The organism is Saccharomonospora amisosensis (assembly GCF_011761185.1).
GTDB classification, from domain to species: Bacteria; Actinomycetota; Actinomycetes; order Mycobacteriales; family Pseudonocardiaceae; genus Saccharomonospora_A; species Saccharomonospora_A amisosensis.
Genome location: NZ_JAAOYM010000001.1, coordinates 4,312,950 through 4,426,098 on the forward strand (window position 1 = coordinate 4,312,950; position 113,149 = coordinate 4,426,098).

At 69.1% G+C, this 113,149-nt stretch carries 112 protein-coding genes and 1 other RNA gene (2 of these 113 only partly in view); 30 read left to right on the forward strand and 83 right to left on the reverse strand.

All coding sequences use genetic code 11. The features are described from left to right. Nucleotides 1–16, reverse strand: partial view of an MFS transporter gene (locus FHU38_RS20930; RefSeq protein ID WP_167174050.1) — the beginning only. The gene continues 1,268 nt to the left of window position 1, outside the view; 16 of the gene's 1,284 nt are visible here — the first part of the coding sequence; it begins with the start codon at nt 14–16; the stop codon falls past the left edge of the window. A 71-nt stretch (nt 17–87) separates the two neighbouring features. On the opposite strand from FHU38_RS20930, the gene FHU38_RS20935 reads away from it, so the two are divergent. Together FHU38_RS20935 and FHU38_RS20940 are read left to right on the forward strand one after the other, a co-directional pair. Next, the gene (locus FHU38_RS20935; protein WP_167174054.1) at nt 88–1,080 is read left to right on the forward strand and encodes a GlxA family transcriptional regulator; all 993 of its coding nucleotides are present in this window, start codon (nt 88–90) and stop codon (nt 1,078–1,080) included. 9 nt (nt 1,081–1,089) lie between these two features. Beyond that, on the forward strand, nt 1,090–1,800 hold the full coding sequence (locus FHU38_RS20940; RefSeq protein WP_167174057.1) for an LppX_LprAFG lipoprotein: 711 nt from the start codon (nt 1,090–1,092) through the stop codon (nt 1,798–1,800). Here the strand turns inward: FHU38_RS20940 and FHU38_RS20945 are convergent. Next, nucleotides 1,797–3,365 carry an alpha/beta hydrolase gene (locus tag FHU38_RS20945; protein ID WP_167174060.1) on the reverse strand — a complete coding sequence of 523 codons (1,569 nt, stop codon included), beginning with the start codon at nt 3,363–3,365 and terminating at the stop codon, nt 1,797–1,799. The two genes, FHU38_RS20940 and FHU38_RS20945, sit on opposite strands and share 4 nt — an antisense overlap. An 80-nt stretch (nt 3,366–3,445) precedes the next feature. Here FHU38_RS20945 and secA2 point away from each other — a divergent pair, with 80 nt between their 5' ends. The 3 genes from secA2 (at nt 3,446) to FHU38_RS20960 (ending at nt 8,157) form a co-directional block, all read left to right on the forward strand. Beyond that, a complete protein-coding gene (secA2, locus tag FHU38_RS20950; RefSeq protein WP_167174065.1) occupies nt 3,446–5,770 on the forward strand; it encodes an accessory Sec system translocase SecA2 in 2,325 nt (774 codons plus the stop codon). Between the two features lie 38 nt (nt 5,771–5,808). Next, nucleotides 5,809–7,533, forward strand: coding sequence for an NAD+ synthase (locus FHU38_RS20955; protein WP_167174068.1), 1,725 nt, complete (start codon nt 5,809–5,811; stop codon nt 7,531–7,533). 81 nt (nt 7,534–7,614) lie between these two features. Then, a complete protein-coding gene (locus tag FHU38_RS20960; protein ID WP_167174071.1) occupies nt 7,615–8,157 on the forward strand; it encodes a methylated-DNA--[protein]-cysteine S-methyltransferase in 543 nt (180 codons plus the stop codon). Here the strand turns inward: FHU38_RS20960 and FHU38_RS20965 are convergent. Together FHU38_RS20965 and FHU38_RS20970 are read right to left on the reverse strand one after the other, a co-directional pair. Then, nucleotides 8,124–8,714, reverse strand: coding sequence for a DinB family protein (locus tag FHU38_RS20965; RefSeq protein WP_167174074.1), 591 nt, complete (start codon nt 8,712–8,714; stop codon nt 8,124–8,126). The genes FHU38_RS20960 and FHU38_RS20965 overlap by 34 nt on opposite strands. Before the next feature lie 15 nt (nt 8,715–8,729). Then, nucleotides 8,730–9,422: a DUF998 domain-containing protein gene (locus FHU38_RS20970; RefSeq protein WP_167174077.1), complete on the reverse strand. Its 693-nt coding sequence runs from the start codon at nt 9,420–9,422 to the stop codon at nt 8,730–8,732. A gap of 188 nt (nt 9,423–9,610) precedes the next feature. Between FHU38_RS20970 and panB the strand changes: the two genes are divergently transcribed. Together panB and pip are read left to right on the forward strand one after the other, a co-directional pair. Beyond that, entirely contained in the window at nt 9,611–10,513 is a 903-nt protein-coding gene (gene panB, locus FHU38_RS20975; protein ID WP_167174080.1) for a 3-methyl-2-oxobutanoate hydroxymethyltransferase, read from the forward strand. A gap of 62 nt (nt 10,514–10,575) precedes the next feature. Then, complete coding sequence (gene pip, locus FHU38_RS20980; RefSeq protein WP_167174083.1) at nt 10,576–11,535, forward strand: prolyl aminopeptidase; 960 nt, start codon at nt 10,576–10,578, stop codon at nt 11,533–11,535. Between the two features lie 16 nt (nt 11,536–11,551). Here pip and FHU38_RS20985 read toward each other — a convergent pair whose 3' ends face one another. The 22 genes from FHU38_RS20985 to FHU38_RS21095 all read right to left on the reverse strand — a co-directional run bounded on the left by FHU38_RS20985 (nt 11,552) and on the right by FHU38_RS21095 (nt 32,062). Continuing rightward, complete coding sequence (locus FHU38_RS20985; protein ID WP_167174086.1) at nt 11,552–12,325, reverse strand: helical backbone metal receptor; 774 nt, start codon at nt 12,323–12,325, stop codon at nt 11,552–11,554. Further along, entirely contained in the window at nt 12,322–12,702 is a 381-nt protein-coding gene (locus FHU38_RS20990; protein ID WP_390623312.1) for a DUF4326 domain-containing protein, read from the reverse strand. The genes FHU38_RS20985 and FHU38_RS20990 overlap by 4 nt, the downstream gene beginning before the upstream one ends. Beyond that, complete coding sequence (locus FHU38_RS20995; RefSeq protein ID WP_167174092.1) at nt 12,689–14,104, reverse strand: RNB domain-containing ribonuclease; 1,416 nt, start codon at nt 14,102–14,104, stop codon at nt 12,689–12,691. The genes FHU38_RS20990 and FHU38_RS20995 overlap by 14 nt, the downstream gene beginning before the upstream one ends. 202 nt (nt 14,105–14,306) lie before the next feature. Next, nucleotides 14,307–14,516, reverse strand: a complete 210-nt coding sequence (locus FHU38_RS21000) for a hypothetical protein (protein ID WP_167174097.1) — start codon at nt 14,514–14,516, stop codon at nt 14,307–14,309. A gap of 60 nt (nt 14,517–14,576) precedes the next feature. Further along, on the reverse strand, nt 14,577–15,368 hold the full coding sequence (locus FHU38_RS21005) for a hypothetical protein (RefSeq protein ID WP_167174100.1): 792 nt from the start codon (nt 15,366–15,368) through the stop codon (nt 14,577–14,579). Nucleotides 15,369–15,401: 33 nt separating this feature from the next. Beyond that, entirely contained in the window at nt 15,402–16,394 is a 993-nt protein-coding gene (locus tag FHU38_RS21010) for a C40 family peptidase (protein WP_167174103.1), read from the reverse strand. A gap of 2 nt (nt 16,395–16,396) precedes the next feature. Beyond that, the gene (locus tag FHU38_RS21015; protein ID WP_167174107.1) at nt 16,397–16,987 is read right to left on the reverse strand and encodes a hypothetical protein; all 591 of its coding nucleotides are present in this window, start codon (nt 16,985–16,987) and stop codon (nt 16,397–16,399) included. Between the two features lie 12 nt (nt 16,988–16,999). Then, entirely contained in the window at nt 17,000–19,048 is a 2,049-nt protein-coding gene (locus FHU38_RS21020; protein WP_167174110.1) for a magnesium transporter, read from the reverse strand. Next, entirely contained in the window at nt 19,045–21,939 is a 2,895-nt protein-coding gene (locus FHU38_RS21025; RefSeq protein ID WP_167174112.1) for an ATP-binding protein, read from the reverse strand. The genes FHU38_RS21020 and FHU38_RS21025 overlap by 4 nt, the downstream gene beginning before the upstream one ends. Nucleotides 21,940–21,942: 3 nt before the next feature. Beyond that, entirely contained in the window at nt 21,943–22,425 is a 483-nt protein-coding gene (locus tag FHU38_RS21030; RefSeq protein ID WP_167174115.1) for a hypothetical protein, read from the reverse strand. 15 nt (nt 22,426–22,440) lie between these two features. Beyond that, entirely contained in the window at nt 22,441–22,704 is a 264-nt protein-coding gene (locus FHU38_RS21035) for a hypothetical protein (RefSeq protein ID WP_167174118.1), read from the reverse strand. A gap of 493 nt (nt 22,705–23,197) precedes the next feature. Next, nucleotides 23,198–24,067 (reverse strand): SCO6745 family protein, encoded by an 870-nt coding sequence (locus FHU38_RS21040; RefSeq protein WP_167174121.1) that lies wholly within the window; start codon nt 24,065–24,067, stop codon nt 23,198–23,200. Between the two features lie 557 nt (nt 24,068–24,624). Next, nucleotides 24,625–24,978, reverse strand: coding sequence for a VOC family protein (locus FHU38_RS21045; RefSeq protein WP_167174124.1), 354 nt, complete (start codon nt 24,976–24,978; stop codon nt 24,625–24,627). 73 nt (nt 24,979–25,051) lie between these two features. Continuing rightward, nucleotides 25,052–25,451, reverse strand: an RNA gene (rnpB, locus tag FHU38_RS21050) — RNase P RNA component class A. 71 nt (nt 25,452–25,522) lie between these two features. After that, on the reverse strand, nt 25,523–26,692 hold the full coding sequence (locus tag FHU38_RS21055) for a bifunctional RNase H/acid phosphatase (RefSeq protein WP_167174127.1): 1,170 nt from the start codon (nt 26,690–26,692) through the stop codon (nt 25,523–25,525). Further along, nucleotides 26,689–27,426, reverse strand: coding sequence for a zinc ribbon domain-containing protein (locus FHU38_RS21060; protein WP_167174130.1), 738 nt, complete (start codon nt 27,424–27,426; stop codon nt 26,689–26,691). The genes FHU38_RS21055 and FHU38_RS21060 overlap by 4 nt, the downstream gene beginning before the upstream one ends. Before the next feature lie 19 nt (nt 27,427–27,445). Continuing rightward, nucleotides 27,446–28,255 carry a Nif3-like dinuclear metal center hexameric protein gene (locus FHU38_RS21065; RefSeq protein WP_167174133.1) on the reverse strand — a complete coding sequence of 270 codons (810 nt, stop codon included), beginning with the start codon at nt 28,253–28,255 and terminating at the stop codon, nt 27,446–27,448. A 629-nt stretch (nt 28,256–28,884) separates the two neighbouring features. Further along, nucleotides 28,885–29,187 carry a hypothetical protein gene (locus FHU38_RS27825; protein ID WP_167165489.1) on the reverse strand — a complete coding sequence of 101 codons (303 nt, stop codon included), beginning with the start codon at nt 29,185–29,187 and terminating at the stop codon, nt 28,885–28,887. Nucleotides 29,188–29,243: 56 nt separating this feature from the next. Beyond that, on the reverse strand, nt 29,244–29,810 hold the full coding sequence (locus tag FHU38_RS21080) for a GTP-binding protein (protein WP_208415769.1): 567 nt from the start codon (nt 29,808–29,810) through the stop codon (nt 29,244–29,246). A gap of 22 nt (nt 29,811–29,832) precedes the next feature. After that, complete coding sequence (locus tag FHU38_RS21085; RefSeq protein WP_167174139.1) at nt 29,833–30,192, reverse strand: DUF742 domain-containing protein; 360 nt, start codon at nt 30,190–30,192, stop codon at nt 29,833–29,835. Further along, complete coding sequence (locus FHU38_RS21090; RefSeq protein ID WP_167174142.1) at nt 30,189–30,611, reverse strand: roadblock/LC7 domain-containing protein; 423 nt, start codon at nt 30,609–30,611, stop codon at nt 30,189–30,191. Before FHU38_RS21090 ends, FHU38_RS21085 begins: the two co-directional genes overlap by 4 nt. A 41-nt stretch (nt 30,612–30,652) precedes the next feature. Further along, the gene (locus tag FHU38_RS21095) at nt 30,653–32,062 is read right to left on the reverse strand and encodes a sensor histidine kinase (RefSeq protein WP_167174145.1); all 1,410 of its coding nucleotides are present in this window, start codon (nt 32,060–32,062) and stop codon (nt 30,653–30,655) included. 245 nt (nt 32,063–32,307) lie between these two features. Between FHU38_RS21095 and FHU38_RS21100 the strand changes: the two genes are divergently transcribed. The 3 genes from FHU38_RS21100 (at nt 32,308) to FHU38_RS21110 (ending at nt 34,616) form a co-directional block, all read left to right on the forward strand. Beyond that, nucleotides 32,308–32,793 (forward strand): low molecular weight protein-tyrosine-phosphatase, encoded by a 486-nt coding sequence (locus FHU38_RS21100; RefSeq protein ID WP_167174148.1) that lies wholly within the window; start codon nt 32,308–32,310, stop codon nt 32,791–32,793. Next, nucleotides 32,790–33,662, forward strand: a complete 873-nt coding sequence (locus FHU38_RS21105) for a fructosamine kinase family protein (protein ID WP_167174151.1) — start codon at nt 32,790–32,792, stop codon at nt 33,660–33,662. The genes FHU38_RS21100 and FHU38_RS21105 overlap by 4 nt, the downstream gene beginning before the upstream one ends. Nucleotides 33,663–33,728: 66 nt before the next feature. Further along, entirely contained in the window at nt 33,729–34,616 is an 888-nt protein-coding gene (locus tag FHU38_RS21110; RefSeq protein ID WP_167174154.1) for an SURF1 family cytochrome oxidase biogenesis protein, read from the forward strand. Between the two features lie 132 nt (nt 34,617–34,748). Here the strand turns inward: FHU38_RS21110 and FHU38_RS21115 are convergent, their stop codons facing one another. From FHU38_RS21115 to FHU38_RS21130, 4 genes are read right to left on the reverse strand one after another with little or no spacing between them, the layout of a single operon-like run. Next, complete coding sequence (locus FHU38_RS21115) at nt 34,749–35,708, reverse strand: cobalamin biosynthesis protein (protein ID WP_167174157.1); 960 nt, start codon at nt 35,706–35,708, stop codon at nt 34,749–34,751. Between the two features lie 55 nt (nt 35,709–35,763). Then, on the reverse strand, nt 35,764–36,765 hold the full coding sequence (gene nudC / locus FHU38_RS21120; RefSeq protein WP_167174161.1) for an NAD(+) diphosphatase: 1,002 nt from the start codon (nt 36,763–36,765) through the stop codon (nt 35,764–35,766). 27 nt (nt 36,766–36,792) lie between these two features. After that, entirely contained in the window at nt 36,793–38,172 is a 1,380-nt protein-coding gene (locus FHU38_RS21125) for a M16 family metallopeptidase (RefSeq protein WP_167174165.1), read from the reverse strand. Continuing rightward, a complete protein-coding gene (locus tag FHU38_RS21130) occupies nt 38,169–39,455 on the reverse strand; it encodes a M16 family metallopeptidase (RefSeq protein ID WP_167174168.1) in 1,287 nt (428 codons plus the stop codon). The genes FHU38_RS21125 and FHU38_RS21130 overlap by 4 nt, the downstream gene beginning before the upstream one ends. Nucleotides 39,456–39,489: 34 nt before the next feature. Between FHU38_RS21130 and FHU38_RS21135 the strand changes: the two genes are divergently transcribed. After that, the gene (locus FHU38_RS21135; RefSeq protein ID WP_167174171.1) at nt 39,490–40,305 is read left to right on the forward strand and encodes an SDR family NAD(P)-dependent oxidoreductase; all 816 of its coding nucleotides are present in this window, start codon (nt 39,490–39,492) and stop codon (nt 40,303–40,305) included. Between the two features lie 31 nt (nt 40,306–40,336). Here the strand turns inward: FHU38_RS21135 and FHU38_RS21140 are convergent, their stop codons facing one another. Further along, the gene (locus FHU38_RS21140; RefSeq protein ID WP_208415770.1) at nt 40,337–41,293 is read right to left on the reverse strand and encodes a YciC family protein; all 957 of its coding nucleotides are present in this window, start codon (nt 41,291–41,293) and stop codon (nt 40,337–40,339) included. 142 nt (nt 41,294–41,435) lie between these two features. Here FHU38_RS21140 and FHU38_RS21145 point away from each other — a divergent pair, with 142 nt between their 5' ends. Continuing rightward, nucleotides 41,436–42,485 carry a neutral zinc metallopeptidase gene (locus FHU38_RS21145; RefSeq protein ID WP_167174174.1) on the forward strand — a complete coding sequence of 350 codons (1,050 nt, stop codon included), beginning with the start codon at nt 41,436–41,438 and terminating at the stop codon, nt 42,483–42,485. Between the two features lie 22 nt (nt 42,486–42,507). Here the strand turns inward: FHU38_RS21145 and FHU38_RS21150 are convergent, their stop codons facing one another. The 4 genes from FHU38_RS21150 to FHU38_RS21165 all read right to left on the reverse strand — a co-directional run bounded on the left by FHU38_RS21150 (nt 42,508) and on the right by FHU38_RS21165 (nt 50,576). Continuing rightward, nucleotides 42,508–42,957 (reverse strand): hypothetical protein, encoded by a 450-nt coding sequence (locus FHU38_RS21150; protein ID WP_167176371.1) that lies wholly within the window; start codon nt 42,955–42,957, stop codon nt 42,508–42,510. Between the two features lie 109 nt (nt 42,958–43,066). Then, nucleotides 43,067–44,071 carry a potassium channel family protein gene (locus FHU38_RS21155; protein WP_243852712.1) on the reverse strand — a complete coding sequence of 335 codons (1,005 nt, stop codon included), beginning with the start codon at nt 44,069–44,071 and terminating at the stop codon, nt 43,067–43,069. Between the two features lie 92 nt (nt 44,072–44,163). Beyond that, nucleotides 44,164–47,391, reverse strand: a complete 3,228-nt coding sequence (locus FHU38_RS21160; RefSeq protein WP_167174177.1) for an ATP-dependent helicase — start codon at nt 47,389–47,391, stop codon at nt 44,164–44,166. Beyond that, nucleotides 47,388–50,576, reverse strand: coding sequence for an ATP-dependent helicase (locus FHU38_RS21165; protein WP_167176376.1), 3,189 nt, complete (start codon nt 50,574–50,576; stop codon nt 47,388–47,390). Before FHU38_RS21165 ends, FHU38_RS21160 begins: the two co-directional genes overlap by 4 nt. A gap of 98 nt (nt 50,577–50,674) precedes the next feature. Between FHU38_RS21165 and FHU38_RS21170 the strand changes: the two genes are divergently transcribed. Next, nucleotides 50,675–50,962 (forward strand): MGMT family protein, encoded by a 288-nt coding sequence (locus FHU38_RS21170; protein WP_167174180.1) that lies wholly within the window; start codon nt 50,675–50,677, stop codon nt 50,960–50,962. A gap of 25 nt (nt 50,963–50,987) precedes the next feature. On the opposite strand, the gene FHU38_RS21175 is transcribed toward FHU38_RS21170, so the two are convergent. Next, nucleotides 50,988–51,809, reverse strand: coding sequence for a uroporphyrinogen-III synthase (locus FHU38_RS21175; RefSeq protein ID WP_167174183.1), 822 nt, complete (start codon nt 51,807–51,809; stop codon nt 50,988–50,990). Next, a complete protein-coding gene (locus FHU38_RS21180; RefSeq protein ID WP_167174186.1) occupies nt 51,802–52,803 on the reverse strand; it encodes a helix-turn-helix transcriptional regulator in 1,002 nt (333 codons plus the stop codon). Before FHU38_RS21180 ends, FHU38_RS21175 begins: the two co-directional genes overlap by 8 nt. 63 nt (nt 52,804–52,866) lie before the next feature. Between FHU38_RS21180 and FHU38_RS21185 the strand changes: the two genes are divergently transcribed. Continuing rightward, the gene (locus tag FHU38_RS21185; protein ID WP_167174189.1) at nt 52,867–53,289 is read left to right on the forward strand and encodes a DUF3224 domain-containing protein; all 423 of its coding nucleotides are present in this window, start codon (nt 52,867–52,869) and stop codon (nt 53,287–53,289) included. Beyond that, entirely contained in the window at nt 53,270–54,391 is a 1,122-nt protein-coding gene (locus FHU38_RS21190) for a DNA glycosylase AlkZ-like family protein (RefSeq protein ID WP_167174192.1), read from the forward strand. The genes FHU38_RS21185 and FHU38_RS21190 overlap by 20 nt, the downstream gene beginning before the upstream one ends. On the opposite strand, the gene FHU38_RS27525 is transcribed toward FHU38_RS21190, so the two are convergent. The 11 genes from FHU38_RS27525 to FHU38_RS21245 all read right to left on the reverse strand — a co-directional run bounded on the left by FHU38_RS27525 (nt 54,361) and on the right by FHU38_RS21245 (nt 69,043). Continuing rightward, nucleotides 54,361–55,311: a sirohydrochlorin chelatase gene (locus FHU38_RS27525; protein ID WP_167174195.1), complete on the reverse strand. Its 951-nt coding sequence runs from the start codon at nt 55,309–55,311 to the stop codon at nt 54,361–54,363. The two genes, FHU38_RS21190 and FHU38_RS27525, sit on opposite strands and share 31 nt — an antisense overlap. Further along, a complete protein-coding gene (locus FHU38_RS21200) occupies nt 55,308–56,429 on the reverse strand; it encodes a uroporphyrinogen-III synthase (protein WP_167174198.1) in 1,122 nt (373 codons plus the stop codon). Before FHU38_RS21200 ends, FHU38_RS27525 begins: the two co-directional genes overlap by 4 nt. After that, a complete protein-coding gene (nirD, locus tag FHU38_RS21205; RefSeq protein WP_167174201.1) occupies nt 56,426–56,770 on the reverse strand; it encodes a nitrite reductase small subunit NirD in 345 nt (114 codons plus the stop codon). Before nirD ends, FHU38_RS21200 begins: the two co-directional genes overlap by 4 nt. Further along, nucleotides 56,767–59,280 carry a nitrite reductase large subunit NirB gene (gene nirB / locus FHU38_RS21210; RefSeq protein WP_167174203.1) on the reverse strand — a complete coding sequence of 838 codons (2,514 nt, stop codon included), beginning with the start codon at nt 59,278–59,280 and terminating at the stop codon, nt 56,767–56,769. Before nirB ends, nirD begins: the two co-directional genes overlap by 4 nt. A 131-nt stretch (nt 59,281–59,411) precedes the next feature. After that, complete coding sequence (locus FHU38_RS21215) at nt 59,412–60,806, reverse strand: MFS transporter (RefSeq protein ID WP_167174206.1); 1,395 nt, start codon at nt 60,804–60,806, stop codon at nt 59,412–59,414. Nucleotides 60,807–60,952: 146 nt separating this feature from the next. Continuing rightward, the gene (locus tag FHU38_RS21220) at nt 60,953–62,395 is read right to left on the reverse strand and encodes an FAD-dependent oxidoreductase (protein ID WP_167174209.1); all 1,443 of its coding nucleotides are present in this window, start codon (nt 62,393–62,395) and stop codon (nt 60,953–60,955) included. Then, nucleotides 62,392–64,407 (reverse strand): molybdopterin oxidoreductase family protein, encoded by a 2,016-nt coding sequence (locus tag FHU38_RS21225; protein ID WP_167176378.1) that lies wholly within the window; start codon nt 64,405–64,407, stop codon nt 62,392–62,394. The genes FHU38_RS21220 and FHU38_RS21225 overlap by 4 nt, the downstream gene beginning before the upstream one ends. A gap of 230 nt (nt 64,408–64,637) precedes the next feature. Next, a complete protein-coding gene (locus FHU38_RS21230) occupies nt 64,638–65,435 on the reverse strand; it encodes a TIGR02569 family protein (RefSeq protein ID WP_167174212.1) in 798 nt (265 codons plus the stop codon). Nucleotides 65,436–65,591: 156 nt separating this feature from the next. Further along, nucleotides 65,592–66,770 carry an adenylyltransferase/sulfurtransferase MoeZ gene (gene moeZ, locus FHU38_RS21235; RefSeq protein WP_167174215.1) on the reverse strand — a complete coding sequence of 393 codons (1,179 nt, stop codon included), beginning with the start codon at nt 66,768–66,770 and terminating at the stop codon, nt 65,592–65,594. 91 nt (nt 66,771–66,861) lie between these two features. Beyond that, complete coding sequence (locus FHU38_RS21240) at nt 66,862–67,956, reverse strand: DUF3152 domain-containing protein (protein WP_167174218.1); 1,095 nt, start codon at nt 67,954–67,956, stop codon at nt 66,862–66,864. Nucleotides 67,957–68,023: 67 nt separating this feature from the next. After that, complete coding sequence (locus tag FHU38_RS21245) at nt 68,024–69,043, reverse strand: alpha/beta fold hydrolase (protein ID WP_167174221.1); 1,020 nt, start codon at nt 69,041–69,043, stop codon at nt 68,024–68,026. A gap of 86 nt (nt 69,044–69,129) precedes the next feature. Between FHU38_RS21245 and FHU38_RS21250 the strand changes: the two genes are divergently transcribed. Continuing rightward, complete coding sequence (locus tag FHU38_RS21250; protein ID WP_167174225.1) at nt 69,130–69,792, forward strand: TetR/AcrR family transcriptional regulator; 663 nt, start codon at nt 69,130–69,132, stop codon at nt 69,790–69,792. 1 nt (nt 69,793) lies between these two features. Here the strand turns inward: FHU38_RS21250 and FHU38_RS21255 are convergent, their stop codons facing one another. Both FHU38_RS21255 and FHU38_RS21260 read right to left on the reverse strand, forming a co-directional pair. Next, nucleotides 69,794–70,693: an alpha/beta fold hydrolase gene (locus FHU38_RS21255; protein ID WP_167174228.1), complete on the reverse strand. Its 900-nt coding sequence runs from the start codon at nt 70,691–70,693 to the stop codon at nt 69,794–69,796. Further along, on the reverse strand, nt 70,690–71,598 hold the full coding sequence (locus FHU38_RS21260) for an AurF N-oxygenase family protein (RefSeq protein ID WP_167174231.1): 909 nt from the start codon (nt 71,596–71,598) through the stop codon (nt 70,690–70,692). The genes FHU38_RS21255 and FHU38_RS21260 overlap by 4 nt, the downstream gene beginning before the upstream one ends. A gap of 55 nt (nt 71,599–71,653) precedes the next feature. On the opposite strand from FHU38_RS21260, the gene FHU38_RS21265 reads away from it, so the two are divergent. Next, nucleotides 71,654–72,439, forward strand: coding sequence for a TetR/AcrR family transcriptional regulator (locus FHU38_RS21265; RefSeq protein ID WP_167174234.1), 786 nt, complete (start codon nt 71,654–71,656; stop codon nt 72,437–72,439). Further along, nucleotides 72,436–72,762 carry a DUF4873 domain-containing protein gene (locus FHU38_RS21270; RefSeq protein ID WP_167174237.1) on the forward strand — a complete coding sequence of 109 codons (327 nt, stop codon included), beginning with the start codon at nt 72,436–72,438 and terminating at the stop codon, nt 72,760–72,762. Before FHU38_RS21265 ends, FHU38_RS21270 begins: the two co-directional genes overlap by 4 nt. A gap of 50 nt (nt 72,763–72,812) precedes the next feature. Here the strand turns inward: FHU38_RS21270 and FHU38_RS21275 are convergent, their stop codons facing one another. Then, nucleotides 72,813–73,043, reverse strand: coding sequence for a DUF3107 domain-containing protein (locus FHU38_RS21275; protein ID WP_009152655.1), 231 nt, complete (start codon nt 73,041–73,043; stop codon nt 72,813–72,815). 47 nt (nt 73,044–73,090) lie between these two features. After that, nucleotides 73,091–73,747, reverse strand: a complete 657-nt coding sequence (locus FHU38_RS21280) for a ferritin-like fold-containing protein (protein WP_167174240.1) — start codon at nt 73,745–73,747, stop codon at nt 73,091–73,093. Nucleotides 73,748–74,189: 442 nt separating this feature from the next. Between FHU38_RS21280 and FHU38_RS21285 the strand changes: the two genes are divergently transcribed. The 3 genes from FHU38_RS21285 to FHU38_RS21295 all read left to right on the forward strand — a co-directional run bounded on the left by FHU38_RS21285 (nt 74,190) and on the right by FHU38_RS21295 (nt 78,146). Beyond that, nucleotides 74,190–75,773 (forward strand): DEAD/DEAH box helicase, encoded by a 1,584-nt coding sequence (locus FHU38_RS21285; protein ID WP_390623313.1) that lies wholly within the window; start codon nt 74,190–74,192, stop codon nt 75,771–75,773. A 4-nt stretch (nt 75,774–75,777) separates the two neighbouring features. Then, nucleotides 75,778–77,166, forward strand: coding sequence for an Rv3212 family protein (locus tag FHU38_RS21290; protein WP_167174243.1), 1,389 nt, complete (start codon nt 75,778–75,780; stop codon nt 77,164–77,166). A gap of 209 nt (nt 77,167–77,375) precedes the next feature. After that, a complete protein-coding gene (locus FHU38_RS21295; RefSeq protein ID WP_243852309.1) occupies nt 77,376–78,146 on the forward strand; it encodes an alpha/beta fold hydrolase in 771 nt (256 codons plus the stop codon). Between the two features lie 39 nt (nt 78,147–78,185). Here FHU38_RS21295 and FHU38_RS21300 read toward each other — a convergent pair whose 3' ends face one another. From FHU38_RS21300 to FHU38_RS21320, 5 genes are all read right to left on the reverse strand, one after another. Further along, a complete protein-coding gene (locus tag FHU38_RS21300) occupies nt 78,186–78,530 on the reverse strand; it encodes a hypothetical protein (protein WP_167174248.1) in 345 nt (114 codons plus the stop codon). Between the two features lies 1 nt (nt 78,531). Continuing rightward, nucleotides 78,532–79,410, reverse strand: coding sequence for a RecB family exonuclease (locus FHU38_RS21305; protein ID WP_167174250.1), 879 nt, complete (start codon nt 79,408–79,410; stop codon nt 78,532–78,534). 80 nt (nt 79,411–79,490) lie between these two features. Then, on the reverse strand, nt 79,491–80,363 hold the full coding sequence (locus FHU38_RS21310) for a PHP domain-containing protein (RefSeq protein WP_167174253.1): 873 nt from the start codon (nt 80,361–80,363) through the stop codon (nt 79,491–79,493). A 25-nt stretch (nt 80,364–80,388) separates the two neighbouring features. Then, entirely contained in the window at nt 80,389–80,949 is a 561-nt protein-coding gene (locus FHU38_RS21315) for a PH domain-containing protein (protein ID WP_167174256.1), read from the reverse strand. A gap of 19 nt (nt 80,950–80,968) precedes the next feature. Continuing rightward, the gene (locus tag FHU38_RS21320; RefSeq protein ID WP_167174259.1) at nt 80,969–81,130 is read right to left on the reverse strand and encodes a hypothetical protein; all 162 of its coding nucleotides are present in this window, start codon (nt 81,128–81,130) and stop codon (nt 80,969–80,971) included. A 174-nt stretch (nt 81,131–81,304) separates the two neighbouring features. Here FHU38_RS21320 and FHU38_RS21325 point away from each other — a divergent pair, with 174 nt between their 5' ends. Further along, on the forward strand, nt 81,305–81,703 hold the full coding sequence (locus FHU38_RS21325) for an NUDIX hydrolase (protein WP_167174262.1): 399 nt from the start codon (nt 81,305–81,307) through the stop codon (nt 81,701–81,703). 31 nt (nt 81,704–81,734) lie between these two features. Here the strand turns inward: FHU38_RS21325 and FHU38_RS21330 are convergent, their stop codons facing one another. The 3 genes from FHU38_RS21330 to FHU38_RS21340 all read right to left on the reverse strand — a co-directional run bounded on the left by FHU38_RS21330 (nt 81,735) and on the right by FHU38_RS21340 (nt 85,020). Continuing rightward, on the reverse strand, nt 81,735–83,354 hold the full coding sequence (locus FHU38_RS21330; RefSeq protein ID WP_167174265.1) for an acyl--CoA ligase family protein: 1,620 nt from the start codon (nt 83,352–83,354) through the stop codon (nt 81,735–81,737). 63 nt (nt 83,355–83,417) lie between these two features. Next, on the reverse strand, nt 83,418–84,524 hold the full coding sequence (locus tag FHU38_RS21335; protein ID WP_167174267.1) for a DUF2332 domain-containing protein: 1,107 nt from the start codon (nt 84,522–84,524) through the stop codon (nt 83,418–83,420). Then, a complete protein-coding gene (locus FHU38_RS21340) occupies nt 84,517–85,020 on the reverse strand; it encodes a MaoC family dehydratase (RefSeq protein WP_167174270.1) in 504 nt (167 codons plus the stop codon). The genes FHU38_RS21335 and FHU38_RS21340 overlap by 8 nt, the downstream gene beginning before the upstream one ends. A 305-nt stretch (nt 85,021–85,325) precedes the next feature. On the opposite strand from FHU38_RS21340, the gene corA reads away from it, so the two are divergent. Both corA and FHU38_RS21350 read left to right on the forward strand, forming a co-directional pair. Continuing rightward, nucleotides 85,326–86,414 carry a magnesium/cobalt transporter CorA gene (corA, locus tag FHU38_RS21345; protein WP_167174274.1) on the forward strand — a complete coding sequence of 363 codons (1,089 nt, stop codon included), beginning with the start codon at nt 85,326–85,328 and terminating at the stop codon, nt 86,412–86,414. A 248-nt stretch (nt 86,415–86,662) separates the two neighbouring features. Continuing rightward, entirely contained in the window at nt 86,663–87,508 is an 846-nt protein-coding gene (locus FHU38_RS21350) for a ParB N-terminal domain-containing protein (protein WP_167174276.1), read from the forward strand. Here FHU38_RS21350 and FHU38_RS21355 read toward each other — a convergent pair. The 9 genes from FHU38_RS21355 to FHU38_RS21395 all read right to left on the reverse strand — a co-directional run bounded on the left by FHU38_RS21355 (nt 87,488) and on the right by FHU38_RS21395 (nt 96,417). Next, complete coding sequence (locus tag FHU38_RS21355) at nt 87,488–88,363, reverse strand: hypothetical protein (protein WP_167174278.1); 876 nt, start codon at nt 88,361–88,363, stop codon at nt 87,488–87,490. The two genes, FHU38_RS21350 and FHU38_RS21355, sit on opposite strands and share 21 nt — an antisense overlap. After that, nucleotides 88,360–89,100 (reverse strand): DUF998 domain-containing protein, encoded by a 741-nt coding sequence (locus FHU38_RS21360; protein ID WP_167174281.1) that lies wholly within the window; start codon nt 89,098–89,100, stop codon nt 88,360–88,362. Before FHU38_RS21360 ends, FHU38_RS21355 begins: the two co-directional genes overlap by 4 nt. A 136-nt stretch (nt 89,101–89,236) precedes the next feature. Continuing rightward, complete coding sequence (locus FHU38_RS21365) at nt 89,237–90,418, reverse strand: ABC transporter ATP-binding protein (RefSeq protein WP_167174284.1); 1,182 nt, start codon at nt 90,416–90,418, stop codon at nt 89,237–89,239. 5 nt (nt 90,419–90,423) lie between these two features. Then, complete coding sequence (locus tag FHU38_RS21370; RefSeq protein ID WP_167174287.1) at nt 90,424–91,272, reverse strand: carbohydrate ABC transporter permease; 849 nt, start codon at nt 91,270–91,272, stop codon at nt 90,424–90,426. Then, nucleotides 91,272–92,213, reverse strand: a complete 942-nt coding sequence (locus FHU38_RS21375; RefSeq protein WP_167174290.1) for a carbohydrate ABC transporter permease — start codon at nt 92,211–92,213, stop codon at nt 91,272–91,274. The genes FHU38_RS21370 and FHU38_RS21375 overlap by 1 nt, the downstream gene beginning before the upstream one ends. Next, the gene (locus FHU38_RS21380; protein WP_167174293.1) at nt 92,210–93,529 is read right to left on the reverse strand and encodes an ABC transporter substrate-binding protein; all 1,320 of its coding nucleotides are present in this window, start codon (nt 93,527–93,529) and stop codon (nt 92,210–92,212) included. The genes FHU38_RS21375 and FHU38_RS21380 overlap by 4 nt, the downstream gene beginning before the upstream one ends. A gap of 163 nt (nt 93,530–93,692) precedes the next feature. After that, a complete protein-coding gene (locus tag FHU38_RS21385) occupies nt 93,693–94,217 on the reverse strand; it encodes a general stress protein (protein ID WP_167176383.1) in 525 nt (174 codons plus the stop codon). A gap of 130 nt (nt 94,218–94,347) precedes the next feature. Next, nucleotides 94,348–95,544: an acyl-CoA dehydrogenase family protein gene (locus FHU38_RS21390; RefSeq protein ID WP_167174296.1), complete on the reverse strand. Its 1,197-nt coding sequence runs from the start codon at nt 95,542–95,544 to the stop codon at nt 94,348–94,350. A 51-nt stretch (nt 95,545–95,595) separates the two neighbouring features. Next, the gene (locus FHU38_RS21395) at nt 95,596–96,417 is read right to left on the reverse strand and encodes a slipin family protein (protein WP_167174300.1); all 822 of its coding nucleotides are present in this window, start codon (nt 96,415–96,417) and stop codon (nt 95,596–95,598) included. Nucleotides 96,418–96,604: 187 nt separating this feature from the next. On the opposite strand from FHU38_RS21395, the gene FHU38_RS21400 reads away from it, so the two are divergent. The 3 genes from FHU38_RS21400 to FHU38_RS21410 are packed head-to-tail and all read left to right on the forward strand — an operon-like array spanning nt 96,605 to nt 99,582. Beyond that, the gene (locus tag FHU38_RS21400; protein WP_167174304.1) at nt 96,605–97,876 is read left to right on the forward strand and encodes a magnesium transporter MgtE N-terminal domain-containing protein; all 1,272 of its coding nucleotides are present in this window, start codon (nt 96,605–96,607) and stop codon (nt 97,874–97,876) included. Between the two features lie 33 nt (nt 97,877–97,909). Beyond that, on the forward strand, nt 97,910–98,440 hold the full coding sequence (locus FHU38_RS21405) for a DUF1003 domain-containing protein (RefSeq protein ID WP_167174307.1): 531 nt from the start codon (nt 97,910–97,912) through the stop codon (nt 98,438–98,440). Continuing rightward, nucleotides 98,437–99,582, forward strand: a complete 1,146-nt coding sequence (locus tag FHU38_RS21410; RefSeq protein ID WP_167174310.1) for an Mrp/NBP35 family ATP-binding protein — start codon at nt 98,437–98,439, stop codon at nt 99,580–99,582. Before FHU38_RS21405 ends, FHU38_RS21410 begins: the two co-directional genes overlap by 4 nt. A 286-nt stretch (nt 99,583–99,868) precedes the next feature. Here FHU38_RS21410 and tatB read toward each other — a convergent pair whose 3' ends face one another. From tatB to sigE, 4 genes are all read right to left on the reverse strand, one after another. After that, nucleotides 99,869–100,303, reverse strand: coding sequence for a Sec-independent protein translocase protein TatB (gene tatB / locus FHU38_RS21415; protein ID WP_167174313.1), 435 nt, complete (start codon nt 100,301–100,303; stop codon nt 99,869–99,871). 45 nt (nt 100,304–100,348) lie between these two features. Continuing rightward, the gene (locus FHU38_RS21420; RefSeq protein ID WP_208415774.1) at nt 100,349–101,875 is read right to left on the reverse strand and encodes a S1C family serine protease; all 1,527 of its coding nucleotides are present in this window, start codon (nt 101,873–101,875) and stop codon (nt 100,349–100,351) included. An 87-nt stretch (nt 101,876–101,962) separates the two neighbouring features. Then, nucleotides 101,963–102,667, reverse strand: a complete 705-nt coding sequence (locus FHU38_RS21425; protein ID WP_167174316.1) for a hypothetical protein — start codon at nt 102,665–102,667, stop codon at nt 101,963–101,965. Further along, nucleotides 102,664–103,257, reverse strand: a complete 594-nt coding sequence (gene sigE / locus FHU38_RS21430) for an RNA polymerase sigma factor SigE (protein ID WP_167174320.1) — start codon at nt 103,255–103,257, stop codon at nt 102,664–102,666. Before sigE ends, FHU38_RS21425 begins: the two co-directional genes overlap by 4 nt. Nucleotides 103,258–103,436: 179 nt before the next feature. On the opposite strand from sigE, the gene FHU38_RS21435 reads away from it, so the two are divergent. Continuing rightward, nucleotides 103,437–104,090, forward strand: a complete 654-nt coding sequence (locus FHU38_RS21435; protein WP_167174323.1) for an O-methyltransferase — start codon at nt 103,437–103,439, stop codon at nt 104,088–104,090. Here the strand turns inward: FHU38_RS21435 and FHU38_RS21440 are convergent. Beyond that, nucleotides 104,041–105,324 (reverse strand): MFS transporter, encoded by a 1,284-nt coding sequence (locus FHU38_RS21440; RefSeq protein ID WP_167174326.1) that lies wholly within the window; start codon nt 105,322–105,324, stop codon nt 104,041–104,043. The two genes, FHU38_RS21435 and FHU38_RS21440, sit on opposite strands and share 50 nt — an antisense overlap. Nucleotides 105,325–105,418: 94 nt before the next feature. Between FHU38_RS21440 and FHU38_RS21445 the strand changes: the two genes are divergently transcribed. Further along, nucleotides 105,419–106,303: a LysR family transcriptional regulator gene (locus tag FHU38_RS21445; RefSeq protein ID WP_167176387.1), complete on the forward strand. Its 885-nt coding sequence runs from the start codon at nt 105,419–105,421 to the stop codon at nt 106,301–106,303. Here the strand turns inward: FHU38_RS21445 and FHU38_RS21450 are convergent. Continuing rightward, the gene (locus FHU38_RS21450; RefSeq protein WP_167174329.1) at nt 106,294–107,769 is read right to left on the reverse strand and encodes a leucyl aminopeptidase; all 1,476 of its coding nucleotides are present in this window, start codon (nt 107,767–107,769) and stop codon (nt 106,294–106,296) included. The two genes, FHU38_RS21445 and FHU38_RS21450, sit on opposite strands and share 10 nt — an antisense overlap. A 77-nt stretch (nt 107,770–107,846) precedes the next feature. Further along, nucleotides 107,847–108,014 (reverse strand): DUF3117 domain-containing protein, encoded by a 168-nt coding sequence (locus tag FHU38_RS21455; RefSeq protein WP_009152618.1) that lies wholly within the window; start codon nt 108,012–108,014, stop codon nt 107,847–107,849. A 192-nt stretch (nt 108,015–108,206) separates the two neighbouring features. Between FHU38_RS21455 and FHU38_RS21460 the strand changes: the two genes are divergently transcribed. Next, nucleotides 108,207–109,001, forward strand: coding sequence for an enoyl-CoA hydratase-related protein (locus FHU38_RS21460; protein ID WP_167174332.1), 795 nt, complete (start codon nt 108,207–108,209; stop codon nt 108,999–109,001). A gap of 1 nt (nt 109,002) precedes the next feature. Here FHU38_RS21460 and FHU38_RS21465 read toward each other — a convergent pair whose 3' ends face one another. The 7 genes in view from FHU38_RS21465 to dapE are tightly spaced (at most 27 nt apart) and all read right to left on the reverse strand, a layout consistent with a single transcriptional unit that may run on beyond the window. After that, nucleotides 109,003–109,581, reverse strand: coding sequence for a DNA-3-methyladenine glycosylase I (locus FHU38_RS21465; protein ID WP_167174335.1), 579 nt, complete (start codon nt 109,579–109,581; stop codon nt 109,003–109,005). Next, nucleotides 109,578–110,030 (reverse strand): SRPBCC family protein, encoded by a 453-nt coding sequence (locus tag FHU38_RS21470; protein WP_167174338.1) that lies wholly within the window; start codon nt 110,028–110,030, stop codon nt 109,578–109,580. Before FHU38_RS21470 ends, FHU38_RS21465 begins: the two co-directional genes overlap by 4 nt. Then, nucleotides 110,027–110,344, reverse strand: a complete 318-nt coding sequence (locus FHU38_RS21475) for a DivIVA domain-containing protein (protein ID WP_167174341.1) — start codon at nt 110,342–110,344, stop codon at nt 110,027–110,029. Before FHU38_RS21475 ends, FHU38_RS21470 begins: the two co-directional genes overlap by 4 nt. Before the next feature lie 27 nt (nt 110,345–110,371). Further along, nucleotides 110,372–111,292 (reverse strand): glucosyl-3-phosphoglycerate synthase, encoded by a 921-nt coding sequence (locus tag FHU38_RS21480; protein ID WP_167174344.1) that lies wholly within the window; start codon nt 111,290–111,292, stop codon nt 110,372–110,374. An 8-nt stretch (nt 111,293–111,300) separates the two neighbouring features. Continuing rightward, nucleotides 111,301–111,870, reverse strand: a complete 570-nt coding sequence (locus tag FHU38_RS21485) for an LOG family protein (protein ID WP_313886845.1) — start codon at nt 111,868–111,870, stop codon at nt 111,301–111,303. Next, nucleotides 111,870–112,652 carry an LOG family protein gene (locus tag FHU38_RS21490; RefSeq protein ID WP_009152611.1) on the reverse strand — a complete coding sequence of 261 codons (783 nt, stop codon included), beginning with the start codon at nt 112,650–112,652 and terminating at the stop codon, nt 111,870–111,872. The genes FHU38_RS21485 and FHU38_RS21490 overlap by 1 nt, the downstream gene beginning before the upstream one ends. A 16-nt stretch (nt 112,653–112,668) precedes the next feature. Next, nucleotides 112,669–113,149: the final stretch of a succinyl-diaminopimelate desuccinylase gene (gene dapE, locus FHU38_RS21495; RefSeq protein WP_167174347.1), read on the reverse strand. 596 nt of this gene lie beyond the right edge of the window; the window shows 481 of its 1,077 coding nt (coding positions 597–1,077); the start codon falls outside the window, past its right edge — the gene reads right to left on this strand; the stop codon is at nt 112,669–112,671.

Sequence of the window (113,149 nt, forward strand, 5' to 3'; positions counted from 1 at the left end):
TCGGCAGGTCGGTCACGGACTCGATCTTGTGTCCGCTTCGCAGGCCAGGCGAGTGGCAAGAACGCCAATATCTGCAAATATCTTGCCATGCACATCGTGACCGTCCTGGCGCTCGAACCCGTCGTGGGCTACGACATGCACATACCGCAGCAGATCTTCACGACGGCGCGCCGCGACGGCGAGCCCGTCTACGACGTGCGCATCTGCGGGGTCGACAACCGCCCGGTCCGAGTCGGAGCCGGATACACGGCTGTGCTGGACCACGGCCCCGAAGCCCTCGACGACGCCGACACGGTGATCATCCCGGGCACGATGGTCACCGGCCCTCGACACCAGGGCACGCTGCCCACCGACATCGCGGCCGCGCTGGCCCGTATCCCCGCACATGCGCGCGTGATGTCCATCTGCACCGGCGCTTTCGTGCTCGCCGCGGCAGGCCTGCTCGACGGTCGCCGTGCCACCACGCACTGGGCGTACGCCGACGACTTCCGCGCGCTGTACCCGAAGGTGGAGCTTGACGAGAACGTGCTGTTCGTCGACGACGGCGACGTGCTCACGTCCGCGGGGCTGGCGGCGGGCGTCGACCTGTGCCTGCACGTCGTTCGCGGCGACCACGGCAGTGAGGTGGCCAACGTGGCTGCAAGGCACTGCGTGGTGCCGCCGTGGCGAGACGGCGGCCAGTCGCAGTTCATCGACCGGCCGCTGGTCGCGACGCGAGACGGCAGTACGGCGGCCACGAGGGCGTGGGCACTGCGGCACCTCGCCGAGCCGCTCGACCTGGCGACGCTGGCAGCACACGCGACTATGAGCCCACGAACGTTCAGCAGACGGTTTCGCGAGGAGACAGGACAACCGCCGCACGCGTGGTTGACCCGGCAGCGTGTCCTGCACGCGCGGCACCTCCTGGAGAGCACGGACCTGCCCGTCGACCGGGTCGCCGCCGAATCGGGTCTCGGCAGCGCGGCGTCGCTTCGCCACCACCTCAATGCCGCGATCGGCGTCGCACCGCTGGCCTATCGGCGCACCTTCGCGTCAGGTGCGCGTTCGGGCAAGCTGAACGGGTCGGAAAGGTCCCGCTAACGTAATGCCATGCAGTCGCGCCGCTTCGCGCTCTCACTTTCACTTCTGCTGACCATCGCAGTGCTCGGCGGCTGCACGGCATCCCCGGATACCACCGGCCCACTGCCACGAGCACGACCGCTGCTCGACGCCTCCGCCGACGCGCTGGCTCAACTGCGGAGCGTGAACTTCGCTTTCAGCGTGAGCGGTGCGGTGCCGGGGTTGTCGGTCCGCGAGATCGACGGCGTCGCAAGGCGCGACCCGCAACCGCACGGCTACGCGCACGGGGCCGCCGATGTGCAGCGCGGCACCAAGCGCGCCCAGTACGAGTTCGTGGTGGCCGACGGCACGCTGACGCTGGAGGACGGTGAGGGACGCACGATGCGCGAACCCGTTCCACAGCCGTTCGACCCGGCACAACTGCTTGACCCGACGAACGGCCTGCGCACCCTGCTCGACGGGGCGAGGCAGGCGCGCACCGAAGGCAAGGAGGAACTGCACGACGTCCCTACCTTCCGGGTGGACGGCAGGTTGCCACGACACGTCATCTCGGCCGTCATCCCCGGTGTCCACACCGACGTCGATGTCAAGTTCTGGGTCAGCCAGGACCAAAGCCGCAGGCTGCTGCGGATGTGGGTGCAGGTACCGCCGAGGCAGCGCAACGAGGGAGCGGTGATGCTGGAACTCGCCCTCACCAACCACAACGCGGGCGTGGAACCCCAGAGCAGCGCCGCGGGCTAACCGCAGCGGGTGCCTTCGGGCGGCAGCGTGCCATCCACCAGGTAGTCGGTACCTGCCTGATCGACGCACGCGTTGCCCTGCAGGAACACCGTGTGCTGGGTGCCCTCGAAGGTCAGCAGCCTGCCGTTCATCGCCTTGGCGAGGCTCACCCCGGCCTCGTAAGGCGTCGCCGGGTCGTTCGTGGTGGAGATGACCAGTGCGGGCGGCACCCCTTCGACGTCCGGCAAGTGCGGTTCGGAGGAGTTCGGCACCGGCCAGAACGCGCAGGCGTCCCGAGCGGGAGACGGCGACACACCCGGATCGAGGAACGGCGCGACCTCCACGTAGCGTCGCTGCGCCCGCAGGATCTCCGCCTCGTCGGTCACCCTCGGGTCGTCGACGCAGCGGATGGCCACGAACGCGTCCTGGGTGGTGGTGTACTCGCCGTTGGCCTCGCGCTCGTTGTACATGTCGGCGAGGGACAGCAGCGTGGTCCCACGCCCCTGCTTGACCTCGGTGAGCCCGGTGTTGAGCGATGGCCACTGCTGCTGGGAGTACAGCGCGGCGATGGTGCCCGTCGTGGCGTCCTCGTACGAGAGCGCGCGCCCGCCTGCCGACCGGACCGGGTTGTCGATCAAGGGCCGAACGATGTCCTGGTAGGCGCTGTCCGCAGATGCCGGGTCTGAGCCAAGCGCGCAATCCTGCTGGCCCGCGCACCACGCCGCGAACTCGTCGAACGCCGTCGCGAACCCCTTGCCCTGCGCGACAAGCGAATCCACCAGGTCCTGCTCCGGGTCCAACGCGCCGTCCAGCAGCAGCGCGCGGACGTTGCCGGGGAAACGCTCGGCATAGGTGTAGCCGATGCGGGTGCCGTAGGAGTAGCCGAGGTAGGTCAGCTTCTCGTCACCGAGGGTCGAGCGCAGCACGTCGAGGTCGCGCACGACGTCGCGGGTGCCGAGGTTGGCCAGCATCCGCTCGCCGTACTCGGTGCGGTCGGCGCACTTGTCGGCGAAGGCACGCTCCTCCGACTCCTGCTCAGCGACGCTGCCGACCACCTCGGTGTCATCGGCCCGGTCGGCATCGCGTTCGGGCGCGGTCAGGCACTCGACGGTCGGTTCGCTGGCACCGATCCCGCGAGGGTCGAAACCGACGAGGTCGAAGCGCTCGGTCAGCCGGCTTTCCGGCATCGTGGCGGAGAAGTTGCCTGCCGCGGTCATCCCGGACGCTCCCGGCCCTCCCGGGTTGAGAACGAGCGAGCCGATCCGCTCGTCGGCGTCGGTCGCCTTGTGTCGCAGCACGCCGAGCGTGATCGTGGTGTCCCCGGGCTTGGAGTAGTCCAACGGCACGGTCAGCCGGGCACACTCCAGCCCCTCACCGGCGAACACGAACTTGGAAGTCTCCGAAGTCGCGTAGGGTGCGCAGTCGCCCCAGTCGAGACGCTGCGAGTAGAACCGCTCGAGCCCGGTGGGAACCGGGCCCGCGGGCACCGTGGGTTCCGATGTCGGGGAGCCTGCCGTGCAGGCCGCGGCGCTCGCGAGGACAAGTAGACACACCGCACCGGACAGGTAGCGTTTCACCGAGGACACCCTTCGATCGTGCCACTGCCAGGGGGACCCCCGGGCAGTGGTACGTCGTTGGCGTTGCGCACACAGTTAGGAGACAACCGGTGGCGTTGTTTGGCCGGGTCGGCAAGCGGCTGCGCAGGATCATCCAGCGGCCAGCCAGCGTCGAGCTCACCCGCTACGAGGCGTTGTTGCCTGCCGTCGGTAAGCAGGAGCCTGAGCTGGAGCAGCTCCGCGATGCCGAACTGACCGAGGAGGCTTCGCGACTGCGGGAGGAGCCCGAGTTCGGCGACGAGCAGTTGGCGCGGTTGTGCGCGTTGGGCAGGGAGGCCGCTCGGCGAGCACTCGGCGAGCGCGCGTTCGACGTGCAGTTGCTCGGCACGATGGGACTGCTCACCGGGCATGTCGTGCAGATGGCCACCGGTGAGGGCAAGACGCTGGCCGGAGCGCTCGCCGCTGCGGGGCACGCGCTGCAGGGCAGGCGGGTGCACGTGATCTCCGTCAACGACTACCTCGCACGCCGCGACGCGGAGTGGATGCGGCCCGTGTACGACCTGCTCGGGGTCTCGGTCGGCTGGGTCGAGCCCGCCCTGACCGCGCAGGAGCGGCGCGAAGCCTACTCGGCGCAGGTGTGTTACGGCGCGGTCAGCGAGATCGGCTTCGACGTGCTGCGAGACCGGCTGGTGACCCGCGTCGACGACCTGGTTCAGCAGCCACCGGAGGTGGCGATCGTCGACGAGGCCGACTCCGTGCTCGTCGACGAGGCGCGCGTGCCGCTGGTCATGGCGGGTTCCGTCGATGCGGGTGTAGCCGACGAGGAAGTCGCCAAGATCGTGCGACGGTTGCGGCTCGGGTTGCACTACGAGACCGACCCCGACGGCCGCAACGCGTGGCTCACCAGCGCGGGCGCCTCGGTCGTGGAGAAGGCGCTCGGCGGCATCGACCTCTACGACGAGAGCGGCTCCGAGCGGTTGGCCGCCGTGAACGTCGCGCTGCACGCCCACGCGTTGCTCACCCGGGACGTGGACTACCTGGTGCGGGACGGCAAGGTGCAGCTCATCAACGCCTCAAGGGGCCGGGTGGCGCAGTTGCAGCGCTGGCCGGATGGGCTGCAGGCCGCAGTAGAGGCCAAGGAGCAACTTCCCCCTTCGGACCGGGGAGAGATCCTCGACTCGATCACTGTGCAGGCGCTGCTGGCCCGATACCCGAGGGTCGCGGGGATGACCGGCACCGCGGTCGCCGTCGCCGAGCAGTTACGGGAGTTCTACGACCTCGAGGTGGCGGTGATACCGCCGAACACGCCGACCATCCGCGACGACCTGCCGGACCGGATCTTCTCGACACCGAGCCGCAAGCTCAGGGCCATCGTTCGGGAGATCGAGTCGGTGCACGAGAAGGGCAGGCCGATTCTGGTGGGAACGCAGGACGTGGCCGAGTCGGAGGAGCTGGCCGACAAGCTGGCCAAGGCCGGACTCTCGTGCGTCGTGCTGAACGCCCGCAACGACGCGGAGGAGGCCGCGATCATCGCGGAGGCGGGCAAGTACGCCACGATCACCGTGTCCACCCAGATGGCGGGCCGAGGCACCGACATCCGGCTCGGCGGCGCGGACGGCTCGGATCGCGAGCGGGTGGCCGAGCGGGGCGGCCTGCACGTCATCGGAACCGCCCGCTACCCCAGCAGCAGGCTCGACGACCAGCTCAGGGGTCGCGCGGGCAGGCAGGGCGACCCGGGCAGCTCGGTCTTCTTCGCCAGCCTCAACGACGAACTGGTGCTCGCCCACGCACCGGACGTGCCGGACGGTATCGAAACCGAAGAGGACACCGGCGAGATCATCGACCCCGCGGCGCAGCGACAGCTCAACCACGCGCAACGGGTCGCCGAAGGCGTGGATCTGGAGATCCACCGCAACACCTGGCGCTACACCCGGCTCATCGAGCATCAGCGGTCCCGATTGCTGGAACACCGCGACGAGGTGCTACGCACCGACCTGGCAAGACGGCTGCTCGCCGAGGCGGAACCGGACCGCTGCGCGGAACTGGAGGAAGCACTCGGTGAGCAGACGTTCGAGCGGGTGTGCCGCGAGATCATGCTCTACCACCTCGATCAGCTGTGGGCCGACCACCTGGCATTCCTCACCGACGTAAGGGAGACCATCCACCTGCGGGCGCTGGCGAAGGAAACCCCGCTGGACGAGTTCCACCGCGTCGCGATCCCGCAGTTCCACAAGCTGCGCGACGAGGCGAAGCAACGGTCGGCGAAGACACTGGTCGAGGCGAAGGTCGGCGACGACGGTGTCGATCTCGCCGCGGCCGGGGTCCGCAGGCCCACCTCCACCTGGACCTACTTGGTGCAGGACAACCCGTTCGACACCGACGCGGAGCAGGCGTTGAAGAAGGTTCGGGGCATGCTGCGCAAGAAACGTAACTGAACGCGGTTGGCGCTGGGCGGGTAGGACAGAATGAGGTCATGCCGCAACTGCGTCTCGCACTCGCCCAGGTCAACGCGACCGTCGGTGATCTGGCCGGCAATACCGAGCTGACGATCGAGTGGACCCGCAAGGCCGCCGACGCGGGCGCCCACGTGGTGGTCTTCCCCGAGATGTCGCTGACCGGCTACCCGGTGGAGGACCTCTCGCTGCGGGAGACTTTCGCGCGGGCCTCACGTGACCGCGTGCACGAACTCGCCACGCTGCTCGACGAAGCGGGATGCGGTGACGTGCTCGTCTACGTCGGCTATCTGGACCGCGACGAGGTGGGCCCGAGAGATGCCGCGGCCGCGCTGTACCGCGGGCGGGTGGTGGCGAGGCAGTACAAGCATCACCTGCCCAACTACGGGGTGTTCGACGAGCACCGCTATTTCAGGCCAGGCCAGACCCTCGACGTGCTCCGGCTGCACGGCGTCGACATCGGCATGGTGATCTGCGAGGACATCTGGCAGGAGGGCGGGCCGATCGCCGCGCTCGGCAAGGCGGGCGTCGATCTGGTCGTCGCGCCCAACGCCTCGCCCTACGAGCGCTCCAAGGACGACGTCCGGCTGCCGCTCGTGGCACGAAGAGCGGGCGAGGCGGGCGCCCCCATCGTCTACACCAACCTTGTGGGCGGCCAGGACGACCTGGTCTTCGACGGCGACTCGATCGTCGTCGCGGCGGACGGCGAACTGCTGGCACGCGCACCGCAGTTCGTCGAGCATCTGCTGGTGGTCGATTTCGACCTCCGCGCGGGCGGGCACACGTCCGAAGGCAACATCGAAGGCCTGCTCGTGCGGAGGCGGGTGCTCTCGACCGATCCGCTGCCCGGCTACCAGCCGCTCGCGGGCCCCGCCGTCAGCGAGCCACTGTCCGACGAGGCGGAGATGTGGTCGGCCCTCGTCGTCGGCCTGCGCGACTACGTACGCAAGAACGGTTTCCGGTCGGTGATCTTCGGGTTCTCCGGCGGTATCGACTCCGCGCTCACCGCCGCGCTCGCCGTGGACGCGCTCGGCGCGGACGCGGTTCACGGGGTGTCCATGCCTTCGAAGTACTCCTCCGAGCACTCCAAGGCCGACGCCGAACAGCTGGCTCAACGGCTGCGCTGCCACTTCCGTGTCGAACCGGTCGAGGACATGGTCCGGGTCTACGTCGACCAACTCGGGCTCGCGGGGACCGGGTTGGCCGAGGAGAACATCCAGGCGCGTGTGCGAGGGATGCTGCTCATGGCACTGTCCAATCTGGAGGGACACCTTGTGCTCGCGACGGGCAACAAGACGGAACTCGCCGTGGGCTACTCGACCATCTACGGCGACGCGGTGGGCGGTTTCGCTCCGATCAAGGACCTGTTCAAGACCCAGGTGTGGAGGCTGGCACGCTGGCGCAACGAGGAAGCCGAGAAGCGTGGACAGACTCCGCCCATCCCGGAGAACTCGATCGCCAAACCGCCGTCCGCGGAACTGCGGCCCGACCAGCTCGATACCGACTCGCTGCCCGACTACGCGTTGCTCGACGACATACTTGACGACTACATCGAAGGTGATCGCGGCTACGCGGACCTGGTCGCGGCCGGTTTCGATGCCGAAGTGATCGACCGGGTGGTGCGCATGGTGGACAGGGCGGAGTTCAAGCGCAGGCAGTACCCGCCCGGCACGAAGATCACCTTCAAGGCCTTCGGCAGGGACCGGAGACTGCCGATCACCAACGCCTGGCGCGAGACCCACTAGCCTCCGCCCGCGCGATGCGGCCAGCTCCCTCGCCCGCCGACCGCGGCCGGGTTGTCGGTGGCCCGGCGTAGCGTGTGCGACATGGTGGCACAGGGTTTCGCGGTGTTCGAGACCGCGCTCGGGCACTGCGGTGTCGCGTGGGACGAGCGCGCCGTGATCGGCTGCCAACTGCCGGAGAACAGCCAGCAGCGGACTCGCGCCCGCCTTGCGGCCAGGTTTCCCTCGGCTCAAGAACAGGACCCGCCTGGACATGCGCGCGCGGCGATCGAAGGCGTTGCCGCGTTGCTGCGCGGCGAGCGCGTCGACCTCACCGACGTTCCCCTCGGTATGGACGGACTACCACGCTTCCATCGGTTGGTGTACGAGCTCGTCCGGACCGTCGGGCCGGGTGACACGGTCACCTACGGCGAGGTCGCGACGCGGCTGGGCTACCCCGGCGCCGCGCGCGCCGTCGGCCAGGCGATGGGCAGCAACCCGTTCGCTCCTATCGTGCCGTGCCACCGGGTGCTCGCGGCGGGAGGCAGGGCCGGTGGCTTCTCCGCGACCGGCGGGGTGAAGGCAAAACGGCGGATGCTCGAGCTGGAGGGAGTTCACCTGGAGGAGCCGACGCTGTTCGACCTGTAGCCCGGTGGTTGCCACGGTCGCAGCCACGGTGTCGGGGGCCATCCCTCGGCCGCCGCCATCAGAGGGAACGCGGTGGCGCCGTCGAGCGCCTCCCTGATGATGTCGGCGTGACCCGCGTGCCGCGCGGTCTCCTCGATGAGGTGCAGCAGCACCCATCGCACCGACCACGCCTCGATGTCGTCGGGAAACCACGGCACGTCCCCTGGCACCGGCACCGGGCGGCCGAGATCGTCGATGGCCGCGACGATGTCCTCGGTGTCGGTGGCCACACGTTCGTACTCGCCAATGATGTCGGCAAGGGTCTCGCCTTCCAGGAGAGCGAACCCGGCCGGATCGTCACCGTGCCCTGACCCGAGCACGGTGTTCATCCATCCCCGCTCGGTGGCCGCTACGTGCTTGATGATCCCGGCGACACTGAGGTGACTGACGGTGGGTGTCGCCCTTGCCTGCTTATCGGTGAGGCCGTACGCGGCGAGGCAGAGCACGTAGCGTTGCTGCGCCAGGTAGTCGAGCAGGCCTTCCCGCTCGTCGGCGACCGGATCGACCAACCCAGGCATGCCGCCACCTCCCCGTCATCGGGGGACATCTTCCCACCGATCACGCACATCGCGGTCGATCGTGAGCAGATAGGCCATACCCGCGCACAACAGCACGGTCAGCGCCGCGAGCTGCGCGCGAGCCGCCAGCCCGACGAACCGCCACGAGCCCAACAGGCCCAGCGCCACCATCGCAGCCCAGGCGAGAAACTCGACCGCCAACACGAGCACCGGTATCGCCTGCCAACCGCCACGCCACCAGAGAACGAGCGTCGCCGGACCGACGACGTACTGCAGCGCCAGCAGCACCGAGGTGACGTGATGGATCCGGTGCGAGACCGAAACATTGTCGCGATTTCGGCACGCCTGGCTCACGGAGGGAGCGCAATCGGGCGGAAACGTGGCGTGCAGCAGCAACAGCAGCGCGAACACACACACCACCGCGACGGTCAACCGTCCCTGCCAGTGCACCGGCGCCACTCGCAACAGCGGCGGCACGGCCAGCAGGAACGCCGCACCGGCCACCCATTCGGCCATCCGGAAGACCTCCCGGTGCGGCTGCCCATCCGCGCTGAGCTCACCGGGGAAGGAGTGCAACGGCGAAAGCCCGGTGTCGAGGAAGTACTCGAGCACCCATCCCAGGTGGGCGGCGGTACCGACGGAGAGCAACGCGACGGTCAGGCCACGAACCGCCGCGAGGGTGGCGGAGCGGCGCAGCACCGGGAGCATGGCGATCTACTTACCACGGCCGGGTGGTCGCGGGTAACCGATCACGGCAACCATCAGGAGTCAATCCGACCTGTGAAGCTGGTCGCACGCGCTTGGGGTCGGACGCGCCTGCTGCGACGCTGTGTGTATCAACCATCCACGGACCCGGGGACCTCGGTGAGGCCTCGAGGGAAGGACGGTCGACGACGATGTCGCAATCCCATTCGCACTCCCGGCCTGGGCATGGCCACGACAGCTCGGGCGAACAGCAGGCCCCGTACGGCTCCGGGTCTTCGGCGCGGACGGAAACGCAGCGCAAGAAGGTCCGCATCCATCACCTTCGGGAACTCAAACAACGCGGTGAGCCGTGGCCGATGCTCACCGCGTACGACATGTACACGGCCGAACTGTTCGACGAAGCCGGAATCCCGGTGCTGCTCGTCGGCGACTCGGCGGCCAACAACGTGTTCGGCTACGACACTTCGCTGCCGGTGACGGTTGAAGAGCTGATCCCGCTGGTACGCGCGGTGACACGGTCGGTGCGGCACGCCCTCGTGGTCGCGGATCTGCCGTTCGGCTCCTACCAACTGTCCGCTGAGCAGGCGCTGGCCACTTCGGTGCGGTTCATGAAGGAGGGGCGTGCCCACGCGGTGAAGCTGGAAGGTGGACGCCACTTCGCGCCCCACGTCCAGGCCCTGACCTCGGCGGGCGTGCCGGTGATGGGGCACATCGGTTTCACCCCGCAAAGCGAGCACAATCTCGGCGGCTACCGGGTGCAGGGGCGCGGGTCGGCGGGCGACGAGCTGCTCGCCGACGCGATCGCGCTGCAGGAGGCCGGCGCGTTCTCGGTGGTGATGGAGATGGTTCCCGCGGAGGTCGCCAAGCGCATCACTCACGAGCTGGACATCCCCACCATCGGCATCGGCGCGGGGTCGGACTGCGACGCGCAGGTCCTGGTGTGGCAGGACATGGTAGGCCTGCGCAGGGGCAAGGCACCCCGGTTCGTAAAGCGCTACGCGGACATGGCCGGTGTGCTTTCGCAGGCGGCACAGTCCTTCGCCGACGAGGTGCGGCGCGGGGAGTTCCCCGCACCGGAGCACGCCTTCCACTGAGCCGGCCGGGTTGGTCGTCGGGGCCCCGTACACGGGCCCCGACGGCTAAGGTGGGCGCCGGAATGGACGAGTTGTACCCACCGATCTCACCGCACGAGCACGGCATGCTCGACGTCGGCGACGGCAACCTCGTGTACTGGGAAGTCAGCGGAAACCCCGACGGCAAACCGGCCGTGGTTGTGCACGGTGGACCAGGCAGCGGCAGCACGCCACTGACCCGCAGGCTGTTCAACCCCGCCACGTACCGGATCGTGCAGTTCGACCAGCGTGGCGCCGGGCGCAGCACCCCCCACGTCGGTGATCCCGGCTGCGACATGTCCGCCAACACCACCTGGCATCTGGTCGCCGACATGGAGCGGCTTCGCGAACGGCTGGGAATCCAGCGGTGGCTGCTGCTCGGCGGCTCCTGGGGCGCCACTCTCGCACTCGCCTACGCGCAGCGGCATCCCTGCCGGGTCAGTGAAATCGTGCTGCGCGGGGTGTTCTCGGCGCGGCGGCGTGAACTCGACTGGCTCTACAACGGCGGCGCCGCCCACCTGTTTCCTGACGAGTGGGAGCGCTACGTCGCTTTGGTACCACCTGGCGAGCGCGCGGACATGCTCGCCGCCTACTGGCAGCTCGTCACCGACCAGGACCCCACCGTGCGGGAGCGGGCCGCGGTGACGTGGAGCGCGTGGGAGGGGGCGCTGGTCTCCGTCCAGCAGCGGCAGCGCTACCTCGGCAGCTACAGCACGCCGGGCTTCGCCGTACCGTTCGCCAAGATCGCCCTGCACTACTTCACCAACCGTGCCTGGCTACAGGAGGGACAGCTGATCGGAGAAGCTGGCAGGCTTTCCGCCATTCCCGGCGTGCTGGTGCAGGGCCGATACGACCTGGTCAGTCCCCCCGTCACCGCCTACGAACTGCACAAGGCATGGCCAGGTTCGGAGCTCGTGCTCCTGGACGGCGCCGGGCACGCCGTCACGGACCCCGGGATCCTTCCCGCGCTGCGTGAGGCCACCGAAAGGTTCGCGACCCGCTGAGCCGACCTCGCGGTCGTCACACCCGAGCCGCGGCGAGGGAGCGTGCCAGCTCCGCGTGCCCGGCCACGAGCGATGGCCCGTACCAGGTCAGGTACCTGCCTGACAGCAACACGTACGGCACACCCGGGAAACTGTCCGGACCGTCGTCGGCGGTGAACTCGTAGGGTTCGTCGGGCAGCACGAGCAGGTCCGCCTCGCCGGAGTCGAACTTCTCGCGGAGTTCGGTGAGCTTCGGCCGCGGGTAGCGCTCGGCGTGGTCTGCGTAGGCGTGCTCGACGCCGAGCCTGCGCAGCACGTCACCGCCGAAGGTGTCCCTACCCAGCACCACCCACGGCTTGCGCCACACCGGCACTACCGCACGCGCCCACGTTGGCCGCTCGTCCCGCCACAGCCGGTCGGCCTGCACCAGCCAGTCCGGCACAGGCACCGCGAACGCTCGCGTGAACAGTGCGCGCAGCGAATTCAGGGCCATAGCGACCGTCGCGGGGGCGGCCATCACCCACACCGCGATCCCGGCTTCGCGCAGGGCTGCCACGTCGCCGGGCCGGTTCTCCTCGGAGTTGGCGAGTACGAGTTCGGGACGCAGGTCCAGGACCGCATCCAGCCGCGGGTACTTCGAACCGCCCACCCTCGACACATCCAGTCCGGGTGGGTGGGTGCAGTAGTCGGTAGCGCCGACGAGAAGGCCGGCGGCCGTGACGGCGACCGCCTCGGTGAGCGCGGGAACCAGCGACACGATCCGGCTGGGTGGACAGTCGAGCGGGACGTCGGCGTCGAGGTCGTCCTTCACCGGCTGTACTCCAGCAATACGTCGGCGTGGCAGGGCTTCGGGGCGCACCAGCAGCCGAGTGCCCTGCCGGTGAGTTCCCCGGCTCGCAGCCTACGCAGCAGGTCGGGGCGCTGCTCGAGGTGTTCCCGATAGTGCCGCAGCATCGCCTCCCTTTCGTGCTTGGCTTCCTTCACGAACGGGTTGGCGAAGTCCGATTCCGGCCAGGAGTGCCGGTTACCTTTGTGCCCGACGTAGGTCAGCAGGTCATGCTCGACAAGCCACGGGACGAGGTGGGAGTGTGGTCCCGACTTACGCACGTTGACGACGACACCGCGCCCGGCCAGCGCCTCGTCGCGCAACTCGAACTCGGGGTCGGTCCAGTGGTCACGCTCGCTCAAAGGCAACCCTCCGCCTCTCGACATCCACCGCGGTCAGCCGGACGGCGATCCGGCCGCTTTCCGGGAACCCGGTGCCGACACAGCGGCCCAGCACGGGCGGGTTCTCGACGAACACCTCCGCCCGGGTCTGCTCGGCACGTAGCACGACCGCGCTGAACGTCCGCCCCACGTGCTCGGCCAGCATCCACGCCTCCACCTGGTCGAGGCAGGCGCGCTCGACCCTGGCCGCGCGGGTGTCTGAGGCGCTCATCAGATCGGGCAGCTCCACCAGCGCGGCACGCACCCATTCCGGCACCGGCTCACCCTGGGTCACGGCAAGGCACACCTCGGTGGCGAACCGGTCGACCAGCCTCCGGATCGGCGCTGTCACGTGCGCGTAGGGACTGCCGATGCCCGCGTGGGTGGCCAACTGCGGCGCGGTGCCGTCGAACGCGGTGTAGCCCGCACCACGCAACAGCCGGGTGGTACCCGCGTGCAGCGCCAGCGAAGCGGGCCGGGCCGGGTGGAGCCCGGCGAGCAGTTCGGCGACCGTGGCGTCCCGCGGCCACTCGATTCCGAGTGCTTCGGCGCTGCGGCGTAGCCAACCGATCGCGCCGTCGTCGGCTTCCGGCAGCGTCCGTAGCACCCCCACCCTCGCCTCGAGCATGATCGAGGCCGCCGCCATACCCGTCAGCAGCGAGATCTCGGCGTTCCATTCCTCGACGTCGTGGCGGGGCCGCAACGTGAGTAGCCAGCCGCCGTCCTCGGCTGCGGTGATCTCCTGTTCCGGTAGCTGCGGCTCCACCGCTCCCCTGCGCACCGCAAGCTCCCGCCGGAGCCTGCCGAGTTCGGGCAGCGCGGCGATCGACGGGTGTGGGGCGCCCGCCACGAACGCAGCCGCCACGGCGTCGTAGTCGAGCCGCTCCACAGATCGCACCAGGGCCCGTCGCACGTGCACGGAGACGGGTTCGCCGCCGGAGTCGGTGTCGATGGTCCACAGCACGGCGAGCCGTTCCACGCCGGGAAGCAGACTCGCGGCTCCTTCCGAAAGCTCAGGAGGGTGCAGCGGTACGTTGCCGTCCGGCAGGTAGAGCGTCTGCCCTCGCTCGCGAGCCTCCCGGTCGATCGCACCGCCCGCAGGCACGAAGGCCGCCAGGTCCGCTATCGCGTAGTGCACCCGAAAGCCGCCCGTGCGCCTGCGCTCGATGAGCACGGCCTGGTCGAGGTCCTTGGCTCCGGGCGGGTCAACGGTCACCAGCGGCAGGTCACGGGCGTCCACGCGGCCACCCGCGAAGTCGGCGGGGTCACCCGCCACGGCGACCGCCTCGGCCAGCACGTCGGGAGAGAACGAATCCGGCAGCTCGAACTCGGCGCGCAGCGAAGCGAAGTCGCCGGCGCCAGGCGTGTGGACCGCGAGCGCCACATCCGCCACCCTAACCCGATTCAGCAGCCCGTGACTCGATCGTGTGAACGGGCCTGCCGGTGGCGACGGCATTCCGCCACCACGGGCACGAGCTCACCGGTGCAACGCACACGCGTGCACGGGCACCGATCTCGCCCAGCGGCTCGACCGAGAGTTCACTCCAGGGCCGACGACCAAGCCGGAAGCCGCGGACGACGGCGAGTCACTCCTGCCCCTCCCACTCCGCGTCTGCACGGTCGGCTTGCCTGGTGCGCTCGCGGGCGATCTCCAGTGCGCGCCTCGCGGTGGCTTCGTCCGGATAAGGGCCGAGCCGGTCGATCGAGCGCGAGAGGTTGCCGTGCTCGACTTCGCCGGTTCGGGTGTTGTACCACCAGCCCGGGTCCGGGTGCGGGTCATCACTGTTGGCTGCCATGTCCGAAGCCTCGCACGTGCTTCACCGCGAAGCCACCGTGCCGGGCAGGCAACCCGACGATCAGCCGTGATGCCGGTACGGCAGCTGGGTCGGCTCGTCCCCGGTGGGTCCGAACTCAGCCGCACCGGAACTCTCGGCCACGTCGCCCTCGGTGGCGGTACTCGAGTCGTCGTCGAACCAATCGCGCGCCGACTGCTCCTGGTCTGGAGCCGGTTCCGTGGCGGGCGGCTGTGACTGTGACGGTGGCTGTGCTGGTGGTTCTGGGCCGCGCGCAAGCGGCGTCGTGGTGCGCCAGACCGGTTGCGGGCCGATGTTCATCGGCACCGGCCCTGCCTGGCCGCCCCGCTGCCGCTCGACGTCCTCGCTGTGCCGCAGCACCGGGTCCAGACACGACACCAGCACCGTCGTGTGCTCGGGGTCGGCCACCTTCCTGCCGCTGCGCTCGCGGTAGACCAGCTCACCTTCGGCGTCGATCTCCACCAGGTACCCGGCCTCGGCGAGCTGCTCCTCGTCGAGGTCGACAAGCCGTTCCGGCCGCGACGGCACCACGCGGTAGGTCGGCCAGGAAAGACCTCGATGGGTTCCGTGGAACTGCGCGAGCAGGGTCACCAACTGCTGCTGCCACGGCAGTGGCATCGCTTCGGCGAGCGAGCGCGGCAGCACCACGTAACGCTCGCCCACCCCAGGGCAGCCCTCGGCGAGGTAGTCGGCGAGCGGTGTGCTCGAGGCCGGAGGTGCGTTGCGCCGCGCGGGCGGCATCCCGAACATGTTGCGCGGGTCGGTGCCGTCGAGCACTGGATCGAGCAATACGGCCTTGCGTGCCTTACCTCGCTTGCCCCACTTCTTCGCCACGACCTACTCCGTTCCTCTCGACCGTTCCCGGCCTCACACGCCCGGTCGGATGGCTTGCGGCACGAGCTCAGCCTCGTCCCAAGCGACACCCCTGATGTGCACCGGTACACCTGCCTGCTGCGCCTCCACGACCTTTCCCTCGCCCAGATACATCGCAACATGGTGGATCGTGCTCGGGTTCGACGGGTCGTAGGCCCAAAACAGCAGGTCCCCCGGCTGCGCCTGCTCAACGGGCAGCATCGCGCCCGCCTTGTACTGGTCACGGGACACGCGTGGAAGCGTGATCCCCGCCGACTCGTAGGCGCGCAGCATCAAGCCCGAGCAGTCGTAGGAATTCGGCCCCGTCGCACCCCACACGTAGGGCTTGCCCCGCTCACCGAGCGCGAACCGGATCGCGGCCTGCGCCGCGTCGTTGGGCGGAAGGAGCTCCCCCATGCCCTCGCCGCACCCGGTGGCGTCCGCGACCTCGCCGACGTTCTCCACCAGGTGCACCGCCATCGGTTCCCAGCGGTGGTAGCGGTCCGGGAACGCGGATCGCTCGACAGCCTGTGCGGCGTCTCCCGGCCGCATGCTCTCCCAGCCAGGTATCGACTCCAGCACGTCGAAGAACTTGTTGACCTGGTAGGGCGGATCGGTGACCTGCGCGGGCGTTCCCCAACCCATCGACGGCCGCATCTGGAAGATCCCGAGCGAGTCACGATCCCCGTAGTTCAGGTTGCGCAACCCCGACTCGGTCATCCCGGCCTGGATCGCCACCTGCCACGCCCGTGGGGACAAGTCGCGTCGCTTGCCGATCGAGACGATCAGCGACGCGGTACCACGCTGTTCCTCGTTGAGGTTGCCCGCATCGGCCGACCCCCGGCCACGTTCACCCGGCTGTGTCGGTCCGATGGCCGCGTCGCAACTGAGCGGTGTCACGCCCTGCGCCTGCCTGCGCTGGCTGTCCATGATCACCACACTGCCCGCCGCGAGCAACACGATCGTGGCCGCCGCGGCGACGCAGCCCACCAGTAGCCCCCCACGCATAGCTACCCCACCTGGTCGTAGCCCGCGACGCGCCAGCCCTTGTCGGTGCGGACAACACTGACAAGGAGCGTCGGCCCGTCGGTGGACACTTCGACGTCGACGGAACTGGTGAAGGAGTTGGTGGCCTTCGGCTCACCGGTCACCCTCGTCGCCGGGATGTTCGCCAGGTTCACCGACCGCATGCGAGGCAGGTACTCCTCGGTGGTGTACGGGCGAAGCCGCTCGATCCACTGGTCGATCGTGGTTCCTTCGGGATGTGTCGCCCACCTCGTCGCCCACTCGCGCGCGACCCGCAGCGCCTCCGGGTCAGGAGGCGCAGTGGTCGGTGAGGCCAGCGGCTCGCTCAACCGGGTAGGCAACCGGCTGCTACCGGTCTCCCGCTGAATGTCCGATGTGGAGCCGGCGGCCGATCCCGGCGGCGTCGCGCCTGTTCCACCGTCTGGCCCCAGCAACCTGGGCACCACTATCCCCGCGGCCACGATGACGGCGACAACCAGTACAACGGTGCCGAACAGGTGCACCGGAGAGCGCAACGGCCAGCCCCACAGGCGGCGATACACCGCCGCCCGCCCCCGGTTGGTACGAATCGGCATCTCGACGACCCCCTACCGGACCACTCGGTCGGTGTCTCGCGACTCGTCACGAACCTCAAGGCCGCGTGAAGGGCGGTACAGCACGAACACCGGCCTGCCCGCGACGAGTTCGGGCTCCACCCGGCGCGGCTGCGGTGCGCCGACTCCCGAAACGGGTGGCGCGGGTCCTGCCGCCGCGGGTGGCCGTTCACCGGCACCGACCGAACCCAGCCGCGACGGCACCACAACCGGATCGAGGTCATCGGCTCGATCCGCACCGCGGTCAGTGATCGGCACGGTGTCGACCTTCCTGCTCGGCACACCCGCCGGCACCGACCGACCGCCGCCGGCGTAGTCGCCCGGCGACCGGCCCGGAGAATACGAGGAGAAGGCACCCAGCGCGCCGCCGCCCGCGGGCAGAGCGGACCTGGCCGTGCTCGTGCCCAGTTCGTCACGCCAGTGTGTGGCAGGGTGGCTCCCGCCTTTGGTGTCGAGCCGTTGAGCCGTGGCCACCACAGTGGCCTCCGGACGGAACCGGCCGCCCGACATGGCCCCCATCGGTCCGCGTGTCCGCGCGCCGCCCTCGGCCTCATCGCTGTCCTGGATGCTGCGCCAGAACTCGTCCTGCGGGCTCGGCTCGGTGGAGTGCCTGCGGAACCGGGAGAACAACCCACCACTCGGTGACGGCACCGCCGCGCCAACCATGCCCACCGACATCTCGACCATCTGCCACAACCGCCTGCCGGGCTTGCCGACCATGAAGAGCAGGACCGTGACCAGCCCGGCGATCACCATCTGCGTCAGCATCGAAAGCGCCGTGCCCGCCGAGAAGATCGCCTGCAGCAGCAACGCGTGCACCCCGGCGAGCACGGACAGCACGAGCAGGTTGAACGCGACGGTGCCAAGCACCTTTCCGACCCTGCGAAGGATGTCGTGGTGCACGATGGCGACAAGGCCGATCAGCGGCGCCGTGAGCGTGAACAGCCGTACCAGGATCTGCGCCAGCAACACCGCGGCCTTGGCGAACAACTGGAACAGCGCGTAGCACAGGCTCTGCAGGAAGGCGAGCAGCCCAACGCCGGTGCGACTGCCGTCCTCACCGGTGAAATAACCGGTCGCCGGCCCCAGCTGTGTCGAGATGCTCTTGAACTGCTGCTTCTTGTCCTCGATCACCGCCTGGTCGGCGTCGTCACCGTTGCGCATCTGCTCCCAGGTGAAGGCCTGTGCGTCCAGCAGCGGCCTGCCGAACTGCTCGGCCTGCGGCGCGTCCGGTGAGCCGAACTCGCCCCGCAACCAGTTGTTGTAGACCACCTGCGTGTGCAACTGCGTCGGCAGCACCTCGTCAACGTTTCGATCGGCCGCGTTGTCTATGAACCCGGCTTGGATGTTGGTCGTGGTCTGCACGATGGCGTTGTCGATCTCGTCGTAGTAGCGCAGCAGCGCGAGCGACGACGCCGCCAACCACACGCCACCCAGGGCGAACAGCGCGCGTTTGCTGACGGCGGAGAGATCACCGCGCCAGATGTTGCGGAACAGCAGGATCGCCAGCAGCAGTGCCACCACGCCGAACAGCTGCGCGTAGACGTTGTTGTAGACCTTTTCGGCGCCGGTGGAGACCGCGTTGTAGATCGGGTTGAGCAACCCGCCTTCCAGCACCGTGTAGTGCAGCGAGTTCGTGGCACCGACGATGTTCTTGCCGATGTTGAACAGCTGGTTGCCCACCCACGTGTCGATGCTGGTTTCCGGGTCCATCGCCAGCGGGTTGGTGTCGCAGTCGTAGACGTGCCACACCAGCCCGGCATAGCTGTAGTCGAGGTAAGCACTGCCGTCCTCGCCGCGGGTGGCTGGCGGATCGATCGCTCCTACCATGCCCGCGCCCGGCCGTTCCGGATTCGGCTCCTCGCAGCTCTGCGCGGCGGCGGTCGGCGTGAACACCACGGTATGCACGGCGACGATGGCGATAACCACGGCGAGCGACCGGCGCCTGTCGCGGTCGCGCCCAGGAACACCACGGGCGCGGCGCGCGGCACGCCACGCGCACACGACACCGCAGACGAACAGTGCCGTCAGCAGGACGTTCATGCCGCATCCCTGCCGGTGCCGTCCTTACCGGCTCCCGCGGGCTGCTGCTCCCGATTCTTGTCGTCGTGGTGTGCGCTGTCCCCAGCCTCGCCCCGCGAGGTCTCTTCGAGCATCTGCTCCTCGGTCAGGCCGACCTCGAGTTCGGCGGCGAACTCCAGGTCCTCCTCCAGTTCGTCGTCGGGCGGCGAGGGGGGCTCGGGCGGCTCGGGCCGTCCCGGCTCCGCCGTGCTGGGCTTGGACCCTCGCGCGGCCACCACCGCTCCTGGTGTGGTGTCCAGGGCGTTGCGCAGATGTTCCAGGTGAGGGCCGGAGAAGTCGACCCGGATGCGCTCCACACCGCCCGCGCCGTCACCGAAGATGAACTGCCTCGGTTCGCGGTCGCGCTCGACCTCACGCTGCGACCCGGGACGTCTGCCCAGCGCCGCCACCACCTGCTCGTAGCCGACCCCCACCGGCACTTTCAGCAGTCGCAGCGCGTCGGCCTGTGCCTCCTCGTCGTCGAGCCTGCCGACGAACACCGAGTCCAGCAGCGCGACGAAACCCTGGATGCGCAGGAAGTCAGCCGGGATCTGCGAGGACAGCAACACCCGGACGTTCCACTTCCGCGAGTCACGCGCGAACCGGTTCATCAGAACCCGACCGGTCGGCACCTCGGAAAGGAAGAACGCCTCGTCGATCCAGACGCCCTTACGCAGGTCCTTCGGCTTCTCGTACACCGAACGCTGGGTCAGCCAGGCAGCGAGGTTCAGCATCTCCACACCCAGCGCCTCGGCGTCGGTCCAGTGCTCGCGGCCCACACCTTCCTTCGGCAGCGTGAGGCCAGCCATGGTCAACACCGTCAGCCGGTCGTCGCGGGTGTCGGAGTAGGGGTCGGCGTCCTTCTCCGGAATCAGCAGGGACATGCGCTCGCGCAGCTCGTCGAGGAAGTCGGCCACCACCACCGCGTGCTCGTGGTGCTCGCTGGAGTCACGGCGCAGCGCGTCGATCACCTGGCCCGGGTCGGCGTCGTAGCGGCCGCCGACGGCGCGTACGGCCCGCAGCAGCACGATCCTGGTCTGCGGCATGCGAGCGACGTCGTAGGGCAGCACACCGGTCAGCACATCGAGCACCAACCTGCGGCGGGTGGCTCCGGCGAGTGCCCGCTCCCGCCGCCATGCCCGCTCCGGGTCGTCCTCGTCGAGAAAGTGCTCCAGCATCGGTTCGGCCACGACGCGGTAGGGGTTGAGGATGCCGGGTTGGGCGTTGAGCAGGTTGATCGGCCGCGCATAAGGCCTGATTTCGGGCAGGTCACACAGCTTCGACAGCGGACCGGACGGGTCGAGAATCGTCCAGTGCGCGCCTGCTCTGAGTGTCTTGTAGACGATGCCGCCGCCGAGGAACGACTTGCCGCCTCCCAGTCCGGCGACCATCGCGGTGAGGCCGGAGCCGTCACGGATCTCCTGTGCCATCCAGGGGTCCCACGCGACGGGACGCCTTGTCGCGGTGCAGGTTTCGCCGAGCAGGATGCCCCTGCGGTCGCCGACCTCGGCCGTGGCGGTCGGCACGGAAGCCGCGGCCCATACCACCGATCCTCGCCGCAGGTAGGCACCGGAGGCCAGCGGCTCACCCGGGATGAATTCCCTGGCCATGGCGTACTGGGCCTCGGGGTGCTCGATCGCGACCTTCGGCTTGTAGAGGTCGAGCAACTGCTGCGCCAGCCGCAGTGCCTCCCGTTCTGTGGAGCCGGAAACCGCGAGTCGCCACCACGAGCGGACCCTGGTGGCCAGCGCGGTGAAGCCGGAGGTCATCTCGTCGTCGATCTCCAGCACCCGCGAGGCCTGCCGGGCAAGTGACTGCGGCGGCTCCAGCTCGTGCTCGTCGGTGTAGTGCTTGACCTGCGATCGCACCTTGTTCATCTGCCGCTGCAGTTCGCCAGCCACTTCTTCGGGCCTTCGCACGTAGATCCGTGCCGACCACTCGACCGCGGCCGGTAGCCGATCGGCATGCTGCACCCACGGGTCATCGACCTCCGGGATCTGCAGACCATGCATCTGGCCGACGGTCAGCACGGCGACGTGCCGCGTCACTCCGGCGTTGGTGCCCGTCCTGCCACGAACGGTCACGGTGGGTGCGTAGGGATCACAGTGCAGGTCAGCGGCGTCGGTGAAGCTGGCGAGGTCCTCCGGCTCCCACGCCGCTCCCGGCACGGCGGGGAGGTTGCGGGGAGCGGGCAGCCCCAGCGAACAGGAGCGGTGCATCAACCAGGACATCTCTTCGGCGTGCACGGGACGGCCTTCAAGACCGGCGGAGCCGATGACCTGGTCGAGGTGATCGACCTCGGAGTCGAGCGCGGTCAGTTCCGCGTCGACAGCCTCGGGCAGGATCTTGCGCAGCAGCGGTGCCGCCCGCTCCACGGCCCTGTCCACCACTGTGCGCGTCTGGACCTGGACACCGAGGTAGACCTCCTTCTCGGCCATCGATCGCCCCATGAGCTGCTGCTGCTCACCGATGAGGTAGTCGTCGAAGGACAGTGACCCAGCTACGTCGGCGGGCCGGTTGTGCGCGTTGTGGACGTGGGCTTCTGCCCACATCCGGATCGGGTATGGGCGGTTGGTGACCCGCAGGTGCAGCCAGCGGCCCTGCAACTCCGCGTACTGTCCCGCGATCGCGGCGATGAGGTCCCGCCGCTGTGAGTCCGAACGGAACGACCAGCGTTGCGGCGCGAGGCGATACCAGGCGTACACCTCCTGGCCGGTACGCAACAGGTGCCCGTCGATGGAACGTGCCGCTATGGACGGTGTGTAGGTGGGTATCGCCTGCTCGCCGGGCAACCGCCTGCCCCTGCGACCACCGTCGGTCTGCTGAGACGGTGCAGGCTGCTGGGTGTTCCGACTGCGACCGCGACCGAACAACGACTACCTCCCGACCGACGCCGGTGTCCGGCGGCGGCGCGCTCGTGCTGGGACCTGTGGTGGATGGTGATTCGGGCCCGGTTGTCTGCCCGATCTCGTGCGCTGCCCGCGCTTGGTTCGCGGCCTCGGCCGCTCAGTTCTTACCCTGATCTTGCTCGCGCTCGCGGCCCCTCCCGTGCCCGTCCTGCGCTCACGCGGGGTACGCAGCTCTCGCAGCCACATGTTCAGCACGGCACTCAGCGGCCGCTCGTGGCTGATCTTCGCCGTGATGACCCGCGTGAGGGCGATCGTGATGACGAACGCCCACGCGGTCGAGAAGAAGCCGAAGCCGATGCCGATCTGCCGCTCGACACCGAGCACCACGAGAAACAGCGGGATTCCGACGCCCCACGCCACGTAGCGGGCACGCCAGGGAAACGTGGCCTTCGGCGGGCCGAGCCAGACCGCGTCGACCCGGTAGACCTCGTCGTCGGTTCTGATGCGCACCGCGCGAGCCCTATCTCAGCCCGTGAACAGACCGGCGAGCCATTCGCCGACGTCCACCCCGAGCCCGCTGACGGCCAATCCGATGATCGCGAGTGCGACCACCACGCCGGCCAGCCTGCGCATCACGCCCGCGTTGTCGCCCTTGCCCCCGCCGAGCCAGAGCAGCAGCAGCGCGACGCTGAGCAGTACCAGCGGAACAATGTTGTTGAGCAGCCAAGCACGAACTCCCGTCGTGTTGAGCTCACCTTGCGCCAGTGCCGCAAGCGTCATCGTGGTCATCGCGTACTCCCGAGTGCCCGGAGTGTGGTGCGAGGCGCCGTCGTGCGCCCCGCAGGTTTCCAGCACTTGCCGTGTTCAAACAACATCATGGCGTGACGAGATGTGAGGGTCAAAGGCCTCCCAAGCGTGATGGCCAGCCACGCGGCCCATCTCGCGATCACGTTCGCTGCAGACTTGTCCGTCCTCCATCATCGCGGCAGCGGCATCGAGGTTTAAACCAAGTCCACCCGGATGTCCTAGTGTGTTGAAGACCTCACCCACGGGTTGTGGACCCTTCTCACGCTCGGTACGCCGACCGCCCGCCTGGCCCGGCTGGCATAGTGAACCATGCCCCGATCGAGGCCTTGGCCGGGATCCTCTGGGTGAACAGGTTCGTGGGCCGTTCCGACGCCGATGATCATCCGATCGGGTTAAGCCAGGGGCCGTTCGCCGGCGCGGACCGCACCAAGCACACCGCTGGTACGGGTCGTCCGTTCGAGTCTTTTCGCTGGTGTCAACGTTGACCGGCGAACAGCCCGGACGGATAAGCACCCGCCGCCACGACCGCACGGCTGAACTCCTTGGCAAGCTCCCGCACGCGGCTGGTCTTGTCCGCCCCGAGCCGCGACCACGGCGCCGACGACGCCGCGTCGGTCTCCTCCTCGATCCGTTCGCGAATCGCCACCCCACGGTCGGTCAGCGACCCGTCGTGGTCGATGATGCCCTCCTCACGAAGCCGGGTTTCCGCGTTGTCCCACTCCTGCTGCGACCAACCACGCAGTTTCCTGGCGACTTCCGGAAGGAAACCCTTTCCTGTCGCGGTGTGGGTAACCAGAGCGGGCAGGCCTGCCAGACCGTGGCTGACCAGGCTCGCGATGTGGCCATCTCCCCGGTACTCGCGAAGCAGCGTCGTCGCGTGCCACAGCACGAGTAGCGGGTCGGTGGGCCAGTCGAGACCGGCGTGGGCGGCGAACAGCGGCCTTCCGTCCGGCTCCGTGGCCTGCGCGGCTTGCCTCGTCAGTTCGGCGAGTTCCGCGAGCGCGTCGGAGGCAACGAGCTGCTCACCGAGCAGCCGGCGCAACGCCGTACCCGCGGCCTCGACGCGCGCCGAGACGAGGTCGGCAGGGCTTGCCAGGGTCCACGCACGGGGAATGTGCTTGGCGACCAGTTCGGGGTTGAAGTTGTAGAAGGTTGCCGCGACCACACCCGCACCAACCGGTCCGAGCGCGGCGGCACGGCTGGCGAAATAGGCCAGGCGGCCCCCCTTGTCCAGACCGGCTTCGAGGTAGGCCTGCTCGGCCTCTGGGGCGAAGTAGATTATCGAGTGTATCGGCTCGAGCACCCGGTAACAGTGCCGCGTGGCGGTACGGGCTTCGTCGTCCATGGGGCGTGAGCCTAACGACCGCACCCGGCAGACGGGAGGTGCGCTGGTCAGGGTTCGCGGGCGACCCAGCAGCCGACGATCCGCTGTGCCTCGTTCAGCGGCCCGCAGGTGCGGACCGTTCGGCCACCCCTCGTCGGCCAGCACCAGGTCGCGTTCGACACCGCGAGCGGGCTGGATGATCTGGAGCCCATCGGCCATCTCGAGTTGTTCCCGGGCGCGGAAGACCCTGCTGCCATTGGCTTCCCGGCATCTCCTGTTCCGGGGTGCCGTGCGACAGACGATCGTAGCAGTGACTCAGCGCGACGTATGAGCCGCTGGGCAGCCGGTAAATGACTGACGTGGTGTACGTCGTGGGTGCTCTCAGCTGTGGGTGGTCCGGAGCCGCGGTCGATCAAGAAGTTGCGGTTGGCCGAGGCCATGTCGCGAACTTCGGGCACGGCACGCTTCGTCGCTGTCCCTGCCGCCGAGTGCGGCGTCGTGGACCCGGGCGAAGCTGGCGCGGTCCGGGTCGAGCGCCACCGGCACGGAACGAGGATTCCGGAATCGCCAGACAGGTGTTACCGGGCGGGCAGGACACAGAACTCGTTGCCTTCCGGGTCCGCCAGCACCACCCAAGGATGACGCTCCTCATCGGAAAGGACCACGGCCCCGAGCCCGACGAGCCGATCGACCTCCGTGTGCTGACGACCGGACTCCGGTGCGATGTCGAGGTGTAGCCGGTTCTTGCCCGACCTCGGCTCCGGAACCGGCTGGAACAGCAACGACGGATCACCGTCCAACTGGGTGTACTCCAGGCCATCGGAGTCCTTCCACCGGCGCGGTGGTGGATAGCCGAGCGCCGACCTCCAGAACTGTGCCAACCGCACCGGGTCGGCACAGTCGATCGCCACAGCGAGCAGTCGCGCAGACATGGGAACGTGGGTACCACCGGGTCGTGTGACCGGCACAGTTGATCAACCGGTCGGGAATCCCCACGAGCGCAGGTGGACGAGTTGGCATGTAAGCCGGATTCTGTCCCCGTGACCGCCTTGCGGCGATCACGATGGGCGGCCATCCATCTGGGCCTGCCGTCGCCGACAGGCTCAAGCGGCCTACCCGCAGGCATCGGGCGGGCAGCCCTCTATCGCCCGCGCAGGAGCGGTACGGCTCCCTCTTGGCCTTGCTCCGGGTGGGGTTTACCGAGCCGCCCCGGTCACCCGAGGCGCTGGTGGTCTCTTACACCACCGTTTCACCCTTACCTGGTCTGGTGACCAGGCGGTTTACTTTCTGTGGCACTTTCCCGCGGGTCACCCCGGGTTGCCGTTAGCAACCACCCTGCCCTGCGGAGTCCGGACTTTCCTCGATCGTCGCTGCTCGCGACAACCGCGACCGCCCTGCCAACTCGTCCTGACTTCAGTTTACCCGCCGCAGATGGCTCCCCGGTGAGGTGGCACCCGGCACGGGACCCGCCAACGGTCAGCTCAGGTGCGAGACGTCGTTGACCAGCCGCACCGAGGCGTTGCCATCACCGTAGAAGTCGACGACCGAAAGCGAAGCCAGATCCAGGTGCAGCCTGAACAGCAACGAGGGTCCAGCGTCCAGACCCATGCGCAACAGCGACTTGATCGGCGTCACGTGGCTGACGAGGACCACGGTGCGCCCCTCGTAACGTTCGAACAGCTCTTCACGGGCGTCCTCCACCCTGCGGTGCACCTCGTCGAAGCTCTCACCACCGGGCGGGTGCACCGACGTGTCGGCCAGCCATCGCCGGTGCACCTCGGGATCGCGGACGGCCGCCTCGCCGAACGTCAGGCCCTCCCACTCCCCGAAGTCGGTCTCCAGCAGCCCGGTGTGGGTCTCCACCCGGCCGCCGAGCGCGCTCGCCACCGCCTCCGCGGTCTGCCGGGCTCGGGTCAGCGGCGAAGCGACGATCGGAAGCTCGCTCGGGAGCGCGCCCGCCTCCCCCGCGAGCACGCTCAACCCTTCCATCGTGGCCAACCGCTTGGCCGCCGCCTCGGCCTGCGCCAAGCCGACTTCGGTCAGCGCGACGTCGCCTCGGCCGGAGTAGCGCCGATCCACCGACAGCTCCGTCTGCCCGTGCCGCAGCAGCAGCAACCTGGTCGGTTTGCCCTTCGCGCCGGTCCAGGCGGTCGGTGGAGCGGGCCAGCGCGGCTGCGGGTCACCTTCGCCCACGTCCTCGCGTTCGGTTCCGCTGCTGCCGCCAGCGGCTCCGCCGTTCGCCTGGGTGTCCATCGCCTCGTTGGCCAACCGGTCGGCGTGCGCGTTGCGGGAGCGTGGGATCCACTCGTAGGTCACCCGCTCGAAGCCAGCCGCCAGGTCCCGTGCTCGCAACGCCAGCGGTTGCAGCGCGGCGTGCTTGATCTTCCAGCGTCCCGACATCTGCTCGACGACGAGCTTGGAGTCCATCTTGACGTCGACCGCGGTGGCACCCGTCCGCGCCGCGGCCTCCAGTCCCGCGATCAGGGCGCGGTACTCGGCGACGTTGTTGGTGGCCACACCGAGCCCCTCCTGGCGCTCGGCCAGCACCTCCCCACTGCGGGCGTCCTTCACCACGGCGCCGTACCCGGCGGGCCCGGGATTGCCGCGGGAGCCGCCGTCGGCCTCGACGATGACGTGTCGGCTCACAGCCCCGACTCCAGCGTGCGCACCAGGATGGCGCCGCAGTTCTCACACTGCACCACCTCGTCCTCCGGTGCGGCCTTGATCTCCGCGATCGCGGCCCTGTCCAGCTCGAGCTGGCAAGCCCCACAGCGACGTGCGCGCAGCAGAGCCGCACCGATGCCCTTGTGTTGCCGCACCCGTTCGTAAAGCGCGAGCAGGTTATCCGGCATGCGGGGCACGAGCCGTTCCCTGTCTTCCTCGCGACGGGCCTGTGTGGTGTCAAGGTCGGCGAGCGCTTCGTCCCTGCGGCCGCTGGCGGCCCGCAGTTCCTGCTCGGCCTTGTCCACCTCCGCCGAGGTCCGCTGCGCGTCCAGCTCGAGCGCTTCCTTGCGCTCCATGGTCTCCAGCAGGTCGTCCTCGAGCGCCGACTGCCTGCGAGCAAGCGAATCGAGCTCGTGCTCAAGGTCGGTTAGCTGCTTGGCGGCAACCGAGCCGGACGCCAGCATCGAGCGGTCGCGTTCGGCTCTTGCCCGAACCGACTCGACTTCCCGTTCCTGCCTCGCCACATCGCGTTCGAGATCGGACACCGAGGTGCGAACGCCCACCAGCGCGTCGCGGCGGTCGCGTAGCCGCTTCTCGATCTCCTCGATCTCGGCCAACTCCGGCAGGGTACGGCGGCGGTGCGCGATCCGGGACAGCTCGGCGTCGACCTTGGCGAGGTCGAGCAGTTGGCGCTGCACGGAAGGGTCTGCCTTCACTGAATCGCTCCGTTCGTTGTCACGCTCGCAGGTTCCACGGGTCGGTGCATCGCGTCGAGACGTGAACCTCGACGTTACCCGCTGCTCGCACGACCTCGGCGGCTTGCCCGCACCACGGCCATTCGCTCGCCCAGTGGGTCACTCCGACCAGCGCCGGTCCCCCGGCTTCCAGCTGCTCGCCTGCCGGGTGGTGCCGCAGGTCGGCCGTGACGTAGGCGTCCACTCCGGCCGCACTGGCCGCGGCCAGGTAGGAGTCGCCCGAACCGCCGGACACGGCGACGGTCCTGATCGGACGATCCGGATCGCCAGCCCCGTACACGCCAGGGACGGTCGCCGGCAGTGCGGCGGCGACCCTGCGGACGAAGTCGCCGAACGGTTCGGCGGCGGCGAGCTCGCCGATCCGGCCGATCCCGGTGGTGCCACCGGGCTGGTGCGGCGCCAGTGGCGCCAGCACGTTCAAGCCGAGTGCGCCCGCCAGCGCATCGGACACACCCGGGTCGGCGGAGTCGGCGTTGGTGTGCGCGCAGAACAACGCGATGCCCGAGCGGATCATGCGATGGACGAGCGAACCCTTCGTCGTGTCGGTTCCGACCCCGTGGACGCCGCGCAGCAGTAAGGGGTGGTGGGCCACGATCAGCCGCGCTCCCGTCTCCACCGCCTCGTCGACGGTCGCCGCGACGGGGTCGACGCACACCAGAACCCGCTCCACCTCCTCGGCCGGGTCGCCACAGACCAGTCCCACCGCGTCCCACGGTTCGGCAAGCTCGCGAGGGTAGGCGGCGTCGAGCGCGGCGATCACATCCGACACATCCAAGACCGTGCGAGTCATGCCACGATCCTCCCACGCACGCTGTTGGCTCTAGTCCAACCGTCTGAACTTGCCCTGCGGCGGGGCATACGAAGGGATGAATATCGTTAGTCTCCTACGGTCACCGATCGCTCACCGAGGAGAGCCATGCCCACGGCAAGCGAACCTCCCGACATCCTTTCGGCCGAGTTCGCCGCTGACCCCTACTCGGCACACCGCGCCATGCTGGACGGCTCGCCTCTGATCTGGCACGAACCGATGCAGAGCTACATCGTCTCCCGCTACGACGACGTGGCGCGCATTCAAGGAGCCCGTCTTCACCACCGACAACTACAGCTGGCAGCTCGAACCGGTGCGCGGCAGGACAATCCTGCAGATCCCGCCTTCCGTGGTCAGGAACTGCGGCAGAAGTTCCTGACCGTGATCGAACGCAAACGCGCGGGAACTCATCGACGGCTTCCGCGACACCGGCAACGCCGACATCGCGCACGACTTCGCCAGGCACTTCCCCATCAGGGTGATCGTGGGTGGGCGGCCGCTGTGTTCCCGCCATGCGGCCGCCGCCGACGCCGGGTCTGCTCGCGGCGCCGCCCTGCTGGAGCACCCAGAAGGTGTGTTCACGCGGGGCCCTGCGGCGCTGCCTGTGCGTTTCACTCCCGCGTGAGCTGAACGTATACGGGGCTGAAGGTGACGGGGAGGCTGGTCAGTCCCCGCAGCCATACCGAAGGCTGCCGCTCCAGGCTTTCCGAGAGAACCGTGAGCGCGAGATCGGGCAGTCGGGTGCGGTCCGCCGCACGTCCGGGTCGGCGTCGGCGGCGGCGAGCCCGAGCACCCGCCACCTGGTGCACCTCTCGGCATCCGGTGACGAACCAGGCCGGAACGTCACCGTCGAGCAGCACCGGTGCGACCGATCCGTGTTCTCGCCTGATCCGCGTACGGACGGCCGGGGTCACGCTGGGATCCGGTTCCTACAGCTGGACCGAGGCTGGTAGGGCGGACTCCAGGTCGGTCATGGCACGGGCTCCCGAGCGGCCGAAAGCGTGTAGAGGTGGTTGACCAGCGTGATCAGCACCTGCTTCGACGACTCGCGCTCGCGGGCATCGCAGTCGATGAGCGGGACATCGTCGGAAAGCGTCAGGGCCTCACGCAACTCTTCCAGGCCGTGTGTCGACCCTGGGAAGTTGTTGCGGGCCACGATGAACGGGGTGCCGTGGTGTTCCAGCCGGTCGATGGCGTACCAGGAGTCCTCGACCCTTCGGGTGTCCACCAGCACCACGGCACCGAGTGCGCCCGCGAACAACCTGTCCCACAGAAACCAGAACCGCTCCTGGCCAGGCGCCCCGAACAGGTAAAGCACCATCTGCTCGTTGAGCGTGATGCGGCCGAAGTCGAACGCGACGGTGGTGGTTGTCTTGTCGGCGACGCCGAGATTGTTGTCGATGCCCAGGCCCGCCTGCGTCATGGTCTCTTCGGTGTTGAGCGGGCGAATCTCGCTTACGGAGCGCACCATCGTGGTCTTGCCGACCCCGAACCCGCCGACGATGACGATCTTCAAACCGTCCGCGGCCGTGCTCATGAGCGGCGTCCGGGTGGTGAGCTCAGAGATTGTGGAGTCCAACGAGCACCTTCTTCAGGAATGCGGGGTCGGGGAGCTCGGCGCCGATGCGAGGCGAGGTCGGATGGCGAGCGGTGACGTAGCCGCTGTCGAGCAGGTCGGACAGCAAGATCTTCACGACGCTGACAGGCAGCCCCAGTTCGGAGGCCACCTCCACCACCGCCGTGGGATAGCGGCAGATCCGCAGGATCTTGACGTGCTCCGACTGCATCCCCACCGTGGGGTCGGACTCGCTGACGATGAGCGTCACGAGGTCGAGCCCGGTGTCCTCCGCACTGCTTCGCCCGCCGGTGAGCGTGTACAACCGGTCGGGATCTTCGCTGTCGACAGCGCGGCGGATCATGCCGGCTGGTTGCTGTGCTCGGGCTGACGGGGAGGCGAGGTGAGGAACGCGCCGATCTGCTCGACCAGTTCGTCCATCTTGTGTCCGATGAGGCCGACGTCGGCGTCCTCGGAGGCCAGCACCGCGAGGTGGGCGCCTTCTCCCGCTTCCACGATGAACAGCAGCCCTCCGTGGAACTCCGTCATGGACTGCCGCACGCCTCCGGTGCCGTCACCGAACTCCATCGACGCGCTCTGCGCCAGCGCCTGTACCCCGGCCGCGATCGCGGCGAGTTGGTCGGCCCTGTCCGTGTTCAGCTCACGCGTATGGCAGAGCTTGAGCCCGTCTCGCGACAGCACCAAAGCGTGCTCGGCTCCCGGCGTGTTCTCCACCAGGCTCTCCAGCAACCACTCCAGGTTCTGGTTCGTCGTCGTGCTCATGAGGGTTCCTTAGCTGCTGTCGGATGTGGACACCGGGCTGATCACCGCGGATCGCGTTCTTGACCAGGCGCGGGTTCACCGTCCGGTTTGTTCGATCGCGTGGCTTGGCGGAACGCACCGAACCTCGCGCCCGCGTCGGTACGCGGCCGGGATGGCTGCGCCCGCGCGGGCACGGGTGGCTGCGGTGCTGCCGCGAGGGTCTGCCCGCGGCGCCGCTTCGGTAAGGTCCGCTGCTGCTGTTGCCGCGGTTGTTGCTGCTGAGGTTCGTCGTCGTCGAGCACGGCTGTCACGGTGTTGCTCCGCGAGTTCGGCTGCGGGGAGGAAGCGGCGGGCTCCGTGGGCATCGACGGCGACGAGGGCGAGGTCACCGAGACGGACCTGGACGCGTGTGACAACGGCTCCTGACGTGGCTGGGTGACCAGTTGGTTCGGGATGCGCAGCACCACCCCGGTGCCGCCGCGGGAGGACGGCCGGAAGAAGACGTGCAGCTGGTGCTTGCGGGCGAGGCAGCCGACGACCGCCAGCCCGAGCCGGGTGCCGGACAGTTTGGTGAGGTCAAGCGGCTCGGTGGCCGAAACGGCACGCTCGGCGCGTTCCAGCGCCTGTGGCTTCATACCGAGGCCACCGTCCTCAATGGTGACGACGATGCCTGTGTGCAGTTCCTCGACGTAGACGTGCACCTCTTCGGAAGGAGCGGAGAACCGTGTCGCGTTGTCCATCAGCTCGGCCAGCGCGTGCATCACATCCTCGGCGGCGTAACCGACGATGGCCGCTGTGCTCGTGGAGTGCAGCCGTACCCGCTGGTACGCGCGGATCCGGCTCATCGCGCCGCGCAGGATGCTTTCCATGACGATCGGTTTGGTCCAGCGCCTGCCGGACCTCGCGCCGGTCAGCACGGCGATACTGTCGGCGAGCCTGCCCGCCTGTGCGGTGCTGTGGTCCAGTTTGAGCAGGTCGCCGAGCACCTCTTCGGAGTGCCGGTCCTCCATCTCGCGCAGGTCCGCGAGCATGCTGGTGGCCAGTGCCTGCACGCGGCCCGCCGCGTTGGCACAGGCGGCCATCGCCGCGGCCTTCTGCCGCTCGCCGACACTGATCTCCTTGGTGAGCGTGCGCAGGATGCGGTCATGCGTCTGGTGGTTGGGCCGGGGCAACTCGGAGATGACGGTGTCGGCGGAGGCGCCGTCGCGGAGCCTGCGAACGGCCGAGGGCAGCATCTCGTCGGCCAGCTGTGCGAGGTCGGCCTCCAGCGACTCCGTACGCCTGCGGTAGGAGCCGAGCTGGAAGGTACGGTAGGCGGCGATGGTCGTCGCCGCGCACAGCAACGCGGCGGTGGTCCCACCGACCACACCGACCAGCGCTCGCTCCGATGCCGAAGTGGCGAGTGTGACCCACAGCCACACCCCAGCCATGACCAGCACGGAGACGAGAAGTACGAGGAGGGTCCGGCTCATCGGCGAGCGCGTTTCGACGGCGCGCCTCACATTGGACAGGGAAATGGGAGCCCCCAATGTACCTGTGACGTCTGTTTGATTCGCCAACGACGACGCCAAACCTAGGCCGTTGACGAGACCGGGAGCTTAGTACGGTCAGGTCGCCGAGGCTAGGTGGTTTGTCGATCTCATTCGGTCAGCACGTCGGCGTCAGCCACCGGGCCCCCGGCTCGGTTCCGCGGCGAGCGCGGGGAGACACTGGCGACATGAGCCGAGGTGTCCCGAGCCGCCTGCTGCACGTCTGCTTCGTATGTACGGGCAACATCTGCCGCTCGCCGATGGCGGCCGCCGTGTTCCGCGGCAGACTCACCGAGGAGAACCTCGCGGACGAGGTCAGGGTGAGCAGCGCGGGCATCGGTCCCTGGCACGTGGGCGAGCCCGCCGATCCACGGGCACGGGCGACCCTGGAGGCAGCCGGGTACGACAGCGAGCACGTGGCCGCGCAGGTTGGGCCACTGCATCTCGAGGCCGATCTGCTGCTCGCATCGGACCGCGGCCACGTCGCCGACCTGAGCAGGCTCGCCCCGGAGCCGGAGCGGGTGCGGCTGCTGCGCAGCTTCGATCCGACCGCGCCGCCCGGCGCCGAGGTGCCCGACCCCTACTACGGGTCAGGTGACGGTTTCACCGACGTGCTCGCCATGATCGAACGCTCGGTTTCCGGCCTGCTCGACTGGGTACGGAAGAACCGATGAACACCCACGAGGCGATGGACGCCGTCGAACGCTGGCTGCCGGACAAGGCGGGGCACACCCACTCGCTCGGCGGCGGCAGCATCGTGGTGACGCTGCGCGGCGGCGGGCAGGTCGTCGCCAAGAGTGCCGTGGGGGTCGACGCGAACCGGGCCGAGGCGGCCGGGCTGCGCTGGCTCGGCGAGCCGGGCGATCTGCCGGTACCCGCCGTACACGGCTTCGACGACGACTGGCTCGTGATGGAGTTCGTCCCGCCTGGCGCGCCCAGCGTGCGGGCCGCACGCGCGTTCGGCCGGGGATTCGCCGCACTTCACCTGCGGGGTGCTCCCGCGTTCGGCGCGCCGCCGCCCGAGGGCCCAACCGATGCGTGGATCGGCCTGGCCAGGATGCGCGACGAACCCGCCGACGACTGGCCCACGTTCTACGCTCGCCACCGCATCGAGCCCTACGTGCGGCAGTGTGTCGATCAAGGGCTGTTCACCTTGACGGAGTCGGCGATCTTCGACAGGTTGTGCGCCCGGTTGCCGGAACTGGCTGGCGAGCCCGAGGCGCCCGCCCGGCTGCACGGCGACGCCTGGAGTGGCAACGTCCACTGGGCAGCCGACGGCAGGGCGTGGCTGATCGACCCGGCCGCACACGGCGGGCACAGGGAGACCGACCTGGCGATGCTGCGACTGTTCGGCACACCGCTACTGGAACACATCATGGACGCCTACGTGGAGGCGGCGAACGACTTCGGTGCCCCGCTCGCCGACGGTTGGCGCGAGCGGGTGGCGCTGCACCAACTGTTCCCGTTGCTGGTGCACTCCGTGCTGTTCGGCGGTGGGTACGTCCGCCAGACGATCGAGGCCGCTCGGGCCGCGCTGCGCTGACTCCCGCGTGGCAGGGCCGTGTCCCCCGCGCTGTGAGCGGCGGGGGACAGCGCATACCGTTGGAGTGTGCGCTGGAGGTTGCTGCTCAAACCGGGCTGGCTGGGATTGACGCTGGTGGTGTTCGCTTTCGCCATCACGTGCTACACGTTGCTCGCGCCGTGGCAGTTCCACCGCGACACCGAGCGGGAGACCCGTAACGCCGCAGTGCAGGCGTCCTTCACCGAGCGGGCCCGCCCGTTACCGCGGGTGCTTGCCGACGGGCAGGCTCCCGACCAGGGCACGGAGTGGCGCAGGGTGTTCATCGAAGGTACCTACCTGCCCCAGGCGGAAGTGATCGCACGGCTGCGCACGGTGCAGGGCGAACCCGCCTTCGAGGTGCTGACACCGATGCGCACCACCGATGGCCAGACCGTGCTGATCGATCGCGGCTACGTGCGCCCCGACGACCGCACCAGGGTCCCGCCGTACGCCGCACCACCGGGTGGCACGGTGCGGGTGGAGGCGCGCGTGCGCGCTGACGAGACCGATCCCCAGGGCAGGCCGGCCTTCTCCGACGGCTCCACCGGCGGCAGGCTGCACAGCTACGCGGTGGATTCCCGCACGGTCGCGCGTGCGACGGGGCTGGGCATCCGGCCCGGCTACTTCCAGCTGGCGCAGGGCCAGCCCGGGGTGCTCGGTCCGCTGCCGTTGCCGCAGCTGGACGCGGGCCCGTACTTCTCCTACGCGCTGCAATGGCTGGCGTTCGGCACCATGGCCGTGCTCGGCTGGCTGTACTTCACGGTGCGCGAGCTGAGGCCGGGCGGCGCGTTGTCGGCGGACCAGCCGCGTGGTGAGCGGCGCAAGTCGGTGGCGGAGCTGCTGGCGGAAGACGAGGAAGCGGACAGCGAAGAGGCCGATGGGGGCGGCAACGCCACCGCGGTCACGCACGGTCGAGGCGGTGGCACCGGGCAATGACCCCGGTGGCACGTGGCCACCCAGCGCGATCGCAGCCGACCTGGCTCGACACCGCCGTCCGGGTGCGGCTCGACTTCGCCGGGCAAGCGGCTCGTCCTTGGTCGCCGCACCACCACCCGCCGTAGCCGGACATCACGCTCGGCGGCGAAAGCCGAGCAGCGCCGCCAGCGCCACCGACGCCGCACCGGCGAGCCAGCCGACGACCCGGGAAAGCTCCACCGCGCGGGTCACGTGCCCCGCGTCAGGGTTGCGGCCGTCGCCGAGCACGGGCAGCTCGCGCACACCGTGGTGGTAGACGGTACGGCCGCCCAACCGGATCTCCAGCGCACCCGCGAACGCAGCCTCGACCCGACCGGCGTTCGGGCTGGGGTGTAGTACGGTGTCGCGCCGCCACGCCCGCAGCGCGGCACCGGTCGAGCCACCGACCACGGGAGCGCTCGCCACGGTCAGCGCCGCGGCCGCCCGCGTGGGCAGCAAGTTCACCAGTTCGTCCAGCCGTGCCGCGACCCAACCGAACCCGCGGCATCGGCCGTGCTCGCCCGTCGTCGCCCGCAACACACCCACCGCGCGCGAACCGAGCAACCCAGGTATCCCGGCGACGGCGCCCCACAGCAGCGGTGTGACCACGTCATTGGCCGACCGGAGCGCGACGATCTCCACGGCGGCGCGAGACAGTGCCGTGGCGTCGAGTTCGTCAGCGCTGCGCGAGTCCAGCGCGGACACCGTGCGTCGCGCCGCATCCAGGTCGCCGCGTTGCAGGTCGCGGGAGAGTTCCGTGCCGTGTGCCGCGATACGGGCACCGCCGAGCACCGCCCACGTCGCGGTGGCGGTCGTCAACGCACGCACGACCGGGCGGCCGCTGCCCGCCCGCTCCGCTGCCGAACCCGCGAGCACGGCGGCCGAAGTGAGCGCGCCCGTGTACACGGCCCCAGCCAGTGCGCTGTCGGCGTACACCCGGCGTTGCGCCGCCCGGGCGATCGTGGTGAAACCGGTCACCGCGCGCCCCTTGTGCGGGTCACCGATCACTCCGTCGGCCACCAACCCCAGCATCAGCCCAACGGCTCGTGCAACACCCACGCCGGAATCCCCCATTGCTACGTGTGAGCGGCAGGCTACTCGACCGCGGTGGGCCGCCTGCGCCGGGTTCTCAACGCTGCGCCTCGGCCCATGCCCGCAACATCACGTGCGCGATCGAAGAAGAGCCGGGAAGCAGCAGGTTCGGGTGCTCGCCCGCGAAGGCGGCACGAACCTCGTCCCGTGGCACCCACAGCGCCTCCTCGATCTCACCGTCGGCGGGGCGAAGCGACGCGCCGGCCTCCGCCCGAGCCGCGAAGCCCAGCATGATCGAGCGAGGGAACGGCCACGGCTGGCTGCCGAGGTAGCGGATGCCACCGACGTCGACACCGACCTCCTCGCGGATCTCCCGCTCGACACAGCCCTCGAGGGACTCCCCCGCCTCGACGAATCCGGCGAGCACCGAATAGCGCTTCGGTGGCCACACCGGTTGCCTCGCCAGCAGCACGTGCTCGCCGTTGGTGCCGAGGTTGTCGTGCACAAGGCAGATCACCGCAGGATCGGTGCGCGGGTACTCGTCCTTGCCGCAGCGGCCACACACCGAGAGCCAGCCGAACTGCCTCAGCTCACTCTCCCCGCCGCAGCGTGAGCAAAACCGTGCGCGCCAGTGCCAGTTGCGCAGCGCTTCGGCGGTGGTGAGCAGCCCGGCCGACGCGTCGTCCAGCATCGAGCCGTGCCCGCGCAGGTCCACCCACACCTCGCCGTCGCGGGCGGGCGCGTCCTGCCACCCGCCCCAGCTGCCGGGGATGCTCACCGTTTCGGTGCCCTCACCCGGCTCGCCGGGTAGGAACCAGTAGTCGGTGTCCTGCCACTGACCGAGGAACGCCGCGTTCGCCGGAGGTCGTTCACCGAAGTCGATCGCCTTGCGGGTGTTCAGCGGGACAGGCCCACCACCCGGTTCGCGCGCCGCCCGCTCCGGCACCGGGGTGCGGCCACGCCGGTCCAGCAGCAGCACTCGCGCGGCGGGCCACCGTGCCAGCAGCCGCTCCGCGTCGGCTCGCAGCGACTCGTTGCGGTCCGCCGTCGACCGGGACAGCGCGGGAAGCGCGCCCAGCTCGAACGGCGCTGTGTTCATCAGCTCCCACCCATCAGCTCGCGCCCATCAGCTCGCACCCTCGACCGTGACGTCACCGAGAGCGAGCAGTTGCGGCGCGAGCACCTCCGCGTCGCCCACCACGACTCCGGTGAAGCGGCTCGGGGCGAAGAACTCCAGCGCGGCCTGCGCCACGTCCTCGGTGGTGACTCGCGCGAGCCGGTCAGGATGCGCGGTCAGCCACTCCACACCGAGTCCGACGTCGGTGAGCGCGGCCAGTTGGCTGGCCAGCCCGGTCTGCGACGACGAGGAGATGAGCAGCGAACCGATGGCGTACTGGCGTACCGCCTCGACGTCGGCGTCCGTCGGCGGTACCAGCCCGAGCCTGCCCAGCTCGTATCGCGTCTCCAGCAGCGCGGCCGCTGTCACCTCGCTGGCGGTGTCGGCCTCCACCTGAAGCGTCGCCTTCTGCCCTGTGAACTCGAAGCCGGAGTGTGCGCCGTAGGTGTAACCCTTGTCCTCGCGAATGTTCTCCACCAGCCGCGAGGAGAAGTACCCGCCGAAGGTGAGGTTCGCCAGTTGCAGCGCCGGGTAGCGCGGGTCTGTCCTCGGCACGGCCTGTGCCGAGAGCCGCAACTGGGACTGCACCGCACCAGCCCTGCCGACGAGCAGCAGGTCACCCGGCGTGAGATCGGGCAACTCGGCGAGCCGCTTCGCCTCGCCGTCCCCGCGCCACGACCCGAGTGCTTGCTCCACCTCACCGATCACGGCGTCGGGGTCGATGTCGCCGACAAGCACGAGGGTCGAACCGCCCGGCAGCACGGCGTCGGCGTGCAGCAGCCGCACGGCGTCGGGGGTGACGGCGGCTACGTCTTCCGGTCGCGGCACCTCGCGGGTGTAGGGGTGGTCGCCGTAGCGGCGCCGCTGCAGTGCCTCGCGGGCGATCACCCTTGGCTGCGTACGGGCGACGGCGAGCCGTTCCACGATCCGGTCGGCTTCCCTGCGTACCTCGCCGTCGGTGTGCACGGCTTCGGTCAGCACGTCGGCGAGTACGTCGAGCAAGGTCGGCAGACCGCTGGCCAACGCGCTGCCCGACACGCTGAGGTGCTCGGGATCGACCACCGTGCCGAGGTCACCGCCGATGAGGGCCAGCTCGGTGTCGATGGCGATCCGGTCACGCCGCTTCGTGCCGGTGAGTATGGTTTCGGCCAGCACCTCGGCGGTGGCCGGGTGCGAAGGGTCGTCGCCCGCGAACGGGATCGAGAGCCGCAGCTCGACCATCGGCACGGTGGGCTTGCGCACGGCAAGCACCCGAAGGCCGTTGCCGAGCACGGTGTCGGTGTGGCTCAGTTCGGCGGGTGGCCGCTGCTCACCCAGCGGGGGCACCTGCCTCGGGCCCAATGGCGTGCGGCCGATCCGCTCCGCGTCGCGGTGAGTCGCTGAGGTCACTTGGCATCTCCCTGGTCCGGTTCCACGACGAGCACGGCACGCGAGTCCGGCCGAAGGCCCTTGGCGGCCTCGGCCACCTGATCCGCGGTCACTCCTGCGATGCGGTCGGCGAGGCCGTCCGCCAAAGCGGCGTCGCCGTGCAGCAGTTCGAGCGAGCCGAACGCCAGCGTCCTTGACACCAGCCGGTCGTGGTCGCCGTGCAGGTTCGCGCTCCACCGCGCCGTCACCTTCGCCAGCTCCCGCTCGTCGGGTGGCGTGGTGGCGAGCGCGTCCAGTTCCTCGTCCAGAGCGCCCAGCACCCGGTCGGGCGCGACGTCTGGCGCGTGGATCGCGGTGATGGAGAACGTGTCGGGATCGCGCGCCTCGAACGGGCCGAACAGCCCCGCACCCGCGTTGACGTCGGTGACCAGCGGTTCACGGTGTACCAGCCGCTGCTGCAACCGCGAACCGTCGCCGTCGGTCAGCAGCCCCGCGAGCACAAGGTGGGCGAGGTAGCCGTCCAGTTCGTTGACAGGGTCCGGCATCCGGTAGCCGACGGCGAGCGCGGGAAGCGGAGCGTGCGGGTCGGTGTGGCTGCCACGCAGCTCCTCGTTAGGCCTCGGCTCGGCGAACGACGGCCGATGCGGCTTCGGCCGTGCCGGCACATCGCCGAAGTGCTTCTCGACCAGTTCGCGGGTTCGATCGACCTCGATGTCGCCCGCGACAGTCAGCACCGCGTTCGCGGGCGCGTAGTAGGTGTCGAAGAACGCGGCGCAGTCGTCCAGTGTGGCCTGTTCGAGGTCGGTGAAGTCGCCGTAGCCGTTGTGCGCGTTCGGGAAGGTGGAGTACAGCACCGGCGGCAGCAGGATCCACGGGAACCCGCCGTAGGGCCGGTTCAGCACGTTGAGCCGGATCTCTTCCTTGACGACGTCGATCTGGTTGGCGAGGTTCTCCTTGGTCAGCTTGGGCGCGCGCATGCGGTCGGCCTCGAGGAACAACGCCCGCTCCAGCGCCGAGGACGGCAGCACCTCGAAGTAGTCGGTGTAGTCGGGATGGGTCGAGCCGTTGAAGATGCCCCCGCTGCTTTGCACGTAGCGAAAGTGCGCCAGCTTCTCCAGGCTCTCGCTGCCCTGGAACATGAGGTGCTCGAACAGGTGCGCGAACCCGGTCCTGCCCTCGGGTTCGGAGCGAAAGCCCACGTCGTAGTGCACGCTGACGCCGACGACGGGCGCGGTCCCGTCCGGTGCGAGCACGACCCGAAGGCCGTTGTCGAGAGTGAATCGATGTAGCTGGGGTACGGCCATGACCACACCCTACGGGTAGGCTCGGCCATAGGGTATGAGACCACTTACCGAGCAAATCATCCTCGTCACCGGTGCCACCAGCGGGCTCGGTCATCACGTCGCGAGCGAGCTGGCGCACCGCGGTGCCCATGTCATCGCGCACGGCCGCGACATGGAGCGGCTGCGGCGGTTGCGTGACGAGCTGGGGGTGGAGACGGTACGGGCCGACTTCGCCGCGCTGTCCCAGGTCGACCGCCTCGCCGACGAGTTGCTCCAGCGGCACGACCGGCTCGACGTACTGGTGAACAACGCGGGCATCGGCAGCGGCGACGACCCGGCGAAGCGGCAGGAAAGCATGGACGGCATCGAGTTGCGGTTCGCCGTGAACTACCTCGCCGGATACCACCTCACCCGTCGGCTGTTGCCGCTGCTGTTGCCGCCCGCCAGGATCGTCAACGTGGCTTCGGCGGGGCAGCAGGAGATCGACTTCGCCGACCCGGAACTTCTCACCGGATATCACGGCATGACCGCCTACATGCGCAGCAAACTCGCCCAGGTCATGTTCACCATGGACCTGGCGGAACAACTGCACGGCACGGGGGTCACCGCCAACGCGCTGCACCCGGCCACATTCATGGACACCGCCATGGTGCGGCAGGCGGGCAAAACCCCGATCAGCACCGTGGCGGAGGGCGCTCGCGCCACGCTGCGGTTGATCACCGAGGCGGAACTGGACGGCGTCAGCGGCCGGTACTTCGACGGCACCCGCAAGGCGCAGCCGCACCCGCAGGCGACCGATCCCGCGGAGCGGGAACGGCTTCGGCTGCTCAGCGACGAGCTGATCGCCACCGCGCTCAAGCCCGGGGCCTGAGCCACCCGAACCCGGTCAGCGGGGTGCCTGCTCAGGCACCTCCTCCCGCTGAGCGGGCCAACTCGACATCGAGGTGTTCCTTGCGCATGCGCTGGTCGATGTAGAGCAGTGCCGTCACCGCTGACGCGAACGGCACGACGATCGTCTGCGCGACCGCGTTGCCCAACTCCAGGATCAGCACGTCGTTCACCGTGAGCCCGGCCGTGGCTGTCGGGTCGCCGGCGAGCAGCCCGAACGGAAGCTGGATGACGAAGCTGATCACGAACCCGATGAGCATGGCGAGCAGCAACACGCCGAAAACCCGCCACCAGGATTGCCTCACCAGCACCGGCGACCGGCGCATGGCATCGCCGACGCTGCCGCGTTCCAGCACCAGTGCGGGCGCGGCGAGGCTGAACAACACTAACAGCCACACCCCAGGAACGATGAACAACACGAGGCCGACCGCGACCAGCAGCGTGACGACGATCGTCAGCCCGAACAGCGGCAGCAGGCGGGGACGCAGCTCCGCCCAGGCCTGCGCGAAACTGATCGGCCTGCCGAGCACGGCCTTGCCGACCACCACGGTGAGGAAACCCGCGAGGAAGGTCTGGGTGAGCAGGTTGATGACACCGATCACGCCCGCGTTCGCCAGGTTGTCGCCGAGAGCGGCGAGTGCCTGATCGAGTTGTACCTCGGGGCTGGCGTTCGGATCGATCACCGGCGGCGGCGCCGTGGCGTCCAGAATCCACAGGTCGGCGATGATGTACAGGCCCGCGCTGAGCAGCGCGATCACCGCCGAGGACCCGAACACCACTGCCGCGTGCCTACGCAGGGTGTCGATGGCGCCTTCGAGGATCTCGCCCACCGCCAGCGGGCGCAGCGGAATCACCCCCGGCTTGCCCTGTCCACCCGAGCCGTACCCACCGTGACCCGATTGGGCTGGATATTTCGGGAGTTGCGAGCGGTTGTCGGGGTCCGGTGCGGACCAACCCGTAGAGTCTGTCATCGCGCCATCCTCGCTTGTCGGCATCACCTGCCCGCTTCGGCAGGGCAGCAGATCGGCATATGCAGGTTAGGCGAGCCACGTCGGGCGTCGAACAGCATCGTTATGCTGACGGCCGAGATCGAACTACCCGTGGGACGACGAGATGACACAACCGCCGCCACCGGGTCCGCAGTACGGCTACGGCTACGGACACCCGGTGCCGCCGGGACCGCCGCGCGGGCCGTCGAAGGGCCCGATCATCCTGGCCTCTGTCGGCGGAACCGTGCTGCTGGTGCTCGCGCTCATCGTGGTGTTCACGCTGACCAGCGGGTCCGACAGGTCGGCTGACGGCGGGTTCACCAACAACGCCGCGACGACGTCCACGACCGCGCCGACCACCACCACGGCGTCCACCACAACGACCACGACCAGTTCGCAGTCCAGTACGACCTCGTCGTCGCGGCTGAACGAGCCCACTGTCCAGCAGGGGCCCGGGAAGGTCTTCAAGCTGGCCGACCACCCGATCCTGCAGGACCCCAACGCCGGGTTGCAGAACCTGGTGTGCAACCTGCCCGCATGGCAGAGCACCCCGTCGGCCGCCGAGGCGTTCTTCACGGCGGCGCGCGAATGCCTCGACGCCGCCTGGGGGCCCTTCCTGCGGTCGTACAACCTGCCGTTTCAATCCCCGCAACTGCACTTTCCGTCCGCGGCGAGCTTTCGAACCGCGTGCGGCACGATCAACGTCGGAATCGCAACGGCCGCCTACTACTGCGAGAACAACCTGTACGTGCCCTTCGACGGGTTGCAGACCGAGCAGTACGGCAACCGTCCCGGTGTCTACCTCGCGCTGTTCGCACACGAGTACGGACACCACGTGCAGGAAGTAGCCGGGATCATGGACGCGGCGTGGGAACGCATCTACGCGGTGGGGCAGGACAGCCCGGAAGGGCTTGAGCTGTCACGGCGCAAGGAACTGCAGGCACAGTGCTTCTCCGGGATGTTCCTCGGCGCGCACGTGGACCGGGGCGGCACCATCACGCGGGACATGTACGACGAAGCCTGGAACGACCAGGAGACCAGGGGTGACGACACGTCGGGCACCCACGACCACGGCAGCAACGCCAACTATGCCGCTTGGTGGCGCGCGGGCGCGTACGACAACCGCATCGCCGACTGCAACACCTTCGCGGCAGGCGGCGCCGAGGTCTCCTGAACGCGGCGGCCACGCCGCGGACTCACAGGATGGCGACGCGGCGGCGAGGCCCCCTGGCCACGAGGAAGGCGTAGGTGCCGCCGCTGGCGCAGCTCAGCACCAGCAGCGCGAGGCCGACGGGGCGGCGAAGGTCGCTGGTACCGGGTGTGGTGGCCGCGAGGTGCACCTCCACCAACTCTCCCCCGGCTTGCACAGCGCCCGAGGGCACGGCGATGCGGATCTGCTCGTCCTGGTCGTGGCCGCAGCCGCTGAGCGTGCCGTTCATCGTGCGGCCGCCCAACTCGAACCGCACGGTTTCCTCCGCATCGGGGTTGGAGCAGTCGGCAGGCAGCGTGACGGTCGCGGGGACTTCCCTGCGCTGCTCCACCGAGACGTCACCGAACAACGAGGGCCCGACCCACCATGCCGCCAGCACGATCCAGAGGCCGACGAAAGCGGCAACGCCGAGCACCTTCCACGTGAGTGGCGGCATGTGCCGCCGTTGGTTCGCTCGCTGCCGCACGGTTCAATCGTTCCAGATCATCAAGCCGCTGCACACCGAAGCCGGAATGCACGACATCACAGGGGCGGGGCAGCGCGGCTCAGCGCGGCGACTGCTCGGGCAACGTGGCCTTGCGAACGTAGAGCAGCCGGTCCCCAGCCTCAAGCGAGTCGGCCTCCGGGGCGTCCACCCGGTACAGCTCCCCGTCGCGCACCAGGCCCAGCACGATGTCGGACAGGTGCCTTGGTGAGCCCCCCTCCTCCGAGGGCTCCACCGCGCGCTCCGCGATGGCAAGACCGGTTTCGGGGGTGAGCAGGTCCTCCACCATGTCCACGACGCGCGGTGTCCGCGTGGCGATCCCCAGCAGCCTGCCCGCCGTCTCGCTCGACACCACCACCTGGTCGGCGCCGGACTGCTTCAGCAGGTGAACGTTCTCGGCCTCACGCACCGACACCAGGATGCGAGCCTTCGGCGCGAGTTCGCGCGCTGTCAGGGTGACCAGCACCGCGGTGTCGTCGCGGTTGGGGGCCACCACGACGGCTCGGGCGCGTTGGACGCCCGCCACGCGCAGCACGTCGGCCCGAGTGGCCGAGCCGTGCACCGTGATCAAGCCTCGCGCACTCGCCGCGTCGAGGGCCGACTGTTCGGTGTCTACGATCACGACCTGGTTGGGCTCGACGTCTTCCTCGGCCAGCAGCGCGTTCACCGCGGACCGGCCCTTCGTGCCGAAGCCGACGACCACATAGTGGTCTCGCACCTTGCGCCTCCACTTCTGGATCCTGTGCGCCTGCCGGGACCGCTCGGTAAGCACCTCGAGTGTCGTGCCGATCAGCACGATCAGGAACAACACCCGCATCGGGGTGATGAAAACCACATTGATCAGCCTCGCGGCGTCCGTGACCGGCGCGATGTCGCCGTATCCGGTGGTCGAAAGCGACACGGTGGCGTAGTAGAAGCAGTCCAGCAGCGAGACACCGTCGCCGTTGGCGTCCCTGTAGCCATCGCGGTCGAGGTAGACGATGAGCACCATTCCCAGCAGCACCGCCGCGGCGAACACCACCCTGCGCGCGATCGCCCTCGCCGGGCTCACCGTCGTCACCGGCATGTTGACGACGCCGACAAGGGCATGCCCTGGCCGCTCGGAGAGCTGTTCCTCCGGCTTCGTCGTCCTCAACGGATTACGCACGATCGAGCAGCCTATTCCTTCTCCGGAACCGTCCTGAGCAGGTCCCGCAACCCGTCGGCTTCCAGCAGGTCCACCGGTCGCAGGGTCCGGTCGTGGCGCACGTAGTGGAACGCGGCGCGCACCTTGGCCAGCGGGGTCCCGGAAAGGTTCGCCCAGGCCAGCCGGTAGGCGGCGAGCTGGACCGAGAGTGCGGGCAGCCGGTCGACGTCGGGCACGGCGCCCGTCTTCCAGTCCACCACGGTCCAGCCGCCGTCGTCATCCGCGAAGACGGCATCCATCCTGCCTCGCACGGTCACGCCGTCGATGTCGGTGCAGAACGGCACCTCAACGTCATGCGGCGTGCGCGCCGCCCACACGCTGCGCTCGAACGCCTCGCGCAGCCGCGTCAGGTCCGCGTCGTCGCCGCCGACGTCCGCCGCCCCTGGGAGGTCGTCGAGTTCCAGCAGTCGTTGACTCGCGAATCGCCGCTCGAGCCAGCCGTGGAAGGCCGTGCCCCTGCGCGCGTAGATGTTGGGCGGGAACGGCAGCGGCCTGCGCAGTTTGCGGGCCAGCGCCTGCGGCTCCCCGGCGAGTTCGACCAGCTGGCTGACCGAGAGCTGACCCGGCAGGGTGATTTCCTCCGTCCGGTCGCGGGCGCGTTCGCGCTCGGCGAGCAACACGTCGGTGTCGGCGATCCAGCCGTCCGGATCGTCGTCCTCGATCGGCAGGTCCAGTTCCTCCAACGCTTCGAGCACCAGGTCGGCGCCCTCGCGCACGGCGTCACGGCGCCCGCCGAGCGGGTCCACCGGCCACTCGGCCGAACGAGTGGCCGTGACCAGCGGGTTCAGTTCGTCGGCTGCCGGTTGGGGTGCCCAGTGCGCGATCGTGGCAAGCGGTGGCTCGGCCTTGTCAGCCGAGATGAGCTCGGCGAGTTCGGTGAGGAACCGCGACGGCCCCTTCGGTTTCGCGCTGCTGGAGTTCCACCAGTGTCCCGAGACGAGCAGGCACTGTTCCGATCTGGTCAGGGCCACGTAGCACAGCCTGCGCTCCTCCTCGGCGTGCCGCTCGGCGAAGCGCTCCTCGTGCTGCGCGCACGCCTCGATCACCTGCTTGCGGTCCTCGTCGCCGCGCAGTTCGAGGCGTGGCAGGTCCTGCGCGTCACCGCGCAGCGCGGCGGGCAGCTCCGACACCGTTCGCAACCACGAGGACGAGCGCCGCTTGCCGGGGAAGGTGTCGCGGACCAGCTGCGGCACGGCCACCACCTGCCATTCCAGGCCCTTCGCCGAGTGCACGGTGAGCACCTGCACCCGGTCGGGTACCACCTCGACCTCTCCGGGGGGCAGGCCGTCCTCGGCGTACTCGGCCGTCGCCAGGTAGTCCAGGAACGAAAGCAGGGTGGCGGTCGGCGCGTTCTCCGCGTACTCGGTGACCACGTCCGCGAAGGCGTCCAGATGTGCCCTGCCCGCGCCGCCAGGCCTCGCCAGCGCCTCCACGTCGAGCAGCATCGTGCGTTCCACGTCGGAGACCAGCTCGGGCAACGGCTGGTCGAGCCTGCGCCGCAGTGCCGCGAGCTCCTTGCCCAGCCTGCGGATACGGGCATATCCCTGCGCCGAGTAACGCGAGGGATCGCCGGGGTCGTCGACCGCGTCGATCAGTCCCGCTTGCTCCGCGCGTTCGGCGACGATCGCATCATCGGCCGCTGACAGCTCGCCCGCCCTTCGCCACAGTGCGCCGAGATCCGCCGCGGCCAGCCGCCATCTGGCACCGGTGAGCAACCGGGCCGCCGCCGTGCCCGACAGCGGTTCGGCCAGCACACGCAGCGTCGCCACCAGGTCGGCGACCTCGGGTTCGTCGAGCAGGCCGCCCAGTCCGACGACCTCGACCGGCAGGCCCCGCTCGCGCAGTGCCGCCGCGATCGGCGCCATGTCCGCACGCCTGCGCACCAGCACCGCGGCCGTGGGCGGAGTTCCGGTGGTCTCCCGCCGCGCCAACCACGCACTCGCCAGTTCGTCGGCGACCCACTCGCGTTCGGCCCGCACGTCAGGCAGCAACGCGCAGCGAATGTCGGCGGCACCAGCGCCGTCTCTCGCGCGCAGCTCACGCACGCCGAGCCCACCCGCGCGCAGCGGCTCCGCCACCGCGTTGGCAAGGGTGAGCACCTGTGGCGGGTTTCGGAAGCTGGTGAGCATCCCGAACTCGCGGGCGGGCAGCAGTCGCTCACCGTCGCGGCGGGGGAAGTCCGTGGTGAACCGAGGCAGGTTCGCCGCGCTCGCCCCACGCCAGCCGTAGATCGCCTGAGCGGGATCGCCGACGGCGGTGACCGGCATCGGCACCTCGCCACCGAACAGCGACCGCAACAGCACGCGCTGCGCGTGGCCGGTGTCCTGATACTCGTCGAGCAGCACGGCCGCATAGCGTTCCCGCTCACCCGCGACCACGTCCGGCTGCTGCTCGGCGAGCCGCGCCGCCAGCGACATCTGGTCGGCGAAGTCCAGCGCGCCCTCCGCCCGCTTGCGCTGCCGGTAGCCGTCGATCAGCGGCAGCAGTTCCACTCGGAACCGTTGCGCCGCCACCAGCTCCGAAAGCGCCACCGGCAGCGCAGCCCGCTGCCCCTTCGCCCTCGGCGCGCTCTCCACAAGGCCGCAGAACCATTCCGTGTACTCGTGCAGCCGCGCGGGATCGACAAGGTGCTCGCCCAGCTCGCCGCTGAGCGCGAGCAACTGCGCGGTGACAGATGCGGGGACCCGGTCGGTTTCAAGATCTTTGTCCCATGTGGACACAACACGGTGGGCGAGTTGCCAGGACGCGGTTTCCGACAGCATCCTGGCTCCCGGCTGCACCGGCAGCCGCAGCCCGTGCTCGGCAAGCAGTCTGCCCGCGTATGCGTGGTAGGTGAGCACCGTCGGCTCCGTGGTCAGCACGTCGATCCGCCGTTGCCCTGTCGGGTCGACGCGGTCGAGCAGCCCGGACCCGGCGAGCCTGCGCAACCGGGCACGCACCCGGTCCCCGAGCTGGCGGGCGGCCTTGCGGGTGAACGTAAGTCCGAGCACGCGCTCGGGGCTGACGAAACCGTTCGCCACCAGCCATACCACCCTCGCCGCCATCGTCTCGGTCTTCCCGGCGCCCGCGCCAGCGACGACCAGCGCGGGTTCGCAGGGCGCGGCGATGACGGCGGCCTGTTCGTCGGTGGGTGGGTTCAGGCCGAGCGCCTTCGCCAGCTCGCCGGGACTGATGAGCGGCTCCGGCTGCTGCCGCGTCATGGGCCGGTCACCTGCCTACCCTCCGGGCGCAGCGGGCACGACGTGCGGCCGGGGCAGCGGTCGCAGTCGGAGTTCTCCCGCGCCGCGTAACCGGGTCCCGCCGTGGCCGCCGCGGCGGTGCGCAACACCTCGAGCCAGTGTCGAGTGGCCTTCTCGTCCAGCGGTGGCTGCCTGCGCTCGGTGGCGCCGGTGCGGTTGTGCGACTTGGCGACATACACCAGCGCGGCCCCGCCGGGCTGCTCGCCGTGTTCGGCGAACGCGCCGAGCAGCAACGCGAGCTGGTAGGCCGCGAGCTGTGGATGCTGCTCGGCCTCTGCCGTGCTGATCAGCGTCTTGCCGGTCTTGATGTCCACGATCACCGGCCTGCCTTCGCTGTCCAGCTCCAGCCGGTCGACGCGGCCGGTGAGCTTGACTTTCGGGCCGTGCTCGCCCGCCCCTGCCACGGGCAGTTCCACCGCCATGTCCTGCTCGACACCGAGCTGGGTCAGTTCGCTCCTGCTCTGGCGCAGCCAGTCGAGGAAGTTGCCGACCATCTGCTCGACCCGGCGACGCTCCCTGCGCGAGAACCACGGGGCTCCCGCGTCGACCTTCGCCCATGCCGCGTCCAGCTCGGCGCGCAACCGTTCGGCGTCGGCGCCGGTGGCAGCGGCCTGAGCCAGTGCGTGCACGAGTGTGCCGGTCACGGCGGCGAGCTGGGCGGGGTCCGCACCGCCGTGGCGTTCCAGCAGCCAGCGCAGCGGGCAGTTCGCCAGCGTGTCCACGGTGGAGGGTGAGACTCGCACCACCTCGCCGGGGCCGCGCAACGGGTCTGCCGTGGAGACCTCGCAGAGCCCGTACCAGTGGTCCGGGTGCGCGCCGGGCACCCCGGCCCTGGCCAGCCGGGCGAGCTGCCGGGCGGCGAGCCGCCTACGGCGCGGATCGACGCCGGAGTCACACACCGCCGCCCGCAGCTGGCCAACCAGCTCCGAAAGCACGAGCGCGCGCTCGGTCTCGGTCCTGCGCACGTCCGGCCCCGGCTCGGTATCGGTGTCGCTTTCCACCAGTTCGGCCACGAACCGGGAGGGCTGCTCGTCCTCTCCCTGCACGGCCGTGACGAGCAACGTGGTGGTGGCTCTGCTTGCCGCGACGTAGAAGAGCCTGCGTTCCTCAGCCAACAGCGGGGCCGTCGCCGAAACGCCTGCACCATCCACTCCGGACAGCAGATCGACCAGCCGCTCCACGCCGAGCAGCGAGCCGCGCAACCGAAGGTCCGGCCAACTGCCCTCCTGCGCGCCGACGACGGCCACCACCGTCCACTCCCGACCGGCCGCACCGTGCGCGGTCAGCAGCGACACCCCGGTGCCTCGCCTGGCGACCGGCGCAAGCGAGTCGCCCGCGATGTGCTGCGAACCGAGATACTCGGCGAATCCGGCGACACCCGCCTTCGGCAACCTGTCGACATACCGCGCCGCCGCGTCGAAGAGTGCCACCACGGCGTCGAGGTCACGGTCGGCCTGCGTACCCAGCGTGCCGCCACGCGCGGCCCGCTGGACGAGCTTGTCCTGCAACCCGCTGGCCTGCCACACCCTCCACAGCACGTCCTCGACGCCCGCACCGCTTTCCACCGCGTCCCTGGCCGTCGCGAACAGGCGGCCGACCCTGCGCACGGACGCTGCCTCCACCTCGGCGAGCCCGGCGAGCACGTCGCCTTCCCGCAACGCGGTGACCAGCAGCTCGTCGCTGGAGCGCTCGCCACCGGCGGCCAGCTCCAGCCTGCGCAACCCGCGGCGAAGCCTGCGCAACGCCAGCGGGTCGGCGCCGCCAAGTGGTGAGGCCAGCAGCATCTCGGCGGTGTCGGTGTCGAGAGCATCAGGATCGCTAGCCAGCCGCAGCAGGCTCAGCAATGGCCTCACGCCCGGCTGCCTGGCCAGTGGCAGCTCATCGGTGGCGGCGGCGATGGGCACCCCCGCTGTGCCGAGCGCCCGTTGCAGCACAGGAAACGAGCGGGCGGGCGAGCGCACCAGCACCGCCATCCGCGACCACGGCACACCGTCGACCAGATGCGCGCGACGAAGCTGGTCCGCCACCCATGCCGCCTCGGCTGCGGGGGTCGGCAGCAACCGGGTGCGCACCACCCCCTCCTGCGCCTGGTTGGGTCGCATTCCACGATGCGCGCCCGCGCCGGGCAAGTGAGAGGCGATGCCCGCGACCGCCTCGTGTACCGCTGGCGCCATCCGGTGGCAGCGGGTCAGTGTGATCGTCCGCTCGCCGCGAGGATCGGCGTCGGCGAGCAGTCGAGGGTCGGCGCCACGGAAGGAGAACACCGCCTGGTCAGGGTCACCGGCGAGCACGTAGTCGTCGGCTGAGCTGCCGAGCAGTTGCACCAGCCGGTACTGCAGCGGGTCCAGGTGTTGCGCGTCGTCGACGAGCAGGTGCCTTACACGCGCCTGCTCGCGGGCGAGCAGGCCTGGGTCGCCCTCCAACTCGACGAGCGCGCTGGCCACGAGTTCGGCCGCGTCCAGCGCGGGTGACCCCGGTTCGCCCAGCGCGTGGCCGCCCGCGCCCTGCAGCAGTGTGACCTCTTCGTACTGCCGCCAGAAGGTGCCAGCCGCGACCCATTCCTCCTTGCCCTGCTGCCGTCCGAGCTTCACCAGATCCTCGGGGCCCAGCCCCCGCTCGGCCGCTCGCAACAGCAGGTCCCGAAGTTCCTCGGCGAAGCCTGGCACGCCCAGCGCGGGCCGCAGCTTCTCCGGCCATTCCGGCGCGCCCCTTTCGAGGTCGCCCGCGAGTAACTCGCGTACGACGACGTCCTGCTCCGGCCCGGAAAGCAGGCGAGGAGCCGGAAGGTCGTTGAGCCCGGCCTGTAGGCGCAGCACGGCGAAGGCATAGGAGTGAACGGTGCGGACCACGGGCTCGCGGATGGTGCTTCCACTGTGTTCCGGGTCCGCGGTAAGCCTGCGGGTGATGTCAGCCCGCAGCGCGTCGGCCGCCCTGCGCGAGGAGGTCAGCACGAGCAGGCTTTCCGGGTCGGCGCCCTGCCGCACCCTGGCCACGGCCGTGGCGGCGAGCAGCGTGGTCTTGCCGGTACCGGGGCCGCCGAGCACGCGCAGGTGACCTCGCGCGGCGGCGAGCAGGCGCCTGGCGCCCTCGTCCCACTCGCGCGGCCGGGCAGGCTCGGCCGGCGAACGCACCAACCGCGCATGCAGTCCACTCACGCCCCAGATGGAATCATGCCCCGACGACGAAAGCTCGGCCCTGGCCTGGGAGTGTCCGGCAGGGGCCGATGTCGGGCAGAGTGATGCGCATGGACGAGGAGCTGCACGAGCGGGTACGGGAGGTCGTCAGGACCATCCCCAGCGGCACGGTGGCGACCTACGGAGACATCGCGGCGGCCGCGGGTGCGCGTACGCCGAGGCTGGTGGGCCGGATCCTTTCCGAGGACGGCCACGACCTGCCGTGGTATCGGGTGCTGCGGGCCGACGGGACCCCAGCGCCGCACCTGGCGCACAGGCAACTGGAACTGCTGAGGGCCGAAGGGGTTCTTGCCGACGGTCAGCGCGTGAGCCTGGCGAGGTACCGCTGGCGGGGCTGACGCCGTGCTCGGCCGTGGCGCCTCGTCAGCCTCGCCCGCGCTGGTCGCCGAGTTCGGCGACCAGCAGCTTGACCAGCGCGCCCAGCCGCTGCCGCCGCGGCTGCAGGGTGGGCACACCCAGCTCGGTGAGTGGCGCCGCGGTCACCGGACCCACGCACGCGCACACCACCCGCCCCGCCAGCGCGGAAACGAATTCCTGGTACCGACCAGACTCCCTGGCCAGGGTGAGCAGGTTCTGCGTCGCCGGAGCGCTGGTGAAGGCAAGCGCTTCCACCTCACCCGCGAGTACCTCGGCGATCAGCTCGTTCGCCTGTGTGAGGTCGGCGGGCCACTGCCAGCGGTAGGGCTGCAGCTCCACCACGCTCGCACCGGCCGCCCGCAGCGCGGCGGTGTGCTCGGCCAGCGGTGAGCCGTGCAGTTGCACCGCGACCCGCCTGCCCCGCAAGTCTTGCGCCAGCACGTGGTCGAACAGCTCGCCGTTGGTCTCGCTCGGCGCCGACCACCGTTCGGTCAGGCCGTGTGCCCTCACCGCCCCCTTCGCCTTGGGGCCGCGCACGAACAACTCGCAACGCCCCAGTGTGGCGAGCAACGGCTGCGCCATGTCCCAGCCGTGTGCCGCCGAGAGCCAGCCGCGAAACCCCGCTCCCGTCGTCACGACGGCGAGGTCCACTCCTTCGGCCACGACGGCTCGGGTGGCGGACCTGAGCTGTTCGTCGTCGGGCAGCGGCACGATCCGGATGGTCGGCGCGTGCCTGACCGTGGCACCGTGCCTTCGCAGCGCTTCGATGAACTCCTCGGCGCGCCGCTCGGCGGTGATCCCGATGGTCACGCCGGTCAGCTCACCCATACATCGCGCCCATCCTGGCCACCGCATCGGCCAACTCCCGCCTGAGGTCGGCGGGTTCGAGCACCTGTAGTTCCGGGCCGAACCGCAGTAGCTCGCCGAGCGCGGGCCTGCCCTGCTCTACCGGCAATTCCACGACCGACCACCCGTCCTCGTCCGGTTCCCGCCCGGCCTCCCGCAACGCGCGGACACCCACCGAGCCCAGGAAGAACGGTACGAGGTCACGCCCGAGCGGCGACAGTCGCACCAGGGCAATTCTGGAATACATTCTGCGTTCGAACTGCCGTGACCAGTCCCGCCAGAACTCGACGAGGTCGAAGGGCTCCGGACGGGTGAACGCACCCAGGTCGGTCAGCTCGTCGATGCGTGAGACACGGTAGACACGGTAGACACCGGAGCCGCCGTCGTAGTCACTGTCACCGTCGCTTTCTCCGCACCTGGCCACCAGGTACCAGTTGCCCGCCTTCAACACCAGCCCCAGCGGTTCGAGGTCGCGCTCGACACCGCTGCCGTCCCAGCGCCGGTAGCTGATCCGCACCTGCCGGGAACGCCACACCGCGTCCGCGACCTCGGCCAGCCGCTCGACGTGCTCGATACCCCTGTGCCAGCCGGGGATGTCCACGTGGAACCGCTGGGTCAGCTCCGCCGCCCTGGTACGCAGCCCCGCTGGCAGTGCGGCGTGCAGCTTCAGCTGCGCGGCCGCCAGCACGGTGCCGAGACCCAGTTCGGTCGCGGCGTCAGGCAACCCCGACAGCGCCAGTGCCCGAACCTCCTCGTCCGACATGCCGGTGAGCCGCGTGCGGTAGCCACCGAGTAACTGGTAGGCGCCCGCGCGGCCGCGCTCTGCGTACACCGGCACACCCGCGACGGAGAGCGCGTCGATGTCGCGGTAGATGGTGCGCACCGACACCTCGAGCTCGTCGGCGAGCTGCCGTGCCGTCATCCGCCCGCGGTTTTGCAGCAACAGCAGCACCGCAAGCAGCCTGCTCGCTCGCATACCTACGATTGTGCCCGCGATACCTGACACAGGATGACAGGTATCGCGGGCACCGTTGGCCACATGAGCGAGAACACCTTCAGCATGAAGACCTGGGACGAGCAGGTCGTGAGTGGAGCCGACGACGGTCCGCGATACGCCCACGCCAGAGCCACGTTCAGCTACCGCGGCCTCATCGAGGGCAGCTCCACGTGCGACTACCTGCTCTATTACGACGGCACACCGCACAACGGCGGGCAGCGAGCCCCGGGTTTCGAACGGATAGCGGGCAGTATCGAGGGCAGGGAGGGTAGTTTCGTCATCCGGCACGATGTCGCGTACGGGCCGGACGGTATCCAGGACAGGTTCGCGGTCGTTCCCGGCTCCGGCACCGGTGGGCTGGCCGGTATCGCGGGCCACGGCACGGCGGCGGGTTCGGAGGAGACGGTGGCGTACACGTTCGACTACACCCTGGACGGGAGTAGCGGTGCTCGAACTCGACCGTGAGCAGGTGCTGGCGTACCGCATCGCTAGCCACGGGTTGTCGCGCGAGCAGGACGATCCCACGAAGCTCGCCGTGTTCGACCTCGGCGTGCAGGACGCCACCGCCCGCGCCGCCGCGGAACTCGCGCTGGCGGCCCGGTTACCCACCGACCGGCCGGTGTCGCTGGTCGACGACGAACGATTCACCCTCGCCTGGTCGCACCGGGGTGCACCGCACTACCACCGGACCGAGGAACTCGCTTCGCTCATTCCCGCGCTGCTACCCGCGGACGACGCCGACACGCTGGCTCGCCTTTCGTGGCAGCGCAAGGAGGTCACCGGCGCGGGCATGCCCGCGACCGACGTGTTACTCACGGCCGCGCGTGCGATGCGTAAGGCGGTACGCACCACGATGACGAAGGGCGAGGCCAGTGCGGCGGTGACAAAGCTGGTGCCCGCCGCGTTGAGCCGGTGGTGCAGGCCGTGCCAGGCCACGCACATCCACGAGCAACTCATGCGGCTGGCGACCCCGCTGGCCGGTATCCGGCTTGTCGCTGGTGTCACCCCGGCGACCCTTGAGCCGTTGGCCGACCGGCCGCGCATACCGGTGGCCACGGACATCGAGCGCACGACGCGCGTCGTGGCGGACTACCTGCGGCTGCACGGCCCCGCGCTGCCAGCCGAGGCCGCTGGTTTCCTCGGCTCGACCCGCGCCACGGTCGCCGAGCGACTGTGGCCTTCGGACCTGGTCGAGGTGCGCCTCGACGGCAAGAAGCGCTACATCCCCGCCGACCGCGTTGCTGAGTTGGCGAACCCGCCAACGCCCGACATCGTGCGCCTGCTGCCGCCGTGGGACCCGTTCCTGCAGGCAAGGGACAGGGAGTTGCTCGTTCCGGACAAGGCGCACCGCAAGGAGTTCTGGAAGGTCATCGCAAACCCGGGCGCGTTGCTGGCGCACGGCGAGTTGGCGGGCACGTGGCGCACCAAGTCCGCAGGCAGGCGGTTTGAGGTGACCTTCACCGAGTTGCTGCGGCTGGGCACGGCCGCCCGCGCGGCGGCGGAGGAGGAGGCCGCACGGGTCGCGGCTGTCCGGGGTTACGCCGACCTGCGGGTGGTGTGGTCCTGAGCGGCCGTGTGTGACCCGTCGTCGCGCTTCGGGCGGTCGTTCGCGAGCTGGGACGTGCCCAGGAGCGCAGAACTCGCGGGCAGGAGCGCAGAACTCGCGGGCAGGAGCGCAGAACTCGCGGGCAGGAGCGCAGAACTCGCGGGCAGGAGCGCAGAACTCGCGGGCAGGAGCGGGGGACTCGCGGGCAGGAGCGGGGGACTCGCGGGCAGGAGCGGGGGACTCGCGGGCAGGAGCGGGGGACTCGCGGGCAGGGCTTCGGCGTAGCGGCCCAGCACCAGGTCCGCCACCGCCGGGTGGTCGCCGAGCGGTGCCGCCACGACGTCGGCGCCGGCATCGGCGAGCCTTCGCTGGAACAGGCCGGGTGCCAGTAGCCACGACGCGACAGCGACCCGCCCGCCACCTCGGGCCGCGCGGCGAGCGGTGGCGACCGCGTCGGCCACCGTCGGGGTCGCCGTGGCGGCGTATCCCACACGTACCGGGGTGCCCAGTCGACCGGCGAGCGAGTCGGCGATCGAGTTCACCTCAGCCAGCGCCCGCTCGTCGCTCGACCCGGCCGCGGCGAGCACCACCGCGTCACCCTCGCGGTAACCCGCTTCGCGCAGCCGGTCGCGCACCGCGCCCAGCAGCACCGGCGCGGGACCGAACGGCCTGCTCACCGCCGTCCTCGGCCGCGAGCTGCGCGCCACCTGCGCGGGGATGTCGCTGCGAACGTGGTAACCGGCCGCAAGGAACGCCGGGACCACCACCGCGCGTTCCGGCAGGCTGCGCAGCCCGTCCAGTACTGCTGTCACATCCGGTTGGCGCACGTCGGCGAAGGCGACCCGCACCGCGACACCCCTGGCTCGCACGCGGGCGACGAGCCGCTCGATCACCCGTGCTCCCTCGGGATCGCGCGTGCCGTGAGCGACGAGCACGATCACCGCACCTCCGCCTCCCTCGGAGCCACGGCCAGCCGGTAACCACGCTTGACCACGGTCTGCACCAGCCGTCCCTCGCCGAGCGAGGTGCGTAGCCTGCCGATGGCGGTCTCCACCGCGTGCTCCTCTCCCCCGCTGGGCAGCGCGGCGGTGAGTTCCCTGCGGGAGACCACCCTTCCGGGTCGCGCGGCCAGCGCCCGCAACACGGCCATCGGCGCGGGCGCCACGTCGCACAGTTCCCCGTCCACGACGGCGGCCTGGCCACGCAACTCGATCTGCCTGCCCGCCACGCACAACCGGGGGGAGCGAACGGTCAAGGTGTCGGCCAAGGTCCTGGCGAGCGCACCGATCCTGGCACGCTGCGGCTGCACGGTCGGGATACCCAGCGCGGCGAGCGGTGCCGCCGTGATGGGGCCGACGCAGGCGGCCACGGCCCTGGTGGAAAGCGCTTCGACAAGGGCGGGCTGCCTGCCGGTTCGCTTGGCCATGGCCAGCGTGCTCGCGGCGGCGGGTGCGCTGGTGAACGGCAGCGCGTCGACGGAGCCGTCGAGCACGGCGTCGATCAGCCGGTCCAGCGGGCCGGGGTCGGCAGGGCCGACCCAGCGGTACACCGCGATCTCCACCACCTCGGCACCGGCGGCGCGAAGCGACTCGACGAAGTACGGCAACGGCTCGCCGTGCAGTTGCACCGCTACCCGCTTACCCCGCACGCCGGAGTCAAGCAGGTGCTGCAACAGCTCGGCGTTGCTTTCCGAGGCGGGTGAGTACATCTCGGAAAGGCCCGCCGCCCGCACCGCACCCTTCGCCTTCGGCCCCCTGGTGAGCACGTCCGTACTCGCCAGCCGTCGCAGCAGCGCATCACCGAGGCCCCAGCCCTCCGCCGCCTCGATCCAGCCTCGGAAGCCGATGCCGGTGGTCGCTACCACGGCGTCGACTGGTTGCTCCAGCAACACCGTGGTGGCCCTGCGCAGTTCGGTGTCGTCGGCGAGTGGGACGATTCGGATCGCGGGCCCGTAGCGGACGGTGGCACCTTTGCGTACCAGCAACGCTCCCAGTTCGTCGGCGCGCCTTGCGGCCGTGATGCCGATCGAGAACCCGGCGAGGGGAAGGATGGCGGTCACGGCGAGCCCACGTGCACGACACCGTCGGCCACCCTGACCGGGTAGGTGCGCACGCGCACGTGCTCGTCATCGATGCAGACCCCGTCGCGCAGGCCGAAGCGCTGCTTGTAGATCGGCGACGCCACGACGGGCACCCCGCCGCTGTCGCCAACGATGCCGCGGGAAAGCACGGCCGCTCCGCTGAAGGGGTCCTGATTGGACAGCGCGTAGAACTCGTCGTCCTCCGTGCGGAAGACGGCAACCTGCTCGCCACCCGGTAGCAGCGCGGCCACCCCGTAGGCAGGCGGCACCGAATCCGATTCGCACACCGCCACCCAGGTCTGCTCCGCCATCGCGGTCATCGACTCACCTCCGGCACTCCCAGCAACACAGGAACCTTCTGCTCCCGCTCGACACGGAACGAAACCGTCGGATCGGGAACCCCGGGCGCGTTAACGAACGTCGTGAACCGCGCCAGCTTCTCCGGATCCTCCAGTACGCCCTTCCACTCGTCGGCGTAGTTGGCCACATGCTGCGCCATCGCCTCCTCCAGTTCGGCACAGATGCCGAGGCTGTCGTCGACGATCACCGCGCGCAGGTGGTCGAGCCCGCCCTCCAACTCCTCCAGCCACGAAGCCGTCCGCTGCAACCGGTCAGCGGTGCGCACGTAGAACATCAGGAACCGGTCGATGATCCGCACCAGCGTCTCGGTGTCCACGTCGGACACCAGCAGGTCGGCGTGGCGAGGCAGCGCACCGCCGTTGCCGCCGACGTAGAGGTTCCAGCCGTGCTCTGTGGCGATCACGCCGAAGTCCTTGCTGCGCGCCTCGGCGCACTCCCGCGCGCAACCCGACACGGCGGACTTCAGCTTGTGCGGCGAACGCAACCCCCGGTAGCGCAGTTCCAGCTCCACCGCCAACCCCACGCTGTCCTGCTGCCCGTAGCGGCACCAGGTGGTGCCAACGCACGACTTCACCGTGCGCAGCGCCTTCCCGTAGGCGTGCCCGGACTCGAAACCCGCGTCCACCAGCCGTCGCCAGATCCTGGGAAGCTGTTCCACGGTGGCGCCGAACATGTCGATCCGCTGCGCACCGGTGATTTTGGTGTAGAGGCCGAACTCCTTGGCCACCTCGCCGATCACGATGAGCTTGTCCGGGGTGATCTCCCCGCCGGGGATTCGCGGCACCACCGAGTAGGTGCCGTTGCGCTGCATGTTGGCGAGAAAGTGGTCGTTGGTGTCCTGCAAGGTGGCCTGCTCGCCCGCGAGGATGTGCCCGTTTCCGAGTGCGGCCAGGATGGAGGCGACGGCGGGCTTGCACACCGCGCAACCTCTGCCCTTGCCGTATCTGGCTATCAGCTCGCTGAACGCGGTGATCCGGGTGGCCCGGACGATCTCGAACAACTCCGCTCGCGATTGCGGGAAGTGCTCGCACATCGCCTTGGACTGCTCGACCCCGCACGCGGCAAGCAGCTTGCCCAGCATGGGTACGCACGATCCGCAGGAAGTCCCCGCCTTGGTGCAGCCCTTGAGCTTCGCGACGCTGTCGCAGCCCTGCTCCGTCACCGCGCTCGTGATGTCATCCTTGGTGACGGCATTGCACGAGCAGATCTGCGCCTGCGGTGGCAGCGCATCCACACCCACAGCGGCGCCGCCGCCCTCCGGCGCGAGGATGGCGGCGGGCTCCGCCGGAAGCTCGCTGCCCACCAGCGGGCGCAACAGGTTGTACTCAGAGGCGTCGCCGACGAGCACACCGCCGAGCAGGGTTCGCGCATCGTCGGACACCACCAGCTTCTTGTAGGTGCCAGCGACCGCGTCGTTGAACACCACCTCGAGCGCGCCCTCCGTGTTGGCGTGCGCGTCACCGAAACTGGCGACGTCCACGCCCATGAGCTTCAGCTTCGTCGAGGTGTCGGCGCCGGGAAAAGAGGCCTGCGCTCCGAGCAGGGTGGCCGCGGCCACCTCCGCCATCGAGTAGCCGGGTGCGACCAGGCCGTACACCTTGCCCTGTAGCGCGGCACACTCCCCGATCGCGTAGATGTCCTGGTCGCTGGTGCGGCAGGTCTCGTCCACCAGCGCGCCGCCGCGTTCGCCCAGTTCAAGGCCGCACTGCCTGGCGAGGTCGTCGCGGGGGCGCACGCCCGCGGAGAAGACCACGAGGTCGACGTCCAACTCGGTGCCGTTGCCGAGCTTGGCGCACAACCGGCCCCGGTCGGCCTCGATGGCATCCGTGGACGTGCCGGTGTGCACGGTGACGTCGAGTTCGGTGATGAGCCTGCGCAGCAGGCTGCCGCCGCCCTCGTCCACCTGCAACGGCATCAGCCGGGGCGCCATCTCCACCACGTGCGGCGAAAGGCCCATGTCACGCAGCGCTTTGGCCGCCTCGAGCCCGAGCAGACCCCCGCCCACCACCGCGGCGGCGGGGCGGCCCTTGCCTTCTCGGGCGCTTCGCACCGCGGCCCTGATCTCGTCGAGGTCTTCGATGGTGCGGTACACGAAACAGCCGGGCAGGTCGTGGCCGGGTACCGGTGGCACGAACGGCCGCGAGCCGGTGGCGAGCACGAGGGCGTCGTAGTCCTGGGTGAACCCGCCAGCTGTCGACACTCGCTTGCGCTTCCTGTCGATCCCGATCACGGGATCACCCAGCCGCAACTCGACGGCGTCGTCACCGGCGTAGTCGGCACCAGGCAGCGCGAGCGCATCAGGGTCCCAAGTGTCTACATAGGACGTCAGTCCGACGCGGTCGTACGCGGGCCGGGATTCCTCCGCGAGCACCACGATCCGCCATGTCGCGTCGACGTCCTCGGCTCGGAGGGCCTCCACCAACCGGTGAGCGACCATTCCGTGCCCGACGACCACCAACGTTCGACTCATCGACCAACCTCCGTTTGAAGAACTGCCCTCATGCTCGCTACGAGCCGTGTCCGCCCCGCTTCAACGGCGTTGCGACGGTGTTACCGAAAACTCCCTTCGCAGGTCAGGGCCTGTGTGCGGGGAGAGGGCGGTCACACCCTCGCGTAGGCAAGGCTCGGTGATCGGCGTGTGGCGAAGCTCTTGCGCAGGTAGAACCACCAGGTCGTGGCGACGCAGACCGCGTAGAAGGCCAGGATCGCGACCAGCGCGGAACTGATGCTGTTGTCCGCGCCTTCCAACGAGAACTTGAACACCAGGTTGACGAGCACCCCGCCGAACGCGCCGATGGCGCCGCACACCCCCACCACGGCGGCTGCCTGCCGCTTCGCGGACCTGGTCACCGAATCGGCGTCCTCGCCGCTGCCATCGGCCTGGCTTTTTGCCTCCGCTGAGAAGATCATCGGGATCATCCGGTAAGTCGAGCCGTTTCCGATTCCAGTGAGCACGAACAGCGTGATGAACGACGTGAAGAACAGCGGGAAGCTGTGCTGCGCCACACTCACCAGCACCCCCACGGTGCCCGCGACGAGTCCGACGAAGTTCCACAGCGTCACCCGCGCACCGCCGATCCGGTCCGAAAGCCACCCCCCGAACGGCCGGGTGATCGAGCCGATGGCGGCGCCGAGGAACGCCAGCGACACGAAGCCGCCGTACTCGGTGAAGCTGAGCTTGATAAGCGTGGGGAAGGCGAACGAATAGCCGATGAACGATCCGAACGTTCCGATGTAGAGAAACGACATCACCCAGGTGTGCTTGTTCCTCATCGCTATCCGGTAGGAACGACCGTCCGGCTTCGCGGAGGTGATGCTGTCCATGAACAGCCAGGCGAACGCGGCGGAGAGCACGACGACCGGCATCCACATCAGCGCCGCGTAGCCGAGGTTGATCCCGGTGCCCGCGCTGATCACGATCGGCACCAGCAGTTGCGTCACCGCGACGCCCAGATTGCCGCCCGCGGCGTTGAGTCCGAGCGCGAGACCCTTCTTGCCTTCGGGGAAGAAGAACGAAATGTTGGCCATCGACGAGGAGAAGTTGCCGCCACCGAATCCCATCGCTGCCGCCGTGAGCAGGAAGAACCAGTACGGCGTCGAGTCGTTCGTGACCGCGTAGAGCAGCATCACGCACGGGATCATGAGCAGTGACGAGCTCACCGTCGTCCATGCCCTGCCACCGAACCGAGGAATGGCGAACGTGTACGGCACCCGCAACGTGGAGCCGACGAGGTTGGGAACGATCAGGAGCCAGAACGTCTGGCCGACACCGAAGTCGTAGCCGATCGTGGGTAGGTTCACCACCACGATGCTCATCAGCACCCACACGTTGAAGCCGACGTGCTCGGAGAAGATCGAGAAGACGAGGTTCTTCCACGCCGTTCGCTTTCCCGTGGTCCGCCAGAACCGGTCGTCCTCCGGCTCCCAGTAATCGATCCACCTACCCCGGCGACTGCCGCGTCCCTGATCGGCGTGGTTCTCGGCCAAGACGGTCATGAATCTCTCCTTTTACACAGGGGTCAGCCGCCGGAAATCACGGTAGGCAGCTCGCGTTGCCCTGAAGGTTCCCTCGGATCGCTGTGGTGCTAATTCCCGTTCACACAGGGGAATCGAGGTTGTGAGTTCGAACGCCCGCGTTGGTTTCAGGAGGTGCTGGCGAGCCATTCGCTGATCCCGCGCACCGTGTCGGCGCAGCCGCCGCAACCGGTGCCTGCCCTTGTCACCGAGGCCAGTTCATCCACTGTGGAGGAACCGGCCCGCCAGGCGTCGACAAGCGTGCCCTTGCTCACCGAGTTGCACCGGCATACCACCGCCGATGCGGGCAGGTCGGCGGGGCTGGCCGCGTCGGGCGCGCCCAAGGGCAGTGCCCTACCGAGCAGCAACGCCAGCCGGTCACTGGGTGCGGGGCCGTTGGTGTCGTAGAGCTGGGTGATCGTCGCGGCCGCGTCGGGCAATCCGAGCACGATCGCGCCCGTCACCCGGTTCCCGCGCAGGACGAGCTTCGCGTACCGGTCACGCGCGGCATCCCGAAGGCACACCACCTCGGCGTCGGCGTCGTCGGGCTCGACGTGGGCCTCGCCGAGCGCCGCCAAGTCGATTCCCTTCGCCTTGAGTCGGGTCACCGCCGGGGCTCCCCGGTACCGGGCGGCGGTGTCGCTGCCGGTCAGCAGGTCGGCGAGTACCTGCGCCTGGTCCCACGCCGGCTTCACGAGGCCGGAGACCGTTCCCTCGTGCTGGGCGCAGTCGCCGATGGCGAACACCCGGCCGTCGCTGGTGCGCAGCGCGTCGTCGACGACTACGCCACCGTCAACGGTGAGCCCTGCCTCGACGGCGAGGCTGGTCTGGGCCCGCACGCCTGCCGACACCACGACCAGGTCGGCTTCGACATGGCTGCCGTCGTCGAGCTTGAGCCCGTCGCCCGGCACGTACCTGGCCGCGGTCCTGCCGAGCCGGAAGTCGATGCCCGCTTTGGCCAGCGCGCCCGCGAGCACGCCGCCCGCGGCGGCATCGAGCTGGCGCTCCATCACGTGGCCCATCGGGTGCACCACGGTGACGAGGTTTCCGCGTCCCGCCAGGCCCCTTGCGGCCTCCAGCCCTAGCAGGCCCCCTCCCAGCACCGCGACCGGTGCCCCGACCTCCGCCGAGGCCAGGATGCGCTCGCAGTCGTCAAGCGTGCGAAACGGGACCACGCCTTCGGCGGGGTGCCCGTCCGCGGTGAGCCCCTCGACCGGCGGCAGCCACGGCCTGCTTCCTGTCGCGAGTACCAGCGAGTCGTAGCCGACCCGCGTACCGTCGGAGAGCACCACCTTTCGCGCCGCACGGTCGATCCGGCTCGCGGCGACACCGAGTCGCATCCGCACCCTGTGGGCATCCGCCCAGTGCTCGTCGTGCAGCCGCACGGATTCGGCGCGCATGTTGCCCGCCACCACGGCGGAAAGCAGCACCCGGTTGTAGGCGTGGTGGGTCTCGTCTCCGATCACCGTCAACCGCACCCGCTCGGCCTCTGGGTCGCGGCGGCGGATCTCGTCCGCGAGGCGGGCGCCCGCCATGCCGTAACCGAGTACGACCACGTCGCGGGGACTCATCGGTCACCGTCCTTCGGCGTCAGCCTCGCCGCGCACACCTTGAACTCCGGCATCCGGCTCACCGGGTCCAGTGCCGGGTTGGTGAGCAGGTTGGCGCGCTGTTCGGCCGGGAAATGGAAGGGCAGGAAGATCACGTCCGGGCGCATCGAGTGGTCGCAACGCACCCTGGCGGCGACCTCGCCCCTGCGGGAGGTCACCAGCGCGACCTCGCCGTCGCGTAGCCCCGCCCGGGCCGCCACATCGGGATGCACCTCGACGTGGCACTGGGACACGATGCTGTTCAGCTCGCCCACCAGCCGGGTCTGGGCGCCGGACTGGTAGTGCTGCAGCACCCTGCCGGTGATGGCGTACAGCGGGAAGTCCTCGTCGGGTCGCTCCGCGGGCCCGGTGTGGTCGACCGGCACGAACCGTGCCTTGCCGTCCGGATACGCGAAGCCGTCGAGGAACATCCTCGGTGTTCCGGGGTGCGATTCCGACGGCACGGGCCAGTACAGCGCCTCCCCAGCGCGCAGCCGGTCGTAACTGACACCCGCGTAGTCGGCCTTACCCCCGGCGGAGGCGGAGCGCAGTTCCTCGAAGACGGTCTCGGCGTCGGCAGGGAACCTGTCCTCCGGCTGACCGAGCCTGGTCGCGAGGCCGGAAATCACCTCCAGGTCCGTGCGCACACCGTGCGGCGGGTCCACGGCCTTGCGCCGCAGCAGTATCCGACCTTCGAGGTTGGTCATCGTGCCGCCCTCCTCCGCCCACTGCGTGACCGGAAGCACCACGTCGGCGAGCGCGGAGGTCTCCGAGAGCACGAGGTCGGCGGTCACCAGGAAGTCCAGTGTGGATAGCCGGTCCGCGATGTGAGCGGAGTGTGGAGCCGAGACCACGACGTTGCTGCCGAACACCAGCAGCGCGCGTGGCCCGCTCTCGGTGCCGAGCGCGTCCAGCAGTTCGTAGGCCGACCGGCCGGGACCGGGCAGCGAGTCGGGCCGCACGCCCCAGACCGAGGCGACGTGCTCGCGGGCGGAAGGGTCGGTGATCATGCGGTAGCCGGGGAGCTGATCGGCCTTCTGGCCGTGCTCCCTGCCGCCTTGACCGTTGCCCTGCCCTGTCAGGCAGCCGTAGCCGGAACCGGGCCTGCCCGGCAACCCAAGCGCGAGAGCCAGGTTGATCCACGCGCTGACCGTGTCGACGCCGGTGGCGTGCTGTTCCGCACCTCTGGCGGTGAGCACGTATGCGTTGCGGGCTGCCGAGAGCAACGAGGCGACCCTGCGCTGGTCGGCCGCGCTGACGCCGGTGATGCGCTCCACCCGTTCCGGCCAATACGCGGCCGCGATACGCCACACCGCATCGAAACCGGTGGTCCTCTCGGCCACAACGGATTCGCAGAGCAAGCCCTCGGCCACCACCGCGTGCAGGATGCCGAGCGCCAGTGCCAGGTCTGTGCCCGGCGCGGGCGCGAGATGTAGGTTCGCTCGCTCGGCGGTGGGCGTGCGGCGCGGGTCCACGACGACCAGTCCGCCTTTGGTGCTCGCGCCCCGAAGATGCTGCACGAACGGTGGCATGGTCTCTGCGGGGTTGGCCCCGACCAGTACCACGGCGTCGGCGTCGGCGAGATCGGTGAGCGGGAACGGCAATCCCCTGTCCACCCCGAACGCCCTGCTGCCCGCGGCGGCGGCCGAGGACATGCAGAACCGACCGTTGTAGTCGATCTGCGACGTGCCGAGCGCCACCCTGGCGAACTTGCCGAGCAGGTAGCTCTTCTCGTTGGTGAGTCCACCGCCACCGAACACGGCCACCGAGTCGGGCCCGTGCTCGGCCATGAGCTGTCCCAGCCTGGAGGCGACGAGGTCGAGCGCCTCGGTCCAGGTTGCCGGACGCAGTTCACCCGCTCGGCGTACGAGCGGGGTCGTCAGTCGCGAGGGTGAGTCGAGCAGCGCGGCCGAGGTCCAGCCCTTCTGGCACAGCCCGCCCGCGTTCGTCGGGAACTGCCGTGGCTCCACCTGCGCGTCCCGGGTGATCGTCATCGCGCACTGCAACGCGCAATAGGGGCAATGGGTGGCGGTCGCGGTCGGGTTGGTCGGCTGTGGCGCCGTCGGATCTGCCGTCACCGTCAACTTGCGCACCTCCTGCTGATCGGCGGCGGTACCCGACGGTAGGCAGCCCGTGTTACTCGAACATGGCTGAATGTTTCGGCCGTGCGACATTGCTCGCCCAGCGGGGCGCGACACCCGTGAAGCGGGTGATCGGCGCGGCGTCAGAGCAGTTGGCTGACCTCGCTTGCCGCCACGCGCAGCCCGTCCAGCGCGGAGGCCGTCGAACGGGGGTGCAGTGCGTGGTAGGCGAGCCGGAACATCACGGCGCGCAGCAGCAGCTGTGACCACTCGGGCAGGTGCGACCAGCGGCGCAGCAGTCCGCCGTCGGCACCGCCCCACGCCAGCGCGTCGATGGCGGCAACGGCGGCGCCCCACTCACCGGGCCGGTAGTGGGGTTCGAAGTCGACGATGCCAGGCGGATGCGCACCGTCGAACAGCACGCTGCCGAACAGCCCGCCGTGCACGAGTTGATCGGGCAGCGCGATCGGTCTGCGGGAGGGGGCAAGGATCTCGAACCACCGGCCCCCTTTGGTCTCGTCCAGTTCGCCCGGCAGCTCGTCCCACGCCATCCGGTCGGCCACGGCGGCGATATCAGTTCGGTCGGAAAGGAACGCGGGACGGGGAAAGTCGACCGTGGCCTGATGCAGCTTGACGGCGGTCAGCACGACATCGTCCGGGCGGTGCTCGGGGGTGCCGGACACGAACCGGCTCGCGCTCCACCCTGCGATCACCCAGCGGCCGTCGGTGGAGCGCACCGGCCGGGCGATGCGCAGGTCCGGCACGTCGAGTTCGGCGAGGGTGTGGGCCAGCCACACCGCGCGGGCCCGCTCGCCGACCGGCCTGAGCACGATGTCACCGCAGCGCCAGGCGCTGGCGCCGCGCAGCGGCTCCGCGTCGTCGAGGCTCGCCCCGAACGCCGTGCAGACGTGCGCCGGGGGACGTTGCCGGGTAGGGCCCACGGCCAGCGACGTTACTCCGCTGACCGCGCTCTACCCGGCAACCACACGGCCGCAACCCCCGCGAGTCCCCCGCTCTCGCCCGCGAGTCCCCCGTTCCCGCCCGCGAGTCCCCCGCTCTCGCCCGCGAGTTCTGCGTTCCGAGCGTCGAAGGGTGGCTCAGTAGGTCGGCAGGCTCTGGTCGATCTGCCTGACCCACGCGAGCACGCCGCCACCGAGGTGGGTCGCATCGCGGAAGCCCGCCTTGTGCAGCGCGGCGAGCGCCTCGGCAGACCGGCCACCCGCCTTGCAGTGCAGCACGATCGGCTTGTCCTGCGGTAGTTCTGCCAACGCCTCACCTGACAGAATCCGATCCTTGGGGATCAACCTGGCGCCCTTGATGTTCACGATCTCGTACTCGTGCGGGTCGCGAACGTCGATCAGTTCGAAGTCCTCACCAGCGTCGAACTTCGCCTTCAGCTCCTGCGGCGTGATCGTGTGGCCTGCCGCCGCCTGCTGCGCCTCGTCGGAAACGACACCGCAGAACGCGTCGTAGTCGATCAGTTCGGTGATCTTCGGCGTCTCCGGGTCCTTGCGGATCTTCACCTCGCGGTAGCGCATCTCCAGCGCGTCGTAGCTGATCAGCCTTCCCAGCAGCGGGTCACCGATGCCGGTGATGAGCTTCACCGCCTCGGTCACCATGATCGAGCCGATCGACGCGCACAACACGCCGAGCACGCCACCCTCCGCGCACGAGGGCACCATTCCCGGCGGCGGGGGCTCGGGGTAGAGGTCGCGGTAGTTCAGCCCCTTGCCATTGGGCGCGTCCTCCCAGAAGACGCTGACCTGGCCCTCGAAGCGGAAGATCGATCCCCACACGTACGGCTTGCCAAGCAGCACGGCCGCGTCGTTGACGAGGTACCGGGTCGCGAAGTTGTCGGTGCCGTCGAGGATGAGGTCGTAGCCACCGAAGACGTCCAGCGCGTTCTCACTGGTGAGCTGCTCGGTGTGCAGTACGACGTTGACGTACGGATTGACCTCGACGATCGACTCCTTGGCGGAGACGGCCTTCGGCTTACCGATGTCGGACTGGCCGTGGATGACCTGGCGCTGCAGGTTCGACTCGTCGACGACATCGAAGTCGATCACACCCAGAGTGCCCACTCCGGCGGCGGCCAGGTAGAGCAGCGCGGGGCTTCCCAGCCCACCGGCGCCGATAACCAAGACCTTCGCGTTCTTCAGTCGTTTCTGCCCATCCATCCCGACGTCCGGGATGATGAGGTGGCGGCTGTAGCGCGCGACCTCTTCCTTGGTGAGCTCGGCGGCCGGCTCGACGAGCGGCGGCAGCGTGCCTGACATGGGTCCTCCATCTCACGCGGATCGCGGTCCTTCTATCTTTAACCGCCACCGACCGCGCGGTCTTCCCCCGTCCACATGCTGGACGGCGCTGCTAGTTGCCTTCGGCCTTCGGATTGGGCCAGGCGTTGGGCTTGCAGACCTTACCGTCGGCGGGCACGGCCCCCTGGTCGCCGCCGGGGATGTCGTTCAGTTTGGCCACATAGTCGTTGGCGACGCCGAAGGTCTGCTGCATCATCACCGGCGCGAGCGCCCCGTCACGCTCGCAGCCCTTGTGCGGAAGTCCCAGCGCATGCCCGACCTCGTGGTTGATCGCGTACTGCCGGTAGCCGGTCATCTCGAAGCTGAACGCCAACGCTCCCCGAACCCAGCGTGCGAGATTGATCACGACCCTGTTGTGGCCCTCGATTTCGCGCCGGTAGCAGGATGCCTCGAACGGGATCGCCGAGCCGCACACCTCCGGCTTGCGCACCGTGCCTGGCGTGGTGAGGCTCACCCGGAAATCCGGGTTGGGGAAGCTGGCGTCCACCCGGCGCAGCGAGATCTCGCCGGTGCCGGTCCAGCTCCTCGGGTCCGACAGGGTGCCCTCAACCGCCGCCGCGAAGCTGTCGTCGCCCGCATAGCTCGCCGGGTCAATCCCGTCCTCGACCTCGATCGTGTACGTGAAGAGCCGGCCACCGCTGCCAACCTGCTCGCCTGCGCCCGGCACCACATGCCAGGTCCCCTTTCCTTCCCGGGTGTAGTCGCCACCCTGGGGCAGCTTGGCCGTCGGGATGTCGAGGTCCACCGGGCCGGCAGGGTTCTCACTGGCCAGCGGGCTCCCGCCCTCCGATACTGTGTCCGAGGAGGGAGTGTCCATCACGAGCGCCCCGCCACCGCCGGTGTCACGGGTGATGTCCACCACCACGATCGCGGTCAGCACCAGCAGGATGGGCACGGCGTAGGCGCGCCAGCCGTAGGTGCCCGCCATCCTCCGCAGCCGGGAGCGGCGCTTCTTCTTGCCCCGCTCCCGCTCGTGGGCCCGCGCGAGCGGCTCCCAGGACGCGCTCAGCGGTTCGTCGGATACTCGCCGCCGCTTGGGCCGGTAGCGGTCGTCCGCAGCGCGGTCGCGGGTGTCGGAGGAGGAACCGTCGGACGGGCCGGTGGCCCGTCGTCGGTCGTGTCGTGCTCCTTCTGTTACCCGATCCACGGCCCAAGAGTGCCACACCCCCATTGGCGTACACGCGGGTGAGGCCGGGCGCGTCGCGGGCGAGGACCTACCAGCTGCCGGAGTCGGCGTTGTTCCACATGCCCAGCATCGCCCGTGCCACGGTGACAGGACGCTCCATCTGGGCCACATGCCCCGTCCTCGGCAGCACGAGCAGCCGACCCCTCGGCAGCAGCCGCGCGGTGCGCTCGGCTCGCCTCACCGAGATCACCTTGTCGTGTGTACCCCACACCACGAGCGAAGGCGCCCGCACCTTCGGCGGCACCGACCACAGCGAGCCGGAACCGAGCGTGAACCAGGCGCGGAAGATCTCCATCGTGGTGCGAGACAGCGCCGCGTCGGCCCACTCCAGCCCGATCCGAGCGCCGTGCTCCTCTGCCAGTTCGGTCAGCCGGTGGGAAGGGAACGACTCCGGCTCGGCGAAGCACAGTTTGATCACCTGAGCGGCACGCTCACGTGGACCGAGCGCCGCCAGTTCCCTGCGTGCCTTCTTGCCCACGATCGGCAGGTAGGCCAGCGCCAGCCTGGGGTCGGACAGCCTGCGCGGGTCCGGCCGCCGGTCGGGCACGGCGGGCGAGATGAGTGTCAGGGTGCGCACCAACTCGGGGCGTTGCGCGGCCAGCAGCAGCGAGATCGCGCCGCCCATCGAGTTGCCCACCAGGTGTACAGGCCCTACCCCGCGCTCCTCGATGAGCCGGGCCACCACATCGGCGTGCGCTCGCAGACTGAAGTTGAAGCCGTCGGCGGGCTCGGAGAAGCCGAAGCCGGGCAGGTCCGGCGCGATACCCTGGGCGCTCGGCGCGAGCAGGCCCGCGAGATCGGTCCAGTTGGTGGAGGAACCGCCGAGACCGTGGACGTACACGGCGGTGGCGTCCTCGGAGCCGGGAGTGCTGCGAACGTGCAGGCTGACTCCGCCGGGACTCTCCATCGCTCCTGGCCACGGTCCCGCGGTCTCGTCGAGTGGTGGCAGCGCGACGTCGGACAACGGAACGTGGGTCAGCGCGGCGCGTTGCCGGGTCGCTCCCTTCTCCGAAGGGGCGTGGTTCGCACCGGAGAGCGTTTCGGACACAATTCAAGGATGCCTCACGTTCGCCGCGTTTGGCGCCCGATGCGTACCCGCGAGTAATGTGCATGAGGAACGAAGTGGAGGCGGGGATGACTGAAACGGCGCAGTCGCAGGGCGCCGGTGAACACACCGGAACGCCCGCGTTCGGCCGGGGAGTGCGGCTCCCCCGAACGGAACGTCGAGCGCAACTGCTTGCCGCCGCACAGCAGGTCTTCGCGGCCAACGGCTACCACGCGGCGGCGATGGACGACATCGCCGAGCGGGCGGGCGTCAGCAAGCCGGTGCTGTACCAGCACTTTCCCGGCAAGCTCGACCTGTACATCGCGCTGCTGGAAAGCCACGTGGACACGCTGGTCACCGCGGTGCAACAGGCGCTGTCGTCCACCACGGACAACAAGCAGCGTGTGAAGAACGCGGTGGGCGCGTTCTTCGACTTCGTCAACGGGGACGTGGGCGCTTTCCGCATGGTGTTCGAGTCCGACCTGCGGGGTGAGCCCGCGGTGCAGGAGGCCGTGGACAGGGCCACGTCGGCCAGCGTCGACGCGATCACCGAGACGATCACCGCCGACGCCGGTCTCGACGAGGACAAGGCGAGGCTGCTCGCCGTCGGGCTTGTGGGCATGAGTCAGGTCAGCGCGCGATTCTGGCTGGCCCACCACAGCTCGATGAGCAGGGAGGAAGCGGTCGCGCTTACCTCCACCCTCGCCTGGCGCGGTATCGGCGCCGGGTTCCCGCTACAGCAGCACTCCTGACTCAGTCCGCGCGGCCGAGCGCGGCGCCGGCCAGCGTGTCGAGCTGCACGGCGACCTCGGCTGCCCGCTCCTGCGGCAGCATGTGACCGGCTCCCGGGAAGAGCACCAACCGCGTGCCGGGCAGCTCGTCGCAGATCGTGCGTGCGTGCGGCACCGGGCACAGCCGGTCGGACCCGCCAGCGAGCACCACGGCGGGCAGCCCGCGCAGTGCGGTCAACGCCGCTCGCCGGTCGTGCACCGAGATCGCGTCCTGGAACTGGCCAACACTCGCAGGGTGAGCGCGCAGCAGCTGTTCGGCCACGGACGCGACGTCCTCCTTGCGTGGCCTTCGGCCGAACACCAGCCAGCGCGCGCCCGCCCGCGCGGCCGCGGGTCGCAGCGGGAGGCCGTCACCTCGGTAGCCGGCCAGCAGCTTCGCCAGCCTGCGTTCCAGCCGCGCGGCACCTCCGCCGAACGCGCCGGGCAGGCCGAGCGTGATGCGGTTCATTTCGCCACACGAGGTGGCCACGAACGCGACACCGCCGACTCGTTCGGCGACCAGCCGGGGGTGTCGCTCGGCAAGAGCCATGATGGTCATGCCACCCATCGAGTGCCCGGCGAGCACGAGCCTGCCCTGGCCCGCGCGGTCGGTGAGCAGCTCGGCCAGGTCGTCGGCGAGCCGTTCTATGGTGGCGGTGCCTGGATTCGCGGGAGCGGAGCGGCCATGCCCACGCAGGTCGTACCGCAGCGTGCGCAGCCCGGATGACAGGTGCGGCAGCACCCGGTCCCACGTCGTGTGGTCCTGGGTCCAGCCGTGCACCAGCACCAGCGTGCCCGAAGCGTCAGCAGGGCCGTCCACACGTACGTGCAGTCCGGTGCCGTCGCTCGTCAGGAAGGACTGTGTCTGGCTGAGCGTGCTCACCGGTCCTCGCCGACCAGGAAGGAGCGCCGCCACCACGGCATGCCGGGAGCGCCGACGAGACCGACCTCGTCGAGGAACTGCATGATCCGCTCGCCCGCGTATCGGACGGTGCGCTGCCAGTGCGGGTTGTTCATCGCGGCCCTGTACCCGTCACGCGGGCGGATGCCCACGGCCTTGTAGACGGCCGGGTTCACCAGGCTGCGGGTGATCTCGTGCGACACCATCGCGAGCAGCAACCGCTGGTAGGACTTCTCCGGTCCGGACATGTTGGCCATGCCGCGCTTGACCTCCTCGCGGGCGAACGTGACATGCCGCGCCTCCTCGAGGACGTGGATGCGGTTCACCATGCGCACAAGCGGCTGGATCTGCGGGTCGTTCATCTGCTCCCGCTGCATGCGGTCGAGGATCTCCTCGGCGACGAGGATCGAGCCGTACATGGCTGGGCCGTAGCCGATCACCGGAAGCAGCTTGCCGACGCGCCTGCGCCACGCCACCGGGCCGTAGGGCGGGCAGCCGATGCGCTCGGTCATCCTCGCGAACATCGTCGAGTGGCGGCACTCGTCGGCGATCTCGGTGAGCGCGTACTGAGCGTGGCTGGTGGTGGGGTCGGACTTGTAGACCTCTTTCAGCAGCATCTGCATCAGCAGGATCTCGAACCACAGGCCGTTGGTCGCGATGCTGGCGACCTCGTGCTTTCCGAGTTCGATGCGTTGCTGCGGTGTCAACCGCTCCCACAGCGGCGTCCCGTAGAGAGTGCACCGGTGTTCGGGGATGTAGTGCTTGCCCTCGACAAGCGGAGCCTCCCAGTCGATGTCCACCTCGGGGTCGTAGAACTTGTTGGCCGACGACTTCAGCAGCCGCTCGGCCGTCTTCTCCCGGCCTGTCTCCCTGAGGGTCCGCGTCACCGCCGACACCACCTTCCGCTTGATGTAACTTCGGGTAACAGTTACTTCTGGTAGCATGGAGGGCATGGGCGATCGTGTCAAGCACGGCGACGGCAAGCGCACGGGCGAGGAGCGAGCAGGCGACGCGCGCAGGGACCGCTGGCGTAAACACCGCATAGCCCGCCGCGCCGAGTTCGTGGAGGCGGCACTGCGTGCGGTCGACCAACACGGCCCCGACCTGGGCATGGACGACGTCGCCTCGGCGGCGGGGGTGACCAAGCCGGTGCTGTACCGGCACTTCGAGGACAAGGCGGATCTCTACCTCGCCCTTGGACAGCGGGGCACCGAGATGCTGTTCGAACGGCTCATCCCAGCGATCAACGCGGAGTTGGCCCCCGTACCCCGCATCCGGATGGCTCTCGACGCGTTCTTCACGGTGATCGAGCAGCACCCGAACCTCTACCGGCTGCTCTCCCGCAAGTCCTTCGCCGACCGGCCGGTGGACGCCGACGTCGTCGCCGAGGACAAGGAGGTCATCGCGACGGCACTGACCGCGCTGCTCGGTGACTACATGCGGATGCTGAACATGGATTCCGGGGCTGCGGAACCGTGGGCACACGGAATCGTCGGGATGGTGCAGAACACCGGCGAGTGGTGGATCGACAAACGCACGATGAGCCGCGACAGCGTTGTGGAGTACCTGACACAGATCATCTGGGCGGCCATCGACGGCCTCACCCGCCAACACGGTGTCGTGCTCGACCCCGACAAACCGCTGGAGGCGAACAAGGTGGTGCGGCTCTCGCCGCAGCGTACGGCGGCGGGCACAACACCGAGGGCAGAACCAGGAGGCGCATCATGACCGAACACGACCAGCACGACGAGGACGGCTACACGGGGGCGGCGAAGCTACTGCTCGGCGACACCGAACTCGACGTCGAGGTGGAACTTCGCGGGCACTTCCAGCCCATCGACGGCTACTACCACTGGTACGGGCGGGTGAAGGCCGACGAGCGCGTCTCCGGCGTCGCCGGAGGAAAGAAGCAGCAGGTCGAGATCCACACACCGCACGGAAAGGCACGCGGTGAACTCTCCGACCCCGACCCGTGGGACCGGTATCGGATCACCGGAACGAGCACACCGCCGTTCCAGGTGCCGACCACGTTGGACCAGGTCGCCGGATAGCGAACGCGAAAACCACGGCCCTGTACCGGCAGGGCCGTGGTTCGCTGGACTCAGGAGCCTACGGCGAAGCCGACCTTCCTGACGTCGGACGGTGCGATCTCGACGTAGGCGATTCGGTCGGCGGGGACGAGGAACTTACGGCCCTTCTCATCGCTGAGGCGGAACAGGCCGTCGTCGGCATTCAGCGCCTCGGAGACCAGTTTCTCGACCTCGTCGGGCGACTGGCCACTGGACACCACGAGCTCCCGCGGGGTGTCCTTGATGCCGATCTTGACCTCCACGTACAACCTCCGCCTGTATTCGTGCCGCTGTGGTTCGCTACTCCAGGCTAGCCCAGACCGACCGACTGCATCCGCTTGGTGTGGCGCTGTTGGAGCCTGCGGAACAACGCGGCAATACCGGAGAGGTCACCTGAGCCCTGCACGATGAGTTCAGCGAGACCGTCGCGCTCAGCCACGATGTACTGCGCCTGGGTAAGGGCCTCGCCGAGCAGCCTGCGGCTCCACAGCGCGAGCCGGTCGCGCTGCTTGGCATCCGACTTGATGGCGGCCGCCACCTCACGCTCGGCGAACGAGGAGTGTCCTGTGTCGGCGAGCACGGTCAGTACCAGCTCCCTGGTGGTCTCGTCGAGCACCTGTGCCAGCTCGCGGTACAGATCCGCGGCGAGGTTGTCCACGACGTAGGCCTTCACCAAGGACTCCAGCCATGACCGAGGCGCGGTGGAGGCCTGGAAGGCGTCGATGTGCGCCACGAATGGGCGCATCGCCTCCTCCACCGCGATGCCGTGGTCGGCGAGGTGCCGCTCGAGCAGGGCGTAGTGGCCGATCTCAGCCGCGGCCATCGAAGCAAGCGCCGCGTGTCCCGCCAGAGTGGGTGCCGTGCGAGCGTCCTCGGCGAGCCGGTCGAACGCCGACAACTCGCCGTAGGCGAGCACCCCCAGCAGATCCACGACGCCGGAACTGGTCTGCGCTTTCGCCTCACTCACGAACCCAACCGTAGTTCAGGGCGGGGAGACCAATAACACGTGACTCGCCGCGACCACCGTCACCCAGCGCGGAGATGGACAAGGTAGGCTCCCGCCTGGTAGTGAAACTGCCCTTGTGTGGTGCACGTGTCGCGGCGGCGTGTGAAATACCCGCGGCCCCGCCTGCCGTTGCACTTCACTGAGAAGACAATGTGCGTGCACGCCCTCGAGCGGCGTTCCCGCGTGATGAGTTTCGGGTATCGATTCTCCCGAGACGGACCGCACTCCCACGTGGTCGAGCGTCGCGCAAATACCTGGCCGTGCGCGCTGGTATGAGAGAGGCGATCGAACCATCCACCCGAAACGAAACGACGACATCGATCCGGCGGCGCTCGAGCACAGTGAGTCCGGCGCCACCGAAACCGACACCTCACATCCGTTACAGCCGCTGCCCGACGCCGAAGTGGTAGCCGAACCCGACAACCCCACCTTCGCCGAGCTGGGCGTGCACCCCGACATCGTCCGTGCGCTCTCGGCCGCGGGTATCGAGCGCACCTTCGCAATCCAGGCACTGACGCTGCCGCTGGCGCTGGCGGGCGAGGACCTCATCGGGCAGGCCCGCACGGGCATGGGCAAGACGCTCGGCTTCGGTGTTCCCGTGCTGCAGCGGCTGACCCTGCCAGGAGACGGCACCCCGCAGGCGCTCGTGGTGGTGCCGACTCGCGAACTGTGCCTGCAGGTGACACACGACCTGACCGACGCGGCCAAGCACCTCGGGGTGCGCACCACCGCCATCTACGGCGGCCGCCCCTACGAGTCGCAGATCGAGGCACTGCGCAAGGGCGTCGACCTGGTGATCGGCACGCCCGGCAGGCTGCTCGACCTGGCCGAACAGCGCCATCTCGTACTCGGCAAGGTGAAGGCGCTGGTGCTCGACGAGGCCGACGAGATGCTCGACCTCGGCTTCTTGCCCGACATCGAGCGCATCCTGCGGATGGTGCCGGAGCAGCGGCAGACCATGCTGTTCTCCGCGACCATGCCCGGCCCGATCATCACGCTGGCCCGCACCTTCCTGCGGCAGCCGACCCACATCAGGGCCGAGGAGACCGACGCGGGAGCCGTACACGAGCGGACAAGGCAGTTCGTCTACCGCTCGCACTCGCTGGACAAGCCGGAACTGATCGCCAAGGTGCTGCAGGCCGACGGCCGGGGACTGACGATGATCTTCACTCGGACCAAGCGCACGGCACAGAAGGTCGCGGACGACCTCGCCGAGCGCGGGTTCGCCGCAGCGGCCGTGCACGGCGATCTCGGCCAGGGTGCGCGGGAGCAGGCACTACGCGCATTCCGTTCTGGAAAGATCGACGTCCTCGTCGCCACCGACGTCGCGGCCAGAGGCATCGACGTCGACGACGTGACACACGTCATCAACTACCAGACACCCGACGACGAGAAGACCTACGTGCACCGCATCGGCCGCACGGGTCGCGCGGGCAAGACCGGAGTGGCCATCACCCTGGTCGACTGGGACGAGCTCCCACGCTGGAAGCTGATCTCCGACGAGCTGGGTCTCGACATGCCCGAACCGGTCGAGACCTACTCGACCTCCAAGCACCTGTTCGCCGATCTCGGCATTCCCGAAACCGCCACCGGGCGGCTGCCACTGGCCAAGCGCACGCGACAGGGCCTTGCCGCCGAACCGGAGGAAGACCTCGGCGGCAAGCGAGGGAAGAGCCGGTCCGCGAAGTCGACTACCGACCCGGGCACTCGTCGGTCACGGCAGCGCAGGCGCACCAGGGGCGGTGCCACCGCCACGGCGTCGGATGCCGCGGCCTCGGAGCCGGGTGGCACGCAGACCTCGGACAACGGCGGCAGGCCGAAGCGGCGGCGTACCCGCGGCGGCTCGAAGCCCGCGGGTGAGGCGCCCGCGGCAGGCGAGAAGAGCGAAGCGGGCACATCGGAAAGCGGTGAGCGTCCTGCCAGGCGCAGGCGCAGGCGCCGTAGCGGGACTCCCAACACCGCGGAAACACCGGCGAGGGCAGACTGAGCACGTGAACACCTCCCCCGGGCGACGACACGACGAGACCGATGCGCAGGACAGCCAGGCCGCGTTCTCGTCCGGAGCGGAGGACGTGCTCGCGGGCAGCGACACGGCAGGTGATCGGGGGGACGCCTCCGACAGCCGACGTGGCGGCCCCGAGCAGCATGATGGGCAGGCGACGCGGCGTGGGCGCCGGTCACCGTGGAACCGCCCTCGGGACAGGGGTGTCGCCGCCGCGCTGGCGGTGCTCGCCGTGGCCACGGGTGTGCTCGTGTGGTGGTTCAGCGACAGCCGCGCCACCACACAACGAACGGCCGCACCGCCGCCCCCACCACCTGCCGAACCCGCTTCGGTACCCGCCGAGCTGAGTGAGATCTGGCGGGCACCCAGCGACGCCACCACAGCACCGGTCTCCGAAGGCGGGCTGGTGATCACCGCGGCGGACTCGCAGGTCGTGGGCCGCGATCCGGCTACCGGGCAGGCGCGCTGGCGCTACGCCCGTGACCTGCCGCTGTGCACGGTGACGAACGCGTGGTCGAAGGTGCTCGCCGTCTACCGCAAGGACCTCGGGTGCAGCGAGGTCACCCAGCTGGACGCGGGTACGGGCAGGCGCACCGCGCAACGCAACGGCGACGCCGAACTCGGCACCCGCCTCGTCGAGGGGGGCTCCCACGTCACAACCACGGGCGACCACCTGCTCAACACCTGGCGAAACGACCTGGTGAAGAGCATGGAGTACGGCCGGGTTCCCGCGCAGGTGAACCCGGGCCGTCAGCCGCGCACCGAATGTGAGTACGGCACCGTAGCCGCCGCCTCGGGCAAGGTCGGAGTGATCGAGCACTGCCCGGACGAGTCGGGGGCAAGGCTCACCGTGCTCAAGGCCGCGGGCGAGGAGGCCGACAAGCCGGAGCAGGAGTTCAGCGCGCTGCTGCCGGAGTCGTCCGCGACGCTGGTCGCGATGGCGGATGACGCCGTCGCCGTGGCGATGCCCGAACACGGACGGTTGTTCGTCTTCAACGGTGAGGGCAGGCAGACGGCGACGTATCCGCTGGATGTGCCCAGTGCCGAACTGGCGGCGAACCCGCCCGGTGGAGTCGTCGCCACCTCGCAGGGCGGCGACAACGTCTACTGGTTCACCGGCTCCCGCACCGTGGCGCTTTCGGCGGGAACACTGCGACCGCTGTGGACGGTGCACGACACGCTCGGGCCGGGCACCTTGTTCGCGGGCGAGTACGTCGTCCCCATCGAAGGCGGGCTCGCGGTGCTCAACGCCGCCGACGGGACCACGCTGCGGACCGTGCGCGTCGACCGAGGCGGCGGCGACAATACGATCAGGCTCGCGCCGGCGGGTCCGGTGTTGCTGGAACAGCGTGGAGACACGGTGGTGGCGTTGAAGTGAGCGAGGCAGGCCCTTCGCCCGGGCACGGTGCGCCGGAACCAGGGTCGGGCACAGTGCCGAACAGGGCGCCGAACAGGGCGCAAAACAGGGCCCCGAACTGGGCACTGCCCGCCTTCTCCCAACTGTCACCCCACACTGCCCGCCGTATTGAGCTGCCTGGCCCGTACGGGCCGATCGCGGCGCTACAGGGTCCTCAACCGCAACGGCCGATGGCCACCGCGTTGCTGCTGCCCGGCTACACCGGCTCGAAGGAGGATTTCGCCCCGCTGCTGGACGGACTCGCAGCGGGCGGTGTGCTTCCGGTTGCCGTGGATCTGCCCGGCCAGTACGAGTCCCCTGGCCCCGACGACGAGTCGCGCTACCTTCCCGCCGCGCTGGGCGAAGTGGTGACACAGCTGGTGCAGGCACTGCGGGCGGACGGTCCGGTGTTGCTCCTCGGCCATTCCTACGGCGGACTGGTGGCTCGCGGCGCGGTGCTCGCGGGAGCTCCCATCGCGGGACTCACGCTGCTCGGCAGCGGCCCCGCGAAGCTACCGCCGGGGCCACGACTGCGGGCCGTGGAGATGGGCGATCCGCTGCTGCGCGAGCACGGCATCGCGGCCGCGTACACGGTGCGGGAGCGGCTCAGCGAAAGCCTGCCCCGCGCAGCCGAGCCGGAGGCGCTGAAGGCGCTCCTGCGAGAGCGGTTCCTCGCGTCCAGTCCCGCGGGCCTGCTGGGGATGGCGCTCGGCCTGCGCACCGAGCCGGACCGGGTAGCGGAGTTGGCTGCCGTGCTGCGCGAGCGTGGGGTGCCGAGCCAAGTGGTGGCGGGCAGGCACGACGACGCGTGGAGCGTGCCCAGTCAAAGTGAGATGGCGGGCAGGCTCGGGGCCTCGTTCGCGACGGTGGTCAACGCCGCGCACTCCCCCAACGTCGAGAACCCGCCCGTGCTGCTGAAGACCCTGCTGGGCGAGTGGAAGTCCTGGCTCCAGGCCCACTGACCCCTTGGCGCTGCCCACGACCGGGAACCGGACACCGGCCTAACTCCACCAGAACAGCCACAGCACCGCCGCGGCCAGCGCCACCACGGCCAACCCGGCCAGCGCCGCGGTCCGTCCGCGAGCGCGGTCGGCCACACCTTGCGCCACGAGTGCGAGCACGGCACCCGCGACCTGACCCGTGACAGCCAGCGCGCCAGGGCCCGCAGCGCCGGAGGCCCACCCGAACACCTCGGCGGCCAGCACGGCGAGGGCGAGCAGGGCGAGCCCGGCCGCGAGCGATCCGGTGAGCACTCGCCACCACCGGGACGGCCTGCGCGCGTTTTCGCACGCGTTTCGCTCGGGCGGACCTGTCACGTCGCGTTCCACCGTGTCCGTCCCGCGCATCTCACTCCGTCATCGCCCCGTCGCCGCGGGGAGCCAGCAGTTCCCACGGGAGCGCGGCCTGCGCGGCCTGCCTTCCGTCCGCGCAGCTCGGCCGGAAGTCGCACCACGCGCAATGCCGACCGGTTCGCGCCGGGAACACCTCATCAGGGTCACCGCCCTGCGCAAGGGTATCCGTCGCGGTGCGCAGGTCGGTGGTGGTCTCCTCGGCACGGCGAAGCTGGCGGCGAAGGCTGTCGTCGGTGTGTTCGGCGGCCGCGATCGTACCGGACGGCAGGTGATGCAGTTCCACCCGGCGGCACGGCCTTCGTAGCGTGCGCGCCGCCGCCACGGCGTAGAGCGCGAGTGCCTGTGAGGCACGGGCCTCGTACTGGTCGGGCGTACGCCTGCCAGTCTTGTAGTCGATGATGACGAGTTCACCGCCACGGGCGTCGATGCGGTCCGCGCGCCCTTCCACGATCAGCGAGGGTGGCCCCCCTTCGGGCGCCGCGGGCGCGGACACCCAGCGTTCGAGCCCAACCGGATCGCCACTGACGTCGTTGTGCTCGACGTAGTCGGCCACCCAGCGTCGTGCCCGCTCCCGGTACGCCGCCGCCTGCTCCGCGTCGGCGAATCCGCCGTCCTTCCAGTGCTGGGTGACCAGGGCGGCGGCCCGTTCCGGAGTACGCCGCTGGACCGGCAGATCGAACAGTTCACGCAGCGCGGTATGCACCACCGCGCCGAGCGTGCTGTGTGCCCACGGCCCGGTGCGTTGCGGTGTCGGCCGGTCGAGGTAGTTCATCCGGTAGCGGCGAGGACAGTCGTCGAAGGTGGAAAGCCGTGCGGGCGTCACCCTCGTCAAGCGCTTGGGCTGCTCGCCGAAATCGAACCCAAGTTGGCCCATGTGCTCCATCCCGGCGACAGCCTACGCACCCGTCACGACCGCGCCACAAGGGGTGAGCAGCGTGCCACCGACGCCCTTACTCACGGACCCACCCGCACCGTCGAGCCACTCGCCAGCTCCACCAGCCGCTCGAACTCGGCGGTGTCGGTGGTCTCCTGGCCGATCGCAATGCTCTTGTTGCTTCCGTGGTAGTCACTGGAGCCGGTACGGACGAGATCCAGTTCCTTCGCCAGTCCTCGCAGTGCCTCGCGCTGTCGTGGGTCGTGTTCGGGGTGGTCCACCTCGAGGCCTGCGAGACCCCGCCCAGCCAGCATCGCGATCACCTCAGGTGTCACCGTGGGACCACGCGTGGCCGCGAACGCGTGGGCAAGCACGGTGACCCCGCCCGCTTCGGCGATCATGTCGATCGCCGCTTCCACGGGCGTGTCGGCCCTCGGCGCGTAGTAACCACGCCCGTTGCCGAGGTACCTGGCGAACGCCTCGTCGACCGTGCTCACCACGCCCGCTCGCACGAGTGCTCGCGCGAGATGTGGCCTGCCGACCGGGGTGTCGGGGTTCAGCGAACCCAGCACCTCGTCGGGATCGATCGGCAGACCGTCGGCCGCCATCCACTGCGCCATCACCCGGAATCGCCTGAGCCGCTCGAGCCGCAACCGCTGCTGTTCAGCGACGAGTGCGGGCGAGGTGGGGTCGAACAGGTACGCCAGCAGGTGCACGCTGACCGTGCGCCCGTACTCGTCAACCAACTCACACGACAACTCCGCGCCGGGCACGAGCCGCATCCCCGGCGGTAACGCCTGTATCGCGGGTTGCCAGCCTGCCGTGGTGTCGTGGTCGGTCAGCGCGATGACGTCGAGCCCCGCGCCTGCCGCCACGTGGACGAGTTCGGCAGGGCTGTCGGTGCCGTCCGAGACCGCGGAGTGGGTATGCAGGTCGATGCGCACACCATTCATTGTCCAGCGCACCGCCCCGCGCCGGTCAGCGAGCCACGCGCTTGCCTCGGGCCGCCCGCTGCGCCTTGATCATCGAGAAGCGCTCCGCCTGCTTCTGCTTGTCCCCGAACACCAACTCGGAGATGGTGTCGTAGAACTCCTCCGGCTTCGGCAGGTACTCGATGCGGTTGAGTGCCTGGATCTGCCCAGCCGACTCGACGATCATCGTGCCGTAGCCGAGCATGCGGCCCCAGAACGAGCGTTCGTAGGTCAGGTCGGTGACCTTCGTGATCGGCATCATGAGGACCTTCGTGGTCCACACGCCCGTCGTCATCACGAATCGCTTGTCGGTGACCACCAGTCGCTCGACCCACCACTCGATCACCTGGTAGGCGAAGCGCAGGACTACGAACAGGGCCACGTACCAGAGGATGTTCTGCACCGCCCACAGCGCGGGTGGGAGGACGTACGACACCATCACGCAGATCGCGATCAGCGCGATGGCCTCGAACGTTTCCCACACCAGGCAGGCCCAGTGCCGTCGGACTCTGATGACCCTGCGCTCGGTGTCGAGCAGGTACTCGTCTGGGTCGCGTGGCGCGAACATGGTGGCAGACCAGCGTCAATCAGCTGAACACGTTGCTGACGAACGTGATGACAGCCTCGGCGGCGTCGCGCAGCGCGGCGATGATGTTGTTGACGAACCCCGCGGCCTCTCCTGGTCGGGCGATCACGAAGAAGAGGACCAACGCGATACCAGCGATAGTCGCAAGCTTTTTCGCGTTCACAGCGATCAATCCCGTCTCTCGAGTGCAGACCGTTTGGCAGTGGTGCCACTAAGTTTGTACCGCACTGCGCAGTGTTACGGGAGGAAAGTACCGCGCTTGGGTCAGCGGGCTGCGCGAATCACATCACATCACTACACTCCGTGAACCCGATCGGCCACTCGTAGGATCTCTGGCATGGGCACCGTGCGGGCAGTGGGTGGCATCGTGCATGACGAACAAGGCAGGTTGCTGCTCGTCCGTAGGGGAAACGAACCCGCCCGCGGCCGGTGGTCGTTGCCTGGTGGCCGGGTCGAGCCGGGCGAGACCGACTCCGCCGCCGTCGCAAGGGAGTTGCGTGAGGAGACCGGGCTGTCCGTACGGCCGGGAGCGCTGCTGGGCACGCTGCTACGCGGGCCCTACGAGATCTTCGACTACGCGTGCGTGGTGGAGGGCGGGCGGCTGCTCGCGGGCGACGACGCCGACGAGGTGAGGTGGGTGGACACCGAGGCGTTCGAGGAGCTGGCTCGCGCGGGCGTGCTCACCGACGGCCTCCCCGAGCTGCTACGCGCCTGGAACGCGTTGCCGAGGGTGTGAGCCCTCCTGCCAGCCGACGGAACAGCGGCGTCTAGCCCTGCACGCGCGTGTCCCTTCCTGCCCACTCCCGTTCCCGCAACTGGAACTTCTGGATCTTGCCTGTGGAGGTCTTCGGCAGCTCGGCGACGAAGTCGACCGCCTCGGGAACCTTGTAGCGCGCGATCTGCGACCTCACGTGGTCGAGCAACTCCTGCTCGGTCACCGATTCCCCGCTTCTGGTCACGACATAGGCCTTCGGCCGCTCCCCCCACTTGTCGTGGGGAACACCAACCACCGCGACCTCCAGCACGGCCGGGTGCGAGTCGATGGCGGCCTCCACCTCGATCGTGGAGATGTTCTCGCCACCGGAAACGATGATGTCCTTGGCCCTGTCGCGCAGTTCGATGTAGCCGTCCGGGTGCCACACACCCAGGTCACCGGAGTGGAACCAGCCGCCGCGGAAGGCCTTCTCGGTTGCCTCGGGGTCGGCGAAGTACCCGGACATGACGTTGTTGCCGCGCATCACGACCTCACCCATCGTGGTGCCGTCGCGGGGCACGTCGTTCATGTCGTCGTCCACCACGCGGATGCCGTCGGTGACCACCATGCCGACGCCCTGCCGGGCGAGCAGCCTGCTGCGTGACTCCACGTCCAGCTTGGCCCAGCCGTCCTGCCACTCGCAGACCGTGTAGGGCCCGTAGGTTTCGGTCAGCCCGTACACGTGCACCAGCTTGGCCCCCAGCGCCGTCATACGGCTGATGACCGTCGGGCTCGGCGGGGCGCCCGCCGTCGTCACGACCACCTCCTGCGCCAGCGGATGTGCCTGCGGATAGTTGGCGATCGTGTTCAGCACGGTAGGTGCCCCGTTGAGGTGCGTGATGCCCGCCGTGTCCAGCAGTCGCCAGATCTCGGCCGCGTCCACGGCCCGCAGGCACACGTGCGTTCCGCCGATCGCGGTGATAGCCCAGGTGGTGCACCAGCCGTTGCAGTGGAACATCGGCAGCGTCCACAGGTAGCGGGACTCGCTCGTGTGCCTGGAGTGCACGATCTCGGCGAGCGAGTTCAGGTAGGCGCCGCGATGGTGGTACATCACGCCCTTCGGCCTGCCGGTCGTGCCGGAGGTGTAGTTGATCGAGATCGTGTCGCGCTCGTCGTCGACGGCCCACGGCAGCGCCTCATCGGGTTCGGCGGACCCGCGGGCCAGCAGGTCGGCGTAGGAGATGCCGCCCACCGCCACGTCGGCGGCCACCCCCGATGCCGGGTCGGTCACCGTGACGATCTCGCGCACGGAGGGGTCGGCCGGCACCGAGTTGTGCAGTGCCGAGTCCACGATCAGCAGCTTCGCACCGGAGTGCCGCAGGATGTAGTCGATCTCGGCGGGGGCGAGCCGGGTGTTGATGGCCACGAGCGCGCCGCCGGCCAGCGGTACCGCGAAGTGGGCGACGAGCATCTCGGGGATGTTCGGCAGCAGATACGCGACCCGGTCGCCACGCTCGACACCGCTGGCCCGCAGCGCGGAGGCCACCCGCCTCACCTCGGCAGCGAAGTCACGGTAGGTGATCCTGCGATCCCCGTAGGCTATGGCTACCTTGTCGGCGAACACCTCCGCAGAACGTTCCAGGAAGGACAGCGGAGTCAGCGGCGTGTACCAGGTGTCGTTCGTGGCGCCCATCGGACCATCCTGACCAACCGGGCGCGGGGGCCACAACCTCTGGATGGAGACCCGTGGCCTGCCTCAGCTGGCCAGCCAGGTCATCCGCTGACCGTGTGTGGACGCCAGCGCGAGCACCTCCGCCCGCGCGGCGGCCCCGTCCCACCGCACCACCCCGAGCGCCATCTGCCCGCTCAGGCCGTAGGACAGGTCGTCGCGACCGGGCAGCACGTGCCGCAGCGCGCCCTCGTACCCCTCAGCGGTGACCCACCACAGTGGACGCTTGGCGGCGAGCGCGCGCAGCGCGTCGATGAACTCGGTGCGGCGTTGCTCCGGCAGGTAGCCGAGCACGTGGCTGGTGTACACCACCAGCGGCAACTCGGGGGGTACGTGTGCGGCGGCCGATTCGAGGTCGGCCACGGCATCGCCCGCGATCAACTCGGGGCGGTACTTGCGCTGCGCGGCGGCGGCCGTCCGCAGCAGCCGGATGCGCTCCGGCTGGTCGGCCCACACGCACGCCTCCAGCCACGCGAGTTCGTCCTCGTCCGAGACGTCGACCGGAGAGCGATCCAGCCCCACCCTCGCGCCTACCGAGAGCTTCTTCGGAATCTTGGGCAGCACCGCGCCCTTCCCGAGCGAGAGCGCGCAGTGCAGGCCGACCGCCGCCTTCGCGGGCCCGGCGGCCAACTGCTCGCCGCCGTCGCACTGGTAGTGGTAGGAGAACTTGTCCATGCCCAGCAGCAGGCCCGCGCTGCAACCGACCTCGAGCAACCCCACGGGTCCCCGTGCCTGTTTCGCGACGGCCGCCACGGCCGGGTACAGCACCGCGGCCCTGCCGACCTCGTTGGTCTGGGTGAATCTGGACCGCACCAGCTCACGTACCCGGTCGGCACGCTCCAGCAGGAAACTCCTGAACAGTGGCCACGTATCCGCGTCGACCCCGTCCGACCCGCCAAGTGAGGGGTAGTAGCGCGAGAGCGGGTGGATCGGGTCGGCCTGCACGAGCCGGTGAGCGGCCGCAAGCAACAACGTCGGATGCGCGTCGTTGCCCGACGCCGCGGTGAGCAGCGAGGCCACCTCGTCGTCCTCGGCGGCCTTCGCGGCGAGGTGCTCGTACAGCGGCGAGTGCCCCGCCGCCTCGTGTGCGGCGAACCTGCGCAGCCGTCTGCGGACGGCGTCCAGGTCATTCATGTGGGACCGGTCTTCCCGGCTGCTCACCGCCGCGGCTTTCGCCGTAGGAACGCTTGGGCACCATGACCTTCCTCCGGAACGTGCACACGATAGTGCCGTCCTGCTTGTAACCACGCGTCTCGACGTGCACGACACCACGGTCGTCCTTCGACTTCGACGGTGTCTTCTCCAGCACCTCTGTTTCACCGTAGATGGTGTCGCCGTGGAAGGTCGGCTTGACATGCTTGAGCGAGGAGACCTCCAGGTTGGCGATGGCCTTCCCCGACACGTCTGGCACGGACATGCCAAGCAGCAACGAGTAGATGTAGTTGCCGACGACGACGTTCTTTCCGAAGTCGGTGGTCTCACCCGCGTAGTGCGCGTCCATGTGCAGCGGGTGGTGATTCATGGTGAGCAGGCAGAACAGGTGGTCGTCGTACTCGGTGACCGTCTTGCCCGGCCAGTGCTTGTAGACGTCGCCAACCTCGAACTCCTCGAAGTACCGACCGAACTGCACCCGAAAACCTCCTCGCGGCTAACGTCACGACGCCCGCAGGCGATGTGACTGATGTCGAGGAGTACCCTTGACCATTGGCGCCCAGAGCGTCAACGCGAGCAAGACCACGGCCCGAGGAGGTGAGGACGCAGATGAGTAGTGGCGATAGTCCGCTCCCTAGTTCAGCCAGCGTTCCCACCCAAGGGGTCGACCGCTCGCCTTCGCGGTAGTCGGCTGGTCCCGCCGGGACGCTGGCAGTGCCGGGCGGACTCTTTCCGCCTGGCCTCGTCGTCTATGTCAAACGACGCCACAGCCAGGAGATCCCCATGCCTGCGATTCCCTCCCTCGGCAGCCTGCGGGGCAGGGCCGCCACGCGCGCGTCTCGCGCCGTACGGCCGCCTGCCACCACACCCGTATCCGATTACGTCGTGGATTGCGGCGTCTACGTCGATGGGCAACGTCTACCTGGACAGTGGACACACACGGCGGCGATCAAGGAAGTCCGGCGGCGCGGGGAGGGCTTCGTCTGGATCGGCCTGCACGAGCCGGACGACAAGCAGATTCAGGGCGTTGCCGACACGTTCGGCCTGCACGAGCTGGCCGTGGAGGACGCCGTGCACGCGCACCAGCGGCCGAAACTGGAGCGCTACGACGACACGCTCTTCATGGTGTTTCGCACCGTTCGCTATGTCGAGCACGAGTCGCCGACCACGGCGAACGAGATCGTCGAGTCGGGCGAGCTCATGGCGTTCCTCGGCACCGACTTCATCATCACGGTCCGGCACGGCAACCACGCCGGACTGGCGACGCTGCGCAGGGAGTTGGACGCGGACCCGGAACGGCTCGCCCCCGGCCCCGCGTCGGTGTTACACGCCATCGCCGACCACGTCGTCGACCACTTCCTCGACGTCACCGAGCGCATCGAGGACGACATCGACGAGATGGAGACCGAGGTGTTCGCGCCGAGGTCGCGGGTCAGCTCGGAGCAGATCTACCTGTTCAAACGCGAGGTGCTGGAGTTACGCCGCGCGGTGTCTCCACTGGCCGCGCCGCTGCGAAGGCTGGCGGAGGGCTACACCCGGCTGGTGCCTGACGAGGTGCGCTCCTACTTCCGTAACGTGCACGACCACGTCACCACGGTGGCCGAGCGGGTCGCCGCGTTCGACGAATTGCTCACCACCCTCGTCGACGCCACGCTCGGCAAGATCACGCTGCAGTTGAACTCCGACATGCGAAAGATCACGGCATGGGCCGCGATCATCGCGGTGCCGACCGCGCTGGCCGGGATCTACGGCATGAACTTCGACTACATGCCCGAGCTGCACTCCAGATACGGCTATCCGATGATCATCGCGGTCATCCTCGTGATCTGCCTGACGCTGTACCGAATATTCCGCAAGAACCGCTGGCTCTAGCACCACCGAGGTGCCACCCGAAGCCTTGCGACCAAGTCATTTCGCGAACCTTCGATCAGCACGGGAGTGCCGTCATGTCACGAATGCTGACCAACCTGAAGTTCTGGGCCCTCACCGCTACGCTCGCCTGGATCGTGGTCGTGACCGCCGTCATCACGATGAACCCGGAGTACGCGCTCGGCGCGCGATAATGGCGGCGTGCCGAGCATGCTGATGTCGAACCACCACGACCTGCCTGCGGTGGCCGCATGAGTTCCCGCGACACCGGGTTTCCGCGCACCGACGCAGAGCACGACTTCCTGCGTGCACGCAGGCGGCAGGTGCTGTCCCGGCTGGCGAGCTGGTTACGCCGCGAACCCGACGACGTCAACATCACGCTGCCTTTCGACGAGGTGGTGGAGGCACTCGGCCGGGAGAGCGAACGGCGCGTCGGGCTGCGCGTGATTCGGCTGGACTCCGTTGTCGGCAGCGTCGATCGCGGCCGCGATTTCGACCGGCGGTTTCGCCCCACGTCGGCTCGGGTCCGGCAACGCTGGGAGCGGTTGGCGCTTGCCAGCAGGCGAGGGGAAAGCATTCCGCCGATCGAGGTGTACCGGGTGGGCGACCTGCACTTCGTGATCGACGGCCATCACCGCGTCTCGGTGGCCCACGCGCTCGGGTTGGCCTCCATCGACGCCTACGTCACCGAGGTGAGGACCCGGCTGGGCGCCGACGGGATCCGCCACCGGGGCGATTTGATCATCAAGAGCTACCGCAGGCTGTTTCTCGAGCGAGTGCCGTTGAGCGGGCAGGCCGCCGCCGCTGTGCTCGTGTCGGACCCGTGGGACTATGCCGTGCTCGGCGAGCACGTGGAGGCTTGGGGGTTTCGCCTGATGCAGGACGAGGGCCACCTTCTCGACCGGCAGACAGTCGCCGCGCGTTGGTACGAGAACGAGTACCTGCCGGTGGTGAGCATGCTTGCGCAGGCCGACCTGGTGGGCGACCGCACGGAGGCCGAGGCGTACCTGTGGGTGGCCGGTGAGCGTTACCGGCTGATGCGCACCCACCGCTGGGACGACGAGGTGATCGAGGCGCTACGCGCCCCGTCGAAGTGAGGCATCCGCTGCCCGCCGCCGCACGGCGTCCGGGTGATGCCTCGCCAACACCACAACGCCGGCGAACGCGAACGCACCGCTGCAGAGCAGGGTCGCGACGAAGGCGGGTCCCAGCGCCGTCGCCTCGTCGAGCAGCAGGAACCCGATCAGTGTGGCGACCGCCGGGTTCACCAGGGTCTGCGTGCCCACCACCACGTCCGGCGGGCCGCTGGCGTAGCCGAGTTGGACGAGCCAGGACCCGATGAGGAAGGCGACGGCGAGCCCCGCGAGCGAGGCGGGCGGCAGCGCGTCAAGGCCGTCCACCCGCACGTTGTATGCCACATCGCGGACGAGCACCACCACCAGCCCGTAGGCGGCGCCCGCCGCTGCCGCCAGGGACACGCAGCGAACGGTGCCGCTGCCCAAAGCCGCGACAGCCGCCAGTGCGGCTACCGTGAGCCCGACGTACTGGGCGGCCGTCAGCACCGACGCGGGCGGGATGTCGCGCTCGGTCACCACCCCGGCGGTACGCGCCACGAAAACCACGATCGCGGCGGTGGTCGCCGCGACGGCGAGCCAGCCCCGCACGTCCAACTCTGCTGCGTTGAGCAGCGCCACCATAGGCAGCGCGAGCACGACGATGGGTGCCACTACCGAGACGGGCGCGAACGTCAGCGCGAGTACCTGTAGCACCGCGGCCCCGAACAGCACGTAGAAGCCGCGCCGCCAGCGCGGGTTGCTGACCAGCCTGCCCAGCTTGGCCAGTCTCAGCCCGCCGTCCACCGTCTCCTGCCGAACACCGTCGTGCTGGAGTTTGGCGCCGACCGCGCCGCCCGCCGCCCCGATTGTCGCCAGCAGGATGGCGGCGACGATCATCGTGCCACCGCCCGAGGGCGGTCCCGGCTGGCTTGCCGTGCGGCCGACCACGACACCCGCAGCAGCCTGGCCGCCAAAGCCAGCAACGTCGCGAGTTCCAGCGCGAACAGACCACGTTGCACGAGGCCGGAGATCGCGCTGAAGTCGAGCACGCCCGGGAGCTGCCACCACGGCAACAGGTCGGGCAGGCGGGCCACGAGATATGCCGACGCCAGCACTACCCCACCGAGCGCGAGCCGGCGCAACAGCCGCGCGGTGCCCGCCCAGCCGGGTTGCCCGCGCAGCGAGGTGGCCGCCGCGAGGCCGGCGAGTGGCAGTGTGACGAACAGCGATGCGCCCGCGAACTGGTGGATCCAGCCGCTGCCGGTTTCGATGCGTGGGGAGTTGTCGGTGGGGAAGGCCGCGCACAGCAGCAACGCCACACTCCAGCCGATCAGCAGGGCGACCGCACGCGGCCCCAGCCGGACGCGTAGTTGCGCCAACCCGGCGAGAATGGCGAGGGTAGCGGTGGCGACGGCGACGAGCGTGGCGACGAACACCTCGGCCGCTCGCTCGGCGAAGACGTAGTAGCTCACCGCCCGCGAAAGCGGGTCCACCTCGTCATGGAACCGGACGTTGAGATAGGTCATCGCCAGCACGGAGCGACCGAGGATGAGCAGCGACAGCACCGAGAGTGCGCAGGCGAGCGTCGCGAAGGCACCACCCCACCGGGCTTGCGTCCCCTCCGTAACGCCCACCGCCGAACCTCCCCTCCATGAGGCTCCTCACCAGCGTCAACGACGCGATTCTCGCGGGCGTTCCCTTAGAGTTCGCTGAAAACGCGGCATCGCCCACCGGGCAGGAAACGGCCCGGTGGGCGATGCGCCCGCGCCGTCAGCCGGAGTAGGTGAGGTTCTTACCTGAGGAAGGATCGAACAGCTGCAGCTTCTCGGTGTCGAACCACACGTCGAGCTGCTCGTTCTCCCTTGCTCGCGACTCCGAGGAGAGCCTGGTGACGATGGTCGAGCCGGTGCCTGGCACGTCGGTCGCCCCCGCGTCGGCCGCCAGCTCCCGCAACTCGGCCGTGGTGGCCAGCTGCGACTCGACGGTGAAGTACGCGAACTTCTCCGACCCCATCGACTCGAGCACGTCGACCGTGGCGGTGAACGTGGCCCCGGTTCGCTTGTGGGATTCGTCCAGCAGCGCGGCGTCCTCGAAGTGCTCCGGCCGGATACCGGCGATCACTTCGCGGGGCGCGTTCGCGGCCTCGGCAAGCGAGCGCACCCTGTCCGGAAGGGCGACGGTACCCAACGGGCTCTTGAGCGAGCCATCCTCCAGGGTCGCGGGGACGAAGTTCATCGAAGGCGAGCCGATGAACCCCGCCACGAACAGGTTCGCCGGTTGCTCGTAGAGGAACTGCGGTGACCCGATCTGCTGCACGACGCCACCGCGCAGCACCACGACCCTGTCGCCGAGCGTCATCGCCTCGGTCTGGTCGTGGGTGACATAGACCGTCGTGGTGCCGAGCTGCTTTTGCAGCTTCGAGACCGACGTTCGCATCTGACCCCGCAGCTTGGCATCCAGGTTGGACAGTGGTTCGTCCATGAGGAATGCCTTTGGGTTTCGCACGATCGCCCTGCCCATCGCGACGCGCTGCCGCTGCCCGCCGGAGAGGTTGGACGGCTTGCGGTCCAGGTGCTGGGTCAGGTCGAGGATGCTAGCGGCCTCCTCCACCTTGCTGCGCACGGTGGCGTCGTCGACCTTGGCCAGCCGTAGCGGGAACGCCATGTTCTCGCGAACGCTCATGTGCGGATAGAGCGCGTAGGACTGGAACACCATGGCGATGTCGCGGTCCTTGGGCGACTTCTCGTTGGCCCGCTGGCCGTCGATGCGCAGTTCGCCGGAGGAGATGTCCTCAAGCCCGGCGATCATGTTCAGCGCGGTCGACTTCCCGCAGCCGGAGGGACCGACCAGGATGACGAACTCGCCGTCGGCGATCTCGATGTCCATCTCGGACACGGCGAGCGCCCCGTCGGGGTAGCGCTTGGTCACCTTGTCGAGCACGATCTCAGCCATTTGCCTTACCCCTTAACCGCACCGGAGGTCAGCCCCGCGACGATGCGGCGCTGGAAGAACAACACGAACAGGATGATGGGAATGGTGATCACAACGGCGGCGGCCGAGATCGTCCCCGTCGGGTCCTCGAACTGCGAGGTGCCGGTGAAGAACGACAGTGCCGCGGGCACCGTTCGCGACGCCTCGGTGGACGTCAGCGAGATGGCGAACAGGAAGTCGTTCCAGCAGAAGATGAACACCAGGATCGCCGTCGTGAACACGCCCGGCGCGGCCAGCGGGGCGATGACCTTCCAAAACGCCTGCCCCGGCGTGGCCCCGTCCATCTTCGCCGCCTTCTCCAGCTCCCACGGGATCTCGCGGAAGAAGGCCGACAGCGTGTAGATGGCCAGCGGCAACGCGAAAGTGATGTAGGGCAGGATCAGCCCCGGCCAGGTGTCGAACAGCCCCAGCTCCCGCTCGATATTGAACAGCGGCGTGACCAACGAGATCTGCGGGAACATCGCGATCAGCAGCGAAACGCCGATGAGTGCGCGCTTGCCGGGAAAGTCGAGCCTGGCGACCGCGTAGGCGGCCATCATGCCGAGCACTACCGCGATCAGCGTGGCGATGAGCGCGATGCCGATGGAGTTGATCAGTGGACGGACGAACTCGTTGGTCGCGAAGATGTCCGCGTAGTTGTCGAAGGTCCACTCCCTCGGGATGAAGTTGCCGTCGCTGAGCGTCTCCTTAGTCTTGAGCGAAAGCGAGACGATCCACAGCACCGGCACCAGCGCGTAGAGCACGACGATGATGTCGACCAGGGTCCACCTGGCCTTGCGGGCGGTGCTGACCGTACCCATGACTGACGCGGCCATCAGCGCTTCCCTCCGTCGTCGCTACCAGGTGCCGCGGTGCCGAACACCTTGATGAAGATGAACGCGATGATGGCGACGGAGATGAAGATCAGTACCGCCATCGTCGATCCGATACCGAGGTTCAACCCCTTGATCAGGTTGTTGTAGGTCTGCATCGACACCGACGACGTGTCGTTCGACCCTCCGGTGAGCACGAAGATGTTGTCGAAGATCCGGAACGCGTCCAGCGTGCGGAACAGCAGCGCCACCAGGATCGCGGGCTTCATCACCGGAACCATCACCCTGGTGAACCGCTGCCACGCGTTCGCCCCGTCCATGGCCGCGGCCTTCAGCAGATCGTCAGGCACCAGCGCCAGACCAGCCATGAGCAGCAGTGCCATGAAAGGCGTGGTCTTCCAGACCTCCGCCAGAATGATGATCCACAGCGACGGCCACTGCTGGGTGAGCGGCGCGCCCTCGCCCGCCAGCGCGTTGGCCAGGTACCCCGTTTCCGGTGTCCAGGCGTAGAACCACGAGAACGCCGCGACGACCGTGACGATCCCGTACGGCACCAGCGTTACCGTGCGCACCAACCCACGCCCGACGAGAGTGCGGTGCATGATCAGTGCCAGCGTCATGCCAAGCACCAGTTCGATCGCCACCGAAACCACGGTGAGGAACATCGTGGTGCCGAACGCGGTCCACCAGTAGGAGTTGGAAAGCACGGCGACGTAGTTGTCGAGCCCGACGAACTCACGCTCCCCGGGGAAACGCAGGTCATAGCGCTGCAGGGACAACCAGATCGAGTACGCGATCGGGTAGGCGGTGACCGCCACCATCACGATCGCGGCAGGCGCGATGAGCAGCAGGCCGAGTCGCCGCTCAGCCCGCTTGCCCTCGCTCAGCACCGCTTTGGGCGGCTCCTCGGGTAGGGAGGGCGCCTTGGTCAGCGTGTCGCTCATGGGATCACGCCCTTCGAGTCGAGCGCGTCGGTGAGCTCCTGGCGCAGCCGCTCGGCCGTGCGCTGCGGATCAATAGCCGACGGTGGGGACAGCACCTTGGCCATCACCGTGGACAGGTTCTGGTAGGCCGGAGTCAACGGGCGCACGGCGGCGTCCTTCAGCTCATCGCGGATCGTGTCCTTCATCGGGTACTCGGTCGCCATGCTCGGGTTGTTCTCCGGATCGGCTGGCTTGGTCGGATCGAGCGGCGTCGGGTCGTTGTAGACGGACTCGATGGTCGGCGGCACACCGTCCTTCAACGCGGAGAACTTCTGGTTCTCGGCGCTGCGCAAGCACAACGCCGCCTCGAACGCCTCCTGCTTGTGTGGCGAGGCCGAGCTCACCGCGAGGTTGTAACCGCCGATGGTGGTGCGGCCTGAGTCGGGCGAGCCCACGCCCGGATAGGGAGCCCACTTGAAGTGGCGCAACTCGTCCGGTTTCTCGGACGCGTACGCGGCGTAGACGAACGGCCAGTTCAGCTCGAACGCGCCGTTTCCCTGCTGGAAGGCCAGCCGTACCTGGTCTTCCTCCTGGTTGGTGAGCGAGGGGTCGGTGAGTCCCGACGTCGTGACCTCACGCAGGATCTCCAGCGCTCGTACGGCACCGTCGTCCAGCACCACCGACTGGCCGTCCTCGGAAAGGATGCGGCCCCCCGCTGACTCCACGATCGAGTTGTAGGTGACCACGAGCCCCTCGTACTGGGCTCCGGTGAACAGAATCTGGTACGGCTTGCCCTGCTCCTTCAGCCGCCGCGACATTTCCATCATCTCGCCCCAGGTTCGGGGCGGCTGCGGCGTGATGCGGTCGTCGTACCAGAGCAACCGCACGTTGGTGTTCTTCGGTGCCGCGTATAGCTTGCCGTCCCAGATGGCGGTCTCCAGTGGTCCGGTAAGGACATCGCGCTCGGCCTCGGCCTTGTCCGCGCCCGTCCATTCCTCAACCCAGCCCGCCTCGGCGAACTCAGGAACCCAGGTGACGTCCAGACCTAGGACGTCCATCGTCTTGTCCTCGGCCGCCAGCCTTCGAACCATCTGTTCGCGCTGCCCGTCAGCGTCACGGGGCAGCTTGTTGTAGACGATCCGGTAGCGGCCGTCCGCCTGTTCGTTGCACCTGTCCACCACGGTCTGGAAGTTGTCCTCAGGCGCGTAGTAGACGTTGATCTGCTTGCCACCCTCTGAGCCGCAGGCCGTGAGCGCTCCCGCCCCCACGACCGACGCCCCGAGTAGTGCTACGGCGCGGCTGGGCGATCGCCCCCGCCGCGCTCGGACCTTCCCCATCAGGTCTCCCTCCCACCGCGCGACGGCGAGGCGGGTGCACCCCGTCGTGCACGAGAATCAGAGCGCACGGACCAATCCATGCCCGTGACTGGCGCCGTGAAACCTATTCCTGTTGATCACGGCGGCGCAACCGGTTGCCGTGACCGATTCAGCCGAAGGGACGTTAGCTTGCCCCGGAGGAACCCATGGCGAGCTTGGCGAGCAGGTTCCGGCCCTGTTCGGCGTTACGCGGCTGGCACAGCACGTCGTAACGCCCGGCCACGAGCTGGCTGGATGAGGAGAAGTCCCTGCGACCCCTTGTGGAGGCGTAGCTCAGTGCGGCGAACACGGCGCCGAAGAACACACCGGCGATCAGGCCGACGAGCACGGGCGAGTACGACATGCCCTCAGGGCTGGCGAACATGCCCAGCAACAACCCGACGAACAGGCCGAACCACGCACCCGACAGCGCACCGGTGCCAAGCACCTTGCCCCAGGAGAGCCTGCCGATGACGCGCTCAACGAGCATCAGGTCGACGCCGACGATGGTCACGTCCTGCACGGCGAAGTCGTTGTCGGCGAGGTAGTCGACGGCCCGTTGAGCCTCCTCGTAGGTGTCGTAGGAGCCGATCGGCCAGCCCGACGGCGGCGTCGGCAGCCGCGGGAGGCCGGGCGCCTGGCGCCCCGAGAATGGAGTGGTCACGATCATCACCTGTGCCCTGTCCGATGCGCCCTGTGCCGCTCATGGGCGCTTGTACCCATCATCGCATCCTGCCAACACGGACGTAACCACACGAACCCGGCGAGGCGCGACTCGCCGGTGACAGGGCCGCCGGTGGTCAGTTTCGGAGTTTGTACTCGCGCAAGAGTCCTCGGCTGATGATGGTCTTCTGGATCTCGCTGGTGCCCTCACCGATGAGCAGGAACGGGGCCTCCCGCATCAGGCGTTCGATCTCGTACTCCTTGGAATAGCCGTACCCACCATGAATACGAAACGCCTCCTGAGTGACCTCCGCGCAGTACTCACTGGCGATCAACTTCGCCATCCCCGCCTCCACATCATTACGCGCCCCCGCATCCTTCAACCGCGCCGCGTTCACCATCATCAAATGAGCCGCCTCCACCTTCGTGCCCATCTCCGCCAACTTGAACGCGATCGCCTGATGCTGCGCGATCGGCTTACCGAACGTCCGCCGCTGCTGCGCATACTCCACCGCCAACTCAAAGGCCCGCACCGCGATCCCACACGCCCGCGCCGCCACATTCACCCGCCCGACCTCGATCCCGTCCATCATGTGCCCAAACCCCCGACCCGGCACACCCCCCAACACCGCATCCGCCCTCACCCGAAACCCCTCGAAGACCGCCTCGGTGGTGTCCACCCCCTTGTAGCCCATCTTCTCGATCTTGCCCGGGATCGTCAGCCCCGGCGCCACCTCACCAAACCCCTCCGGCTTCTCCACCAGCAGCGTCGTCAGATTCTCATGCGGCTTTTCCGCGCCCTCCTCCGTCCGAACCAACACCGCCACCAGATTCGACGTCCCCCCATTGGTCAACCACATCTTCGACCCATCCACCACGTAGTCGTCCCCGTCCCGCCGGGCCCGGGTCTTGATCGCCGCCACATCCGACCCCAAATCCGGCTCCGACATCGAAAACGCGCCCCGCACCTCACCCGTAGCCATCCGCGGCAACAACCGCGCCTTCTGCTCCGCCGTGCCATACCGCGCCACCATGTGCGCCACGATGAAATGAGTGTTGATCACCCCCGACACACTCATCCACCCCCGCGCGATCTCCTCCACCACCAACGCATACGTCAACAACGACTCCCCCAGACCCCCGAACTCCTCCGGAATCGTCAACCCGAACAACCCCATCTCCCGCATTCCATCCACAATCTCCGCGGGATAAGCATCCGCACGCTCCAACTCCTGCGCACACGGAATGATCTCCTTGTCCACAAACGAGCGCACCGTGGACAAGATCTCCAGCTGCACATCAGACAAACCAGCAGTCTGCGCAAGGCGGGCCATAACTCTCCCCTTCGTGGCTCGACGCCGGTGTTGGCTGAGTTCCGGCGCTGGTTACCGATGAGTATGGCCTGAGAAGGTGCCGTCTGCGGAGTCCGGGTGGGCAGCGCCACGCTCCGCCTCGGTCTGGTTGCCCCGGTCGAGGAAGCGCAGTAGTTCCACCGGGAACGGCAGCACGAGTGTGGAGTTCTTCTCCGCCGCCACTTCGACGACGGTCTCGAGTAGCCGCAGTTGCAGCGCCGAGGGTGTGTCGGCCATCCGCGCCGCCGCCTGCGAAAGCTTCTCCGACGCCTGGAGCTCGCCGTCGGCCGCGATCACCCTGCCACGCCGCTCGCGTTCAGCCTCCGCCTGCCTCGACATGGCCCGCTTCATCGACTCCGGCAGAGCAACGTACTTGATCTCCACGCGGTCGATGTGGATGCCCCAGCCCAACGCGGGGCTGTCGATCATCAGCTCCAGCCCCTCGTTGAGTCGTTCCCGGTTGGAGAGCAGCTCGTCGAGTACGCTCTCGCCGATGATGCGGCGCAGGCTGGCCTGCGCCACCTGCAGCATGGCGAACCGGTAGTTCTCGACACCGACGATGGCCTGCACAGGGTCGATCACCTTGAAGTACACCACCGCGTCGACACGGACGGTGACATTGTCCTTGGTGATCCCGTCCTGCGCCGGAACCGGGAGCGTCACGATCTGCATGTTCACCTTCCGCATCCGGTCGATGCCCGGAAGGATCATGGAAAGCCCCGGTTCACGCGGTGCGCGGTGCACCCGACCGAACCGGAACACCAGACCGCGCTCGTACTGTTTGACAATCCGCACGCTCGCCGCCAGACCGACGGCTCCGACGGCGGCCACCGCGATCAAGATTTCGATCAACATGGCGAACTCCCGGCAAGGGAAAGGCCTATCGAACGATGCTACCCCGGGGCGACCGGGTGCGTGGTGGTCGAAATCCCGCCGTGACCTGTGCATGCCGGCGCACTTCGGTGCCTGCTGCCGTTGACCACGCCCGTGACCTGAAGCTCGTCGGCGGGCGAGGCGGACCCTGCTTGCCTAGTCTGGGCCCATGGCGGCCGTCAACCGGGTTTTCGCGGCTCAGCTGGCGAGACTGCCGGTATTCGGCCCCGACGGCGAGTCGATCGGCAAGGTCCGCGACATCGTGGCGGGCCTACGGCTGGACCAGCTGCCTCCCCGCGTGCTCGGGCTGGTCGTGGAGCTGTCGACCCGGCGCAGGGTATTCGTACCGATGCTGCGGGTGACCTCGATTGAGCCCAGCGCGGTCACGCTCTCGACAGGTTCGGTCAACATGCGCCGCTTCCACCAACGACCCAACGAGGTGCTGGTGCTCGGCCAGCTGTTCGATGCCCGGGCGACGCTGCGGTCGGACGGGAGCAGGGTCACGGTTGTGGACGCCGCCATGGAGCCCACCCGCACCAGGGATTGGGTTCTCAGCAAACTGGCGATCAGGGAGCGCGGCGGAATTGGCCTGACCAGGCGACGCTCGTCGATGCGGGTGGTGGCATGGAACGAGGTGTCCGGGCTCGGACTGACCGACCTCACCGGCCAGGCGCAGGGCGCCGCGCAGTTGCTGATGCTGTTCGACACGATGCGAGCGGTCGACGTCGCAGCGACTCTGCGTGATCTGCCGATGAAGCGCAGGCACGAGGTGGTCGACGCGATGGACGACGAGCGGCTGGCCGACGTGCTGGAGGAACTGCCCGAGGACGACCAACGCGAACTGGTCGCCTACCTAGCCGACGAGCGTGCCGCCGACGTACTCGAGGCGATGGATCCCGACGACGCCGCGGACCTGCTCTCCGAACTGGCTCCCGATGATCAGGGCAGGCTGCTCGGCCTGATGCACCCGGAGGAGTCCGAGCCGGTGAAGCGGCTGCTGGAGTACTCCTCGGACACGGCGGGCGGGTTGATGACCTCCGAGCCGGTGGTGCTGACGCCGGACGCGACGGTGGCGGAAGCGCTGGCTCACATCCGCAACCCCGACCTCACCACGCCGCTGGCCAGCATGGTTTTCGTGTGTCGCCCGCCGAGCGCGACCCCGACCGGACGCTACATCGGCTGTGTGCACTTCCAGCGGCTGCTCAGGGAACCGCCCGCGGATCTGGTCGCCGCCGCGGCCGACACCGATCTGCCCACGCTCAGCCCTTCGGCGTCGCTGACCGAGGTGACCCGATATTTCGCCGCCTACAACCTGGCGTGCGCCCCCGTCGTTGATGCCGACGAGCACCTCGTGGGCGCCGTGACGGTCGACGACGTGCTCGATCACCTGCTGCCCGAGGGTTGGCGGGAGACCGGGCTGTACGACATGGGCACAGGTTGACGCCTCGAGCGTCGCATCAGAGGAGGACGAACCATGCCGGAACTGCTGGCTCGCAGGCGGTTGGACCAACCACGCCAGCCACGACGCTTCGTCGTGCGCGTCGATCCGGAACTGGTCGGCCGGTTCTCCGAGCGGCTGGCGAGGTTCATCGGCACCGGCAAGTACCTGTTCTGGCAGACGGTCGTGGTGATCGTCTGGATCGCGCTGAACCTCTCCGCCGCGTCGCTGCGCTGGGACCCGTACCCGTTCATCCTGCTCAACTTGGCGTTCTCCACGCAGGCGGCCTATGCGGCGCCGCTCATTCTGCTCGCGCAGAACAGGCAGGACGACCGGGACCGGGTCTCGCTGGAAGAGGACCGGATGCGAGCCGCGCAAACCAAGGCGGACACCGAGTACCTCGCTCGCGAACTGGCCGGACTGCGGCTGGCGATCGGTGAGGTGGTCACGAGGGACTATCTGCGCGTCGAGCTGGAGAAGTTGCGAGAGGATCTCCAGCAGGGGGCACGTAGCATGAGTACAGCAACCGCAACCGCCAGCGACAGAAGGTCGGTGTCCGAGCAGTGACCACCACGCAACAGACCCCCAGCGTCGACGACGTACGCGGCGCGCTGAACAAGGTCAAGGACCCCGAGATCCACAAGCCGATCACCGAGCTCGGCATGGTCAAGGACATCACGGTAGGCGAGGACGGCGTCGTGACCGTGGCGGTCTACCTGACGGTGGCAGGCTGCCCGCTGAAGGAAACCATCACGCGGGACACCACCGCTGCCGTGCAGGAACTGCCTGGCGTGCGCGAGGTACACGTCGAGCTGGATGTGATGAGCGAGGAGCAACGCACCGAGCTGCGCAAGCGCTTGCGGGGCGACGCGGAGGAACCGGTCATCCCGTTCGCCCAACCCGGCTCGCTGACCAGGGTGTACTGCGTGGCCTCCGGCAAGGGTGGCGTTGGCAAGTCCAGTGTGACGGTGAACCTCGCCGTTGCCATGGCCGAGCGCGGGCTTTCGGTCGGTGTGGTTGACGCCGACATCTACGGGCACTCCGTGCCCCGCATGCTCGGAGCCGACGAGAAGCCCACCAAGGTCGAGAAGATGATCATGCCGCCGCAGGCGCACGGTGTGAGGGTCATCTCGATCGGCATGTTCACCCCCGGCAACACCCCGGTGGTGTGGCGCGGCCCGATGCTGCACCGCGCACTGCAGCAGTTCCTCGCCGACGTCTTCTGGGGCGACCTCGACATCCTGCTGCTGGACCTGCCGCCGGGCACCGGTGACATCGCCATCTCCGTGGCCCAGCTCGTGCCGAACGCCGAGATCCTCGTGGTCACCACCCCGCAGCAGGCCGCGGCCGAGGTCGCGGAGCGTGCGGGGGCGATCGCACTGCAAACCCGCCAGCGCGTCGCGGGCGTGATCGAGAACATGTCATGGTTCGAGGCACCCGACGGCTCCCGCATGGAGATCTTCGGCTCCGGTGGTGGGCAGACCGTCGCCGAGTCGCTTTCGAAGTCGGTGGGTGCTGAGGTTCCGCTGCTCGGTCAGGTGCCACTCGACCCGCGACTGCGCGAGCAGGGCGACGCCGGCACCCCGCTGGTGCTCGCCGAGCCCGACGCGCCCGCGAGCAAAGTGCTCCGGCAGGCTGCCGAGAAGCTATCGGTACGCGCTCGCGGCCTGGCCGGGATGATGCTGAACGTGACCCCGGCGGGCCGCTGACCCGCCACTACACACTCGCGAGTCCCCCGCTCTCGCCCGCGAGTTCTGCGCTCCTGCCCGCGAGTTCTGCACTCTCGTCTGCGAGTTCTGCGCTGGCGGGTGTGGCCGAGCCATTGGATGACCGGTGGTCGGGGTTTCCACGGTGCGGCATGCCCGTTTGGATCAACACCACCCACCTGACGTGCCATGCGGTGTTCGGGCGGAGCGCAGAACTCGCGGGCAGGAGCGGGGGACTCGCGGGCAGGAGCGGGGGACTCGCGGGCAGGAGCGGGGGACTCGCGGGTGGTCAGGTGGCGTCGGGGTCGATCGGTGGCCTCTCTCCCGGCTGCAGCGGTTCCGACTTCGGCTGCGGGACGGCCGGGTAGCCGTTCGGCTTGGCTGACCCGTTGGCAGGCTCGGTCGTGCCGTTGCCGTTGCCGTTGCCGTTGAACGAGTTGAGGCCGAGCGGGTCGGGGTCACCGTCGAACAGGTGCTGGGTCACCGCCCGCTTGGGGTCGAAGCTACGCAGCGTACGCAGATCCTCGATCGGCTTACGGAACTCGTCGAACTCCGGGCCCATCTCGTCGCGCAACTGCTGGCGCGCTCCGGTGGCGAAATCCCGCATCTTTCGCACGTTCCTGCCGAGCCATGCCGCAGCTTCGGGCAGCCGCTCCGGGCCAAGAATGAACAGGCCCGCGATGATCAAAACCAGGATCTCGCCCCAGCCGATGCTGTCGAACACCTGCCAACCTCCGCCTCACGCCCCGGGTCGGACCAGCTTACCCGGTCAGTCTGAACCCAAGGTGACGTCGACCGTAAGGGGTCTGCCCTGTCGCACCAGCCGCACCGGAACAACCTGGCCGACCTCGTGCTGGCGAACCGCCACGGTGAGCTCGGCCGCGTTGCGCACCTGCCGGTCACCAACCTTGGTGATCACGTCACCCTCGGTGATCCCCGCCTTCGCCGCCGGACCGCCCTGCACCACGTTGCGGACCTGAGCACCCTGCGAGGTGTTGGCCGAGACGGACGCCGCGTTCACCCCCAGTTCGGCGTGCTTGACCTCACCGTCGCGCACCAGCGCCTCGCTGATCCTGATCGCCTGGTCGATCGGGATCGCGAACCCGAGGCCGATGCTGCCGCCCTCGCCCGCGCTGCCGACGGTGCGGATCATCGAGTTGATGCCGACCAGCGCACCCGTTGAATCGACGAGCGCGCCGCCGGAGTTGCCGGGGTTGATGGCCGCATCAGTCTGGATCGCGTCGTAGGTGACGGCCGGTTCGCCGTTCTCGCCGGGCGCGGTGACAGGTCGGTTGAGCGCGCTGACAATCCCCTCTGTGACCGTGTTCGCCAGGCCGAACGGAGAGCCGACCGCGATCACCGAGTCACCGGGCGCGAGGTCGGCCGACCTGCCGATCTCGATGACGACGGGGTTGGCCACGTTGACCTTCAGCACCGCGAGGTCGGTCTTCGGATCGGTGCCCACCACCTGTGCCGGCGCGCGAGTGCCGTCGATGAACACCGCCATGATCTTGGCCTGCTCATCGCGCCGTGCCGCCGACACCACGTGGTTGTTGGTCAGCACGTAGCCCTGTTTGTCGATGACCACGCCGGAGCCGACGCCACCGGTCTGGCCGGACTCCACCTCGATCGACACGACGGCAGGCGCAACCCGTCCCGCGACGCCGGCAACCGAGCCCGCTGGGCGTTCCTTGCCCGCCTGTGCCTCGGCGACGTTCAACTCACCGGTGAGCGAGTCACCCGCGCTGGCTACCGCCCAGCCGACCAACCCGCCTGCCGCGCCCACCAGCAGCGCCACGACACCGAGCAACGCCAGGGCGGTGGGCTTGACCCTGCGGCCGAACAGCACCTCGGGCAGGCTCAGCAGCGGTCCGCGAGGCCGCTCCTCGTCGTCGACGTCATCGTCATCGCGCAGCGCGGGCCCGCCGAGCACGGCAGGCGCGCCGGGATCGCGCCACGGGTCGTTCGCCGACGACCACAACGGCTCGGAGTCGCCTGCGCGCGGACCCGAGCCGTTGTCGTCCGGGGGACGCTGCAGCACGACGTCAGCCGCGTCCTGCGGCCTGCCGAAGGCCTCGACCAGCGACTCCGGCGGTGCCGCCCGCGGGGGCTGGTCACCGTTTCGATTACTGGTATCGGGAACGTAGAGCCTGTCAAACGGCCCGGCCACGCCACGGGGCCTGCCGAACGCGGCGGCCAGCGCGGGATCGACCGGCGGACGCGCGACAGGGCGTGGCTGTAGCCGCTGCTCCCGCTCGCCCGGCTCCTCCTGGTGCGCGTTGCGTGGCTCGTTCATTCTTCCCCGGCTAGACGGCTGAAGCGATCACTCGGCGCGACCATACGCCAAGCCTAGAACCTCGATATTGCCGTCGGCTCGGTGAAGTCAGCGTGGGCCATACACGCCAGCGGTGGGCGCCTTGGCCGCGGCGGTGGTTGCGGCAGTCGTCGTGCTCGCGGACACCGTCGTGCTCGGGGTGGCAGCCGGCGCGTTCGCGCGCAACTGGGCACGCAGTACACCGGTCGATGGCATGCCTGGCCGGTCACCACCGACCTCGGCCGTACCGCCGCCTGGAGCACCGACACTAGAGGTGGCGACCAGCGCCAGGGCACTCAGCACGAGACCGGAAACCACGACACCCGCGCCCTGTGCGGCGCGGCGGCGCGCCGAGCCGAGCCGTTCGCCGCTGCCGAGCACGTTCGGCGAGGTGCCCAGCGGGGCCGAGTCACCGAGCCCACCGGAGGCAAACCCGTCCCGCAGTCCGGCGACACGTTCCGGCCGCTGCACGGCCACCAACTGGCCGTCCACGGAGATTGCGAGGCTGTCCGGCGCCGTGGGCAGCTCCGTGCGCTGCGGGATCGAGCGCAAGCTCGCGAGGAACCCGGCGGAGATCGCCGGGGAACCTGCTCTGCGGACGGCGCTGCTGGCCGCGCGTTGAGCGGCCACCTCGGCCGCGCAGACCGCGCAGCGGGCGATGTGGGTCGCGGCGCGCTCGTGAGCGCCGAGTGACAACTCCTTGTCCACGAACGCGACCACGGCGTCCGGTAACAGGTGCGACTCGGGGAGCCCCCATCCCCGGTGTTCGCTCATACCTGAGCCTCCTGGGTCAGCGCGCGGCGACGCTCGAGTGAAGCCTTGAGCGCCTGGCGGCCACGGTGAATCCGGCTGCGCACGGTGCCGAGCTTAACGCCGAGCGTCGCACCGATCTCCTCGTACGAGAGTCCTTCCACATCGCAGAGCACAACGGCCGCCCTGAACTCGGGCGGAAGCTCGTCCAGAGCCGCCTGCAGGTCCGGGTCCAGATGCGTGTCGGAATAGACCTGCTCTGGACTCGGGTCGTCGCCGACGATCCGGTCGGTGTCCTCCGGCAGTCCCTCCATCCGCACCCGGGCACGGCGACGCGCCATGTCGAGGAACAGGTTCGTGGTAATGCGGTGCAGCCAGCCCTCGAAGGTTCCTGGCTTGTACGACGCGAGGAAGCGGAACACCCGGATGAAGGTCTCCTGGGTGATGTCCTCGGCGTCGTGGGTGTTGCCGGTGAGTCGGTAGGCCAGCCGGTACACCCGATCGGCGTGCTCGCGGACAACCTCGTCCCAGGACGGTGGTGTCCAACCAAGTTCGCCTTCCACCGGCAACGTCGCTGTCTGCGTGCTGTCGTACGGCAGCGGAGGCACCTCCATCGGCCTGTCCCCTCTTGTACTCCGCCAACGCAGCGGATGTGCCGGGTGTTCCCGTTCGGGAGCCTTAAGTCTCACCCCTGTGCCTATGGTTCTAGTGAGACCAGCCTGAGAGCAGACTGAGAACAAGTGAGCGAGCGTGGTTGCCCCTGTGGGGTACCTGGCCACGCTAACCTCAGCGCGTGAACTCCGAGACGCACGTCACCGGCCTGGTTGACCTCGGCGACTTCGTCGAGAGCTACGTCCCCGATGACGACGTCTTGGCCGCGGCGAGGATGCGTGCGGGCGAGTTGGGCTGCCCTCCGGTGTCCTGCGGAGTGGGCGCCGCGTTGAGCTTCCTCGCCGCCACCTTGCAGGCGCGGGCGGTCGTGGAGATCGGGACGGGCGCCGGGGTCAGTGGGTTGTGCCTGCTACGGGGCATGGCTTCCGACGGCGTGCTGACCTCGATCGATCTGGAGCCGGAGTTCCACCGCTACGCCCGCAGGACGTTCCTCGACGCCGGATTCGCGGCAGGGCGGATGCGGCTCATCATGGGCCGCGCACTGGACGTGCTGCCCCGGCTGACCTCCGGTGGCTACGACCTGGTGTTCGCCGACGCCGCCAGGCTGGAGTACCCGAGCTACTTCGAGGTGGGAGTCGAGTTGCTGCGGCCGGGCGGGGTGATCGTGTTCCACAACATGCTGGCGGGCGGCAGGGTCGGTGACCACGCCCGGCGCGACCCGGAACTACTGGCGCTGCGGGAGGTGGCTCGCGCGTTACGGGAGGACGAGCGGCTACTGCCGGTGTTCATCCCGCTGGGCAGCGGCTTGCTGGCGGCTGCCGTCGCGGGTTCGTGAGCGGGATGCCGTCCGGCCGCCTCCGGCAGGTCGCGTGGACGGCGAGCGCGGCCAGTCCCAGCCACAGCGCTACACCGGCGACCAGCCAGGCCCAGCCTGCTTGGCCGTAGACAGCGGTTCCCGCGGTGCCACCGAAGCTGCTGCCCAGGTAGTAGGCGAGGGTGTACAGGCTCGCCGCCGGGCCGCGCGCCCACTGCGGGGCCTCGGCGGCGGCCCAACCGTTGGCGACGGCGTGGGCGGCGAAGAATCCGCCGGTGAGCACGACGAAACCGGCTACGACGAGCGGTAACGAATCGGCGACGGTGAGAGCGGCGCCCACTGCCGTGACCAGCAACGCGATCAGCAGGCAACGGCGGCGGCCGAATCTGACGGCGAGGCGGCCCACAGTCGCCGACGACACCGCACCCATGGCGTAGGCGAGGAACACCAGTGACGCGAGCGCGGGCGGCAGCGAGAGCGGTTCGCTGGTGAGCCGGAACCCGGCGGCGTTGTACAGGGCGACGAACGAGCCCATCGCCAGCAACGCCACCGCGTACTGCGCCAGCAGCACCGGCTTGCGAAGCGCCGAGGCCATACCCGCGAAAACCCCGCGCGACCTGGCACGCAGTTCCCTCGGCGTACCGGACCGGCCTCGCCCATCGCGGTGCCCATCGCGATGGGCCCGGCGGGGCAGGGTGACCGCGGTGAGGAGTGCGCAAAGCAGCGACAGCGCGGCGACGAAGGCCAGCGCGCCACGCCAACCGAACACCTCGGACGTGACACCACCGGCCAGCCTGCCGAGCATGCCGCCTACGGTGTTCCCTGCGATCATGGCCCCTACCGCTGCGGTCACACCGGCGCCGCCGAGCAGCTCGACAAGGTAGGCGGCCGCGACACCGGGGAAACCCGCGATCGCCACACCCTGCAACGCCCTGAGCACGAGCAGCGCCTCATACGAACCCGCGAGCGGCAGCGCGAGGCCGAGCAGCGCCGAACACAACGTCGAGGCGAGAATCACGCCTCGCCGACCGACGAATTCCGAAAGCACACCGATCGGCACCACCGCCACCGCGAGGGCGCCCGTAGCGACGCTGACCGTGAGGGAGGCGCTCGCCGGATCGAGCGCGAACGCCTCCGCCAGCCAAGGCAGCAGCGGCTGTGGAGCGTAGAGCAGGGCGAACGAACAGATCCCCGCCGCGGCGACCGCGATGGTGACCCGGAGGGAGACGGACTGGGGTGGTGCGGCTGTAGCCACGGCTGCCGACGCTAGAGCGGACTGATCAATACGTCTAATACGAAGCAGCCGCATAATCGATGATGTGGTGAATGATTCCGCGAACGCGCCGCTCATGACGGCACTGGCGGGTAACGCGGCGCTGTTGCGGGTGCTGAAGCTCACCGGCAACGTCACCCGAGCGGCCGAGGAACTCGGTATCCCGCAGCCGACCGCCAGCAGGCGCATCGCCGCGCTGGGTCAGGCGCTCGGGGCTCCGCTGACCGTTCCCGAGGGGCGGGGTGTGCGCCTCACCCGGGCGGGCAGGCTGCTCGCCGACGCAGCCGAGCGCGCCGTCGACCTGCTCAGCGACGGGGTGCGCAGGGCGAGCGAGGAGATCGATCCGGAACGCGGGCACGTGGTGCTGGGTTTCCTGCACCTGCTCGGCCGCTCGCTCGTGCCTTCGCTGCTCGCCGACTTCAGGGCGAACCACCGGCACGTGCGGTTCAGCCTCGTGCAGGGCTCACGGCAGGACGTGGTGGATCGGCTTCGCGGCGGCAGCGTCGATCTCGCCCTGATCGCGCCACCACCCGCCGAGCCAGGCCTTGCCTCCGCATCGCTGGCCGAGCAGGAACTGTTCGTTTCCGTACCCAACGGGCACCGGCTCGCGGCGCGTGGTCGCGTGCGGATCACCGACCTGAGGCACGAGGTGTTCGTGATGCTGGAACACGGCTACGGGCTGCGCCAGATCACCGACGAGCTGTGCGCCGGCGCCGGGTTCCTGCCCGACGTCGCGTTCGAGGGTCAGGAGTCCGATACCGTGCGCGGGCTGGTCGCGGCCGGGTTGGGGATCGCGCTGCTGCCCAAGTTCCAGCCCGGCTCCCCTTCCGGTGTCACCGAACTGCCGCTCGACCCGCCGGTGACGCGCACGCTTGGGCTGGTCTGGCCTGCCTCGCCGCCGTTGCCACCCGCTGTCGCCGCGTTCCGCGACTTCGTGCTCGGCAGGCCCGTTCAGGCGTAGGAGGCAGCGAGTTCGACGAGGGTGCGCGTGGCGAATCCGGTGCCGCCGGGCACCACCTCGTCGTAGTTCTTGTCCGAGCGCGCGGGGCCCGCGATGTCCAGGTGCGCCCACGGCAGCCCACCCGCGAACTCCCGCAGGAACAGCGCTGCCACGATGCCGCCGGGACCGGGCGGAACCTGCCGCACGTCGGCGATGTCGCTTCGCACGTCACTGGCGTGGTCGTCGGGAAGCGGCATCCGCCACCACGCCTCCCCTACCCGCTCGCCCGCGGCCCGCAGCCGCAGTGCCAGGTCGTCGTCGCTGGCGAACAGTCCTCCGGTTCGCAGACCGAGCGCGATCTTCATCGCGCCGGTCAACGTGGCGACGTCCACGACGAGGTCCGGGGAGAAGCGCGAGGTGCCGTAGGCGAGCGCGTCGGCGAGCACCATCCTGCCCTCCGCGTCGGTGTTGGTCACCTCGGTGGTGCGCCCGCCGTAGTGCCGCACGACGTCACCTGGCCGGTACGCCGAGCCGGAAATGAGGTTCTCGGCTGCGGGAACCAGCGCGGTAACGCGCACCCGGAGCCGCAGCGTCGCGATGGCACGCATCGCCGCCAGCACGGCGCCGCCGCCGGACATGTCGGTGCGCATCACCTGCATGCCTTCCGCGGGCTTCACCGAGATCCCGCCGGTGTCGAAGGTGATGCCCTTGCCGACGAACAGCAGATGTGCCGTGGCCCCGCGAGGCCGGTACACCGCCTCGATCAACCGCGGTGGACTCGCGGAACCGCCGCCGACTGCGAGCATCCCGCCGAATCCACGCTCGGCCAGCCACCGCTCGTCACGCACGGTGACCGTGAGTCCGGGCAGGTCGGCGGTGAGCCGCTGGGCCGTGTTGGCGAGCCAGGCCGGGTTCTTGACGTTGGAAGGGGTGTTGGCGAGGTCGCGAGCGAGCGCGGTCGCCCGCGCCAGCTCGCACGCCCTGCTCACCGCCTCCGTATACGGCTGCGTGGCGTCAGCCGTTGGCGCCACCAGCCGTACCTTGCGCACACCCGTAGCGCCGTTGTCCATGCTCACCCGGTACCGGTAGCCCCCGAGCAGCACACCGGTGGCGAACTGGCCGTAGAGGTCGGGGCCCGCCTGCGGCGGCAGCTCGACCTGCACCGTGACCGGGCCTCGCCTGCCTGCCGCGTCGCCGCCCTGGCCCGCGTCGGCCGTCGCCGCGCGGGCGAACGCGGCGCCTGCCGCGCGGTAGTCCCTGGCGGTCCCTTCGCCGACCCCGACGAGCCACCGCGGCCCTTCGGGGCCGGCTAGCGGGCTGACCTCCGCTGCCTTGCCCGTGGCCCGCAGGCGGTTCATAACCTCGGTGTACTCGGTTTCGGCCCCGGAAGGGACCACTACCGCGAGAGCGACCCCACGGCGGGCGGCACCTACCACCTCCACATCGGTCAGGTGGGTGGGGATGGAGGGCAGCGGGGAGCGCGCCATCGACGGCCTCCAGGCACAGTCAGGTGGAGCCAGCCCGAACTGAGGTCAACGCTGGCGGGCGGTCAATGAGGGAACGGTCAGCTGGTGGCCTCCTGAAGGGCCGCACCGAGATCCTTGGCCTCCTCGGCCGACAGCTCGACGACGAGTCGCCCACCACCCTCGAGTGGTACGCGCATCACGAGGCCCCGCCCCTCCTTAGTCACCTCGAGGGGACCATCTCCGGTCCGGGGCTTCATGGCCGCCATAGCGTGCTCCCTCCGTCTGAACCAGCGCGCCCGGGTCGCGCTCGCCAAAGCAACCGGGTCAATCGCCATTGTCCCCCATCGGCAGTCGGCCGCGAACGCGGACCGATCTTAGCGCCGGCACATCGCCGCTGGTATGCGGCTCACGGGCCTGTCAGACTCTCGGGGCAACGCCGACGACGAAGGGTTTTACCAGTGACCACAGAGGACGTGCTACGGCGCGAGGACGCCGACGGGGTGCGCACCCTGACGCTCAACCGGCCGAAGGCGTACAACTCACTCACCGTGGAACTGAAGGAGTCGCTGCTGCGGGAGCTGCGGCAGGCGGCGAGCGATGACGAGGTCAGGGCACTGGTGCTCACCGGAGCAGGCAAGGCGTTCTGCGCGGGGCAGGACCTCAAGGAGCACATCGGCAAGCTGCGCGCCGGTGACGACTCGCCGCTGCGGACGGTGTCGCAGCACTACAACCCGATCATCAAAACGATCGTGGACATGCCCAAGCCGGTGATCGCCGCCGTCAACGGGCCCGCCGCCGGGGCCGGTGCCGCACTCGCCTACGCCGCCGACGTGCGCATAGCGGCGAGCTCGGCGAACTTCATGATGGCCTTCGCCAAAGTTGGCCTCGGACCGGACTCGGGTGCGTCGTGGACGCTGCAACGACTCATCGGGTACGGCCGCGCGCTTGAGCTCATGCTGCTGGCCCGCACCGTCGAAAGCGAGGAAGCGCTGCGCATCGGGCTGGTCGGCGAGGTGGTGGCCGACGAGAACCTCGCCGCGCGGGCGCACGAGTTGGCCGCCGGGCTGGCGGCCGGTCCGACGGCGGCCTACTCCTCGATCAAGTCCACGATGGCGACGGCGGCGCGCAGCACGCTCGACGAGGCACTGGCCGAGGAGGACGCGGGCCAGGCCAGGCTGGGCGCCACCGCCGACCATGCCGAGGCGGTGGCCGCGTTCGTGGACAAACGCCCGCCCAACTTCAGGGGCAGGTAGCTCAGCGGGCAGCGGCGCGGAAGCAGCCTTCGACGTGGTCGTCGACCATGCCGACGGCCTGCATCATCGCGTAACACGTGGTGGGCCCGACGAAGGCGAAGCCGCGCTTCTTCAACTCCCGCGCCATCGCCTTCGACTCCGGGGTCGTGGCAGGCACCTCAGCCATCGAGCGTGGCCGCCTCCGCGTCCCGGAGGGCGGCGCGAACGACCACAGCAGCTCGTCGAGCGGGACGTCCAGGGCGACCACCGCTCTGGCGTTGGTGACGGTGGCCCTGATCTTCGCCCGGTTGCGCACGATGGACGCATCCGCAAGCAGTCGGTCGACGTCGTCGCCGGTGAAGGAGGCGATGCGCTCGGGGTCGAACCCGGCGAAGGCGCTGCGGAAGCTCTCGCGCTTGCGCAGGATCGTCAACCACGAAAGACCGGACTGGAACGCCTCCAGTGAGAGCCGTTCGAACAGCTGGCGTTGTCCACGCAGCACCACTCCCCATTCCTCGTCGTGGTAGGCGGCGTAGTCGGGTGCCGAGTTGCCCCATGAACAGCGGGCCACCCCGTCGGCGCCGAGCAGTTCGCGGTTCACTGGCCCACCACGTAGGACTCGGCGAAGCGGGCGAAGTTGCGCATCGAATGCCGCAGGCCGAGGGCGAACACCGGTCGCGCCACCGGCCAGCCGAGCCTGCCGAAGATGCCGAACGGCGGCGTCAGGTGCTCCGACCAGATGAACACCGACCGCTGTGCACCCCTGGCCTGCACATGAAAGGAACCGGTACCGCGCACGACGGACCCGAGGTGCCGCATCGTGCAGCGCACCGGCGGCTCCCAGCTGGTGATCTCCATCTGGTCCTTCACCCCGATGCCCGCCACACCCGTGAACGCCTCGATGCGGGAGCCGACGCTGCGGCCGTTACCGGACACCACGCGAACCTCGGTTCCCAGCATCCAGCGGCCCTGCTGGTTCCAGTCGGTCAGCGCCAGCCAGGTCGTGCCCGCGGGCGCCCCGACCTCCACCGAGGCCACGAGGTCGCTCATCGTGCGGCCCCTCGGGTCCGTTCGGCCAGCTCGGCCTCCAATTCGACCACTTTGGCTCGCAGGTCGTCGAGTTCGACGCCCAGCCGGTTGAGCACCCAGTCGACCTCGGCCATCTTGTAGCCGCGCAGCACGAGCTGGAACTTCACGCTCCTGATGTCATCGCCGGTGATGTCCTGCGCGGGTAGCCGCGTCGGCGAACTGCCAGGCGCCAGCGGGGCGAGCTCCTCGCCACGGCCGAACACGACGGCCGCGACCAGGAACACCACGGCCGCCACTAGCAGCATCACCAACAGGTAGATGAGCGCGGTGGTCACAGCACGATCGTGACATACGCCGCCACCTCACGTGCGCGTCGCCAGCACCTCGCGCATCGGAGGCCGGTCGAGTACGGGCACCTGCTTGACGTCCGCCACCCACTGGCCCGCGACCTGCACGAACTGGGTCAGTTCCTCGGCACCCCGTTCTGCGACACCGCACCGGTCGAGCGCGGTGCTCAGGATCTGCCGTGCCATCACGCCCAGTTGCAGCAACGAGCGGTTGCGGTGCTTGCGCACACCGAGGTTCACCTGTGCGAGTGCGTCGAGTCCGTACCGGGCCTCGGCGTCGAGCAGCAACCCGATCTCCACGCCGTAGCCCGTGGCGAACGGGACCGATTCCAGCAGCCGCCTCGTCGCCGCGTACTCGCCGCCGAGCGGCTGCACCAGCCAGGAAAGCGACGGCCGCAGCGCGGCCAGTAGCGGCCGGGCCAGCAGCTCGGTGACCCTGCCTCCGCCGGTGCCGAACTCGTCGGTCTCCAGCCGAAGCGGCCTGCGGTAGAAGCCCTTGACCAGCTCGACACCGGACGCGCACAGCAGCGGGCCCAGCAGCGACGGCACGAACTCAGGATCGGGCTCGACCAGGTCGGAGTCGAGAAAGACGATCAGTTCACCCGAGGTGGCGGCCAGCGAGCGCCACAGCACCTCGCCCTTACCCGGCAGCGGTTCCCAGTCCTGCAGCACGTCCTCGCGGTGGACCACCTTCGCACCGGCTTGCGCCGCGACGACCGCGGTGCCGTCGGTGGACCCGGAGTCGATCACCACCAGCTCGTCGACGAGCGACCCCAGCAGCGGGCGCACCGATGCCACCACGTCGCCGACGGTCGCCTCCTCGTTCAGCGCGGGCAGCACGACCGACACGGTCCGCGAGCCCTTGGCGCGCAACAGCTCCTCGGGCTTCCACGTCGGCGACTGCCAGGTGCGCCTCGCGAACCACTGCTCGTTCACTCGGCGACTCAGTCCGCCCACTTGTCGACCGGCCGGGCATCGTGCCGGGCGAAGGCGTCGAGCAGCGCCTCGGCGTCGGTTTCGATGGTCAGCAGCTCCCGGCTGGCCCGGTTCAGGAACCCCTCGTCGACCATGTGCTGGATGAAGCCGCGCAACTCGCGGTAGTAGCCGCGCACGTCAAGCAGGCCGACGGGTTTGGCGTGCAGCCCCAGCTGGGCCCAGGTCCACACCTCGAACAGCTCCTCAAGCGTGCCGGCGCCGCCCGGCAGCGCCACGAAGCCGTCCGAAAGCGCCGCCATCATCGCCTTGCGCTCGTGCATGTCCTCCACGACGTGTAGCTGGGTGAGCCCGGCGTGTGCGATCTCCTCCCGCATCAGGTGCTTGGGAATCACACCGATCACCTCGCCACCCGCGGCGAGTGTGGCGTCGGCGACCACCCCCATGAGTCCCACCTGGCCGCCGCCGTAGACGACGCCGATGCCCCGCCGTGCCAGCAGCCCGCCGAGCGCGGCGGCGTCGTCGGCGTAGCCGGGCTCGGCACCTTTCGACGACCCGCAGAAGACACAGAGCCGATCCACTAGTGCGTGTCCTCCCAGGCCTTGTACGCCTCCAGCACCACGCCGACCGCGTCGTCGATGTCGTCGGTGACGTGCAGCAAAGCCGCGTCCCGGTCGCCGATCTTTCCTTCCGACAGCACCGTTCCGCGCACCCAGTCGTAGAGCCCGCCCCAGTAGGCCGACCCGAACAGCACCACCGGGAACTTCGTCACCTTCTTGGTCTGCACGAGCGTGAGCGCCTCGAACAGCTCGTCCAGCGTGCCGAAACCGCCAGGCAGGCAGATGAAGGCCTGCGCGTACTTGACGAACATGGTCTTGCGCGTGAAGAAGTAGCGGAAGTTCACGCCGAGATCGACCCACGGGTTGAGTCCCTGCTCGAACGGCAGCTCGATCCCGAGACCGATGGACAGCCCGCCAGCTTCCGACGCACCCCGGTTCACCGCCTCCATCGAGCCGGGCCCGCCGCCGGTGATGGCCGCGAAACCAGCGTTGGCGAGCGCGCCACCGATGTCGCGGCCCAACTGGTACTCGGGGTGGTCGCGCGGCGTGCGTGCGGAACCGAACACCGTCACCGCCCTCGGCACCTCGGCCAGCGCGCCGAACCCCTCTACGAACTCCGCCTGTATCCGCAGCACCCGCCACGGGTCGGTGTGCACCCAGTCGCTCGGGCCCCTCGAGTCGAGCAGGCGTTGGTCGGTGGTGGTGTCCTCGGCCTGCCGTCCCCTGCGCAGCACGACCGGCCCTCGGTGGCGCTCGGGTGGGTGTTCGTTGTCGCCTCGGACATCGCGCGTCGCCTCGCTCACAGCGCCAAGCGTAGAGTCATGCCGACAGGAACGACCTCAGTACCTCGAACACCGAGGAGATCTCGCAGGCGGCGACGTGTTCCTGCCTGGTGTGCGCGAGCGTCGGGTCACCGGGGCCGAGGTTCACTGCGGGCATGCCGAGCGCGGCGAACCGCGCCACGTCGGTCCAGCCGAGTTTCGGCGCCACCCTCCCGCCCGCGGCGGCGACGAGCTCGGCAGCGGCTGGAGCGGACAGTCCCGGCAGCGCCCCCGCCGAGCTGTCCACCACGGTCAGGTCGAAGCCGTCGAACACCTCCGCCAGGTGCGCGCGCGCCTGCTCGACGCCGCGATCGGGGGCGAAGCGGTGGTTCACGGCCAGCACGGCGCTGTCCGGAACCACGTTGCCCGACACCCCGCCCGACACCCGCACCGCCTGCAACCCCTCGCGGTAGGTGAGCCCGTCGATCTCCACCTCGCGCGGCCGGTACTCGGCGAGCCTGCGCAGCGGTTCGGCGAGG

Bases quoted from the DNA above. Each gene is read 5' to 3' on its own strand.
- FHU38_RS20935 (WP_167174054.1), top strand. From the start codon at position 88: ATGCACATCGTGACCGTCCTGGCGCTCGAACCCGTCGTGGGCTACGAC.
- FHU38_RS20940 (WP_167174057.1), top strand. From the start codon at position 1,090: ATGCAGTCGCGCCGCTTCGCGCTCTCACTTTCACTTCTGCTGACCATC.
- FHU38_RS20955 (WP_167174068.1), top strand. From the start codon at position 5,809: ATGCCGCAACTGCGTCTCGCACTCGCCCAGGTCAACGCGACCGTCGGT.
- FHU38_RS20960 (WP_167174071.1), top strand. From the start codon at position 7,615: ATGGTGGCACAGGGTTTCGCGGTGTTCGAGACCGCGCTCGGGCACTGC.
- FHU38_RS20965 (WP_167174074.1), bottom strand. From the start codon at position 8,714: ATGCCTGGGTTGGTCGATCCGGTCGCCGACGAGCGGGAAGGCCTGCTC.
- FHU38_RS20970 (WP_167174077.1), bottom strand. From the start codon at position 9,422: ATGCTCCCGGTGCTGCGCCGCTCCGCCACCCTCGCGGCGGTTCGTGGC.
- panB (WP_167174080.1), top strand. From the start codon at position 9,611: ATGTCGCAATCCCATTCGCACTCCCGGCCTGGGCATGGCCACGACAGC.
- pip (WP_167174083.1), top strand. From the start codon at position 10,576: ATGGACGAGTTGTACCCACCGATCTCACCGCACGAGCACGGCATGCTC.
- FHU38_RS21000 (WP_167174097.1), bottom strand. From the start codon at position 14,516: ATGGCAGCCAACAGTGATGACCCGCACCCGGACCCGGGCTGGTGGTAC.
- FHU38_RS21010 (WP_167174103.1), bottom strand. From the start codon at position 16,394: ATGCGTGGGGGGCTACTGGTGGGCTGCGTCGCCGCGGCGGCCACGATC.
- FHU38_RS21015 (WP_167174107.1), bottom strand. From the start codon at position 16,987: ATGCCGATTCGTACCAACCGGGGGCGGGCGGCGGTGTATCGCCGCCTG.
- FHU38_RS21020 (WP_167174110.1), bottom strand. From the start codon at position 19,048: ATGAACGTCCTGCTGACGGCACTGTTCGTCTGCGGTGTCGTGTGCGCG.
- FHU38_RS21035 (WP_167174118.1), bottom strand. From the start codon at position 22,704: ATGACCACGATGACGCTTGCGGCACTGGCGCAAGGTGAGCTCAACACG.
- FHU38_RS21040 (WP_167174121.1), bottom strand. From the start codon at position 24,067: ATGGACGACGAAGCCCGTACCGCCACGCGGCACTGTTACCGGGTGCTC.
- FHU38_RS21045 (WP_167174124.1), bottom strand. From the start codon at position 24,978: ATGTCTGCGCGACTGCTCGCTGTGGCGATCGACTGTGCCGACCCGGTG.
- FHU38_RS21065 (WP_167174133.1), bottom strand. From the start codon at position 28,255: ATGACTCGCACGGTCTTGGATGTGTCGGATGTGATCGCCGCGCTCGAC.
- FHU38_RS21080 (WP_208415769.1), bottom strand. From the start codon at position 29,810: ATGAGCACGGCCGCGGACGGTTTGAAGATCGTCATCGTCGGCGGGTTC.
- FHU38_RS21085 (WP_167174139.1), bottom strand. From the start codon at position 30,192: ATGATCCGCCGCGCTGTCGACAGCGAAGATCCCGACCGGTTGTACACG.
- FHU38_RS21090 (WP_167174142.1), bottom strand. From the start codon at position 30,611: ATGAGCACGACGACGAACCAGAACCTGGAGTGGTTGCTGGAGAGCCTG.
- FHU38_RS21095 (WP_167174145.1), bottom strand. From the start codon at position 32,062: ATGAGCCGGACCCTCCTCGTACTTCTCGTCTCCGTGCTGGTCATGGCT.
- FHU38_RS21100 (WP_167174148.1), top strand. From the start codon at position 32,308: ATGAGCCGAGGTGTCCCGAGCCGCCTGCTGCACGTCTGCTTCGTATGT.
- FHU38_RS21105 (WP_167174151.1), top strand. From the start codon at position 32,790: ATGAACACCCACGAGGCGATGGACGCCGTCGAACGCTGGCTGCCGGAC.
- FHU38_RS21115 (WP_167174157.1), bottom strand. From the start codon at position 35,708: ATGGGGGATTCCGGCGTGGGTGTTGCACGAGCCGTTGGGCTGATGCTG.
- nudC (WP_167174161.1), bottom strand. From the start codon at position 36,765: ATGAACACAGCGCCGTTCGAGCTGGGCGCGCTTCCCGCGCTGTCCCGG.
- FHU38_RS21130 (WP_167174168.1), bottom strand. From the start codon at position 39,455: ATGGCCGTACCCCAGCTACATCGATTCACTCTCGACAACGGCCTTCGG.
- FHU38_RS21135 (WP_167174171.1), top strand. From the start codon at position 39,490: ATGAGACCACTTACCGAGCAAATCATCCTCGTCACCGGTGCCACCAGC.
- FHU38_RS21140 (WP_208415770.1), bottom strand. From the start codon at position 41,293: ATGACAGACTCTACGGGTTGGTCCGCACCGGACCCCGACAACCGCTCG.
- FHU38_RS21145 (WP_167174174.1), top strand. From the start codon at position 41,436: ATGACACAACCGCCGCCACCGGGTCCGCAGTACGGCTACGGCTACGGA.
- FHU38_RS21150 (WP_167176371.1), bottom strand. From the start codon at position 42,957: ATGCCGCCACTCACGTGGAAGGTGCTCGGCGTTGCCGCTTTCGTCGGC.
- FHU38_RS21155 (WP_243852712.1), bottom strand. From the start codon at position 44,071: ATGCCGGTGACGACGGTGAGCCCGGCGAGGGCGATCGCGCGCAGGGTG.
- FHU38_RS21160 (WP_167174177.1), bottom strand. From the start codon at position 47,391: ATGACGCGGCAGCAGCCGGAGCCGCTCATCAGTCCCGGCGAGCTGGCG.
- FHU38_RS21170 (WP_167174180.1), top strand. From the start codon at position 50,675: ATGGACGAGGAGCTGCACGAGCGGGTACGGGAGGTCGTCAGGACCATC.
- FHU38_RS21175 (WP_167174183.1), bottom strand. From the start codon at position 51,809: ATGGGTGAGCTGACCGGCGTGACCATCGGGATCACCGCCGAGCGGCGC.
- FHU38_RS21180 (WP_167174186.1), bottom strand. From the start codon at position 52,803: ATGCGAGCGAGCAGGCTGCTTGCGGTGCTGCTGTTGCTGCAAAACCGC.
- FHU38_RS21185 (WP_167174189.1), top strand. From the start codon at position 52,867: ATGAGCGAGAACACCTTCAGCATGAAGACCTGGGACGAGCAGGTCGTG.
- nirD (WP_167174201.1), bottom strand. From the start codon at position 56,770: ATGACCGCGATGGCGGAGCAGACCTGGGTGGCGGTGTGCGAATCGGAT.
- nirB (WP_167174203.1), bottom strand. From the start codon at position 59,280: ATGAGTCGAACGTTGGTGGTCGTCGGGCACGGAATGGTCGCTCACCGG.
- FHU38_RS21215 (WP_167174206.1), bottom strand. From the start codon at position 60,806: ATGACCGTCTTGGCCGAGAACCACGCCGATCAGGGACGCGGCAGTCGC.
- FHU38_RS21220 (WP_167174209.1), bottom strand. From the start codon at position 62,395: ATGAGTCCCCGCGACGTGGTCGTACTCGGTTACGGCATGGCGGGCGCC.
- FHU38_RS21225 (WP_167176378.1), bottom strand. From the start codon at position 64,407: ATGACGATCACCCGGGACGCGCAGGTGGAGCCACGGCAGTTCCCGACG.
- moeZ (WP_167174215.1), bottom strand. From the start codon at position 66,770: ATGTCAGGCACGCTGCCGCCGCTCGTCGAGCCGGCCGCCGAGCTCACC.
- FHU38_RS21250 (WP_167174225.1), top strand. From the start codon at position 69,130: ATGACTGAAACGGCGCAGTCGCAGGGCGCCGGTGAACACACCGGAACG.
- FHU38_RS21265 (WP_167174234.1), top strand. From the start codon at position 71,654: ATGGAGGGCATGGGCGATCGTGTCAAGCACGGCGACGGCAAGCGCACG.
- FHU38_RS21270 (WP_167174237.1), top strand. From the start codon at position 72,436: ATGACCGAACACGACCAGCACGACGAGGACGGCTACACGGGGGCGGCG.
- FHU38_RS21295 (WP_243852309.1), top strand. From the start codon at position 77,376: ATGGCCACCGCGTTGCTGCTGCCCGGCTACACCGGCTCGAAGGAGGAT.
- FHU38_RS21300 (WP_167174248.1), bottom strand. From the start codon at position 78,530: ATGCGCGGGACGGACACGGTGGAACGCGACGTGACAGGTCCGCCCGAG.
- FHU38_RS21305 (WP_167174250.1), bottom strand. From the start codon at position 79,410: ATGGGCCAACTTGGGTTCGATTTCGGCGAGCAGCCCAAGCGCTTGACG.
- FHU38_RS21310 (WP_167174253.1), bottom strand. From the start codon at position 80,363: ATGAATGGTGTGCGCATCGACCTGCATACCCACTCCGCGGTCTCGGAC.
- FHU38_RS21315 (WP_167174256.1), bottom strand. From the start codon at position 80,949: ATGTTCGCGCCACGCGACCCAGACGAGTACCTGCTCGACACCGAGCGC.
- FHU38_RS21325 (WP_167174262.1), top strand. From the start codon at position 81,305: ATGGGCACCGTGCGGGCAGTGGGTGGCATCGTGCATGACGAACAAGGC.
- FHU38_RS21330 (WP_167174265.1), bottom strand. From the start codon at position 83,354: ATGGGCGCCACGAACGACACCTGGTACACGCCGCTGACTCCGCTGTCC.
- FHU38_RS21335 (WP_167174267.1), bottom strand. From the start codon at position 84,524: ATGAATGACCTGGACGCCGTCCGCAGACGGCTGCGCAGGTTCGCCGCA.
- corA (WP_167174274.1), top strand. From the start codon at position 85,326: ATGCCTGCGATTCCCTCCCTCGGCAGCCTGCGGGGCAGGGCCGCCACG.
- FHU38_RS21350 (WP_167174276.1), top strand. From the start codon at position 86,663: ATGAGTTCCCGCGACACCGGGTTTCCGCGCACCGACGCAGAGCACGAC.
- FHU38_RS21355 (WP_167174278.1), bottom strand. From the start codon at position 88,363: ATGATCGTCGCCGCCATCCTGCTGGCGACAATCGGGGCGGCGGGCGGC.
- FHU38_RS21365 (WP_167174284.1), bottom strand. From the start codon at position 90,418: ATGGCTGAGATCGTGCTCGACAAGGTGACCAAGCGCTACCCCGACGGG.
- FHU38_RS21370 (WP_167174287.1), bottom strand. From the start codon at position 91,272: ATGGCCGCGTCAGTCATGGGTACGGTCAGCACCGCCCGCAAGGCCAGG.
- FHU38_RS21375 (WP_167174290.1), bottom strand. From the start codon at position 92,213: ATGAGCGACACGCTGACCAAGGCGCCCTCCCTACCCGAGGAGCCGCCC.
- FHU38_RS21380 (WP_167174293.1), bottom strand. From the start codon at position 93,529: ATGGGGAAGGTCCGAGCGCGGCGGGGGCGATCGCCCAGCCGCGCCGTA.
- FHU38_RS21385 (WP_167176383.1), bottom strand. From the start codon at position 94,217: ATGATCGTGACCACTCCATTCTCGGGGCGCCAGGCGCCCGGCCTCCCG.
- FHU38_RS21390 (WP_167174296.1), bottom strand. From the start codon at position 95,544: ATGGCCCGCCTTGCGCAGACTGCTGGTTTGTCTGATGTGCAGCTGGAG.
- FHU38_RS21395 (WP_167174300.1), bottom strand. From the start codon at position 96,417: ATGTTGATCGAAATCTTGATCGCGGTGGCCGCCGTCGGAGCCGTCGGT.
- FHU38_RS21400 (WP_167174304.1), top strand. From the start codon at position 96,605: ATGGCGGCCGTCAACCGGGTTTTCGCGGCTCAGCTGGCGAGACTGCCG.
- FHU38_RS21405 (WP_167174307.1), top strand. From the start codon at position 97,910: ATGCCGGAACTGCTGGCTCGCAGGCGGTTGGACCAACCACGCCAGCCA.
- FHU38_RS21420 (WP_208415774.1), bottom strand. From the start codon at position 101,875: ATGAACGAGCCACGCAACGCGCACCAGGAGGAGCCGGGCGAGCGGGAG.
- FHU38_RS21425 (WP_167174316.1), bottom strand. From the start codon at position 102,667: ATGAGCGAACACCGGGGATGGGGGCTCCCCGAGTCGCACCTGTTACCG.
- sigE (WP_167174320.1), bottom strand. From the start codon at position 103,257: ATGGAGGTGCCTCCGCTGCCGTACGACAGCACGCAGACAGCGACGTTG.
- FHU38_RS21445 (WP_167176387.1), top strand. From the start codon at position 105,419: ATGACGGCACTGGCGGGTAACGCGGCGCTGTTGCGGGTGCTGAAGCTC.
- FHU38_RS21450 (WP_167174329.1), bottom strand. From the start codon at position 107,769: ATGGCGCGCTCCCCGCTGCCCTCCATCCCCACCCACCTGACCGATGTG.
- FHU38_RS21455 (WP_009152618.1), bottom strand. From the start codon at position 108,014: ATGGCGGCCATGAAGCCCCGGACCGGAGATGGTCCCCTCGAGGTGACT.
- FHU38_RS21470 (WP_167174338.1), bottom strand. From the start codon at position 110,030: ATGAGCGACCTCGTGGCCTCGGTGGAGGTCGGGGCGCCCGCGGGCACG.